Origin of the sequence: Demequina rhizosphaerae, assembly GCF_000971255.1 — a bacterium.
GTDB lineage: Bacteria > Actinomycetota > Actinomycetes > Actinomycetales > Demequinaceae > Demequina > Demequina rhizosphaerae.
Window position 1 is genome coordinate 113,223 of record NZ_BBMC01000003.1, and the last position, 112,632, is coordinate 225,854.

Annotated in this window: 105 protein-coding genes and 6 tRNA genes (2 of these 111 running past the window's edge); 64 read left to right on the forward strand and 47 right to left on the reverse strand. The window is 72.6% G+C overall.

What is annotated here, in order from left to right; translation table 11 throughout:
* Positions 1-245, reverse strand: the 5' portion of a protein-coding gene (lpdA, locus tag AOM07_RS04225) for a dihydrolipoyl dehydrogenase (protein WP_062311557.1). Its footprint begins 1,141 nt before the window's first position; the window shows 245 of its 1,386 coding nt (coding positions 1-245); it begins with the start codon at positions 243-245; its stop codon lies off the left edge, out of view.
* 113 nt (positions 246-358) lie between these two features.
* Here lpdA and AOM07_RS04230 point away from each other — a divergent pair, with 113 nt between their 5' ends.
* Positions 359-694, forward strand: coding sequence for a hypothetical protein (locus tag AOM07_RS04230; RefSeq protein ID WP_062311558.1), 336 nt, complete (start codon positions 359-361; stop codon positions 692-694).
* A 209-nt stretch (positions 695-903) separates the two neighbouring features.
* Here the strand turns inward: AOM07_RS04230 and AOM07_RS04235 are convergent, their stop codons facing one another.
* Positions 904-2,343 (reverse strand): leucyl aminopeptidase, encoded by a 1,440-nt coding sequence (locus AOM07_RS04235; protein WP_062311559.1) that lies wholly within the window; start codon positions 2,341-2,343, stop codon positions 904-906.
* A gap of 33 nt (positions 2,344-2,376) precedes the next feature.
* On the opposite strand from AOM07_RS04235, the gene AOM07_RS04240 reads away from it, so the two are divergent.
* Positions 2,377-3,393, forward strand: a complete 1,017-nt coding sequence (locus AOM07_RS04240; protein WP_062311560.1) for a quinone-dependent dihydroorotate dehydrogenase — start codon at positions 2,377-2,379, stop codon at positions 3,391-3,393.
* Between the two features lie 53 nt (positions 3,394-3,446).
* Here the strand turns inward: AOM07_RS04240 and AOM07_RS04245 are convergent, their stop codons facing one another.
* Complete coding sequence (locus AOM07_RS04245; RefSeq protein ID WP_062311561.1) at positions 3,447-4,529, reverse strand: SLAC1 family transporter; 1,083 nt, start codon at positions 4,527-4,529, stop codon at positions 3,447-3,449.
* A gap of 83 nt (positions 4,530-4,612) precedes the next feature.
* On the opposite strand from AOM07_RS04245, the gene AOM07_RS04250 reads away from it, so the two are divergent.
* Positions 4,613-5,515 (forward strand): LysR family transcriptional regulator, encoded by a 903-nt coding sequence (locus AOM07_RS04250; RefSeq protein WP_062311562.1) that lies wholly within the window; start codon positions 4,613-4,615, stop codon positions 5,513-5,515.
* 43 nt (positions 5,516-5,558) lie between these two features.
* On the opposite strand, the gene AOM07_RS04255 is transcribed toward AOM07_RS04250, so the two are convergent.
* The 4 genes from AOM07_RS04255 to nadA form a co-directional block, all read right to left on the reverse strand.
* On the reverse strand, positions 5,559-6,221 hold the full coding sequence (locus AOM07_RS04255; protein ID WP_062311563.1) for a phosphoribosyltransferase: 663 nt from the start codon (positions 6,219-6,221) through the stop codon (positions 5,559-5,561).
* Positions 6,222-6,366: 145 nt separating this feature from the next.
* On the reverse strand, positions 6,367-7,374 hold the full coding sequence (locus AOM07_RS04260) for an aldo/keto reductase family protein (protein WP_062311564.1): 1,008 nt from the start codon (positions 7,372-7,374) through the stop codon (positions 6,367-6,369).
* A 91-nt stretch (positions 7,375-7,465) separates the two neighbouring features.
* The gene (locus AOM07_RS04265; RefSeq protein WP_062311565.1) at positions 7,466-8,041 is read right to left on the reverse strand and encodes a DUF3043 domain-containing protein; all 576 of its coding nucleotides are present in this window, start codon (positions 8,039-8,041) and stop codon (positions 7,466-7,468) included.
* Positions 8,042-8,078: 37 nt separating this feature from the next.
* Positions 8,079-9,284, reverse strand: coding sequence for a quinolinate synthase NadA (gene nadA, locus AOM07_RS04270; RefSeq protein WP_062311566.1), 1,206 nt, complete (start codon positions 9,282-9,284; stop codon positions 8,079-8,081).
* Between the two features lie 40 nt (positions 9,285-9,324).
* On the opposite strand from nadA, the gene AOM07_RS04275 reads away from it, so the two are divergent.
* Both AOM07_RS04275 and erpA read left to right on the forward strand, forming a co-directional pair.
* Positions 9,325-10,305 (forward strand): glycerate kinase, encoded by a 981-nt coding sequence (locus tag AOM07_RS04275; RefSeq protein WP_062311567.1) that lies wholly within the window; start codon positions 9,325-9,327, stop codon positions 10,303-10,305.
* A 108-nt stretch (positions 10,306-10,413) separates the two neighbouring features.
* Positions 10,414-10,767: an iron-sulfur cluster insertion protein ErpA gene (gene erpA, locus AOM07_RS04280; RefSeq protein ID WP_062295360.1), complete on the forward strand. Its 354-nt coding sequence runs from the start codon at positions 10,414-10,416 to the stop codon at positions 10,765-10,767.
* Between the two features lie 11 nt (positions 10,768-10,778).
* On the opposite strand, the gene AOM07_RS04285 is transcribed toward erpA, so the two are convergent.
* Both AOM07_RS04285 and AOM07_RS04290 read right to left on the reverse strand, forming a co-directional pair.
* Complete coding sequence (locus tag AOM07_RS04285) at positions 10,779-11,036, reverse strand: sulfurtransferase TusA family protein (RefSeq protein ID WP_062311568.1); 258 nt, start codon at positions 11,034-11,036, stop codon at positions 10,779-10,781.
* 1 nt (position 11,037) lies between these two features.
* On the reverse strand, positions 11,038-12,171 hold the full coding sequence (locus AOM07_RS04290; protein ID WP_084830096.1) for a cysteine desulfurase family protein: 1,134 nt from the start codon (positions 12,169-12,171) through the stop codon (positions 11,038-11,040).
* Positions 12,172-12,203: 32 nt separating this feature from the next.
* Between AOM07_RS04290 and ctaC the strand changes: the two genes are divergently transcribed.
* The 3 genes from ctaC to AOM07_RS04305 are packed head-to-tail and all read left to right on the forward strand — an operon-like array spanning position 12,204 to position 15,208.
* Entirely contained in the window at positions 12,204-13,079 is an 876-nt protein-coding gene (gene ctaC, locus AOM07_RS04295; protein WP_062311569.1) for an aa3-type cytochrome oxidase subunit II, read from the forward strand.
* A complete protein-coding gene (ctaD, locus tag AOM07_RS04300; protein ID WP_062311570.1) occupies positions 13,079-14,794 on the forward strand; it encodes an aa3-type cytochrome oxidase subunit I in 1,716 nt (571 codons plus the stop codon). Before ctaC ends, ctaD begins: the two co-directional genes overlap by 1 nt.
* Positions 14,795-14,806: 12 nt before the next feature.
* Positions 14,807-15,208 carry a cytochrome c oxidase subunit 4 gene (locus AOM07_RS04305; protein WP_062311571.1) on the forward strand — a complete coding sequence of 134 codons (402 nt, stop codon included), beginning with the start codon at positions 14,807-14,809 and terminating at the stop codon, positions 15,206-15,208.
* A 280-nt stretch (positions 15,209-15,488) separates the two neighbouring features.
* Here the strand turns inward: AOM07_RS04305 and AOM07_RS15150 are convergent, their stop codons facing one another.
* Entirely contained in the window at positions 15,489-15,611 is a 123-nt protein-coding gene (locus AOM07_RS15150) for a hypothetical protein (protein WP_267127777.1), read from the reverse strand.
* On the opposite strand from AOM07_RS15150, the gene AOM07_RS14650 reads away from it, so the two are divergent.
* Together AOM07_RS14650 and AOM07_RS04315 are read left to right on the forward strand one after the other, a co-directional pair.
* Complete coding sequence (locus AOM07_RS14650; protein WP_062311572.1) at positions 15,610-16,458, forward strand: endonuclease domain-containing protein; 849 nt, start codon at positions 15,610-15,612, stop codon at positions 16,456-16,458. The two genes, AOM07_RS15150 and AOM07_RS14650, sit on opposite strands and share 2 nt — an antisense overlap.
* A 304-nt stretch (positions 16,459-16,762) precedes the next feature.
* On the forward strand, positions 16,763-19,165 hold the full coding sequence (locus AOM07_RS04315; protein ID WP_084830099.1) for an ATP-binding cassette domain-containing protein: 2,403 nt from the start codon (positions 16,763-16,765) through the stop codon (positions 19,163-19,165).
* 36 nt (positions 19,166-19,201) lie between these two features.
* Here the strand turns inward: AOM07_RS04315 and AOM07_RS04320 are convergent, their stop codons facing one another.
* The 6 genes from AOM07_RS04320 to ctaE all read right to left on the reverse strand — a co-directional run bounded on the left by AOM07_RS04320 (position 19,202) and on the right by ctaE (position 24,999).
* Positions 19,202-19,909 carry a potassium channel family protein gene (locus AOM07_RS04320; RefSeq protein WP_084830100.1) on the reverse strand — a complete coding sequence of 236 codons (708 nt, stop codon included), beginning with the start codon at positions 19,907-19,909 and terminating at the stop codon, positions 19,202-19,204.
* Positions 19,910-20,014: 105 nt separating this feature from the next.
* Positions 20,015-20,635, reverse strand: coding sequence for a superoxide dismutase (locus AOM07_RS04325; RefSeq protein ID WP_062311574.1), 621 nt, complete (start codon positions 20,633-20,635; stop codon positions 20,015-20,017).
* Positions 20,636-20,859: 224 nt separating this feature from the next.
* On the reverse strand, positions 20,860-22,488 hold the full coding sequence (qcrB, locus tag AOM07_RS04330; RefSeq protein WP_062311575.1) for a cytochrome bc1 complex cytochrome b subunit: 1,629 nt from the start codon (positions 22,486-22,488) through the stop codon (positions 20,860-20,862).
* Positions 22,488-23,573: a cytochrome bc1 complex Rieske iron-sulfur subunit gene (gene qcrA / locus AOM07_RS04335; RefSeq protein WP_062311576.1), complete on the reverse strand. Its 1,086-nt coding sequence runs from the start codon at positions 23,571-23,573 to the stop codon at positions 22,488-22,490. The genes qcrB and qcrA overlap by 1 nt, the downstream gene beginning before the upstream one ends.
* On the reverse strand, positions 23,570-24,355 hold the full coding sequence (qcrC, locus tag AOM07_RS04340; protein WP_062311577.1) for a cytochrome bc1 complex diheme cytochrome c subunit: 786 nt from the start codon (positions 24,353-24,355) through the stop codon (positions 23,570-23,572). Before qcrC ends, qcrA begins: the two co-directional genes overlap by 4 nt.
* A 14-nt stretch (positions 24,356-24,369) precedes the next feature.
* Positions 24,370-24,999, reverse strand: coding sequence for an aa3-type cytochrome oxidase subunit III (ctaE, locus tag AOM07_RS04345; protein ID WP_062311578.1), 630 nt, complete (start codon positions 24,997-24,999; stop codon positions 24,370-24,372).
* A 144-nt stretch (positions 25,000-25,143) separates the two neighbouring features.
* On the opposite strand from ctaE, the gene AOM07_RS04350 reads away from it, so the two are divergent.
* Together AOM07_RS04350 and trpD are read left to right on the forward strand one after the other, a co-directional pair.
* Positions 25,144-25,566, forward strand: a complete 423-nt coding sequence (locus AOM07_RS04350) for a response regulator (RefSeq protein ID WP_062311922.1) — start codon at positions 25,144-25,146, stop codon at positions 25,564-25,566.
* A gap of 11 nt (positions 25,567-25,577) precedes the next feature.
* Positions 25,578-26,618 carry an anthranilate phosphoribosyltransferase gene (gene trpD, locus AOM07_RS04355; RefSeq protein ID WP_062311579.1) on the forward strand — a complete coding sequence of 347 codons (1,041 nt, stop codon included), beginning with the start codon at positions 25,578-25,580 and terminating at the stop codon, positions 26,616-26,618.
* Positions 26,619-26,631: 13 nt separating this feature from the next.
* On the opposite strand, the gene AOM07_RS04360 is transcribed toward trpD, so the two are convergent.
* On the reverse strand, positions 26,632-28,359 hold the full coding sequence (locus tag AOM07_RS04360) for a DEDD exonuclease domain-containing protein (RefSeq protein ID WP_084830101.1): 1,728 nt from the start codon (positions 28,357-28,359) through the stop codon (positions 26,632-26,634).
* Positions 28,360-28,513: 154 nt separating this feature from the next.
* Here AOM07_RS04360 and AOM07_RS04365 point away from each other — a divergent pair, with 154 nt between their 5' ends.
* The gene (locus AOM07_RS04365; protein ID WP_062311580.1) at positions 28,514-28,714 is read left to right on the forward strand and encodes a hypothetical protein; all 201 of its coding nucleotides are present in this window, start codon (positions 28,514-28,516) and stop codon (positions 28,712-28,714) included.
* A 66-nt stretch (positions 28,715-28,780) separates the two neighbouring features.
* On the opposite strand, the gene AOM07_RS15155 is transcribed toward AOM07_RS04365, so the two are convergent.
* From AOM07_RS15155 to AOM07_RS04380, 3 genes are all read right to left on the reverse strand, one after another.
* Positions 28,781-30,226 carry an FAD-binding oxidoreductase gene (locus AOM07_RS15155; RefSeq protein WP_062311581.1) on the reverse strand — a complete coding sequence of 482 codons (1,446 nt, stop codon included), beginning with the start codon at positions 30,224-30,226 and terminating at the stop codon, positions 28,781-28,783.
* A gap of 229 nt (positions 30,227-30,455) precedes the next feature.
* Complete coding sequence (locus AOM07_RS04375) at positions 30,456-30,752, reverse strand: hypothetical protein (protein ID WP_062311582.1); 297 nt, start codon at positions 30,750-30,752, stop codon at positions 30,456-30,458.
* A 123-nt stretch (positions 30,753-30,875) separates the two neighbouring features.
* Positions 30,876-32,669, reverse strand: coding sequence for an AMP-dependent synthetase/ligase (locus AOM07_RS04380; RefSeq protein ID WP_228374379.1), 1,794 nt, complete (start codon positions 32,667-32,669; stop codon positions 30,876-30,878).
* 85 nt (positions 32,670-32,754) lie between these two features.
* Between AOM07_RS04380 and AOM07_RS04385 the strand changes: the two genes are divergently transcribed.
* From AOM07_RS04385 to AOM07_RS04400, 4 genes are all read left to right on the forward strand, one after another.
* On the forward strand, positions 32,755-33,717 hold the full coding sequence (locus AOM07_RS04385) for an ROK family glucokinase (RefSeq protein WP_062311584.1): 963 nt from the start codon (positions 32,755-32,757) through the stop codon (positions 33,715-33,717).
* Positions 33,718-33,723: 6 nt separating this feature from the next.
* Positions 33,724-34,437: a lysophospholipid acyltransferase family protein gene (locus tag AOM07_RS04390; protein WP_062311585.1), complete on the forward strand. Its 714-nt coding sequence runs from the start codon at positions 33,724-33,726 to the stop codon at positions 34,435-34,437.
* A gap of 82 nt (positions 34,438-34,519) precedes the next feature.
* Positions 34,520-35,719, forward strand: coding sequence for a pyrophosphate--fructose-6-phosphate 1-phosphotransferase (locus AOM07_RS04395; protein WP_062311586.1), 1,200 nt, complete (start codon positions 34,520-34,522; stop codon positions 35,717-35,719).
* Positions 35,720-35,723: 4 nt separating this feature from the next.
* Entirely contained in the window at positions 35,724-37,106 is a 1,383-nt protein-coding gene (locus tag AOM07_RS04400; RefSeq protein ID WP_062311587.1) for a class II 3-deoxy-7-phosphoheptulonate synthase, read from the forward strand.
* Positions 37,107-37,220: 114 nt separating this feature from the next.
* Here AOM07_RS04400 and pknB read toward each other — a convergent pair whose 3' ends face one another.
* Both pknB and AOM07_RS04410 read right to left on the reverse strand, forming a co-directional pair.
* The gene (pknB, locus tag AOM07_RS04405) at positions 37,221-39,179 is read right to left on the reverse strand and encodes a Stk1 family PASTA domain-containing Ser/Thr kinase (protein WP_062311588.1); all 1,959 of its coding nucleotides are present in this window, start codon (positions 39,177-39,179) and stop codon (positions 37,221-37,223) included.
* A gap of 99 nt (positions 39,180-39,278) precedes the next feature.
* A complete protein-coding gene (locus tag AOM07_RS04410; protein WP_084830104.1) occupies positions 39,279-41,000 on the reverse strand; it encodes a LysM peptidoglycan-binding domain-containing protein in 1,722 nt (573 codons plus the stop codon).
* 113 nt (positions 41,001-41,113) lie between these two features.
* Here AOM07_RS04410 and AOM07_RS04415 point away from each other — a divergent pair, with 113 nt between their 5' ends.
* A complete protein-coding gene (locus AOM07_RS04415; RefSeq protein ID WP_062311589.1) occupies positions 41,114-41,461 on the forward strand; it encodes an Rv2175c family DNA-binding protein in 348 nt (115 codons plus the stop codon).
* A 21-nt stretch (positions 41,462-41,482) separates the two neighbouring features.
* Here the strand turns inward: AOM07_RS04415 and AOM07_RS04420 are convergent, their stop codons facing one another.
* Positions 41,483-42,535: a polyprenyl synthetase family protein gene (locus AOM07_RS04420; protein ID WP_062311590.1), complete on the reverse strand. Its 1,053-nt coding sequence runs from the start codon at positions 42,533-42,535 to the stop codon at positions 41,483-41,485.
* 118 nt (positions 42,536-42,653) lie between these two features.
* Between AOM07_RS04420 and AOM07_RS04425 the strand changes: the two genes are divergently transcribed.
* Both AOM07_RS04425 and AOM07_RS04430 read left to right on the forward strand, forming a co-directional pair.
* Positions 42,654-43,643, forward strand: coding sequence for a DUF4192 domain-containing protein (locus tag AOM07_RS04425; RefSeq protein ID WP_062311591.1), 990 nt, complete (start codon positions 42,654-42,656; stop codon positions 43,641-43,643).
* A gap of 143 nt (positions 43,644-43,786) precedes the next feature.
* Positions 43,787-45,223: an RNA polymerase sigma factor gene (locus tag AOM07_RS04430; RefSeq protein ID WP_062311592.1), complete on the forward strand. Its 1,437-nt coding sequence runs from the start codon at positions 43,787-43,789 to the stop codon at positions 45,221-45,223.
* Positions 45,224-45,382: 159 nt separating this feature from the next.
* Here AOM07_RS04430 and AOM07_RS04435 read toward each other — a convergent pair whose 3' ends face one another.
* The 4 genes from AOM07_RS04435 to AOM07_RS04450 all read right to left on the reverse strand — a co-directional run bounded on the left by AOM07_RS04435 (position 45,383) and on the right by AOM07_RS04450 (position 50,946).
* Positions 45,383-45,826, reverse strand: coding sequence for a hypothetical protein (locus AOM07_RS04435; RefSeq protein WP_156171790.1), 444 nt, complete (start codon positions 45,824-45,826; stop codon positions 45,383-45,385).
* 369 nt (positions 45,827-46,195) lie between these two features.
* On the reverse strand, positions 46,196-46,396 hold the full coding sequence (locus AOM07_RS04440; RefSeq protein WP_156171791.1) for a hypothetical protein: 201 nt from the start codon (positions 46,394-46,396) through the stop codon (positions 46,196-46,198).
* A 121-nt stretch (positions 46,397-46,517) separates the two neighbouring features.
* The gene (locus AOM07_RS04445; RefSeq protein WP_062311595.1) at positions 46,518-47,984 is read right to left on the reverse strand and encodes an alanine/glycine:cation symporter family protein; all 1,467 of its coding nucleotides are present in this window, start codon (positions 47,982-47,984) and stop codon (positions 46,518-46,520) included.
* A 70-nt stretch (positions 47,985-48,054) separates the two neighbouring features.
* Positions 48,055-50,946, reverse strand: a complete 2,892-nt coding sequence (locus tag AOM07_RS04450) for a helix-turn-helix transcriptional regulator (RefSeq protein WP_062311596.1) — start codon at positions 50,944-50,946, stop codon at positions 48,055-48,057.
* A gap of 233 nt (positions 50,947-51,179) precedes the next feature.
* Between AOM07_RS04450 and AOM07_RS04455 the strand changes: the two genes are divergently transcribed.
* Positions 51,180-51,536, forward strand: coding sequence for a hypothetical protein (locus AOM07_RS04455; RefSeq protein ID WP_062311597.1), 357 nt, complete (start codon positions 51,180-51,182; stop codon positions 51,534-51,536).
* A gap of 1 nt (position 51,537) precedes the next feature.
* Complete coding sequence (locus AOM07_RS04460) at positions 51,538-52,020, forward strand: GNAT family N-acetyltransferase (protein WP_062311598.1); 483 nt, start codon at positions 51,538-51,540, stop codon at positions 52,018-52,020.
* Here AOM07_RS04460 and AOM07_RS04465 read toward each other — a convergent pair.
* Positions 52,017-52,859: a TspO-related membrane protein gene (locus tag AOM07_RS04465; RefSeq protein WP_500778338.1), complete on the reverse strand. Its 843-nt coding sequence runs from the start codon at positions 52,857-52,859 to the stop codon at positions 52,017-52,019. The genes AOM07_RS04460 and AOM07_RS04465 overlap by 4 nt on opposite strands.
* A gap of 104 nt (positions 52,860-52,963) precedes the next feature.
* On the opposite strand from AOM07_RS04465, the gene AOM07_RS04470 reads away from it, so the two are divergent.
* From AOM07_RS04470 to AOM07_RS04490, 5 genes are all read left to right on the forward strand, one after another.
* Entirely contained in the window at positions 52,964-55,069 is a 2,106-nt protein-coding gene (locus AOM07_RS04470; protein ID WP_062311600.1) for a DNA gyrase/topoisomerase IV subunit B, read from the forward strand.
* Complete coding sequence (locus tag AOM07_RS04475; RefSeq protein ID WP_062311601.1) at positions 55,066-55,515, forward strand: hypothetical protein; 450 nt, start codon at positions 55,066-55,068, stop codon at positions 55,513-55,515. The genes AOM07_RS04470 and AOM07_RS04475 overlap by 4 nt, the downstream gene beginning before the upstream one ends.
* A gap of 111 nt (positions 55,516-55,626) precedes the next feature.
* Positions 55,627-56,913, forward strand: a complete 1,287-nt coding sequence (locus AOM07_RS04480; RefSeq protein ID WP_062311602.1) for a threonine/serine exporter family protein — start codon at positions 55,627-55,629, stop codon at positions 56,911-56,913.
* 32 nt (positions 56,914-56,945) lie between these two features.
* A complete protein-coding gene (locus AOM07_RS04485) occupies positions 56,946-57,305 on the forward strand; it encodes a hypothetical protein (protein WP_156171793.1) in 360 nt (119 codons plus the stop codon).
* Entirely contained in the window at positions 57,302-58,171 is an 870-nt protein-coding gene (locus AOM07_RS04490; RefSeq protein ID WP_062311604.1) for a hypothetical protein, read from the forward strand. Before AOM07_RS04485 ends, AOM07_RS04490 begins: the two co-directional genes overlap by 4 nt.
* 200 nt (positions 58,172-58,371) lie before the next feature.
* On the opposite strand, the gene AOM07_RS04495 is transcribed toward AOM07_RS04490, so the two are convergent.
* Positions 58,372-58,791, reverse strand: a complete 420-nt coding sequence (locus tag AOM07_RS04495; protein WP_062311605.1) for a GNAT family N-acetyltransferase — start codon at positions 58,789-58,791, stop codon at positions 58,372-58,374.
* Positions 58,791-61,235, reverse strand: a complete 2,445-nt coding sequence (locus AOM07_RS04500) for a DNA gyrase/topoisomerase IV subunit A (RefSeq protein WP_062311606.1) — start codon at positions 61,233-61,235, stop codon at positions 58,791-58,793. Before AOM07_RS04500 ends, AOM07_RS04495 begins: the two co-directional genes overlap by 1 nt.
* Positions 61,236-61,390: 155 nt before the next feature.
* On the opposite strand from AOM07_RS04500, the gene AOM07_RS04505 reads away from it, so the two are divergent.
* Positions 61,391-61,957 (forward strand): DUF5998 family protein, encoded by a 567-nt coding sequence (locus AOM07_RS04505; RefSeq protein WP_156165548.1) that lies wholly within the window; start codon positions 61,391-61,393, stop codon positions 61,955-61,957.
* Positions 61,954-63,123: an alkaline phosphatase family protein gene (locus tag AOM07_RS04510; RefSeq protein ID WP_062311608.1), complete on the forward strand. Its 1,170-nt coding sequence runs from the start codon at positions 61,954-61,956 to the stop codon at positions 63,121-63,123. The genes AOM07_RS04505 and AOM07_RS04510 overlap by 4 nt, the downstream gene beginning before the upstream one ends.
* A 191-nt stretch (positions 63,124-63,314) precedes the next feature.
* Here the strand turns inward: AOM07_RS04510 and sepH are convergent, their stop codons facing one another.
* Positions 63,315-64,370: a septation protein SepH gene (gene sepH / locus AOM07_RS04515; protein WP_062311609.1), complete on the reverse strand. Its 1,056-nt coding sequence runs from the start codon at positions 64,368-64,370 to the stop codon at positions 63,315-63,317.
* Positions 64,371-64,453: 83 nt separating this feature from the next.
* Between sepH and AOM07_RS04520 the strand changes: the two genes are divergently transcribed.
* The 5 genes from AOM07_RS04520 to AOM07_RS04540 all read left to right on the forward strand — a co-directional run bounded on the left by AOM07_RS04520 (position 64,454) and on the right by AOM07_RS04540 (position 67,115).
* Entirely contained in the window at positions 64,454-65,260 is an 807-nt protein-coding gene (locus AOM07_RS04520; protein WP_062311610.1) for an inositol monophosphatase family protein, read from the forward strand.
* Between the two features lie 138 nt (positions 65,261-65,398).
* A complete protein-coding gene (locus AOM07_RS04525; RefSeq protein WP_062311611.1) occupies positions 65,399-65,698 on the forward strand; it encodes a DUF4193 domain-containing protein in 300 nt (99 codons plus the stop codon).
* Between the two features lie 3 nt (positions 65,699-65,701).
* A complete protein-coding gene (gene dut, locus AOM07_RS04530) occupies positions 65,702-66,163 on the forward strand; it encodes a dUTP diphosphatase (protein ID WP_062311612.1) in 462 nt (153 codons plus the stop codon).
* Positions 66,160-66,444, forward strand: coding sequence for an OB-fold nucleic acid binding domain-containing protein (locus AOM07_RS04535; protein WP_062311613.1), 285 nt, complete (start codon positions 66,160-66,162; stop codon positions 66,442-66,444). The genes dut and AOM07_RS04535 overlap by 4 nt, the downstream gene beginning before the upstream one ends.
* A complete protein-coding gene (locus AOM07_RS04540; RefSeq protein WP_062311614.1) occupies positions 66,441-67,115 on the forward strand; it encodes a DUF3159 domain-containing protein in 675 nt (224 codons plus the stop codon). Before AOM07_RS04535 ends, AOM07_RS04540 begins: the two co-directional genes overlap by 4 nt.
* Here the strand turns inward: AOM07_RS04540 and AOM07_RS04545 are convergent.
* Together AOM07_RS04545 and AOM07_RS04550 are read right to left on the reverse strand one after the other, a co-directional pair.
* The gene (locus AOM07_RS04545; RefSeq protein ID WP_062311615.1) at positions 67,033-67,719 is read right to left on the reverse strand and encodes a potassium channel family protein; all 687 of its coding nucleotides are present in this window, start codon (positions 67,717-67,719) and stop codon (positions 67,033-67,035) included. The genes AOM07_RS04540 and AOM07_RS04545 overlap by 83 nt on opposite strands.
* Positions 67,716-68,381, reverse strand: coding sequence for a potassium channel family protein (locus tag AOM07_RS04550; RefSeq protein ID WP_062311616.1), 666 nt, complete (start codon positions 68,379-68,381; stop codon positions 67,716-67,718). The genes AOM07_RS04545 and AOM07_RS04550 overlap by 4 nt, the downstream gene beginning before the upstream one ends.
* 41 nt (positions 68,382-68,422) lie before the next feature.
* Here AOM07_RS04550 and AOM07_RS04555 point away from each other — a divergent pair, with 41 nt between their 5' ends.
* From AOM07_RS04555 to dxs, 4 genes are all read left to right on the forward strand, one after another.
* Positions 68,423-70,351, forward strand: coding sequence for an APC family permease (locus tag AOM07_RS04555; protein ID WP_169748128.1), 1,929 nt, complete (start codon positions 68,423-68,425; stop codon positions 70,349-70,351).
* Positions 70,344-71,537 (forward strand): class I SAM-dependent RNA methyltransferase, encoded by a 1,194-nt coding sequence (locus AOM07_RS04560; RefSeq protein WP_062311618.1) that lies wholly within the window; start codon positions 70,344-70,346, stop codon positions 71,535-71,537. The genes AOM07_RS04555 and AOM07_RS04560 overlap by 8 nt, the downstream gene beginning before the upstream one ends.
* Before the next feature lie 139 nt (positions 71,538-71,676).
* Positions 71,677-74,490: an aconitate hydratase AcnA gene (gene acnA, locus AOM07_RS04565; protein ID WP_062311619.1), complete on the forward strand. Its 2,814-nt coding sequence runs from the start codon at positions 71,677-71,679 to the stop codon at positions 74,488-74,490.
* 94 nt (positions 74,491-74,584) lie between these two features.
* Complete coding sequence (dxs, locus tag AOM07_RS04570; protein WP_084830108.1) at positions 74,585-76,537, forward strand: 1-deoxy-D-xylulose-5-phosphate synthase; 1,953 nt, start codon at positions 74,585-74,587, stop codon at positions 76,535-76,537.
* A gap of 235 nt (positions 76,538-76,772) precedes the next feature.
* On the opposite strand, the gene AOM07_RS04575 is transcribed toward dxs, so the two are convergent.
* The gene (locus AOM07_RS04575; RefSeq protein WP_062311621.1) at positions 76,773-78,029 is read right to left on the reverse strand and encodes an HRDC domain-containing protein; all 1,257 of its coding nucleotides are present in this window, start codon (positions 78,027-78,029) and stop codon (positions 76,773-76,775) included.
* A complete protein-coding gene (locus AOM07_RS04580; protein ID WP_062311622.1) occupies positions 78,026-78,580 on the reverse strand; it encodes a DUF3000 domain-containing protein in 555 nt (184 codons plus the stop codon). The genes AOM07_RS04575 and AOM07_RS04580 overlap by 4 nt, the downstream gene beginning before the upstream one ends.
* Positions 78,581-78,685: 105 nt before the next feature.
* Here AOM07_RS04580 and gnd point away from each other — a divergent pair, with 105 nt between their 5' ends.
* Both gnd and zapE read left to right on the forward strand, forming a co-directional pair.
* Positions 78,686-80,122: an NADP-dependent phosphogluconate dehydrogenase gene (gnd, locus tag AOM07_RS04585; RefSeq protein ID WP_228374380.1), complete on the forward strand. Its 1,437-nt coding sequence runs from the start codon at positions 78,686-78,688 to the stop codon at positions 80,120-80,122.
* 118 nt (positions 80,123-80,240) lie between these two features.
* Positions 80,241-81,239, forward strand: coding sequence for a cell division protein ZapE (gene zapE, locus AOM07_RS04590; protein WP_062311624.1), 999 nt, complete (start codon positions 80,241-80,243; stop codon positions 81,237-81,239).
* A 9-nt stretch (positions 81,240-81,248) separates the two neighbouring features.
* Here zapE and AOM07_RS04595 read toward each other — a convergent pair whose 3' ends face one another.
* On the reverse strand, positions 81,249-82,271 hold the full coding sequence (locus tag AOM07_RS04595; RefSeq protein WP_084830109.1) for a polyphosphate kinase 2 family protein: 1,023 nt from the start codon (positions 82,269-82,271) through the stop codon (positions 81,249-81,251).
* Positions 82,272-82,394: 123 nt separating this feature from the next.
* On the opposite strand from AOM07_RS04595, the gene AOM07_RS04600 reads away from it, so the two are divergent.
* Complete coding sequence (locus AOM07_RS04600) at positions 82,395-82,577, forward strand: hypothetical protein (protein ID WP_062311625.1); 183 nt, start codon at positions 82,395-82,397, stop codon at positions 82,575-82,577.
* A gap of 176 nt (positions 82,578-82,753) precedes the next feature.
* Positions 82,754-84,145: an HNH endonuclease signature motif containing protein gene (locus AOM07_RS04605; RefSeq protein WP_062311626.1), complete on the forward strand. Its 1,392-nt coding sequence runs from the start codon at positions 82,754-82,756 to the stop codon at positions 84,143-84,145.
* 117 nt (positions 84,146-84,262) lie between these two features.
* On the opposite strand, the gene treZ is transcribed toward AOM07_RS04605, so the two are convergent.
* The 3 genes from treZ to AOM07_RS04620 form a co-directional block, all read right to left on the reverse strand.
* Positions 84,263-86,017 carry a malto-oligosyltrehalose trehalohydrolase gene (gene treZ, locus AOM07_RS04610; protein WP_062311627.1) on the reverse strand — a complete coding sequence of 585 codons (1,755 nt, stop codon included), beginning with the start codon at positions 86,015-86,017 and terminating at the stop codon, positions 84,263-84,265.
* On the reverse strand, positions 86,014-88,539 hold the full coding sequence (gene treY / locus AOM07_RS04615) for a malto-oligosyltrehalose synthase (protein WP_062311628.1): 2,526 nt from the start codon (positions 88,537-88,539) through the stop codon (positions 86,014-86,016). Before treY ends, treZ begins: the two co-directional genes overlap by 4 nt.
* 79 nt (positions 88,540-88,618) lie before the next feature.
* Positions 88,619-89,128 carry an organic hydroperoxide resistance protein gene (locus tag AOM07_RS04620; protein WP_084830110.1) on the reverse strand — a complete coding sequence of 170 codons (510 nt, stop codon included), beginning with the start codon at positions 89,126-89,128 and terminating at the stop codon, positions 88,619-88,621.
* Positions 89,129-89,299: 171 nt separating this feature from the next.
* Between AOM07_RS04620 and AOM07_RS04625 the strand changes: the two genes are divergently transcribed.
* Both AOM07_RS04625 and AOM07_RS04630 read left to right on the forward strand, forming a co-directional pair.
* Entirely contained in the window at positions 89,300-89,878 is a 579-nt protein-coding gene (locus tag AOM07_RS04625) for a TetR/AcrR family transcriptional regulator (protein ID WP_062311629.1), read from the forward strand.
* Positions 89,875-90,474 carry a DUF1684 domain-containing protein gene (locus tag AOM07_RS04630; protein WP_062311630.1) on the forward strand — a complete coding sequence of 200 codons (600 nt, stop codon included), beginning with the start codon at positions 89,875-89,877 and terminating at the stop codon, positions 90,472-90,474. Before AOM07_RS04625 ends, AOM07_RS04630 begins: the two co-directional genes overlap by 4 nt.
* On the opposite strand, the gene AOM07_RS04635 is transcribed toward AOM07_RS04630, so the two are convergent.
* Positions 90,471-91,004, reverse strand: coding sequence for a hypothetical protein (locus AOM07_RS04635; RefSeq protein WP_062311631.1), 534 nt, complete (start codon positions 91,002-91,004; stop codon positions 90,471-90,473). The two genes, AOM07_RS04630 and AOM07_RS04635, sit on opposite strands and share 4 nt — an antisense overlap.
* A 200-nt stretch (positions 91,005-91,204) precedes the next feature.
* On the opposite strand from AOM07_RS04635, the gene fucO reads away from it, so the two are divergent.
* Complete coding sequence (fucO, locus tag AOM07_RS04640) at positions 91,205-92,371, forward strand: lactaldehyde reductase (RefSeq protein ID WP_062311632.1); 1,167 nt, start codon at positions 91,205-91,207, stop codon at positions 92,369-92,371.
* A 61-nt stretch (positions 92,372-92,432) separates the two neighbouring features.
* On the opposite strand, the gene AOM07_RS04645 is transcribed toward fucO, so the two are convergent.
* From AOM07_RS04645 to AOM07_RS04675, 7 genes are all read right to left on the reverse strand, one after another.
* A complete protein-coding gene (locus AOM07_RS04645; RefSeq protein ID WP_062311633.1) occupies positions 92,433-92,765 on the reverse strand; it encodes a potassium channel family protein in 333 nt (110 codons plus the stop codon).
* 96 nt (positions 92,766-92,861) lie between these two features.
* A complete protein-coding gene (locus AOM07_RS04650) occupies positions 92,862-94,259 on the reverse strand; it encodes a DUF2252 domain-containing protein (protein ID WP_062311634.1) in 1,398 nt (465 codons plus the stop codon).
* A gap of 86 nt (positions 94,260-94,345) precedes the next feature.
* Positions 94,346-94,420, reverse strand: a tRNA-Val gene (locus AOM07_RS04655).
* Between the two features lie 54 nt (positions 94,421-94,474).
* Positions 94,475-94,550: transfer RNA gene (locus AOM07_RS04660), tRNA-Gly, on the reverse strand.
* A 49-nt stretch (positions 94,551-94,599) separates the two neighbouring features.
* Positions 94,600-94,674: transfer RNA gene (locus tag AOM07_RS04665), tRNA-Val, on the reverse strand.
* 1 nt (position 94,675) lies between these two features.
* A tRNA-Cys gene (locus tag AOM07_RS04670) sits at positions 94,676-94,746 on the reverse strand.
* Between the two features lie 32 nt (positions 94,747-94,778).
* Positions 94,779-94,851: transfer RNA gene (locus AOM07_RS04675), tRNA-Gly, on the reverse strand.
* A 139-nt stretch (positions 94,852-94,990) separates the two neighbouring features.
* Between AOM07_RS04675 and AOM07_RS04680 the strand changes: the two genes are divergently transcribed.
* The 19 genes from AOM07_RS04680 to secF form a co-directional block, all read left to right on the forward strand.
* Positions 94,991-96,088 carry a chorismate-binding protein gene (locus AOM07_RS04680; protein ID WP_062311635.1) on the forward strand — a complete coding sequence of 366 codons (1,098 nt, stop codon included), beginning with the start codon at positions 94,991-94,993 and terminating at the stop codon, positions 96,086-96,088.
* Positions 96,085-96,954, forward strand: coding sequence for an aminotransferase class IV (locus AOM07_RS04685; protein ID WP_062311636.1), 870 nt, complete (start codon positions 96,085-96,087; stop codon positions 96,952-96,954). The genes AOM07_RS04680 and AOM07_RS04685 overlap by 4 nt, the downstream gene beginning before the upstream one ends.
* A 27-nt stretch (positions 96,955-96,981) precedes the next feature.
* Positions 96,982-97,056: transfer RNA gene (locus tag AOM07_RS04690), tRNA-Val, on the forward strand.
* 122 nt (positions 97,057-97,178) lie between these two features.
* Positions 97,179-97,712: a 2'-5' RNA ligase family protein gene (locus AOM07_RS04695; protein WP_228374391.1), complete on the forward strand. Its 534-nt coding sequence runs from the start codon at positions 97,179-97,181 to the stop codon at positions 97,710-97,712.
* Positions 97,713-97,770: 58 nt separating this feature from the next.
* The gene (locus AOM07_RS04700; RefSeq protein WP_062311638.1) at positions 97,771-99,345 is read left to right on the forward strand and encodes a deoxyguanosinetriphosphate triphosphohydrolase family protein; all 1,575 of its coding nucleotides are present in this window, start codon (positions 97,771-97,773) and stop codon (positions 99,343-99,345) included.
* A gap of 98 nt (positions 99,346-99,443) precedes the next feature.
* The gene (thrS, locus tag AOM07_RS04705) at positions 99,444-101,417 is read left to right on the forward strand and encodes a threonine--tRNA ligase (protein WP_062311639.1); all 1,974 of its coding nucleotides are present in this window, start codon (positions 99,444-99,446) and stop codon (positions 101,415-101,417) included.
* Positions 101,418-101,421: 4 nt separating this feature from the next.
* On the forward strand, positions 101,422-101,964 hold the full coding sequence (locus AOM07_RS04710; RefSeq protein WP_062311640.1) for an HIT family protein: 543 nt from the start codon (positions 101,422-101,424) through the stop codon (positions 101,962-101,964).
* Positions 101,965-102,624: a phosphatidylinositol phosphate synthase gene (pgsA, locus tag AOM07_RS04715; RefSeq protein ID WP_062311641.1), complete on the forward strand. Its 660-nt coding sequence runs from the start codon at positions 101,965-101,967 to the stop codon at positions 102,622-102,624.
* Positions 102,621-103,517, forward strand: a complete 897-nt coding sequence (locus AOM07_RS04720; protein ID WP_062311642.1) for a phosphatidylinositol mannoside acyltransferase — start codon at positions 102,621-102,623, stop codon at positions 103,515-103,517. The genes pgsA and AOM07_RS04720 overlap by 4 nt, the downstream gene beginning before the upstream one ends.
* Positions 103,514-104,668, forward strand: coding sequence for a glycosyltransferase family 4 protein (locus tag AOM07_RS04725; protein ID WP_062311643.1), 1,155 nt, complete (start codon positions 103,514-103,516; stop codon positions 104,666-104,668). The genes AOM07_RS04720 and AOM07_RS04725 overlap by 4 nt, the downstream gene beginning before the upstream one ends.
* A complete protein-coding gene (gene pdxS, locus AOM07_RS04730) occupies positions 104,665-105,573 on the forward strand; it encodes a pyridoxal 5'-phosphate synthase lyase subunit PdxS (RefSeq protein WP_062295511.1) in 909 nt (302 codons plus the stop codon). The genes AOM07_RS04725 and pdxS overlap by 4 nt, the downstream gene beginning before the upstream one ends.
* A 22-nt stretch (positions 105,574-105,595) precedes the next feature.
* Positions 105,596-106,117 carry an NUDIX hydrolase gene (locus AOM07_RS04735; protein WP_062311644.1) on the forward strand — a complete coding sequence of 174 codons (522 nt, stop codon included), beginning with the start codon at positions 105,596-105,598 and terminating at the stop codon, positions 106,115-106,117.
* Positions 106,114-106,713: a pyridoxal 5'-phosphate synthase glutaminase subunit PdxT gene (gene pdxT / locus AOM07_RS04740; RefSeq protein WP_156171794.1), complete on the forward strand. Its 600-nt coding sequence runs from the start codon at positions 106,114-106,116 to the stop codon at positions 106,711-106,713. The genes AOM07_RS04735 and pdxT overlap by 4 nt, the downstream gene beginning before the upstream one ends.
* Before the next feature lie 105 nt (positions 106,714-106,818).
* Positions 106,819-107,574, forward strand: coding sequence for a YebC/PmpR family DNA-binding transcriptional regulator (locus AOM07_RS04745; protein ID WP_062311645.1), 756 nt, complete (start codon positions 106,819-106,821; stop codon positions 107,572-107,574).
* Positions 107,575-107,598: 24 nt separating this feature from the next.
* Positions 107,599-108,153, forward strand: coding sequence for a crossover junction endodeoxyribonuclease RuvC (gene ruvC / locus AOM07_RS04750; RefSeq protein ID WP_062311646.1), 555 nt, complete (start codon positions 107,599-107,601; stop codon positions 108,151-108,153).
* A 121-nt stretch (positions 108,154-108,274) separates the two neighbouring features.
* Complete coding sequence (ruvA, locus tag AOM07_RS04755; protein WP_062311647.1) at positions 108,275-108,865, forward strand: Holliday junction branch migration protein RuvA; 591 nt, start codon at positions 108,275-108,277, stop codon at positions 108,863-108,865.
* Entirely contained in the window at positions 108,858-109,901 is a 1,044-nt protein-coding gene (ruvB, locus tag AOM07_RS04760; RefSeq protein ID WP_062311648.1) for a Holliday junction branch migration DNA helicase RuvB, read from the forward strand. The genes ruvA and ruvB overlap by 8 nt, the downstream gene beginning before the upstream one ends.
* Before the next feature lie 82 nt (positions 109,902-109,983).
* Positions 109,984-111,714 carry a protein translocase subunit SecD gene (gene secD, locus AOM07_RS04765; RefSeq protein ID WP_228374381.1) on the forward strand — a complete coding sequence of 577 codons (1,731 nt, stop codon included), beginning with the start codon at positions 109,984-109,986 and terminating at the stop codon, positions 111,712-111,714.
* Positions 111,714-112,632 carry the 5' portion of a protein translocase subunit SecF gene (gene secF / locus AOM07_RS04770; RefSeq protein WP_062311649.1) on the forward strand. 170 nt of this gene lie beyond the right edge of the window, so only the first 919 of its 1,089 coding nucleotides appear in the window; it begins with the start codon at positions 111,714-111,716; its stop codon lies beyond the right edge, outside the window. The genes secD and secF overlap by 1 nt, the downstream gene beginning before the upstream one ends.

Sequence of the window (112,632 nt, forward strand, 5' to 3'; positions counted from 1 at the left end):
ATGCCCTGCAGCGAGCTGTTGACGCCGTACTTCTCACCCTCGCGGGCGTTGTCGGCGAGCTCGGCCGCGTGCAGCAGCGCCTTGGTCGGGATGCAGCCGTTGTGGAGGCACGTACCGCCCACCTTCGACTCCTCGACCAGGCCGACCGTGAGGCCGAGCTGGGAGGCGCGCAGGGCAGCGGCATAGCCGCCCGACCCGCCGCCGAGGATGAGGACATCAAAAGAGCGTGGGGTGGACTCGGACACTATGGGATCTCCTTGTAAGGGATGTCTGTACGGCCCATCTTGCCACGCAGCGGGAGCCGCGCGAGCCGCGCGCGTCGCATGCTACGCCCGCACCCCGTGACTACGCTGGGACCATGGGACTGTTCTCCTGGAAGCCTCGGTCCAAGCGCGCGACGGCGCCGCAGAGCGGCGGGCGCGACGCGAAGGCCGAGACCATCGCGCACCTGCGGTCGTTCGTGAGCGCGCACACCGGATGCGAGGCGTTCATCGAGCCTCCGACGCGCGTCACGCAGACCACGATGGTGATCGTGGCGGACACGGGGGAGTGGACGCGCCGCCGCGTGCCCGACGAGGACACGGCGCGCCGCCTCGCGCAGCAGTTCTCGATCCCGGCCTTCGACGTCAACCTCTCCGGCTACCCCTCGCGCATGCGGGAGTGGAACGAGCAGCAGCGCAAGAACCTCGGCTGAGCCGCCGCATCGTCCCTCCGCGCGCCGGCCCCGGCGCGTTGATTCCCCATGACAGATGTGGGGCATGGGTGGCGTGAGCATCGGTGCGACGTCCCCATCCTTCACGCGGCTGCATCGCCTTCACATGCGTCATGGGGAGTCGACCGACCGGAGCACGGGAAAGGCCCGGCCCCCTCGGGGACCGGGCCTTCGCCGTCTCTACGGAGCCGTCACGCCTGGGCGCGCGCCTCCAGGAAGCGGAACAGCGTGCGCAGCGAGTGGCCGGTCGAGCCGGCGACGTTCTCGGCCCACGGCTTGCCCTCGTTGTACGACGGGCGCGCGATGTCGAGGTGCGCCCACGGCGTCTCGCCCACGAACTCGCGCAGGAAGATGCCCGCGGACAGCATGCCGCCGCCCTGCGGGTCGCCGATGTTCTGCAGGTCCGCGATCTTCGAGTCGATCGACTCGCGCAGGTGCTCGGGCAGCGGCATCGCCCACATGGCCTCGTCGACCTCGTTCGCGCACGCCACGACCTCGTCGCGCACGTCCGCGGTGCCCATGACGCCCGAGGTGCGGGTGCCGAGCGCGACGCCCTGGGCGCCCGTGAGGGTCGCGACGTCGAGCAGCACGTCGGGGTTCTCCTCGCGCGCCTTCACCAGGCCATCGGCCATGACGAGGCGGCCCTCGGCGTCGGTGTTGAGGACCTCGACGGTCTGGCCGCCGTAGATGCGGATGACGTCCGAGGGACGCTGAGCGGTGCCCGACGGCATGTTCTCCGCGAGGCACAGCCACGCGGTCACGGCGATGGGGAGCTCGGCGCGAGCGGCCGCGATCACGGCGTGCAGCACGGTGGCGGCGCCGGTCATGTCGGACTTCATCGTCTCCATCGACTTCGACGGCTTGAGCGAGATGCCGCCGGTGTCGAAGGTGATGCCCTTGCCCACGAGCGCGACGGTCTGCGAGGCGCCCTCGGGCTTGTAGGAGACGCGGACCAGGCGGGGGAGGCGGGCCGAGCCCATGCCGACCGCGAGGATGCCGCCGAAGCCCTCGTTCGCGAGGCGCTGCGCGTCCCACGTCTCGACCTCGACGCCGGTCTCGGCGCCCATCTGCTCGGCGATCTCCGCGAACGAGCCGGGGAAGAGGTCGAGCGGCGGGGTGTTGACGAGGTCGCGGATGCCCGCGGCCGCCGCGACGAGGATGCTCGCGCGCTCGACGGCCTCGTCGGTCGCGCCGGCGATCACCCACTCGGTGTCGGTGGCGGCGTTCTCGTCCGACTTGTAGTCGGTGAAGGCGTAGGCGCCGAGCACGGCGCCCTGCGCGACGGCGATCGCGGCGTCGCCCTCGGCGGGCAGCGCGACGACGACCTTGGAGGGCTTCTTGCCGACCTGGCGCGAGGCCTCGCCGGCCGCGGTGCGGAGGTCCGCCTCCGAGCCGGAGCCGATGCCGACGACGACGACGCGGGGGGCCTCGGTGCCGGCGCCCGGCACGACGGTGACCTTGCCGGCCTTCGACGACGCGTCGAGGAGCGAGGCGCCCGCGGCGATGGTCTCGCGGGCCTCGTCGGAGAGGAGGGGGTGGGCTGCGACGGTGTCGTCCGCGGTCCAGCCGACGATGATGGCGTCGGCCTCGACGGACGCGACCTGGTCCTGGGTGGTGGTGAGTGAGGTCATGGCGTCGAGCCTAGCCCCGGTAGTTTGGGTCCCGTGTACGCCGCCTTCTACCGCCAGGTCCTCTCCCGTACCGACGCCGAGTGGGCCCACCGCTTCGGCGTGACGGCGATCGGGCGTGGCGCCTGGGCGTTCCGCACGATGCGTGCGCTGGGGCTCGTCGCGACGCCGGATCCCGCAGGTTCGGTGCGGGCGCTCGGGCTGACGTTCCCGGCCCCCGTGGGTCTCGCGGCCGGCATGGACAAGGACGCCGAGGCGGTCGCCGGGCTCTCCGCGGCGGGCTTCGGGTTCGTCGAGGTCGGCACCGTCACCCCCAAGGGCCAGCCCGGCAACGAGAAGCCCCGCTCGTGGCGCGAGAAGGACCTGCACGGCCTGCGCAACCGCATGGGCTTCAACAACGCGGGCGCCGACGCGATGGCCGAGCGCCTCGCGGCGCTCCGCTCCACCGCGGCCGGCCGCCGCATCGTCCTGGGCGTCAACCTCGGCAAGAACAAGGCGACGCCCGCCGAGGACGCGCCGGACGACTACGCGTACTCGGCCCGCCTTCTCGCCCCATATGCGGACTACCTCGTGGTCAACGTGTCCTCGCCCAACACGCCCGGCCTGCGCGACCTCCAGTCCGTGGACACGCTGCGGCCCATCCTCGCCGCGACCCGCGTGGCCGCGGACGAGGCCGTCGCCGACCGCCGCGTCCCGCTGCTCGTGAAGATCGCCCCCGACCTCGCGGACGCGGACGTCGACGCGGTCGCGGACCTCGCGCTCGAGCTGGGGCTCGACGGCATCGTCGCGTCCAACACCACCATCGCGCACGACCGCGGCCCCGGAGGGCTGTCCGGCCCGGTGCTGCTCCCGCGCCTGCGCGAGGTGATCGCCCGCCTGCGCGGACGCGTGGGCCCCGACATGTGCCTCATCGGCGTGGGCGGCATCTCCTCCGAGGAGGACGCCCGCGCGGTGCTCGACGCCGGCGCGACGCTGCTGCAGGTCTACACGGCCTTCGTGTACCAGGGCCCGTGGTGGGTCGCGCGCCTCAACCGTGCCCTCACGGCCCGCTGACCCGGGACCCCCGGACGTCCGCCCGACCCCCGCCGGGACACCCAGTACTCCTCTCAGACGGCTGCCGCCTCCCGCGGGACGTCCGGTACTCCCGGGCGGCGCGCACGCAGGTCCCGCGCGGTCCCCGTCGCGGCGACGCCCCATCCCGCGAGCAGCAGCGCGAACAGCGCGACCGCGAGCCAGTCGAGCGCGACGGCGCCCGTGTGGGCCGCGAGCGACGAGGCACCGGTCACCATCGTGCCGACCGGGAACGTGAACGCCCAGAACGCGAGCGAGAAGGGCAGCCCCTCGCGCGCCGTCATCGCGGTGATGGCGGCGGCGATCGCGAGCCACAGCAGCGCGAAGCCCATCGCGGGCACGCCGTACAGCAACGCGAACATCCGCAGCGCGTGGTCGCTCACGCCGAGCGCGGGACCGGCCGTGTCGGCGAGCAGCCCGACCGCGGTCACGGACTGGCCCAGCGGGCCCAGCACGATCCACAGGGTCGGCACCGCGGCGGCGGCACCGCGCTGGTGGTGCGCGAGGCGGGACCACAGTTGGGTGATGAGGACGATCGCGGCCATGCCGGACGCGCCGAACATCGCGTAGCAGGCCAGCGCCATCGTCTGCGCGGCGGCGCCGTCGAGGTGCGGCAGGAGCAGCGCGCCGGTCGCGGCCGACACCATGGGCGGCACCACGGGCATGAGCCATGCGCCCGAGGCCGCGTCGACGTCCACACGGTGACGCGTGAAGGCGAGCACCGGCACCCCGACCGCGGTCGCGAGCCCGAGCGCGGTGCCCGCGAGCCACAGGATCGCGTCGAGCGCTACGGCCGCGTGTCCGAGCAGCGGCTGCGCGACGACCAGCGTGGCTGCGCCGTATGCGAGCAGGCCCATCGCCGGCGCGCCGTAGAACGGTGCGACCGCCGGATCGGCGAGGTAGGCGCGCAGCGCGCCGCGGTCCGCGCGCAGATGCACGGCCGTGGCGACGACCGCCGCGACGAGCGCGAGCCCCGCGAGCGCCCAGAAGGTCCATGCGAGCGCGTCGAGCCCGGGCAGGCGCACGGGGAGCGCGTGCGCGCCGGTCGCGACGATCGACGTGCCCATGACGACGGCGAACCAGTTCGGCGGGACGGGGACGATGCGTAAGGGGGCCATGAGGCCATGCTCCCAAGCGGGAATGGGGTCGGGTAGTGCGAGAATGAGGGTGAACCACAAGCACAGGTTGTGAAAGAGGGCGCATGGCGGGCACGTCGGTCGAGGAGCTGAGGATGCTCGTCGCAGTCGAGCAGCACGGCAGCCTCACCGCCGCGGCGCAGTCCCTCGGCGTGACGCAGCAGGCGGTGTCCCAGCGGATGCGCGCGCTCGAGCGCCGCTGGGGGCTGGCGCTGTTCTCGCGCAGCGCGCGCGGCACGGCGCTCACGGATCAGGGCGTCATGGTCGCCGGCTGGGCGGCGGCGGTGCTCGGCCAGGTCGACGGCTTCGAACGCGCGGTCGCGGCGCTGCGGACCGACAGCGCCGCGCACGTGCGCATCGGCGCGAGCCTCACGGTCGCCGAGCACCTGCTCCCGGGCTGGCTCGTCGCCTACGCGTCCGAGTCGGACGCCGCGCAGGTCGAGCTCACGGCGGTCAACAGCGCGACCGTCGTCGAGCGCGTGCGCGCCGGCGTCGACGACCTGGGCTTCGTCGAGACCCCCGACCCGCCCGCGCGTCTCGCGACGCTCGTCGTAGCCCACGACGAGGTCGTCATCGTGGTCGCACCCGGCCATCCGTGGTCGCGCCGCACGTCGCTGTCGCCCGCCGAGGTAGCGCGCACGCCGCTGCTGAGCCGAGAGCCCGGCTCGGGCACGCGGCTCACGCTCGAACGCGCGCTCGAGGCGACGCTCGGCCCCGGCACGGTCGCGGCACCGGCGGCCGAGCTGTCGACCACCGCGTCGATCCGCGCGACGGTGCTCGCGGGCGGAGGAGTGGCGGCGCTGAGCGAGCGCGCGGTCCACGACGACGTCGCCGCCGGACGCCTCATCCGGGTGCCCGTCGAGGGCCCGTCGCTCACGCGTCCCCTGGCCGCGGTGTGGGACCCGCGCCGGCGGCTGTCGCCCGCGGCCGCCCGCATCCTCGACATCGCCGCCGGCCCCGCCCGCTGACCGGGGCGCAAGCCCGCCCGCTGACCGTGGCGCGGCCCCGCGCTCACTCCTCGGCGGCCGCCTCCCCGAGGATCCGCAGCACCTCGCGCTCGGGGGTCTGCGAGAAGTTCATGTACCACTGGCCCACGGCGAGCAGCTGGTTGGGGATGAGGGCCGCGAGCGCCAGATCGGCCGACCCGTCCTCCATGAGCGCGTGCAGCGACTCGGGAGCCGCGACGCCCGCCGCCACGATCACCCGACCCGCGCCCGCGGCCCGCGCGACAAGCGCGGCCGCCCGGGCCGTGCCCCCCGTCGCGATGCCGTCGTCCACCACGATCGCGGTCCGTCCGGCCAGCGGCACCTTCGGGCGGACCTCCCGGTAGGACGCGAGGCGCCGCTCGAGCTCCTCGCGTTCGCGCGCCTCGATGCGCGCGACCACCTCGTCGGTGATCCCCAGGATCGTCATCGCCTGCGCGTCCAGCACACGGATGCCGCCCTCGCCGATCGCGCCGAAGCCGTACTCCGGGTTGCCGGGCGCCCCGAGCTTGCGCACCACCACCACGTCGAGCGGCAGCCCGAGCCCGCGGGCGATCGCCGCGCCGATCGGCACGCCGCCGCGCGGCAGCCCCAGCACGACCGCGCTGGTCGCGTCGCCCTGCACGACGAGCGGCGACAGCAGCCACGTGAGCCGCGCGCCCGCATCGGCGCGATCCCGGAGGAGCTCCATGCCTCCAGTGTGCGCCCGGGAACATGTGCGACGCCAAGCGCGTTCACCCCATGTACGCACCTGCCAGGCGTACGAGCATTGTTTTCTCCTTTGATGCAGCGAAGGCCCCGGGTCTCCCCGGGGCCTTCGTGTGTCTAAGGGCGGCTCAGCGCGAGCGCGGACCCGCCTCGACGGTGCGGGCCGGGTCGCGCTCGACGACGTCGCCGAGGACCTCGTCGATGCGGGTCATGAGCTCCGCCGGGATCTCCACGCCGGAGGCCTTCGCGTTGTCCACGATCTGCTCGGGGCGCGAGGCGCCGATGATCGCGGCCGACACGTTGTCGTTCTGCAGCACCCACGCGATGGCGAGCTGCGCCATGGTGAGGCCGAGCTCGTCGGCGATGGGCTGGAGGCCCTGGACTCGCGTGAGGAGGTCGTCGTTCATGAAGCGCTCGATGAAGCGCGCGCCGGACTTCTCGTCGGTCGCGCGCGAGCCCGCGGGCGCCGGCTGGCCGGGCTTGTACTTGCCGGTGAGGATGCCCTGCGCGACCGGCGACCACACGATCTGGCCGACGCCGACCTCCTTCGACGCCGGCACGACCTCCTCCTCGATGACGCGCCACAGCATCGAGTACTGCGGCTGCGAGGACACGAACGGGATGCGCAGCTCCTTGGCCAGCGCGGCGCCGGCGCGGATCTGGTCCGCGGTCCACTCGCTCACGCCGATGTAGTGCGCCTTGCCCGCGTGCACGATGTCCGCGAACGCGCTCATCGTCTCCTCGAGCGGTGTGTCGTAGTCGTAGCGGTGCGCCTGGTAGAGGTCGACGTAGTCGGTCTGGAGGCGCGTCAGCGAGCCGTTGATCGACTCCATGATGTGCTTGCGCGACAGGCCCATGTCGTTGGCGCCGCCGGGGCCCGTGGTCCAGAAGACCTTGGTGAAGATCTCGAGGCTCTCGCGCCGCTCGCCCTTGAGCGCCTCGCCGAGGACCACCTCGGCGCCGGTGTTCGCGTACACGTCGGCGGTGTCGAAGGAGCTGATGCCCACGTCGAGCGCGGCGCGCACGCATGCCTTCGCCTGGTCGTTCTCGACCTGCGACGCGTGGGTGATCCAGTTGCCGTAGGTGAGCTCGGTGATCTTGAGTCCGGAGTTTCCGAGATAGCGATAGTTGACCATGCGCTCCACCCTAGGGGTGCGCGCGGGCCCCGGATGCACGAGAGCCCGGGCCATGGCGGCCCGGGCTCCCGGTGGACGATGCGGCGGCGCGTCAGACGGGGAACTCGCCTCGCTTGACGACCGGCTTGGGCGCGCGGAAGCGGCGCACGTTGAGGTGGCGGGCGATGATGTAGAAGGTCCAGCCGCGCGGGATGCGCTTCGCGCCGAACTTCGCGATGAACAGCTTCTTCAGGCGGCGGATCATGAGCCACGTGTCGATCGCGACGCCGATGACGATGACGTAGAAGAGCACGATGAGCGCGAGACCGGCCCACGAGTTCGCCGGCACCGCGAGCGACGCGATGACGAACACGATCGACATGGGCAGGAGGAACTCGCCGGGCGAGGTGCGTGCGTCGACGTAGTCGCGCAGGAACCGGCGCTCGGGGCCGCGGTGCTCGTACGGCATGTTGCGCTCGTCGCCCTCGCGCATCGCCTGGAACTCCTTCTCGCGCTGCAGGCGCTGGCGCTCGCGCTGGGCCTTCTTGTCGGCCTTGGTGTCCGCGACGACGGGGCGACGGCGGGCGGCCTCCTGGTCCTTGCGCTTCGGGGTCGGGCGGCCCTTCTTCGCCTGGCCGTCGACCTCGGTGTCGGGGGTGTCGGTGTCGGGGGTGTTCTTGTCGCTCATGAGTGATGCGGGCCGGAGCCCGTGTCCGTCCTTCTGGTCAGTCCTTGGAGGGGTTGAGCGCGGGGAGCGCGAGCATGCGGTCGAGCGCGACCTTGGCGAGGCGCTGCGTCTCGTCGTCGACGACGATCCGGTTGGGCACCTCGCCCGCCACGAGCGACTCCAGCGCCCACACGAGGTGGGGCAGGTCGATGCGGTTCATGGTGGAGCAGAAGCACACCGTGTCCTCGAGGAAGTGCACCTCCTTGTCGGGGTGCGCGGCCGCGACGCGGCGCACGAGGTTGAGCTCCGTGCCGATGACCCACGCGGAGCCGGGCTCGGCGGCCTCGAGGGTCTTGATGATGTACTCGGTCGAGCCGACGTAGTCGGCGGCCGTGACGACCTCGTGCGCGCACTCGGGGTGCACCAGCACGTTGATGCCGGGCACCTTCGCGCGGAAGTCGTCGACGTGGCTGCGGCGGAAGCGGCCGTGCACCGAGCAGTGGCCCTTCCACAGGATCATGCGGGCCTTCTCGAGCTCCTCGGGGGTGTTGCCGCCCAGGGGCTTGCGCGGGTCCCACACGACGCAGTCGTCGAGCTCCATGCCGAGCTGGATGACGGCGGTGTTGCGGCCGAGGTGCTGGTCCGGCAGGAACAGCACCTTGCCGTCGCCCTCGACGCCGCCCACCTGGTCGAAGGCCCAGCGCAGCGCGACCTCCGCGTTCGAGGACGTGCACACGACGCCGCCGTGGTCGCCGCAGAACGCCTTGATGGCGGCGGTCGAGTTCATGTAGGTGACGGGCACCGTGCGGGATGCGACGCCGGCCTCCTCGAGCTGGGCCCACGCATCGTCCACCTGGTTGATGTTGGCCATGTCGGCCATCGAGCAGCCGGCGGCCATGTCGGGCAGCACCACGGCCTGGTCGTCGGACGTGAGGATGTCCGCGCTCTCCGCCATGAAGTGCACGCCGCAGAAGACGATGAACTCCGCCTCGGGGCGCCCGGCCGCGTCGCGCGCGAGCTTGAACGAGTCGCCGGTGACGTCGGCGAACTGGATGACCTCGTCGCGCTGGTAGTGGTGGCCCAGGATGAAGACGCGGTCTCCCAGCGCCTCCTTCGCGGCGCGCGCCCGCTCGACCAGGTCGGGGTCGGAGGCGGCGGGAAGGGCGCCCGGGCAGTCGACGCCCCGCTCGGACAGCGGGTCGCGACGCTCACCCAGGAGCATGAGCGCAGGCGACGGCGAGGGCTCGTGGAAGGTCTGGGTCATCTGCCCATTGTCGCACGCGCGACAGGGCACACTTGAGGCCATGCGTGCCGCCATCGCCGCCCAGAGCTGGCCCCTCCCGGACTCCGGGCGCCTCACCTCCGCACAGACTGTCCGGATCGTCCGGGATGCCTGGTCCGGTGCCTCCCCGCACGTCGATCTCGACGTCGTCGCGGTGCCGTCCGGCGGTCCCCGGACCGCCGACGCGCTCGACGGCGACACCTCGTCCGTCGGCGGCGCCACGGCCACCCGCATCGGCGGCGTCGTGGTGCTCGCCCCCGCCGTCGGCGGTCGCTGGGAGCCGTCCGCGCTGGCGTCGGCGCTGCTCGGGCTCGCGGCGGCGGGGGAGACCGCGCGCGTCGTGGTGCCCCTCGGGGACGAGCCGCCCGCCGGCGACGCCGTCGACCTGTGGGGCGGAGGGCTCGAGGCCGCGCGCGCCGGCGTGGCGGCCCTCGACGTCGTCGCGCTCGTGGGCTCCGACCGGCCGCTGCTCGGCTTCACGGGCATGAGCGCCGCGGTCCGCGACGGGCGGGAGCACGATGCGGCGCTCGCCCAGGCGGCGCAGGCGCAGGAGGAGCGGTGGTCCGCGATCGCCCGCGAGGCCGACCCTGTCGCGTCGCGTCGCGCGCTCCTCGGCCCGACCCGCCTGTCGGACGAGCCCGGCACCGGCGCCGCCGGAGGCCTCGCGTACGCGCTCGCCGCGATGGGGGCCCGGCTCGTGCCCGCCGCCGCCGCGACGGCGGAGCTGGCCGGCCTCGACCGCGGCGCCGCCCAGGCGGACGTCGTCGTCGCGGTCGTCGACCACCTCGGCGCGCACGACCTCGACCACGGAATCGTGTCCGCGGCCTCCGCGCTGGCCGCCCGCCGGGGCGTGCCGTGCGTGGCGGTCACGGCGCACCTCGCGGTGGGCAGGCGGGACCTCATGGCCGCCGGCGTCGCCGCGGCGCACGAGGCGGCGGCGGGGGAGGACGCGCTCGCGGATCAGATCCGCCGGGTCGCCCACACCTGGACGCCGCGCCGCTAGTTCGCCGCGCGATCTTGGGTGACGTATCCACGAATCGCGGCGGGAGGGTTCGGAATACCCGGCGGTCGGCGTACGCTGATAGGGACACCCGAGAGAGAGGAGGCGTCAATGACTGATCTTGCTACCGAGACCAAGTCGCACGGCGTCGTCATCACCGATGCCGCGGCGGCCAAGGTCAGGAGCCTGCTCGAGCAGGAGGGCCGCGACGACCTGCGGCTGCGCCTCGCGGTGCAGCCCGGCGGCTGCTCCGGCCTCATCTACCAGCTCTACTTCGACGAGCGCACGCTGGACGGGGACGCGGTTCGCGACTTCGACGGCGTGGAGGTCGTGGTCGACAAGATGTCGGTCCCGTACCTGGATGGCGCGACCATCGACTTCTCGGACACCATCGAGAAGCAGGGGTTCACCATCGACAACCCCAACGCGTCGAGCTCCTGCGCCTGCGGAGACTCCTTCAGCTGACCCGCAAGGGACTAGCGGAGACGGACGGTGAGGGCCATGCCCGCGCCGTCCGTCTTCTTTTCCCCCACGAACTCGTTCCCCGTCATGCGCGCCCACGCGGGCACGTCGACGCGCGCCGCGACGTCCGTCGCGATGACCGTGACCTCGGTGCCGGCGGCGAGGCCGCGCGCCGCCTTCGCGAGCTCGATGATCGGCAGCGGGCACAGCATGCCCGTCGCGTCGACGGTGACGTGACCGCCGCTGCCTGCCGCCGCATCGTCCCCGGTCATGTCAGGCGATCTCCGGGGCGCCCGCCTCGTCCCGCAGGTCCGCGATGACGCGGGGGAGGAGGTCGAGGAGGCGGTCGATGTCGGCGTCGGTGACGCCCGGGTGGAGGCCGAGCCGCACGTTGCCGTGGCTGAGCGCGCCGACCGCCGCGAGCACGCGGCTGGGCTCGAGGGTGCTGGTGGTGCAGGCCGAGCCGGAGCCGACCGCGACGCCCTCGCGGTCGAGCCGCGACAGCAGCGCCTCGCCGTCGACGTAGAGGCACGAGAAGGTGAGCACGTGGGGGAGGCGCTCGTCGGGATCGCCCACGACGTCGACCCCGGGCCACCCGGCGGCGGCATCACGCACGCGGGCGATCATCCGGTGGAGGCGCAGCGAGGTCTCGTCGAGCACCTCGCGGCGCTCCTGGAGCGCGACGGCCGCGGCGAGCACCGCGGGGACGAGGACGCCGCCGGGCGCCCAGTCGTCGCCCTCGGGCCACGCGGGCAGCCAGCGGGTGTGCGGCCGCAGCGCGACGATGCCGAGGCCGGCCGGGCCGCCCCAGTCCGCGGGGTTCGCGACGAGCGCGTCCCAGTGCTGCGGCGCGGGGCCGTGGCCGATGCTCGCGGTGGCGTCGACCAGGAGGGGCACGCGCGCGGCCGTGGTCGCCTCCGCGACGCGGTCGAGGCGCTGGACGGTGCCGATCTCGTGGTTCGCGTGCTGCACCGCGGCGAGCGCGACGTCGGGCACCGCGAGCTCCGCGGCGAACGCGTCGAGGTCGACGTGGCCGCGCGCGTCGACCGGCACCATGGTGAGGTCGCCGGCGGCGACGTGGTGGGCGGCGTGCATCGTCGCGTCGCGCTCGACGGCGGAGGCGACGATGCGGTCGCGGCCCCGGCGCGCCGCGAAGATGCCCGCGGTGGCGCGCTCGAGCCCCGCGTGCGGGGAGTGGGCGAGGTGCGTGTGCTCGGGACGGGCGCCGAGCGCCTCCGCGATGGCCTCGCGCGACGCGTCGAGGAGCTGCCTGGCACGACGCGACTCGGTGTGGAGGCGGGCGGGATCCGCCCACCCGTCGGCGAGGCCGGCGTGGAACGCCTCGAGCGTCCTGTTCGTCATAGGGGCGGAACCACTGGCGTCCAGGAACATGCGCGCGACCTGCATGGCATCACGGTACAGCGCGCTAGACTGCCCGTGTGTCCCACCTTTCACGTCCCCGCGTGCCCGGAAAAGCCCTGGCAGGCATCGCTGTCCTGGGACTGACGTCCCTCCTGGCAGGATGCGCCAACGGCATCGAGAACGGCGCACTTCCCAGCTCGCCCGAGATCACCAACCAGACCGGTCGGATCATCACCCTCTGGAACGGCTCCTGGATCGCCGCGCTCGCCGTCGGCGTCCTCACCTGGGGCCTCATCCTCTGGTCCGTCGCGGTCTATCGCAAGCGCAAGGGGGACAACAAGCTCCCCGTCCAGACGCGTGCGAACATCCCGCTCGAGCTGATGTACACCATCGTCCCGCTCCTCATGGTCGGCGTGCTGTTCAAGTACACGGCCGAGGACGTCGCCGCGATCAAGGACACGTCCGAGACGCCGGACATCCACATCAACGTCGTGGGCAAGCAGTGGAGCTGGGACTTCAACTACGTCGACGACGACGTCTACGACCCGGGCGTGCAGGCCGTCCTCACCGGTGAGGAGGGCGTCGAGGAGACGCTGCCCACGCTGTACCTGCCCGTGGGCGAGCGCGTCGAGTTCACGCTCGACTCCCGCGACGTCATCCACTCCTTCTGGGTCCCGGCGTTCCTCTACAAGGAGGACGTGGTCCCCGGCAAGACCAACACCTTCCAGGTGATCCCCACCCAGGAGGGCCTGTACCAGGGCAAGTGCGCCGAGCTCTGCGGCGAGTACCACGCGTCCATGCTCTTCAACGTCGCCGTCGTGTCCCGCGAGGACTACGACGCGCACATGGAGGAGCTCCGCAACGAGGGCTACAGCGGCCAGATCGGCGTCGACGAGTACAGCCGCGACCAGGTCGTCCAGCTGACCGAGCAGCACGAGGAGTCTGAGTCCTGATGGCCACCGTCCCCTTCGAGGCCACCGGCGAGGACCGCCGGACCGCCGTCATCCCCGCGGCCCCCACCCGCCGCGGCTCCATCGTGGTGAAGTGGCTGACGTCCACCGACCACAAGACGATCGGGTACATGTACCTGATCACGTCGTTCTTCTTCTTCATCGTGGGCGGCCTGCTCGCGCTGCTGATCCGCGCCGAGCTGTTCGAGCCCGGCATGCAGGTCGTGCAGTCGGCGGAGCAGTACAACCAGCTGTTCACGATGCACGGCACGATCATGCTGCTGCTGTTCGCGACCCCGCTGTTCGCGGGTTTCGCGAACTTCATCATGCCGCTCCAGATCGGCGCTCCCGACGTGGCGTTCCCGCGCCTCAACATGCTCGCGTACTGGCTGTACGCCTTCGGCGGCGTCATCGCCATGGCGGGCTTCTTCACCCCGCAGGGCGCGGCCTCGTTCGGCTGGTTCGCGTACGCGCCGCTGTCGAACTCGATCTACTCGCCCGGCGTCGGCGGCGACCTGTGGGTCTTCGGCCTCGCGCTCGGCGGCTTCGGCACCATCCTCGGCTCGGTGAACTTCATCACCACCATCGTCACGATGCGCGCGCCGGGCATGACTATGTTCCGCATGCCGATCTTCACCTGGAACATCCTGGTGACGTCGATGCTCGTGCTGCTGGCCTTCCCGCCGCTGGCCTCGGCGCTGTTCGCGCTCGGCTCGGACCGCGTGCTCCACTCGCAGGTCTTCAACCCGGACAACGGTGGCGCCATCCTGTGGCAGCACCTGTTCTGGTTCTTCGGCCATCCCGAGGTGTACATCATCGCGCTGCCGTTCTTCGGCATCGTCTCCGAGATCTTCCCGGTGTTCTCGCGCAAACCGCTGTTCGGCTATCACGGCCTCGTCTACGCGACCATCGCGATCGCGGCGCTGTCCGTGACCGTGTGGGCGCACCACATGTACGTGACCGGCGCGGTGCTGCTGCCGTTCTTCGCGTTCATGACGATGCTCATCGCGGTGCCGACCGGTGTGAAGTTCTTCAACTGGATCGGCACGATGTGGCGCGGCAAGCTCACGTTCGAGACGCCGATGCTGTGGTCGATCGGCTTCCTCGTGACCTTCCTCTTCGGCGGTCTCACGGGCGTCATCCTCAGCTCGCCGGTGCTCGACTTCCCGCTGTCCGACTCCTACTTCGTGGTGGCGCACTTCCACTACGTCGTGTTCGGCACGGTCGTGTTCGCGATGTTCGCCGGCTTCTACTTCTGGTGGCCCAAGTTCACCGGCAAGATGCTCGACGAGCGCCTCGGCAAGATCCACTTCTGGCTGCTCTTCATCGGCTTCCACACCACGTTCCTCGTCCAGCACTGGCTGGGCGCGCACGGCATGGCCCGTCGCTACGTCGACTACATGCCCGAGGACGGCTTCACCTGGATGAACCAGCTGTCGACCATCGGCGCCGTGGTGCTCGCGCTCTCGACCCTGCCGTTCTTCTGGAACGTGTACATCACGTCGCGTCGCGCGCCGTTGGTGACGGTCAACGACCCGTGGGGCTTCGGCAACTCGCTCGAGTGGGCGACGTCCTGCCCGCCGCCGCGCCACAACTTCACGTCCATCCCGCGCATCCGCTCGGAGCGGCCCGCGTTCGACCTGCACCACCCCGGTGCGGCCGCCCGCGACCACTACCAGGCCGAGCGCGACGCCAGCGACCACGCGCCCGTCGCGTAAGGAGAGAGATCGATGCGTACCGAGCGGAACGTCTTCTTCATCCCCGCGGCCTTCTTCTTCGTCGCGGGCACGGCCTACGCCTTCTTCACCGGCTGGTCGGAGCCCGTCGGCGTCACGGCCGTCTACCTCACCGGCGGCATGTTCATCATGGTGGCCGTCTACTTCCACATGCTGGCCAACCGTCACGGCAACCGCGCCGAGGACCGTCTCGACGCGGAGATCTCCGAGGACTCGGGCGAGCAGGGCGTCTTCGCGCCGTGGAGCTGGTGGCCGCTGGTGTGCGGCCTCGGCGCCGCGCTGGCGTTCGTCGCCCTCGCGGTGGACTGGTGGATCATGGCACCCGCGGCCGTCATCGGCATCATCGGCCTCGTGGGCTGGGTGATGGAGTACTCCACCGGCCAGCACGCGCACTGACCAGCTGAGCAGCAGAAGCGGCCCGTCCCTCCGGGGGCGGGCCGCTTCTGCTTTCGCCGTCCGGCCCCCCAGCCCGCCGCCGGCCCTCACCAGCCCCCCGCCGGCCCCACCAGCACGGCCCCACCCCGGCCCCACCAGCACGGGAGACGGATCGATCGCCGATCGCGCCGCCTGAGGTGCCGGAACCAGCACGGATGAAGGAGCGTTGCTCCAGCGATCCGACATCGCAACCGCGTCGATCGTGACCGCGAGACGGCCTCGCTGCTGCCACGGTCCGGGCTCAGCGGCCCGGCGCCGAGACCTGGCCCAGGCCGATGTCCCCGACCCATCCGAGGCCGGTCTCGTCCTCCGCGACGGGACGATGCCCGAACCCGTGGGCTCCCGGCCCCCACCATCGACGCATGGAACCGGTGACGCTGGTGGAGAAAGGCGGCGGGACGATGCGGCGTGCGGCCGTGCTCGCGGCAGGAACGACCCGCTGGGCTCTCGATGGCGCCCTCAGTGACGGCCTTCTCATCGCGCCGGTGCCCGGGGTGATCGCGCTGCCGACCCTGTCGGAGGCACGGCTGGAGGCCGCCCGGCTCCGGTCGCGTCTCACCTGCGTCTCGGCCATCGCCGAGGCGGGGCTGCCGGTGATGCCGCGCACACGGGTCGTCCACGTCGCGGTTCAGCCCCGCGGGCGCACGCCGAGGCGGGTAGCAACCCACCGGTTCCACTTCGCGAAGGGATGCGGCAGCTCGCTCGCGCCCATGCCCGTGCCGACCGCGCTCGATCACGCCGGCAGGTGCGTCGGCCCTCGTGCGCACCTGGTGATGCTCGACGCAGCGTTGCGTCGAGGGCTGGTGAGAGGCGCCGACCTCGACGGGTGGATCGCGACGCCGAGAGCGCGCCGGAGCTGGCTCCTTGCTCGGGCCGATGCGCGCGCGGAGTCCGCTCAGGAGACGCTGGCCCGCATCGACCTCGTCGAGGCGGGACTCCGCGTGGTCCCGCAGGTGTACGTCGACGGCGTGGGCAGGGTCGATCTGGTCGTCGAGGGAAGGCTGGCCCTCGAGATCGACGGGCGCAGCTCGCACGACGATGATGACGCGTTCACACGCGACCGGAGACGCGACCGGGGGGTCCTGAAGCGCGGCGTCCTCGCGGCGCGGTTCACGGCGGCCGAGGTCGAGGCCGCGAGACCCGGCGAGATCGCAGCGGCGGTGCGGCGCATCCTCGCCGCGCACCGGCGAGCGGGGCGACCGATCGGTTGACGCGGAGCCGCCGCGTGCGCGCCTCGGGCGGCTGCTCGCTAGGGCGGGGAGACCCAGTGGTCTGGCGGCGCCGGCGGTGGTGGCGCACCGGGAAGGGGGGCAACGGGGCTGACTGGACAGCCCGAGCGTCGGATCGATCGACCGCTGGTCCGACGCTCAGGCCGGAACCGGCGTGTGTGCAGGAGCGTCACGCGAACGATCCGACGTGCGTGTCGGCCGTCCGCTCAGCCGGGCGCTTGGCCGCGCGAGTTGACCGTCCGGTCGGCCACGCGTGTCGGCCGCACTGTCAGCGCCGCGCGGCACAATGGGGACCGTCGCATCGTCCCCAGCGTCGGGAGTCCCCATGACCGTGCCCCATGCCGCCGACGCCCACGACCTCATCCGGGTCGAGGGCGCGCGGGAGAACAACCTCAAGGATGTGAGCCTCGAGCTGCCCAAGCGCCGCCTCACGGTCTTCACCGGGGTGTCCGGCTCGGGCAAGAGCTCGCTCGTGTTCGAGACCATCGCCGCGGAGTCGCGGCGCATGATCAACGAGACCTACAGCTCGTTCATCCAGGGCTTCATGCCGTCGCAGTCGCGTCCGGACGTCGACGTGCTCGAGGGCCTCACCACCGCGATCATCGTCGACCAGGAGCCCATGGGCGCCAACGTGCGCTCGACGGTCGGCACGGCGACCGACGTCCACGCGATGCTGCGGATCCTCTTCTCGCGCCTGGGCGACCCGCATGTGGGCGCGCCGCAGGCCTTCAGCTTCAATGTCGCGACGTCGTCGGGATCGGGCTCGGCGACCGTGACCCGCAAGGACGGCAGCACCGTGCGGGAGCACCGCGAGTACTCGGTCACCGGCGGCATGTGCGTGCGCTGCGAGGGCACGGGACGCATCAGCGAGCTCGACCTGTCCCAGATCTACGACGAGTCCAAGTCGCTCGCGGACGGCGCCATCACCATCCCCGGCTACACCGCCGACGGCTGGGCGGTGCGCATGTACACGGAGTCCGGCTTCCTCGACCCCGGCAAGGCGATCCGCGACTACTCCAAGCGCGAGCGGGACGACCTGCTCTACAAGGAGCCCACCAAGGTCCGGGTCGCCAACATCAACATGACCTACGAGGGGCTCATCCCCAAGATCCAGAAGTCGATGCTGTCCAAGGACCCGGACGCGATGCAGCCGCACATCCGCGCCTTCGTCGACCGGGCCGTGACCTTCGCGACGTGCCCCGACTGCGACGGCACCCGTCTCAGCGCGACCGCCCGCTCGTCCCTCATCAGGGGCGCCTCGATCGCGGACCTCGCGTCGATGCAGATCTCCGACCTCGCCGCATGGATGCGCGACCTCGCCGAGCCCTCGGTCGCGCCCCTGGTCGCGGCGCTGCGCGACACCCTCGACTCGTTCGTGGAGATCGGGCTCGGGTACCTGTCGCTCGACCGGTCGGCCGGCACGCTGTCCGGGGGAGAGGCGCAGCGCACCAAGATGATCCGCCACCTCGGGTCCGCGCTCACCGACATCACCTACGTGTTCGACGAGCCCACGGTCGGCCTGCACCCGCACGACATCGCGCGCATGAACCGCCTGCTCGAGCGCCTGCGCGACAAGGGCAATACCGTCCTCGTGGTCGAGCACAAGCCGGAGACCATCGCGATCGCCGACCACGTCGTCGACCTCGGCCCGGGCGCGGGCACCGCGGGCGGCGAGGTCTGCTTCGAGGGCACGGTCGACGGGCTGCGCGGCTCGGACACGCTCACCGGCCGCCATCTCGGCTACCGGGCGGTCCTCAAGGACGGCGTGCGCGAGCCGAGCGGCGCGATCGCGATCCGCGGGGCCGCGACGAACAACCTCCGCGACGTCGACGTCGACGTGCCGCTCGGCGTCCTCACGGTGGTGACCGGCGTGGCGGGCTCGGGCAAGAGCTCGCTCATCCACGGCGCTATCCCCGCCGAGGCCGGGGTCGTCACGGTCGACCAGCGGCCCATCAAGGGCTCCCGTCGCTCCAACCCCGCGACCTACACGGGCGCCCTCGAGCCGATCCGCAAGGCCTTCGCCAAGGCGAACGGCGTCAAGCCGGCGCTGTTCAGCGCCAACTCCGAGGGCGCGTGCCCCGTGTGCAAGGGCGCCGGCATGATCTACACCGAGCTCGGCGTCATGGAGACCGTCGCCAGCGTGTGCGAGGCGTGCGAGGGACGCCGCTTCAACGACGAGGTGCTCGAGCTCCTGCTCGCGGGCCGGTCGATCGCGGACGTGCTCGAGATGCCCGTGGAGCAGGCGCACGCCTTCTTCTCGGAGGGCGAGGCGCGCAACCCCGCGGCGGCGAGGATGCTCGGCCACCTCGTCGACGTGGGGCTCGGCTACCTGGCGCTGGGGCAGCCCCTCACGACCCTCTCCGGCGGCGAGCGGCAGCGCCTCAAGCTCGCCACGCACATGGGCGACAAGGGCGGCGTCTACGTCCTGGACGAGCCCACGACCGGGCTGCACCTCGCGGACGTGGCGCAGCTGCTCGCGCTGCTCGACCGGCTCGTCGACGCGGGCAAGACCGTCGTCGTGATCGAGCACCACCAGGCCGTCATGGCGCATGCGGACTGGATCATCGACCTGGGTCCCGGCGCCGGCCACGACGGCGGCCGCATCGTCTTCGAGGGCACGCCCGCCGCACTGGTGGCCGACCGCTCCACGCTGACGGGGGAGCACCTCGCGGACTACGTGGGGGCGTAGCGCGCCCGCGCGCCCGCCGGGCGCTCCGGGGCCGCCCTAGTCCTTCGTGTCGCGGTCCGCGAAGCCGGCCACGCCGACGAGGCGCGCGATCACCACGGCGACGAACAGCGTGCCCACCACGGCCTCGAAGGACCACAGCGAGCGCGCCCACGCGGACACCGGCACGATGTCGCCGAACCCGAGCGTCGCGAGCGTCACGTAGCTGCCGTAGAGCAGCCCCTGCCACGTGAGGGTCCCGGACGTCACGTTGGGATCCAAGAAGCTGCCGGGCTGCGCGAGCTCCATGAGCCCCGAGGCGACGCCGAAGACGCCGCCGAGGAGCAGGTACGCGCACACGGCGAGCAGCAGCATGTCCACGGTCCGGGTGCCCTGGGACGGCCGCACGAGCGACTCCGCGAGCGTCACCACCAGCGTGAGCTGCAGCAGCCCGACGCCGATGAGCATTGCGGCCGTGGCGTTCGCGTCGTCCTGACGGAAGGCGAACCACGTGGCGCCGCCGATGAGCGCGACGGAGGCGACGAGAAGGGGCCACCCGCGGCGGCGGTCCGAGTTGGCCCGCCGCACGCTGTAGACCACCACGCCGGCGTAGACGAGCAGGTACGCGACGGTCCAGGCCGGGCCCGAGTAGGTGACCGGGTAGCCGAACTGGAGCACCACGAGCGTGCCGAGCAGCATCCACAGCATCGGCCGGTGGCGCGCGGCCGGGGCCGGCTGCGGGGCGGGGGAGGTGCCCTCGGTGGACATGCGCCCACCGTATCGTCACCCCTGGTCCCGGCGCAGGAGGGCGGGGACGCGACAGGGGCGGCCTCCCCGGAGGGAGACCGCCCCTGAGGACGATGCGCGAGGGCCCTACGCGACGATGAGGCCCTGGGTCGCGGTCGCGGTGATGAAGCGACGCTGCACGTTGCCCCAGTCGACGACGTTCCACCAGGCGTTGACGTAGTCCGCCTTGACGTTCTTGTACTGGAGGTAGAACGCGTGCTCCCACATGTCGAGCATGAGCAGCGGGATGAGGCCGACGGGCACGTTGCCCTGCTGGTCGTAGAGCTGGACGATGATGAGCTTCTTGCCGACGGTGTCCCACGCGAGGATCGACCAGCCGGAGCCCATGATCGTCATGGCGTTGTTGGTGAAGTGCGCGCGGAAGCCGTCGAACGAGCCGAAGTGCTCGTCGATCGCGGCCGCGAGCTCGCCGTCGGGCTTGTCGCCGCCGTCGGGCGACATGTTGGTCCAGAACACCGAGTGGTTGGTGTGACCGCCGAGGTTGAAGGCCAGGGCCTTCTCGAGGCCGGCGATGGCGCCGAAGTCGCCGCTCTCGCGGGCGCCGGCCATCTTCTCGAGGGCGGTGTTCGCGCCGGCCACGTACGCGGCGTGGTGCTTGCTGTGGTGCAGCTCCATGATCTCGCCCGCGATGTGCGGGTCGAGGGCGCCGTAGTCGTACGAGAGGTCCGGCAGCGTGTAGTCGGCCATTCTTCCTCCAAGGTCGGGCCGCGGCACCGATGCGTCGCGGCCGGGTTTCCGGGAACGCTCCGAGCCTAGCGATCGCCGCCGGTCGGAGCGAGGTGGGACACCCCTGACAACCGGGAGGGCTGCCAGGTAATTCCGGCACCGTGCGACCGGCACCCGGCGCATCGTCCCCGGGAACGCCGAAGGGGCGCCGGGCCGATGCCCGACGCCCCTCCTGGACGATGCTGCTAGTGGTGGCCGTGCTCGTGCTGGGCCTCCGCGAGCTCCTCCGCCGTGACGGGGGAGATGCGCTTCTCGAAGTAGATCCGCGACAGCCACTGCTTGAAGCGGTCCCACCGGTAGCCCTTGCGGCGGACGCCGCGGTCGTTGAACTCCGGCTCGATCTCGAGCGGCGCGATGTCGTCGTGCTGGATGAGCACCCAGCGCTCCTCGTCGGTGAGCGGCTCGTGGACCTCGACGTACTCGCCGTGCTCGTGACGGACGATGCGGCCGGTCTCCTTGCCGTGCAGCACCAGCTCGCGGTCCTTGCGCTGGAGGCCGAAGCAGATGCGACGGGTGATCCAGAACGCGAGAGCCGGCAGGACGAAGATGCCGATCCGGAAGAAGTAGGTGAGGTCGTTGAGCGACAGGTGGAAGAGGTTCGCGATGATGTCGTTCGAGCCCTCCATCACCAGCACCACGTAGAACGTGATGAGGGCGACGCCGATGCCGGTGCGGACCGGGGCGTTGCGCGGACGGTCGAGCACGTGCTTCTCGCCGCGGTCGCCCGTGGCCCACGCCTCGATCCACGGGTACAGCGCGAGGAAGCCGAAGAACAGGCCGGGCAGGATCAGCGCCGGGACCAGGAGGTTCCACGAGAGCGTGTAGCCCCAGATCTCCCACTCCATGGGGATGACGTCGAACAGCCAGCCCGGCATGAGGCGCAGCGCGCCGTCGACGAACAGGATGTACCAGTCGGGCTGGGTGCCCGCGGACACCGGCGACGGGTCGTACGGGCCGTAGTTCCACACCGGGTTGATGGTGAAGATGGCCGCGACGAGGGCGACGATGCCGAAGACGACGAAGAAGAAGCCGCCGGCCTTCGCGGTGTACACGGGGAAGAGGGGCAGGCCCACGACGTTCTTGTGGGTGCGGCCGCCGCCCGGGTACTGGGTGTGCTTGTGCAGGAACACCAGGAACAGGTGCAGCGCGATCAGCACGAGGATCAGGCCGGGCACCAGCAGGATGTGCATGGTGAAGAGGCGGGGGATGAGGATCTCACCGGGGAACTCGCCGCCGAAGATCCAGTACGAGATGTACTCGCCGACGATCGGGATCGAGCGGGTCACGCCCTCGATGATGCGCAGGCCGTTGCCGGAGAGCACGTCGTCGGGGAGCGAGTAGCCCGAGAAGCCCGCCGCGAGCGACAGGATCATCAGGGTGAAGCCGACGAGCCAGTTGAGCTCGCGCGGCTTGCGGAACGCGCCGGTGAAGAACACGCGTGCCATGTGGGTGACGATCGCCGCCGTGAACAGCAGCGCGGCCCAGTGGTGGATCTGGCGCATGAGGAGGCCGCCGGGGACCTCGAAGGACATGTGCAGCGTCGAGGCGAAGGCCTCCGACATCTCCACGCCCTGCATCGTCGCGAGCGGGCCGTCGTACTCGACGATGGTCATCGACGGCACGAAGAAGGCCGTGAGGAACACGCCCGAGAGCAGCAGCACGACGAACGAGTACAGCGCGATCTCGCCGAGCATGAACGACCAGTGGTCCGGGAACAGCTTGCGCGCGAAGAACTTGACGAACCCGCCGATCGAGGTGCGCTCGTCGATGTAGTTCGCGGTGCCGGCGGCGGCGGAGTCGAGACGTGCGCCCATCAGTGGCTGCTCCCCTCGGTGTCGTCGTCGGCGTGCAGGCCGTCGGACGTGTCATGGAGGCGCGTCCAGTAGGACGGGCCGATGGGCTCGTGGAAGTCGGACTGGGCCACGATGTAGCCCTCGTCGTCGACCGCGATCGGCAGCTGCGGCAGCGGACGCTTCGCGGGGCCGAAGACCACCTTCGCGCCGTTGGCGACGTCGAACGTCGACTGGTGGCACGGGCACAGCAGGTGGTGGGTCTGCTGCTCGTACAGCGCCACCGGGCAGCCGACGTGGGTGCAGATCTTCGAGAAGGCGATGATGCCGTCGAACGACCAGTCCTCGCGGCCCGGCTGGAGGTTGAGGTCACGCGGGTCGAGACGCAGCAGGAGGACGACGGCCTTGGCCTTCTCCTCGATCTTGTGGTGCTCGAGCTCGTTGAGGCCCTCGGGGATGACGTGGAACGCCGAGCCGATGGTGACGTCGGACGCCTTGATCGGGGTGCCGTCGGGGTCGCGCGTCAGACGCATGCCCTTGCGCCACATCGTGTGGCCGAAGTTCGAGATGTTCCAGTCCGCGCCCATGTTGCCGATCTGCGGCCACAGCAGGGCCAGGGGAGCGGCGAGCAGCGCGGTCAGCATCGAGCCGACGAGCACCGGGCGGCGCTTGACGCCGCCCAGGCCGGAGTCCTCGACGCCGTCCTTGAGGTTCTGGATCGCGCCCTCGCGGCCCTCGTCCGACGAGCGGAGCGCGTGACGCTCCTCGACCATCTCGTGGTCGCGCATGAGGGTCTTCGCCCAGTGGATCGCGCCGAGGCCGATGCCGATCATGGCGAGGAAGATGCCGAGGCCGATCGCCATGTTGACGAAGCGGATCGAGTCGATCTCGTCGGTCATGTCGAGCGCCATGTAGGAGCCGATCGCGACGATCGTGCCGATGATCGACACGCCGAAGAGGGCGGCGACCTGACGCTCGGCCTTCTTGTCGGCCTTGGGGTCGACGTCCGCGCGGCGCGGGCGGTGATAGGGCAGGCCGGGGTTCTCGAAGCCGTTCTGCTTCTCCGAACCCTCCGGGCCGTGCTCGGTGGGGTTCTCAGTGGTGCTCATGAAGAACGGGCTCCGATCCACACGGTGCTGGCGATGATGAGTCCGAGGGCGACGAGCCACCCCCACATGCCCTCGGCGACGGGGCCGATGGCGCCGAGGCGGAGACCGCCCGGCGAGCCCTCGTCCTGCGCCTTGAGGAAGGCGATGATGTCGCGCTTGCCCTCGGGGTCGATGTTCGCGTCGTTGAACACCGGCATCGACTGCGGACCCACGAGCATGGCCTCGTAGATGTGCGTGGGGGTGGTCTCCCACAGGTTGGGGGCGTACTTGCCCTGCGTGAGGGCGCCGCCGCCGCCGACCGAGCCGTGGCACATGGCGCAGTTGGTGCGGAACAGCTCCATGCCGTTCGCCGCGTCCCCCAGCTCGGGGTCGACCTGCTCGGCGGTCGGGACGGCGGGACCGGCACCCAGCGACGCGACGTACGCGGCGAGCTGGGAGATCTCCTCGGCGGAGAACTGGGGACGCTTGGCGATCGCCTGCGGGCCCGAGGCCTGCATCGGCATGCGGCCGGTGCCGACCTGGAAGTCGACGGCCGCGGCGCCGACGCCGACGAGCGACGGCGCCACGCCGTCGGTGCCCTGGGCGTCGAGGCCGTGGCAGGAGGCGCAGTTGGCGGCGAAGAGCTTCTGTCCCTCGGTCACGTCGTCGGCGGTGGCCGTGGTGGCCTCGGCGGACGATGCGGTGGAGACGGCGGCGGCGATGCCGGCGATGAGACCGAGCAGCAGCAGGACGAGGACGACCGGTGCCGCGCGGTGGTAGCGGTGACGTGCGAGTGCGTTCATGATCGGCCGGTCCCTTACTGGATCAGGTAGATCACGGCGAACAGCGCGATCCACACCACGTCGACGAAGTGCCAGTAGTACGAGACGACGATCGTGGTCGTGGCCTCGTGCGTGCCGAACTTCTTGGCCGCGAACGAGCGCGCGAGCACGAACAGCATGGCGATGAGGCCGCCGAGCACGTGCAGGCCGTGGAAGCCGGTCGTGAGGTAGAAGACCGAGCCGTACGGGCTGGACGAGATGGTCAGGCCCTCGGAGATGAGCAGCGCGTACTCGTACACCTGGCCGGCGATGAACACCGAGCCCATGATGTAGGTGAGCACGAACCACTCGTGCATGCCCCAGCCCTTGAACTGGTACAGCTTCCCGGTGCGGCGGCGCTGATAGCGCTCGGCTGCCCACACGCCCGCCTGGGCGGTGAAGGAGGACAGCACCAGGACGGTGGTGTTGGCGAGGGCGAAGGGGATGTTCAGCAGCTCGGTCTTGTCGGCCCAGACCTCGGGAACCTGAGCACGCAGCGTGAAGTACATCGCGAACAGACCCGCGAAGAACATCAGCTCGGAGCTCAGCCACACGATGGTGCCGACGGCTACCTGATTGGGCCGGGTCGCGTGGATGGGCGACGGCGCAGTCGTGGCGTGGGACATAGGTCCCATTAAAGCGTACGGAGCACGCGGGACTCACCATCCAACGGCCGGGCGCGGTCGCGTGTTCCCGATGCGCGTCCGAGATGTCCGATCGGGCGTCCGGGTGTGGCGGACCTTCCCAGGTGTCGTGCCAGAATGGGCGCCATGAGCGACGTGGTCAAGCACGAGTCCGGGGACGTCGACGTCCGCAAGGCTCGCATCCTCCTGTACAGCGACGATCGCAACGTGCGCGAGAAGGTGCGCTTCGCGGTCGGCCCGACCACCCACGGCCGGCCGATCGAGTGGACCGAGACCGCCACGCACGCCGCGGTGACGGAGCAGCTCGACCGGAACTCCTTCGACCTCGTCATCCTCGACGGGGAGACCGCGAAGGTCGGCGGCATGGCCGTCGCCCGCCAGATGAAGCACGAGCTGTTCGTGTGCCCGCCGATCCTGCTCCTCGTGGGCCGGCCCGGCGATGCATGGCTCGCCACGTGGTCGGAGGCCGACGCCGCGGTGTCGCACCCGCTCGACCCGTTCGTCGTGCGCGACGCGGTCGACTCGTTCTTCGCGCCCGCGACCGCCTGAGGCCCGCGACGATGGCGACGCTTCAGGACCTGCTCGCGCGCCTCGTCGAGCATGAGGACCTCACCTCGGAGGAGACGGCGGCCGTCATGGACTCGGTCCTGACCGACTCCGCGTCGCCCGTCGCGATGGGCGCGTTCCTCGCCGCCCTGCGCGTCAAGCGCGAGACGCCCGCCGAGGTCGCGGGCCTCGCGGCCGCGATGCTCGCCCACGCCATCCGCTTCGAGGTGCCCGGCCGCACCGTCGACATCGTCGGCACCGGCGGCGACGGCGCCCACACCGTCAACATCTCCACGATGGCGTCCATCGTCATCGCGGGTGCGGGCCCGACCGTGGTGAAGCACGGCAACCGTGCCGCGACGTCGAAGTCCGGCTCCGCGGACGTGCTGGGCGCGCTCGGCGTGCGCCTCGACCTGCCCGTGGAGCGCGTGAAGGAGCTGGCGACCGAGGTGGGCATCACGTTCTGCTTCGCGCAGGTGTTCCACCCGTCGATGCGGTTCGCGATGCCCATCCGCAAGGAGCTGGGCATCCCCACGACGTTCAACATCCTCGGGCCGCTCACCAACCCGGCGCAGCCTCAGGCGACGGCCATCGGCTCGTCGTCGCTGCGCGTGTCGCCTGTGCTCGCGGGCGTGGTCGCGTCGCAGGGGCGTGAGGCGCTCGTCTTCCATGGCGACGACGGCCTCGACGAGCTCGCACCCACCGGTGCCGCCACCGTGTGGGAGGTGCGCGGCGGGGGAGTGACCGAGCTGCGGCTCGACCCCGTGGGCGACCTCGGCCTGGACCGCATCGTCATCGACGACCTGCGCGGCGGTGACGCGGACGAGAACGCGGCCGTCGTCCGCGACGTCCTCGCCGGGGCCACCGGGCCGGTGCGCGACACCGTGGTGCTCAACGCCGCATCGGGGCTCGTCGCGGACGCGACCCTGCCGGGCACCGCGAGCGGCACGCTCGTCGAGCGGTTCGAGGCGGGCATGGAGCACGCGGCCCGCGCGATCGACACGGGCGCGGCCTCCGACCTGCTCGACCGCTGGGTCGCGGCCACGCAGTCCTGACCCGGGCCCGAGCTCAGCCCTGCGCGCCCCGGATGACGGGGCGCGCGTCCCTGTCCGCGCGACGCGCCTCGACCCAGCGCGCGTGCCGCCCGGCGCCCGCGACCGGGCTCGACCACTCCCCGTCGACGTACAGCAGGCGGGTGCCCGGCGCCTCGATCCAGCGTGACACGAGCTCGCGCTCCTCGACCAGGACGTCCTCGTCGATCCCGAGGTCGCCCGTCAGCGCGCGCAGCCGGTCCGCGGCCTCCCACACGCGGTCCGTGACGCGCGCGGTGCCGACCATCGCGCCGGCGCGGAAGGCCGCGAGGTCCCAGCCGTCCCCGATGCGGCGCACCGCGACGATCGAGCAGCGGGCGAGGGAGGCGAGCCGCTGCGCGCGCATCGCGCCGTCGATCACCGCGCTCACGCCGTCGCGCAGCTCGGCCGCGCGCTCGTAGTCGAGGTCTTCCGCGCGCTCGGCGATCTGGCGCTCGAGCGCGGACACGACCGGGGTCGGGTCGGCGAGCAGCGCGTCGCGCGCCGCCGCGGCCGTCGCGTCGTAGCCGGAGGACTCGCCGCGCACGCAGGGCGCGGCGCACGCGCCCAGGTCCTTGAGCAGGCACGCCCGCGCGTTGGCGCGGGGAGTGATGGGCAGCCGCGTGGTGCACGTGCGCACGCCGAGCGCGCCCTGGAGCACCTCGATCGCGAGCCGCGCGTCCGAGCCCGAGCGCATGGGCCCGAGCGCCCCCTCCGGTCCCGCGACCGCGCGGGAGACGACCAGCCGCGGGTAGCGCTCGTCCGTGAGCCTCACCCATGGCGTGCGCTCGGGGCGCGCGGACCTGCGGTTGTACCGCGGGCGGTGCTCGGCGATGAGGCGGACCTCGCGGACGTTCGCCTCGAGCTCCGTGGCGCACACGATGGTGTCGACGCCGACCGCGAGCTCGAGCATCTCGCGGATCGAGCGGCGCTGCTCGCCGGTGGTGAAGTAGGACTTCACGCGCGACCGCAGGTTCTTGGAGGTGCCCACGTAGAGGCGCTCGCCGCGCGGCCCGCGGAACGTGTAGACGCCGGGCTTGGCGGGTACGCCCTCGGCCATCGCGGCCTTCTTGCGGATCGCCTCCGGCATGGGGTTGCGCAGCGCGTCGAGGTCCTCGCGGTGGGTGATGCCGAACGCGGCGATGCGCTCGAGCATCTTGTGGAGGATCTCGGACGTGGCGCGTGCGTCCTCGAGCGCGCGGTGGTTCGGCTCGACCACGGTGCCGAACACCCGCGCGAGCGTCGACAGCTTCTTGTTGGGCGCCTCCTCCTTGGTGGTGGCGCGGCGCGCGAGCGTGACCGTGTCGACCACCTGGTTGCCCGGCCACCGGTAGCCGTGCTCCCTGCATGCCGCGCGGAGGAAGCCCGTGTCGAACGGCGCGTTGTGGGCCACCAGCACCGCGTCGCCGAGGAACTCCAGGAATGACGGCAGCACGGTCTCGATGCGCGGGGCGGCCACCAGCATCGCGTCGGTGATGCCGGTGAGTGCGACGATCATCGGCGGGATCGGCATGCCCGGGTCGACGAGCGTCTGGAACTCGCCGACCACCTCGCCGCCGCGCGTCTTGACGGCCCCGATCTCCGTGATGCGTGCGGTCCCGGGCGACGTGCCGGTGGTTTCGAGGTCGACCACGACGAACGTGGTGCGGTGCAGCGGCTCGCCCACGTCCTCGAACGAGCGCTGCTGATGCAGGAGCTGCTCGACGGTGGAGGAGGGGCCGGTCATGCCGACGACGGTACGTCAGCCCTCCGACAGCCACGCCGATCGGCGGATCGAAGGCCCTCCGACCAGGCATCACGACGCAATGTCAGACCCCCTCCCTAGCGTGGGAGACGTCGTGAGAGGCACGGCGGACGGCAGGTGACGGGAGGGCAGCGGAATGCTGATCGACTGCGATTCATGCGAGATGCGGGGCAGGGGATGCGGCGACTGCGTCGTCTCGTTCCTCACGATCGAGGTGCGGCCGTCGGACCGCTCGCGCGTCGAGCTCGACGACGACCAGGCGAACGCGCTCGACGCGCTCTCCGCCGGTGGGCTGGTGCCGCCCCTGCGGCTCGTCCACCCGCCACAGGCCAGCTGACGCGCGGGAGCGCGCCGGGGGAGGGTCTCTCCCGCCGGCGCGCCCCGGTGCTGACGGTTCGGGCCGTCAGCGTCCGGCGCCGTGGCGCCGGAGGACCGTGCCGTCCGGGTCGTACGTCATCCGGACGGTGTCGAGACGGTCGACGGCCACGCCCACGAGGGTGCGCTCGGCGACGGGTCGCTCGACGAAGTTGGCGTACTGGTGGTCGCCCACCCACGGGCCCAGCGCGGCGAGCGCCAGGTCCACCATCGCGGCGGCCTGCTCGAGCGACGCGATCGGCGTGGCGGGCGCGATCGCGACGGCCGCCACCTCGCCGTCGATGCCCCTGAGCGCCGCGTCGTCCCCCTCGCCGAGCGCGAGCGCGCCGCCGAGGTGGCGCAGGTCCGCGGCCACCACGCCCGCGCACTGCGGGCCGTCGAGGGCGCCGAGCCACGCGTCCACGGCGGCGTCGTCGAGCGACGAGAGGACGACGCCCTCGGCCGCGCCCGCGGAGGGGTCCGGCGGGTCCATCGCGAGAGCGCCCAGCACCTCGAGGCCCGCCGGGGCGACGTCGTCCATGACCGGGTCCAGCGCGCGCAGCGGCGCGAGGAGGCGGTCGGCGAGCTCGTCCGACCCGACCACGGCGGCCTGGACCAGCACGAACGATCCGCCGCGGATGGCCGGGGGCAGCTCCTCGAGGTCGGGGAAGCGCAGCACGCGCGCCGTCGACGTGATCTCGCGGGGGAGCGAGGGCAGCAGGCGCGCCCACGTCTTGAGCACCTCGCCGGCGCGCTCGCGCGGCCACCACAGGCTGCCGGCGGTGAGGCGCGGCACGTCGTACAGGCGCACGGTGAGCTCCGTCACCACGCCGGTGCCGCCGCCGCCCCGCAGCGCCCACCACAGGTCGGCGTGCTCGGAGGGCGAGGCCACGACCACCGCGCCGCCGGGCAGCGCGACCCGCGCGGCGACGATCGAGCCGGCGCCGAGACCGTGGAGGCGGCCGAGCCAGCCGAGGCCGCCGCCGAGGCAGTAGCCGACGACGCCGACGGTGCGCGACGAGCCCGACAGCCCGGCGAGGCCGTGCGGCGCGGACGCGTCGAGCACGTCGCCCCACGTGGCGCCGGCGCCGACGGTGGCGGTCCGCTGCTCGGGGTCGATGACGACGTAGGAGAGCGCGGCGGTCCGTAGGAGGATCGCGTCGGCGAGGTCGCCGAGCGCGAACGCGCCGTGGCCGGTGCCCTGGGGTGCGACCCGCAGGTCCATGCGGGCGGCCAGGCGCATCGTCCGCGCGATGTCCGACTCGGAGCGGGCGAGCACGACGGCGGCGGGACGCTGGTCGACGCCCAGCTGCCACGCGGCGCGGGCGGCGTCCCAGTCGGGGTCGGTCGGACGGACCACCTCGCCGTCGAGGAGGGCGGCGAGGTCGTCGAGCCCGGCGTCGAGCGTCGCGCCGGTCAGGGTGGCGCGGTGCGCGCGGGCGGCGGTGGTGAGGGCGGCCGGCGAGGCGCCGGGCGCGGCGGTGGACACGGACATGGTGGGAACCTCCGGGGATGGATTCGCCCTCACTCTCGGCGCGTCCGATCCGTCCCGCCAGCCCCGAGTTGTGGTGCCACCCGGACGGGTGCCCCCCGGGCGAGGGGCATCCGGCATCCCGTGCCCCACGACGCCCCTGGCAGCGGCGCGAGGCCCGCGACGCGACGATGCCCGCGGCTCCTGGGCGGAGCGGCGGGCATCGGTGGCGCACCGGCGGGTGCGCGGGGTGTCAGCGGGGGAAGCGGGCGCCGACGGGACGCCGCCGGACCGCGATCTCCGGCACGAGGGCGACCGTGAGCGCGGCGCGCTGCTCCGGCGTGCGGTGCGGGAAGCGGGCGCCCACCGGGTGGAGCGGCCGCAGCGCGCGGCGGTACCGGCGGGCGACGCGGGTCTCGCGGGCGATGCCGCGCGGGAAGCGGGCGCCGACGGGCGCGGGGCGGACGGTCTCGCGGGTCACGGGCGGCTCGGCGGTGACGATGGCGAGGGTCCTGTCGGATGCGGGCTGGGTGGTGATCAGGTAAGGCATGTCTTCCTCCGGGGTCGGTTGCGCCTTCAGGCTCCGACCGTCCGGAGGGGGCCGCCAGCCCCGAGTTGTGGTGCCACCCGCGATGGTGTCCCCAGCCCGCGGGGCATCCGGCACGCGGTGACGTCAGCGCGGTGCGGGCGCGTACAGCGCCTCGACGTCCTCCGCGAAGTCGCGCAGCACCTGGGCGCGCTTGAGCTTGAGCGACGGCGTGAGGTAGCCGTTGTCCACCGTGAAGTCGTCCGCGAGGATCTCCCACTTGCGGATCGACTCGGCGCGCGACACGGCGCCGTTCGCCCTGCTCACCGCCTTCTCGAGGTGCTCGTGCACCACCGGGTCGACCGCCGCCTCGGCGGGGGTCATCTCGGGCAGGCCGTGGGCCTTGAGCCAGCCGGGCAGCGCCTCCGCGTCGAGGGTGAGGAGCGCGCCGATGAAGGGCTTGCCGTCGCCGACGACGACGCACTGGCTCACGAGCGCGTAGCCGCGCAAGCGGTCCTCGAGGACGGCGGGGGCGACGTTCTTGCCGCCCGCGGTCACGATGATCTCCTTCTTGCGGCCGGTGATGTAGAGGTAGCCCTCGTCGTCGAGCCGGCCGATGTCGCCGGTGTGGAACCAGCCGCCCTCCATGGCCTGCGCGGTCGCCTCGGCGTTGCGGTGGTAGCCGGCGAAGAGCATGTCGCCGCGCATGAGGATCTCGCCGTCGTCGGCGATCTCCACCTCGAAGCCGGGAAGCGCGGGACCCACGGAGCCGATCTTCGACAGGCGCGTGCGGTTGACGTGCGACGCGGCGGTCACCTCGGTGAGCCCGTAGCCCTCGAGCACCTGCAGTCCGAGGCCGTTGTAGAAGTGGCCCAGGCGGTCGCCCAGCGGCGCGGAGCCCGAGATCGCGTGGCGCGCGCGGCCGCCCAGGACCTCGCGGATCTTCGACAGCACGAGGCGGTCCGCGACGCCGTGGCGGAGCTTGAGCGCGAGCGACGGGCCGCCCGGCGTGGCGAGCGCCTTCGAGTAGTCGATCGACTGCTTCGCGGCCCACCGGAAGATCTTCACCTTGCCGCCCGCGGCGGCCTTCTGCTCGGCCGAGTTGTAGACCTTCTCGAACACGCGCGGCACCGCGAGGATGAGCGTGGGCTGGAAGCTCGCGAAGTACGGCACCAGCTTCCGGGAGTCCGGGCAGTAGCCGATGACGGTGCCCGAGGCGAGCAGCACCACCTCGACGAGGCGGGCGAGCGAGTGCGCGAGCGTGAGGAACAGCACGGTGCTGGCGCCGTCGAAGAGGAGGACGTCGTCGAGCTCCTCCTGGATGCCGTAGGTGTGCCGCACGAAGTTGAGGTGGGTGAGGACCGCGCCCTTGGGACGGCCCGTGGTGCCCGAGGTGTAGACGATCGTGGCGGGGGAGTCGAGCGTCGCGAGGCCCGCGCGCTCCGCCACGACCGAGTCGGGGATCCCGGCGCCCGCGTCCCGCAGCGCGTCCATGCAGCCGTCGTCGATCACGAGGATGTCGCGCAGCGGGCTCTCGGGGTCCTGCGCGACCTGGCGCGCGAGCGCGGCGTGCGCCTCGGTCTCGACCACGAGCACCGCGATGTCGGCGTCCGAGGTGATCCAGTCGATCTGCGAGGCCGAGGACGTGTCGTAGATGGGGACCGGGAGCGCGCCCGCGGTCCAGATCGCGACGTCGAGGATCGACCACTCGATGCGCGTGCGGGCCATGATTCCCACGCTCTGCCCGGGCTGGACGCCGCGAGCGATGAGGCCCTTGGCGGTGGCGTCGACCATCGCCTGCGCCTCGGCGCCGGTGACGTCGATCCAGCGGTCCTGGTCGTCCGCGTAGCGCATCACCACGCGGTCGGCGCGCTCCCGCCAGCCGGCGGCGATGAGGGCCACGATGTTCGGGGCGTAGTCGGCACGATCGGGCTGGCTCATCCTTGGGACTCCCATGGCGGTAGCGGGTACGTCACAGACGATAGCCTTGACGCAGACCCCAGGACACTTCGGAGGGCAACGAAGCATGCATGCAATCGGCGTAGACATCGGCGGCACCAAGATCGCCGTCGGTGTGGTCGACGAGGACGGCGCCATCATCGCCAAGACGAAGCGCAAGACGAAGCCGCAGGATCCCGCGAGCATCGACGGCGCGATCGCGGACGCCGTGGCCGAGCTCGCGGTGGAGCACGAGTTCCACGCGGTGGGCCTCGCGGCCGCCGGCTTCGTGTCGTCGGACCAGGAGCACGTGCTCTTCGCGCCCAACATCGCGTGGCGCGACTACGCGCTCGCGGAGAACGTCAGCCGCCTCCTCGGACGCGACGACATCGCGGTCGTGGTGGAGAACGATGCGAACGCGGCCGGGTGGGCCGAGTTCGCCTTCGGCGCGGCGCGCGACGTCTCGCACATGGCGCTGCTCACCATCGGCACCGGGCTCGGCGCCGCGCTCGTGGTCGACGGCAAGCTCGTGCGCGGCGCGTACGGCTTCGCGGCCGAGCTCGGCCACCTCCGCGTCGTGCCCGGCGGGCACCCGTGCGGCTGCGGCCTGCGCGGCTGCTGGGAGCAGTACGCCTCCGGCTCGGCGCTCACCCGCGAGGCGCGCCGCGCCGCGCTCGAGCGGCCGGTGCGTGCCGCGCGCCTGCTCGAGCTCGCCGGCGGCAACGCGATCGACATCCACGGTCCGCAGGTCACCGAGGCGGCCATGGAGGGCGACGAGCTCGGCATCGAGCTGCTCGCGGACCTGGGCCGCTGGATCGGCGAGGGCTCCGCGTCGCTGGCGGCTGCCCTCGACCCCGAGCTGTTCGTCATCGGCGGCGGCGTCGTCGCGGCCGGCGACCTCCTGCTGCACCCCGCCCGCGAGGCGTTCGAGGACAACCTCCCCGCGCGCGGCCACCGCCCCATCGTCCCCATCGTGCCTGCGCAGATGGGCAACGATGCCGGCATCGTCGGCGCCGCCGACCTCGCCCGAATCGCCGCCGCGAACCGCTAGGACACCATGAGCGACACGTACTACCGCCTCTTCAAGCACGTCCTGCTCGGCCCGGCCCTCAAGGGCGTGTACAAGCCGTCGGTCGAAGGGGAGGAGCACATCCCGGAGACCGGCGGCGCGATCCTCGCGTCCAACCACCTGTCCTTCTCGGACTCGGTGTTCCTGCCGGTCGTCATCGCCCGCAAGGTGGTGTTCCTCGGCAAGGAGGAGTACTTCACGGGCAAGGGCCCCAAGGGCTACGCGACCAAGGCGTTCATGGAGGGCGTGGGCACCATCCCCGTCCACCGTGGCGGCGGACGCGCCTCCGAGGCGGCCCTCCGGACGGGACTCCAGGTGGTGCAGGGCGGCGAGCTGCTCGGCATCTACCCCGAGGGCACGCGCAGCCCCGACGGCCGCCTCTACCGCGGCAAGACGGGCGTCGCGCGCCTCGCGATCGAGTCGGGCGCGCCGGTGATCCCGGTCGCGATGATCGACACCCACATCGCCCAGCCCATCGGCCAGAAGGTGCCCAAGCGGCACCCGATCGGCGTGAAGATCGGCGCGCCCATCGACCTCGCCGAGTTCGCCGGGCGCCAGGACGACCGCGCCGCGCTGCGCGAGGCGACCGACCGGATCATGGCCGCGATCGCCGAGCTCTCGGGCCAGGAGTACGTCGACCGCGACGCCGGCCTGGTCAAGCGCGAGCTCGCCAAGGAGCAGGACCCGGAGGCGGGGGCGTAGGCCTCCCGTCCCGGTGCCGCGCGCATCGGCGCGCGCCTAGAATGACCACGAAATCCGCAAGTCAAACGACGAAAGGTCCGTCATGTCGGTTCGCCGCGTTGCCCTCCTGACCGCAGGTGGGTTCGCTCCCTGCCTCTCCTCCGCCGTGGGTGGCCTGATCGAGCGCTACACCGAGATCGCCCCCGAGGTTGAGATCATCGCCTACGAGCACGGCTACTGGGGCCTGCTGCTCGGCAAGAAGACCGTCATCGACGAGGACGTCCGCAAGAACGCGGGCCTGCTCCACGAGTTCGGCGGCTCGCCCATCGGCAACTCGCGCGTCAAGCTCACCAACGTCGCCGACTGCGTCAAGCGCGGCCTCGTCGAGGAGGGCCAGGACCCGCTGAAGGTCGCGGCCGAGCAGCTCAAGGCCGACGGCGTCGACGTCCTCCACACCATCGGCGGCGACGACACCAACACCACGGCCGCCGACCTCGCCGCATACCTCGCGGAGAACGGCTACGGCCTCACCGTCGTGGGTCTGCCCAAGACCATCGACAACGACGTGGTGCCGATCCGCCAGTCGCTCGGCGCGTGGACCGCCGCCGAGGAGGCCGCGAAGTTCGGCCGCAACATCATCGGCGAGCACCGCTCGGGCCCGCGCATGCTCATCGTGCACGAGGTCATGGGCCGCGCGTGCGGCTGGCTCACCGCCGCCGCCGCGATGAAGTACCGCAAGGACCTCGAGACCCGCGAGTTCCTGCCCGGCATCGGCCTCACCAAGGAGCGCTGGGACATCCACGCGGTCTACGTGCCCGAGCAGAAGATCGACCTCGACGCCGAGGCGGCGCGCCTGCGCGGCGTCATGGACGAGATCGGCAACGTCAACATCTTCCTGTCCGAGGGTGCTGGCGTGCCCGAGATCATCGCGGAGATGGAGGCCTCGGGCCAGGAGGTCAAGCGCGACCCCTTCGGCCACGTGCGCCTCGACGAGATCAACCCCGGCCAGTGGTTCGCGAAGCAGTTCGCGGAGAAGCTCGGCGCGGAGAAGGTCATGGTCCAGAAGTCGGGCTACTTCTCGCGTGCCGCGGCCGCGAACCCCGAGGACCTGCGCCTCATCAAGTCGATGACCGACTACGCGGTCGAGTGCGCCCTGCGCGGCGAGCCCGGCGTCATCGGCCACGACGAGGAGGACGGCGACCGCCTCAAGGCGATCCCGTTCCCGCGCATCGCGGGTCACAAGCCCTTCGACACCTCCACCCCGTGGTACGTCGAGACCCTCGAGGCGATCGGGCAGGCGTAATCACATGACCGAGGCTGCCCTGGCGGCGGCGGGCGTCGACTCGTACCTCTCCAAGGAGGCGAGGCAGCAGCCGCAGTGGCCCGACGCCGCTGCGCTGCGACGCGCGACCGACCGTCTCACGCAGGTCCCCCCTCTGGTGTTCGCGGGCGAGGCGGACCGGCTGCGCGCGCAGCTGGCCGCCGCGTCCCGCGGTGACGCCTTCGTCCTCCAGGGCGGCGACTGCGCCGAGATCTTCGCGGAGGCCACGGCCGACCGCATCCGCAACAAGATCAAGACCATCCTGCAGATGGCCGTCATCCTCACGTACGGCGCCTCGACGCCGGTGGTGAAGATCGGCCGCATGGCGGGCCAGTACGCGAAGCCGCGCTCGTCGGACACGGAGACCCGTGACGGCGTGACGCTGCCCGTGTACCGCGGCGACATCGTCAACTCCTCCGGATTCACGGAGGAGGAGCGGATCCCGAACCCGGAGCGCCTGCTCGACGCGTACCACGTGTCCGCGTCGACGCTGAACCTCATCCGCGCGTTCACCCAGGGCGGCTTCGCGGACCTGCGCCGCGTCCACCAGTGGAACAAGGGCTTCTCCGCGAACCCCGCGTACGCCAAGTACGAGCAGTTCGCCTCGGAGATCGACCGCGCGGTCCGCTTCATGGCGGCCGCGGGGGGCGACTTCGACGCGCTCAAGACGGTGGAGCTGTTCTCGAGCCACGAGGCGCTGCTGCTCGACTACGAGCGGGCGCTCACGCGCATCGACTCGCGGTCGGGCCTCGCATACGACTGCTCGGCCCACTTCCTGTGGATCGGGGAGCGCACCCGCCAGCTCGACGGCGCGCACGTCGAGTTCCTGTCGAAGGTGCACAACCCGCTCGCGGTGAAGCTCGGCCCGACCGCCACGACCGCGGACGCGGTCGCGCTCGCCGAGCGCCTCAACCCGGACAACGTCGCCGGACGCCTCACGTTCGTCGCCCGCATGGGCGCGGACAAGGTCCGCGACGCGCTGCCCGGCATCGTCGAGGGCGTGCGGGACTCGGGCGTCACCGTCACGTGGCTCACCGACCCCATGCACGGCAACACCTTCACGTCGGACTCGGGCTACAAGACCCGCAAGTTCGACACGATCCTCGACGAGGTCACCGGCTTCTTCGAGGTGCACGAGGCGCTGGGCACCGTCCCGGGCGGCCTGCACGTCGAGCTCACGGGCGACGACGTCACCGAGGTCCTCGGCGGCACCGAGAAGATCGACGACGAGGGCCTGGCCCGGCGCTACGAGACCAAGGTCGACCCGCGCCTCAACCACCAGCAGTCGCTGGAGATGGCGTTCCTCGTGGCCGACCTGCTCGCGCGTCACAACGCGCGCAGGCCGCAGGAGGCCGACGAGCTCGGGTAGCCGACGCATCGTCCACGACGCCCCGTCCCGGTCCGCCGGGGCGGGGCGTTCCGCTTGCCCGTGCGGTCCCGGCGCACGAGCCCGGTCGGACGAGGGGAGGGACGATGCGGGGGATCAGTTGTAGACGAGGACGAGCGAGGTGTCCTGCTCGACCTGCGCGCCCGGGACGAGCGACTGGTCCACGATCGACCCCTTCGAGCTCCACGGCCACTTGGGGTAGAGGCTGACCTTGAGGTTGTCGTCCTTGGCGGCCTTCTCGGCGTCCTTGACGTCCATGCCGACGTAGTCGCCCACGGTCACGAGCGGCGGGCCGTCGGAGACCGTGATGGTGATGGAGTCGAGGCGGTTGCCGGCGGTGCCCGCCTCGGGGCTCTGCTGGAAGACCTCGCCCTCGGGGGCCTCGGAGGTGCGGGCGTGCTCGACGCCCACGTTGAGCCCGTACTCGTCCTCGAGGAGCGCGGTCGCCTCCTCCTCGCTCATCCCGCTGACGTCGGGGAACTCGATGGGCTCGGGCCCCGCGGACACGACCAGCGACACGGGCGTGTCGTGCCGGACGGTCTCGCCGGCCTTGGGGGAGATCGACATCACCTGGCCCTCGGGCACGGTGTCCGAGTACTTCGTGGTGACCTCGCCCAGCGGCAGCTCGAGCTCCGCGAGGCGTTCCTCGGCGGCGTCCTGCGAGCGGCCGACGAGCTTGGGCACGTCCGTCATGCGGGGGCCCTTGGACACGGTGATGCCGACGGTCCCGCCCTCGAGGATGCGCGCCTGCGCGTTCGGGTCCGTGGTGATGACGATGCCCTCGGCCACCTCGTCGTCGAAGACGCGGGTGACGTCCGGCACCAGGCCGGCGCCCTCGAGGATGGTCGTCGCGTTGGCCTCGGTCTCGTCGACCACCGACGGCACGGTCGTGTACGCGCCCGGGCCGATCGAGTTGTACCACCAGAAGCCGCCGCCGCCGAGGACGAGCACGGCGATGAGGATCGCCGCGATCCACCAGCCGGCGCGGCGGTCGGTGCGGGCGGGCTCCTTGGCCTCGGGGTCGTCGTCGGGGAGGGCCTCGAGCTCGGCGCCGACGGAGGGGAAGGGGTGGCCCAGGCCGATGGGGAGCGCCACGGTGGCGCCCGCGGGCGTGGCCGCGAGGACCGCGGTCGCGTCGGAGTCGCGCAGTGCCGCGGTCGACCCGGACGGCGGGTCGGCGCGGCGGTCGAGCGTGGGGTCGTCGAGCATCGTGAGCGTGCGGCGGACGTGCTGCAGCGCCTCGCCCGCGTCCTGCGGGCGCGCGGCGGGCTCGCGCGCGGTGAGCGCGCCGACCAGCTCGTCGATCTCGGCGGGGAGCCACGCGACGGCGCTCGACGGCGGCGGCACGTCCTCGTGGACGTGCTTGGTCGCGACCTGGATCGCGGTGGCGCCGGTGTGCGGCTGGCGGCCCGTCACCATCTCGTACAGCAGGACGCCGGCCGCGTAGACGTCGGTGCGGGCATCGGACACGCCGCTCGTGATGAGCTCGGGGCCAAGGTACGCGACGGTGCCGAGGATGGTGCCGGACGTGCTCGAGGTCACCTCGGTGACGGCGCGCGCGAGCCCGAAGTCGGCGACGCGGGGGCGGCCCTCGCCGTCGATGAGGACGTTCTCCGGCTTGACGTCCTGGTGGACGAGGCCCTGGCGGTGCGCGGAGGCGAGCGCGTCGAGCACCTGCTCGAGCGTGGTGAGCGCCTCGCGCAGCGACATCGGGCCGTCGAGCTCGAGGCGTTCGCGCAGGTTCACCCCGTCCACGAACTCCATCGTGAGGTACGAGACGTCCTCGTCGATTCCCTGGTCGTAGACCCGCACCACCCCGGGGTGCGTGAGGCGCGCGGCGGCCTTGGCCTCGCGCCGGAAGCGCGCCACGAACTCGCGCGAGTTCGGGTCGACCTCGAGGTGCGGGTGCATCACCTTGAGCGCGACATCCCTCTCGAGGCGGCGGTCGAAGGCGAGGTACACCGTCGCCATGCCACCCGCCGCGATGCGCTCGCGCACCTCGTAGCGGCCGTCGATGACGCGGCCGAGGAGCGGGTCGGTGAGGGTGTCGGACACGGGGTTCATTCTAGGCGGCGCGGCTGGGAGCTCCGACGGTCCGCGGACGGCGCGCCGCACCGGCGGCGGACGATGCGGCGCGCCCATGGTCGGGTCGGGTCACCGGAAGCGGGACATCAGGGCCTTCACGCTCGCCACGTAGCCGACCGTGTCCGAGTGGTAGCCGTGGTCGCGCACCGCGGCGGCGCCCTGGTAGTACCCGGCGATCGCGTCGTCCACCTTGGAGAAGCTGCGCGTGAGGTAGCGGAGGATGAGGATGCCGGCGGTGACGTTGTCCTCGGGGTCGAGGAGGTCGAGCTTGCGCCCCGCCATGTCCGAGGCCCACTCGCCCGACGTGGGGATGACCTGCATGACGCCGACGGCGTTGGCGGGGGAGACCGCGCGCATGTCGAAGCCCGACTCCTGGTACGAGATGGCCTGGGCGAGCGCCGGGTCGACGCCGTGCTTGCGGGCGGTGCGCACCACGAGCGCCTGCATCTGGTCGCGCGACGGCACCGAGCGCGACAGCAGGGTCGCCTTGTTGCGGTTCGCGGCGGCGACGATGCTGCTGGCGTACGTGCGGCCGGCGAACGTGTCGCCCACGAGGCCCGACGTCGTCTTCGTGGCGCCCGGGACGGTGAGGCGCTGCCCCACGAAGATCGTGGAGGCGTTCGCGAGGCTGTTGGTGCGGGCGAGAGCGGCGACGGTGGTGCCGTGGCGCTGTGCGATCGCGGACAGGGTGTCGCCGGACTTCACGGTGTAGACGCCGGACGAGGCCTTCTTGGTGGTCGTCGTCTTCTTCTTGGTGGTGGTCGTGGCGGTGCCGGGGATGGTGAGGCGCTGGCCGACGGTGATGAAGGCGGCGTTGGCGAGCTTGTTGGTGCGGGCGAGCGCGGCGACGGTGGTGCCGTGGCGCTGGGCGATCTCCGACAGCGTGTCCCCGGCCTTCACCGTGTAGCGGCCGCCGGTCGCCTTCGTCGTGGAGGTCTTCTTGGTGGTCGTGGTCTTCTTCGCCGTGGTGGTGGCGGTGCCGGGGATGGTGAGGCGCTGGCCGACGGTGATGAAGGCGGCGTTGGCGAGCTTGTTGGTGCGGGCGAGCGCGGCGACGGTGGTGCCGTGGCGGTGGGCGATCTCCGACAGCGTGTCGCCCGCCTTCACCGTGTAGGCGCTGCGCGTGGTGGACGTGCTGCGGGACGACGATGCCTTCTCCGTGGTGCCGGAACCGCCGATGGTGAGGCGCTGGCCCGGGTAGATGAGGGCAGCGTTGGCGAGCTTGTTGGTGCGGGCGAGCGCGGCGACGGTGGTGCCGTGGCGGTGGGCGATCTCCGACAGCGTGTCGCCCGCCTTCACCGTGTAGGCGCTGCGCGTGGTGGACGTGCTGCGGGACGACGATGCCTTCTCCGTGGTGCCGGAACCGCCGATGGTGAGGCGCTGGCCCGGGTAGATGAGGGCAGCGTTGGCGAGCTTGTTGGTGCGGGCGAGCGCGGCGACGGTGGTGCCGTGGCGGTGGGCGATCTCCGACAGCGTGTCGCCCGCCTTGACCGTGTACGTCGCCGAGAGCGTCGTGGTCGTGCGGGGCTTCGTGGACTTGCCGCCCTTGGTGGGGATCGTCACCGTGGTGCCGACGTAGATGGTCGCGCGCGCGTCGAGGTCGTTCGCGGCCACGATCGCGGGGATCGTGCTGCCGTACCGGTGCGCGAGGTCGGAGACCGTCTCGCCCTCGCGGACGCGGTGCTGCTCGTCCGCGGCGGCGGGTCCGGCGGTGGCCAGGCCGATCATCGTGACGAGGGCCGCCGTGGTGGCGGCCCGTCCGACGGGGACGGGGGTCGTCGACGCTGCCATGCGAGCCTCCGGTGTGAGTGATGGGGGTGGTGTGACAGATGTGACAAATGTGACGGTAACCCGGGGGGCCGCGCGGTCGCAAGGGGGCGGCGTCGCATCAGTACCCTGGAGCCATGACCGACGCCGCCTGGCTCACCGTGCCCGACTTCGCCGACCGCCTGGGGATCACCGCCAGCGCGGTCCGGGAGATGCTCCGCGAGGGGCACCTCTTCGCCGTCCGCCGCGGCGAGCGCCAGACCCTGCAGATCCCCGAGGACGTCATCGTCGACGGCGAGGACGGGCCCGAGGTGATCGCGACGCTCCGCGGCACGCTCACGCTGCTGCGCGACGCCGGCATGGACGACGCGGAGTGCGCGGACTGGCTGATGGCCGACGAGCCCGAGCTCGGCATGACGCCGCTCGCGGCGCTGCGCGAGGGGCGCCGCGCCCACGTGCGCCGCGTCGCGCAGGCCCTGCTCTAGCGAGCCGCCCGCCCGGGCGCCTCAGGCGCTGCGGTCGACCGCGGCGTCGACGAGCCCCAGCACGGGCGCCGGGTCGGGGAGGGCGGCGCTCACCGCCGCGCGCGCCTCGGCGGCGTGCCGGCCGATCTGCTCCTCGACCGCGTCGATCGCGCCCGCCTCGCGGATCGCGTCGATCGCGCGCCGGATCTCCTCGTCGCCCGCGTCCGCGCGGCCGAGCACCGCGAGCACCGCGGCCCGCTGCGCGTCGTCGCCGTGCGTGACGGCGTGCCACACGAGCAGCGTGCGCTTGCCCTCGCGCAGGTCGTCTCCCACGGGCTTGCCCGTGCGCTCCGGCGCGCCCGTGAGCCCGAGCACGTCGTCGCGGAGCTGGAAGGCGGCGCCGAGCGGAAGGCCGGCGTCGCGCAGCGCAGCGACGGTCGTGGCGGACGCCCCCGCCGCGGCGGCGCCGAGCGCGAGCGGGAACTCGGCCGTGTACGAGGCGGTCTTGGCGCGCATGATCGTGCGGATGTCGTCGTCGAGGCCGGCGAGCGCGTCGACGGGCGAGACCGCCACGCGCATGTCGAGGTGCTGCCCCGCGGTCACGAGCGCCGCCATCTCGTCGAAGAGGTCCGCGACCCGGTCGCCCACCCGGCGCGCGGCGACCGAGGCGCCGCGCTGGGCGGCCACGAGGGCGACGTCGCCGGCGAGGATCGCGCCGGAGCGCCCGTACGCCGCCGGGTCGCCGTGCCAGCCCGCCTCGCGGTGCTGCGCCTCGAAGACCTTGTGCGCCGCGGGCCGGCCGCGGCGCGTGTCCGAGCCGTCCAGGACGTCGTCGTGGAGCAGCGCGGCGGTCTGGAAGAGCTCGAGCGCGGCGGCGAGCCCCAGCGCGGCCTCGCGGTCGCTGCCCGAGCAGCCGTCGAAGGCCGCGAGCAGGAGACGGCCGCGGAAGGCCTTGCCGCCCTCGGACGATGCGGCGAGCCGGGCGGCGATGTCGTCCGCCGCCACCCCGGCCGGCGCCATCGCCGCGGCGGCCCACGCGAGCAGGCGGGCGGTGCGGTCGGCGATCTCGGGGCGGGGGTCCTCGGCGGTGCGCATGCGACCAGCGTAGGGGCGGGGGAGCGGCCGATGTCCCCGCCCCCGGCCCGCCGCCGCACCGTCCACCGATGCGCACGTTCCGGTGCGACGGGCGGGGCGGCGCGCCGAGCCTGGGCGCATGACGACGATCACCGGACCCGGCGAGCTGGTCTCGCTCCTGCCCTCCCTGCTCGGCTTCGAGCCGCGCGAGAGCGTCGTGGCGGTGCTGCTGCGCGAGCGTGGCGCCCTCGGAGCGATCCTGCGGCTCGACGTGTGGGACCTGGTCAACGACGCGGCGTCCGAGGCCGCGCGCGACCTCGCGCGGATCGCGATGCAGGAGGGTGCGCGCCGGGCCGTGGTGGTGGGCTACGCGGACGACGAGGACGACGGCTGTCTCGCGGTCGCCACCGCCGCGGTCGCGCTCGAGGAGACGGTCGCCGCGGTCGAGACCTGGATGGTGGCCGGCAGCCGCTACTACTGCCCGTCGTGCGAGGACCCGCGCTGCTGCCCGCCGGGCGGGCGCACGGTGCCCGCAGCGCGACCCGGAGGGACGTCCGCGTGGTCCGTAGCGGCGGATCCGGGCGCGTCGCGCGCCCCCGCGCGCGAGCGGCGTCTCGCCTCGCGCGCGGCCGGACGCTGGGAGGACCGCGCGGCGAAGGACCTGGAGGCCTGGCGCGAGGCGTCGGCGCGTTGCTGGCGGGTCGCGCTCGAGGAGGGGGCGGACGGCCCGGCGCCGCTCGGCCGCCTGGCCGCGGCGCTCGGCGACGTGCGGGTGCGGGACGCGCTGCTGCTCATGCTCGTGCCCGGCGCGAGCCGCGCGGTCCGCGACGCGCTCGCGGGGCGCGACTCCGCCGCGATCTCGAAGGCGCTCGGCGTGGGGATGCGCCCGACGCGGCCGCCGGATGCGGGCCGGGTCGCGCTCGTCACGGACCTGCTCGTCGCCGTGCTCGAGCACGCGCCGCAGCGGTTGTGCGCGCCCGCGGCGGCGACGCTCGGCGTGATCGCGTGGTGGGAGGATGATCCCGACGTCGCCCGCGCGTGGTGCGCGATCGCGCTCGACCACGATCCGGGGTATCGTCTCGCGCTGCTCACGCTCGCCCTCATCGATGCGGTCGGGTCTCCGCCGTGACCCTCGCGGGTTCCCGGGATCCGGAGATCCTCGGCCGTGTCGCGGAACGATCTCGTTGACATGGGCGTTACAATCTAATGGATTTGCGCGAGGCGATCAGCGGGGCCTCACCATCCACTCCGTGACAGGTCGAGAGGGTAGCCGTGTCGCCGAAGCAGCCGGGTCGCGCCGACGGTTCCACCGTCGGTGCGGAGACGCGTCGTACGCGACGTCCCGATCGCGCAACCCCCGCATCGTCCGACGCTTCGCTGCCGCATGCCGACAGCTTGATTGAGAAGGAGAAGGCCACGACTACCGCAGCCGCATCCAAGTCCACCGGGGCCTCCACGAAGGCCGCCCCCAAGCGCGCCGCCAAGGCCGACGCCGAGGCGGTCGAGGAGACCACCGAGGCGACCGCCGCGCCCAAGCGCAAGGCCGCCCCGAAGCGTGCGACCAAGACCACGGCCAAGACCACGGCCAAGGCCTCCGCCAAGAAGGCGAAGGACGTCGAGGAGCAGGAGGACGCCGAGGTCGACCAGGACGACCTCGAGGTCGACGACGCCGAGGTGAAGGCGGCCGCGGACGAGGAGTCGGGCACCAAGCGCGCCGGCGAGGAGGAGTCCGACAACCGCGGCTTCGTCCTCGGCACCGGCGACGACGACGCCCCCGTCCAGCAGGTCATGACCGCGGGCGCCACGGCGGACCCGGTCAAGGACTACCTCAAGCAGATCGGCAAGGTCGCCCTCCTCAACGCCGAGCAGGAGGTGGACCTCGCCAAGCGCATCGAGGCCGGCCTGTTCGCCGAGGAGAAGCTGTCCTCGGGCGAGAAGCTCGCCCCCAAGCTCCGCCGCGAGCTCGAGTGGATCGCGAACGACGGCCGCCACGCCAAGAACCACCTGCTCGAGGCGAACCTGCGCCTCGTCGTCTCGCTCGCCAAGCGCTACACCGGCCGCGGCATGCTGTTCCTGGACCTCATCCAGGAGGGCAACCTCGGTCTCATCCGCGCGGTCGAGAAGTTCGACTACACCAAGGGCTACAAGTTCTCGACCTACGCCACCTGGTGGATCCGCCAGGCCATCACCCGTGCGATGGCGGACCAGGCCCGCACCATCCGCATCCCGGTGCACATGGTCGAGGTCATCAACAAGCTCGCGCGCGTCCAGCGCCAGATGCTCCAGGACCTGGGCCGCGAGCCCACGCCGGAGGAGCTGGCCAAGGAGCTCGACATGACGCCCGAGAAGGTCGTCGAGGTCCAGAAGTACGGCCGCGAGCCCATCTCGCTGCACACCCCGCTCGGTGAGGACGGCGACAGCGAGTTCGGCGACCTCATCGAGGACTCCGAGGCCGTGGTCCCCGCGGACGCCGTGGGCTTCACCCTCCTCCAGGAGGAGCTGAGCAAGGTCATGGACACGCTCAGCGAGCGCGAGGCCGGCGTCGTCGGCATGCGCTTCGGCCTCACGGACGGCCAGCCCAAGACGCTCGACGAGATCGGCCGCGTCTTCGGCGTCACGCGCGAGCGCATCCGCCAGATCGAGTCGAAGACCATGTCGAAGCTGCGTCACCCGTCGCGCTCGCAGGTCCTCCGCGACTACCTGGACTGATCACCGCTCCGAGAGCGACAGCAGAGGCGCCCTTCCCCGCATCGGGGGAGGGCGCCTTCGCGTTGCGGGGTCCATGGCGGGCGGGCGGCGGGCGGCGACACCGACGCGCGCTTCCGCACGGTGTGCGGGGCCCCGCGCTGCCGTCGGCGCCCCGCCGGCTCAGCCCGCCGGGCGGAGCGTCACCTTGGCCGCCTCGATCCATTCGATCGCGTGGTCCTCGCGCAGGCACAGGTACTCCGGCGGCTCGGTGCTGCACGCGGCGAGGACGGTGAGGTGGGCGGTGGCGTCGCCGCGCAGCACGGCCCTGATCGGCGTGTCGAACCGCACCCAGCTGTCCCTGCCGGTCGCGGTCTGCGCCGCCGCCGTGGCGATGCCGCGCGCGATGACGTCGGCGGCCACGATGATCGCCAGGAAGAGGAAGAACCCGCCGACGAGGGCGACGATCTGCCACTCGTCGAAGCTGAGGTTCTCGACGTTGGCGACGATGAGCGACGCGATCGCCGCCACGACCGGCGCTCCCAGCCCCGTGATCTTCGTGATGCTGAACGCGGGTGCCTTCACCACCGTCGCGCTCTCGCTGCCCTCGTTGGTCAGCCAGTTCATCTTCGCCATGATCGCCCCCCGGAGCGTCGGCGGGCGTGAGCAGCCCGTACCTCCATCCTCCCTGTTCGCGAGGCGGGGTGCGACTCGTCGCGTGCCGGGCGCCGGGGGCGCGCGAGCGCTGCGAGCGCTGCGAGCGCGACCCGGCCGGACCCGTTCCGCGAGCCACGAATCCTGGCTCCGCGCGCGACGCCGGAGGCGCCCTTCCTCCCCCTCGAGGAAGGGCGCCCGTCGCCGAGCTTCCCGCAGGAGCCGCGATCCGCCGGAACCGTCGACAGGCTCGCCGTAGCGGCGGGCCGGCGGATCGCGGTGCGTGGTGCGACCGGGCGGCCGGGTGGCCGGGATGCGGCCGGGGTCGGGACGCTGCGGCCGTCAGGCGTACGCGCGGCGGATCGCCACGCTGCGTCGCACCGCCCGCAGCGGGTGCGTGACCCACGCGCGCCAGGTGGCGCGGCGGTCCGTGGGCCGGGCCGCGCGGAGCGCCTCGAGGCGCTCGCGGCGCTGCTCGGCGAGGCGGTCGAGGTCGGCCGCGCGGGTCTCGAGATACAGGGCGTTCATTCCGAGGTCGTTCATGATGCTCCCCCTGCCGGCGCCGGCCGTTCCGGCGTCCCGACACCACCGAGACTGCGCTCTGAGGCGCCCCTCGGGCATCGGGCAGGTGCCCTATCTTTCGTGCCGCGCGCCGCCTGGGTGGTCAGGTCCGGGTGGCCTCGTCCTGGGGCGGAAGGCCGGTCACGGAACGCTCGTCCTCCCAGACCTCGACCCCCGGGATGCCGGGCACGCGGTCGCGCGTGTAGACCGGGTCGCGGCCCGCGCGCTCCTGCGCCGTGAAGTCCCTGAGCAGGGCGAAGACGTGACGGGAGAGCGGCGCGAGCGCGATGAGGTTGAGCAGCGCCAGCACGCCGAGCAGCAGATCCGCGAGGGACCACACCAGCGACGCCGACACGAGCCCGCCGATCGCCACGAGCGCGATGACCGCGATGCGGTAGCCCGCCAAGGCCGCGGGGCGGCCGGTGATGTACTCGATGTTCGACTCGCCGTAGAAGTACAGGCCCAGGATCGTGCTGAAGGCGAGCAGGAACACGATCACCGACAGCAGCGCCCCCGCCCAGCTGCCCAGCGAGCCCACCACCGCATCGTGCGTGAGGGCGATGCCCGGCTCGGCCGTCTCGAGGTCGGGACGCGTGACGAGGATGATGAAGGCGGTGATCGAGCACACGAGGAACGTGTCGAAGTAGACGCCGAGCGACTGCACCAGCCCCTGCTTGACCGGGTGGGTGGTCGCGGCGCTCGCGGCCGCGTTCGGGGCGGTGCCGAAGCCGGCCTCGTTCGAGAACATCCCGCGCTGGACGCCCGTGAGGATGACGGTGCCGAGCGCGCCGCCCGCGACCGCCTCGCCGGACACCGCGTCCTCGAAGATCGCCGACAGCATGGGACCGATCGCGTCCACGTGCAGGACGACGATCACCAGCCCCAGGCCGAGGTACAGCAGCGCCATGAGCGGCACGAGCGTCTCCGTCACCAGCGCGATGCGGTGCGCGCCGCCGAAGATCACCCCGGCGGTGAGGGCCGCGACCGTGAGGGCCACCGCGGGAGCCACCCAGCCGGGCGCGCCGCCCGTGAAGCTGCCGGTGACGGCCTCCGCGATCGTGAAGGACTGGAGCATCGTGACCGCGAACGGTGCCGCGGCGATGAGCACCACCGCCAGGACGATGCCGAGCCAGCGGGCGCGCAGGCCGCGCTCGACGTAGTACGCGGGACCGCCGCGGAAGCCGGAGGGGTCGCGGTGCTTGTACAGCTGCGCGAGCGTCGCCTCGATGAAGCTCGTCGCCGCGCCCACGAGCGCCATGAGCCACATCCACGCGATCGCGCCGGGCCCGCCGACCGCGATCGCGGTGCCGACCCCGGCGATGTTGCCGATGCCGACGCGCGACGCCGCCGACACCGTGAAGGCCTGGAACGCCGACAGCGACTGGGGGCGGCCCGCGGCGTCCGTGGGGGTGCGGTCCGTGAGCCCCTTCACCATGCGCGGGAAGAGCCGCACCTGGACGACGCCGGAGCGGAACGTGAAGTACAGCCCGAGCACCGCGACGACCGGCAGCACCGCCCACGTCCAGAGGGTGTCGGTGGCCTCCGCGATCAGGCTCTCGAGCGCGTCCATGGTCCTCCTACGCTAGGCGCTGCGGGGACGATGCGCCTGGTCGGGGGCAGGTCCCGACGGCGGAGACGGGTCACGCGGCATCGCGACGATGCGCGGCGAACCACGCCGCGGCCTCGGCCCGGTTGGCGGCACCGATCTTCGCGAGGATCGCGGACACGTGGACGCTGGCCGTCTTGGACGCGATGTGGAGGCGCGTGCCGATCTGCGGGTTGGTCATGCCGGAGGCGACGAGCGCGAGCACCTCGCGCTCGCGGGCGGTGAGGGTGCCGAGCCCCGACGGCTCCGCGTCGCGGCGGGACATCGCCTCGCGGGCCCAGCGGCCGATGAGGGCGGCGCCCTCCTCGGGCGCCTCGCGCGCGACCCGGGCGAGCAGGTCGTCGGCCGTGCGCCGGTCGCCGTCGCGGCGCGCGGACAGTGCGAGCCGGAGCCGGGACTCGTGGAGGAGCCGGCGGGGCGGGCCGCCGGCCTCGCACGCGTCGACCGCGGCCCGCCAGGCGGCGGTGACGTCGTCCTCGGCGAGCAGCGCCGACGCGATCGCGGCCGTGTGCGCGGTGGCCGGGTGCGGCGGCTGCGCGTCGCGGATCTCGCGCACCCGGGCGTCGAGCTCCGCGTCGGCGTCGATGCGTGCGGCGCGTGCGGAGGCGATCGCGCGGCACGCCGCGAGCAGGAGCAGCGGCGTCGCCGACACCTCCCGCAGCGCCTCCGGGTGGAGCAGCCGCCGCGCGTCGGCCAGGGCGGCCTCGCGCAGACGCAGGGACTCGACGGGAGAGGCCTGCGCCGCGCGGGCGAGCGCGGCGTCGACGGTGAGCCCGGCCCAGTTGAAGGCGGCCTCGGCGTCGTCCTCGGGGCGCGCGACCAGCGGTTCCGCGCGGGCGAGCACCTCCTCGGCGGCGTCGAGGCGTCCGTCCCACAGCGCGGCCAGCGCCTCGAGCTCGAGCAGGAACTCCTCCCACCGCGGGGACTCGCCCCGCAGCAGCGCGGCCGAGCGGCGCAGGTGGGGGAGCGCCTCGTCCCCGCGGCCGGCGTTGACGAGCGCCTCCGCGACGTTCGCGGCGATGGGCGCGCCGATCGAGCGCTCGAGGCCCTCGTCGATCGCCTCCGTCAGGGCGGTGAGGCCGGCCTCGACCGCGTCGTCGTAGCGGCCGAGCCGGTTGAGGGTGTCGACCACGTTGGCCGTGGCGCAGCGTCCCCACAGCATCGCACCCCCGTCGACCTCGAGCGCCTCCCGGAGGTCGACCAGCGCGTCCTCGTAGCCGCCCTCGCGGCAGCGCACGACCGCGCGCTTGCACAGCGCCATCGACACCACCGCCGGGTCGGCGGACCGGGAGGCGAGGGCGACGCACGCGTCCGCGAGCGCGGCGGACTCCGGCGCGCCGGCGACGTGCGCGCGGGTCGCGAGCGCCTGCACGCGGTACGGCAGGGCGGCCGGGTCGTCGCGGTCGCCCAGCAGCGCCTCGAGCGGGGCGAGGTGCGCCGCGGCCGCGCCGTCGCCCACGTGCTCCGCGGCGAGCGACATGGCGGCGGCGTGGAGGCGCGCCCGCTCGAGCTCGGCGCCGTCGTCGGGCGCGGCGGCGAGCGCGTGCTCGATCACGCGCATCGCGGCGCGGCCCTGGCCGGCGTCGCGGAGGTCCTCGGCCACCTGGCAGCGGACCGCGAGCTCGGACAGCCCCACGACGCCCTCGGGGTCGGTGGTCCGGTCCCACAGCTCGAGCAGCTGCTCGCCGAGTCGCGCGGCGGTCGCGACGGCGTACTCGCCCCGCGCGGCGTCGACGGCGACGACCGTCGCGGCGAACGCGCGGTCGAGGTCGTGGGCGGCGGCCCAGTGGTGCGCGGCGCCCGCCGCGAGCGCGGTGTCGCCGGCGTCGACGAGGCGCTGGAAGATCGCCGCGAACGTGCGGTGCGCGGCGACGCGCTCCCGCGGCAGCAGCTCGCCGTAGACGGCCTCGCGCAGCAGGGCGTGGTGGAAGGCCAGGGACTGCCCGTCGGCGCGCAGGGCGCCCGCGGCAAGCGCGTCGCGCAGCCCCCGCGAGAGGCTCTCCTCGTCGCCCGTCCACGCCTCGGCGAGCAGCGCATCGTCCACGCGCTCGCCGGCGACGCTGAGCAGCCGCGCCACCTCCTGCGCCTCGGTGCCGAGGCGCTCGTAGCGTGCCAGCACGATGTCCTCGAGCGTGCCGCCGAGCGGACCGTCCGGTCCCAGCACGAGCTCCTCGACGTAGAGCGGGACACCCTCGGCGCGGGCGTGCACCGCGGCGACGGTGGCGGCGGGCGGCTCGGATCCCGTGAGCAGGCGGATCTGCTCGGCGACCTCGTGGCGCTCGAGCCTGCCCACGTCGAGCGTGCGGATCGCCCGGTTGCGCTCGAGCTCCGCGATGACGGCGCGGAGGGGGTGGCCGCGTGAGACGTCGTCGGCCCGGTACGTGAGGAGGAGCGTGAGCCGGCTCCCGCGCAGCGTCGCGGCGAGCGTGCGCACCATGGCGCGGGTCGCATCGTCCGCCCAGTGGAGGTCCTCGAGGACGAGCACGAGGTGACGGTCCGCGGAGAGGTGCTCGATGACGCGCTCGACGGCCTCGGAGACGAAGTCGGCCCCCGTCGGCGGGGGAGCGTCGCCGCCCTCGTCCAGCTCGGGGACGAGGCGGGCGAGCGTCGCGCGCACCCGGGCGCTGCCGGCCGCCTCGCCGAGCCCGACCACGCCCACCTCGCACGCGAGCTCGTGCAGCAGGCGGCGGACCGCGCCGAACGGCGCCCCCACGGTCCCCGCGTCGACGCTGGCCCCGGTGGCGACCACCGTCGAGGGCATCGCGCGGGCGCGCGCCACGGCCTCCCTCACGAGCCGCGACTTGCCGATGCCGGCCTCGCCGCGGACGATCACCGCGGCGGGCTCGCCGCGGGATCCCGAGGCGAGGGCCTCGGCGAGGATGCCCATCTCGCTCTCGCGCCCCACGAGGCGCGGCGACTCTCGCATCTCGCTCACCTGGATCGCCGTCCCCGCGTGCGCGCGGCGACGCCCCCTGCGCCGCCGGGTCGGGCGAGGAGGTGCTGCGGCGGCCCGGACGGGAAGCGCCCCCCGCGTCCCGGCGCGTCGTGCGCCATGGGCTCATCGTCGCACCGCGACGCGCCTGGTGGAAGGGGCGATCGGGGCAGGAGGCGGCAGGCAGTAGCATCGTGCCGTCCGACCCGACCCCGAGGAGTGCCACCGTGACCGTCCTTCGCTACGCCCTGCTGGTGCTCCACTTCGTGGGCCTAGCCGCGATCCTCGGCCCCGCCCTCGAGCAGCTCAAGGCCGACACCAAGCGGATCACTATGGTGATGGTCTGGGGTGCGCGGGCGCAGCTGCTCACCGGCCTGGGCCTCGTCGCGCTCGCGGAGATCCGCGCCGGCCAGGTGGACGACTTCGAGGTCGACCACGTCAAGATCGCGGTCAAGCTGCTCGTCGCGCTCGCGATCGTCGGCATCGCGGAGGCCACGCGCAAGCGCGAGAACCCCGTCACGCCCTTCTGGATCGTCTCCGGCCTGACGCTCGTCAACATCGTCGTGGCCGTCGCATGGCGCTGACGTGATCGAGGTCCGCCCTGCCGTCACGGCGGACGCCGCCGAGATCGTCCACCTCGGCGCGCTCATGTACAAGGCGGTGGGCGCCAAGCCCACGCCCACATGGGCGGTGGAGTCGACGCGCATGGTGCGCGAGCGGCTCGACAAGGACCTCTTCGGCATGGTGATCGACGCCCCCGAGGGCGGCCTGGCGGCCTGCGGGCTCGTCAACGTCGCGCCCCGGCTCGCACGCCCCGGCGCGGATGCGCACCAGATGGGCTACATCCAGTGGGTGTCGACCGCGCCGCAGCACCAGCGCAAGGGCTACGCCCGGGCGATCATGGAGGCGCTGCTCGACGAGACCGACCGGCGCGGCATTGAAGTGGTCGAGCTCCACGCGAGCCCGGCCGGACTGCACCTCTACCAGGACCTCGGCTTCTTCATCAAGCACGACAACGTGGCGATGTCCTCGGTGCGCCGCCGCCCGCGCGGGCAGGGACCGGCCTAGCCGCGCTCCCGCTGGTGGCGCGCCCACCGCAGCACGCGCACGTGGGTGGCGACGGTCGTGACGGCCGTGGTGAGCACGATGGCGCCGGCGGCGCCGATCGCGGTCCACCCGACGATCGTGTCCTCGGGGGTGCCGTGGAGCCGGCCCTCTCCGATCCAGGCGAGGCCCCACGCGAGGGTGGCCGTGGTGGTCCACGCGAGCACGGGGGAGATCGACAGGTCGCGGACCATCGCGATGCCGAGGAAGCCCGTGGCGACCAGGACGCCGACCGCGACCGGCATGCCGTCGCCCGGGTCGCTGCCCAGCCACCACGCGGCGACGGCGGTGATGTTGGCGACGGTCGCGACCGTGGCCCAGCCGAGGTAGAGCCCGACGGGGGCGTCCGACACGGCGGCGACGAGGAACGACGCGGGGCGTGCGCGGCACAGCCGCGCGGCCGCGAAGCCGAGCGCGACGAGGATCGCCGCGAGCACGCCGACGGACGCCGCGAGCCATTCGCGCTGGACCACGTAGATCCACGCGGCGTTGAGCACCATCGCGGCGAGCACGGGCCACGCGATGCCCCGGAGGCGGGGGCTGGAGCCGAGCGTCGGCAGGGCCTGGACCACGGCGAACACGGCGAGCGCCGCGTAGATCACGGACCACACGCCGAAGGCGGGGGTGGCGGGCGCGAGCAGCGTCGCGTCCGAGGCGAGGACGCCGTCCGCCGCCTCCTCGATCGGGGTGCCGCCGAAGGCACCCGATCCCCACGCCGCGCCGACGATCGCCAGCACCGCCCCGATCGCCACCAGGGCGCGTTGCGCCACGCCCCAGGGCGAGATCTCCCGCTCCACCGTCATCGTCACTTGGGCCCCTTCCTGCCAGGGCTAACGCTCCCACGTCCGCATTTCATCCGCACGCTCAGCGGTGCGGCGGCGCGTCGCCGTCGGACGGCCCAACTAGGATGTCCGCCGTGGCGAACGACTACTCCGCTAGGCACCTGTCCGTCCTCGAGGGCCTCGAGGCGGTGCGCAAGCGACCCGGCATGTACATCGGCACCACGGACTCGCGGGGCCTCATGCACTGCCTGTGGGAGATCATCGACAACTCCGTGGACGAGGCCCTCGGCGGCTTCGGCGACCGGATCGAGATCGTGCTGCACCCCGACGACTCGGTGGAGGTGCGCGACTTCGGCCGCGGCATCCCCGTCGACGTCGAGCCCAAGACCGGGCTCACCGGCGTCGAGGTCGTCATGACCAAGCTCCACGCGGGCGGCAAGTTCGGCGGCGGCTCGTACGCCGCGTCGGGCGGCCTCCACGGCGTCGGCGCCTCGGTGGTGAACGCGCTGTCCGAGCGGCTCGACGTGTGGGTCGACCGCGGCGGCAAGACCCACCACATGGGCTTCCGCCGGGGCGAGCCCGGCTACTTCAAGGACCCGGCCAGCGGCCCGGTCCCGGACGCGGACTTCGTGCCCTTCGTCACGGGCTCCGAGCTCGCGATCGTCGGCAAGGTGGCCAAGGCCCGCACCGGCACCCGGATCCGGTACTGGGCGGACCGTCAGATCTTCAACAAGACCGCATCGTTCACGTACGACGATCTGCTCGTGCGCGCCCGCCAGACCGCGTTCCTCGTGCCCGGGCTCACGCTCGTCGTGCGCGACGAGCGCAACCCGGCCGAGCCGCACGAGGAGGAGTTCCGCTACGAGGGCGGCGCCCGCGACTTCGTCGACTTCATCGCCTCGGACGCGGCCGTCACCGACACGTGGGAGCTCACCGGTGAGGGCACGTACACGGAGACCGTCCCGGTCCTCAAGCCGAACGGCCACCTCGTGTCCGAGGAGGTCGAGCGCGAGTGCCGCGTCGACGTGGCGCTGCGCTGGGGCACCGGCTACGAGACCGAGACCCGGTCCTTCGTCAACATCATCTCGACGCCCAAGGGCGGCACCCACCTGGCCGGCTTCGAGGCCGGCCTGGTCAAGGTGCTGCGCGCGCAGATCGCCGCGAACGCGCGGCGCCTCAAGCTCACCGGCAAGGACGGCGCCGAGCGCATCGAGAAGGACGACATCATGGCGGGCCTCACCGCGGTGGTGACGGTCCGGATCCCCGAGCCGCAGTTCGAGGGCCAGACCAAGGAGGTGCTCGGCACCGGACCCGTGCGCGGCATCGTCGCCAAGGTGGTCGAGCAGGAGCTCACCGCGATCCTCACGTCGAGCAAGCGCGACACGAAGGCGCAGGCCAACACCGTCCTCGAGAAGGTCGTCGCCGAGATGCGAGCCCGCGTGGCCGCACGCAAGCAGAAGGAGATCTCGCGCCGCAAGAACGCGCTCGAGACCTCCTCGCTGCCCGCGAAGCTCGCGGACTGCCGCTCCAACGACGTCGAGCAGTCCGAGCTGTTCATCGTCGAGGGCGACTCGGCGCTCGGCACCGCGAAGCTCGCGCGACGCTCCGACTTCCAGGCGCTGCTGCCCATCCGCGGCAAGATCCTCAACGTGCAGAAGGCGTCCGTCACGGACATGCTGCACAACGCCGAGTGCGCGTCGATCATCCAGGTCGTCGGCGCGGGCTCGGGCCGCACGTTCGACCTCGAGGCCGCGCGCTACGGCAAGATCATCCTCATGACGGACGCGGACGTCGACGGCGCCCACATCCGCACCCTGCTGCTCACGCTGTTCTTCCGCTACATGCGCCCCCTCGTCGACGCGGGCCGCGTGTTCGCCGCCGTGCCGCCGCTGCACCGCGTCGAGGTCTCCGGCTCCGCGCGCCGCGAGAAGGAGTACATCTACACGTACTCCGAGAAGGAGCTCCAGGAGACGCTGCGCGACCTCAAGCGCGCGGGCCGCAAGTACAAGGAGGACATCCAGCGCTACAAGGGCCTGGGTGAGATGGACGCGGACCAGCTCGCGGAGACCACCATGGACCCCGGGCACCGCACGCTGCGCCGCGTCACCAGCGCGGATGCCGCGGCGGCGGAGCGCGTGTTCGAGCTGCTCATGGGCAACGACGTCGCGCCGCGACGGGACTTCATCATCGCGGGCGCCGCCTCGCTCGACCACTCGCGGATCGACGCATGAGCGGCCTGCCGGGCCGGGCGCCCGAGAGCCACGAGGGCGCGCCGCCGTGCCCCGTCCACCCCTACGGCTTCCACGCCCGGCCGCGTGTGCGGCCGGCGGGGAGCGCGAGCGTCTTCCGAGACGCGTCGCCGATCGGCCTCCCCGCGCGCTGCCCGCAGCTCGAGCACGAGCTCGACGAGGCGGACCGTGAGGTCGACTTCATCGACGAGCTGTGGATGCGCGAGCGCGCCGCCCGCGGCTTCGGGCTCACGCTCCTGGGGGTCGCGCTCGTCGCGGCAGTCGTGGCGGGGCTGGTCCTCGGCTCGGCCGGGACCGGTGCGGTTGTCGCATCGGTGCTGGTCGGGGGAGCGGTCGTGGTCGGCCTCGACCGGGCCGACCGTGCGATCCACCGCGAGCGCCTCCGTCGCGTGCGCGACTGGCACCGCCGCGTCGGCACGCCGCGCTAGCCGCCCGTCCGCCGGGTCCCGGCGGTCCTTTGCCACAATGATTGTCTGAAGTCCCCCCGACCAGAGATGGCGCCGGCACCGAGCCGCCGTGCCGACGACCAGAGGGATGAGATGGCCGACGAACGTGTGAACCCCCGGGACCCCGAGCACTCGCTCGAGCCCGTCGGACTCATCCAGCAGTCCGGGGCCATCCTCCGCGTCGGCCGCATGATGCTGGCGGCGGGCACCGCGAGCTACCGCGTCAAGGAGGCGATGGCGGCCGTCGCCCACGCGCTCGGTATCGACCGGCACACCGCGGCGGTGACCCTCACGGAGATCACGGCGACCACGCATCGCGGCTCGATCTTCCGCACCGAGGTGACGGAGGTGCGCCGCTTCGGCGTCAACGCCGAGCGCATCGCGCTGCTCGACGACTTCCGCACCGCGATCCCGGAGCGCACCACCGTCGACGAGGTGCACGCGGCGCTCGACCGGATCGAGACCAAGCCCGCGCTCTACCACCCGGCCGTCAACGCGCTCTCCGCCGGCGCCGCCTGCGCGGCCTTCGCGGTGCTCAACAACGCCCGGCCGCTCGAGGTGCTCGCGGTGCTGGGCGCCGCCACCGGCGGCCAGTTCCTGCGCCGGGCCCTCGCGCATCGTTCCTTCAACCCCTTCGGCACGACGATGGCCGCCGCGGCGCTCGCCTGCGGCCTGTACCTCGCGTCCGTCGCGCTCTACGGGATCTTCGGCGCCGCGGTCGACGTCCACGCGTCCGGCTACATCGCGTGCACGCTGTTCCTCCTGCCCGGGTTCCCGCTCATCACCGCGGCCCTCGACCTCGCGAAGCTGGACTTCTCCGCGGGGATATCGCGCCTGGTGTTCGCCACGATGATGATCGTGGGGGCGGCGCTGTCGGTGTGGGCCATGACGCTGATCGGCGCGCTCGACACCAGCACGCGGGAGCCGATCCCGCTCGACCCGGTGCCGCACTACGCGATGATGGCGGTCGCGAGCCTGGTCGGCGTGCTCGGCTTCGCGCTCATGTTCAACTCGCCGATGCGCATGGCGCTGTCCGCCGCGCTCATCGGGATGGTGTCGAACACCGCGCGCCTGCTGCTCATCGACAACGGCGTGATCATCCAGATGGCGACCGTGCTCGCGTGCGTGCTCGTCGGGGTCCTCGCCGCGGCGGCCGCGCCGCGCACCCCGTCGCCCATCATCACCCTCCAGGTGCCGGCCGTGCTCGTGATGATCCCCGGCGTGCTCGCGTTCCAGTCCGTCGTCAGCCTCAACCAGGGCGACTACAACGCCACCATCGGGTCGATCCTGCAGGTCGTCCTCATCGTGCTGTCGATCCTGGTAGGACTGGTGATCGGGAAGCTCATCACCGACCCCAAGTGGGCGTTCGACCAGTCCTGAGGCGGCGCGCGGCGCCGGGAGCGGAGGGCACAGTGGGACCGTCGGGCTATCGCCGCATCGATCCGGCACTGCCGTGGATGGGCCGCAGCGTGCTGGGCCCGCGGCGCCTCACGGCGGACGATGCGCGGGCCGTCATGGCCGGCGACGACCCGGTCGCGCTCGGCCTGATGCTCGCGTACGCGCGCTCGTACGCCGGGGCCCTCGGGGGCGTGGTCCAGGGGCTCGCGGGTGCGGCGGCGCTGACGCTCGCGGGACGCCGCCGCGAGGCCGCGTGGGTCGCCGCGATGGCCGGCGGCTCGGCCCTCGTGGTGGTGGAGACCCGGCGGCGGGCGCGGCAGTGGGAGGCGGTCGTCGAGACCCGGCTCGCGCAGCTCGCGGGGGGTGCGGCGTGAGCGGCGTCATCGAGCGGACGCGGCGGGTCGCGGTCCTCGACGCGCACCGGCTCAGCGACCGGGCGATCGCGCGCATCGCGAGCGCCGCGGCCTCGATCGTGGTGCTGAGCAGCGATGCGCTCTTCGACGACGCCGAGCGGTTCCGCGAGCTGGTGCCGGACGTCGAGCTGGTCGACGGCGGCCTCATCCGCGGCGATGTGCGCGAGGCGATCGTGCGGGCCGCGGACCTGGGCTGCCGCCTGGTGGCGGTCCCGGAGCCGCTCCGGCGGCGGCGCTTCCTCCACCTCGCCGTTAACGGCGCGATCGACGCCGCCGAGAACGGCCACCCGACCGTCGCGGTGCTGGTGATGCGGCCCCACGAGGTCGAGGGCGACGTCGCAGTCTTCTCGAACACCGGGGAGGCGTCGGGCTACGGCCTCGCCTTCGCGCTCGAGATCGCGCTGCGGCGCGGCGTGGCCGTCGCGCGCATCCTCCCGAAGAAGGGCCTCTACGTGCGCCGCACCGCCGAGGTGGGGCACCGGGCCGACGTCGAGGCGGGGGAGGCCGGGGTCAAGGTCCGCTACCGCAAGGTCGCGCGGCCGCTCGAGGCCGTGCTCCGGGGCCAGTACACGCTCGCGGTGCACTCGGTGCTCGACGTCATCGGCAGCCGCTCCGCGCGCGCGGGAGCCGGAGCGCCCGCGCGGATCCAGCACGACCCGAACGTCGATGCGGTGCTGTGGCTGCTGCGGTTCTTCCGCGGCGACGTGCTCCTGGTCGCCGACGGGGTGCGGCTCCGCCAGGCGCGCATCAGCGGCGCGGCGGAAGAGACGGTGGACGGGGGCTCGGCGATCGAGGGCTCGACCGTAGGCGGCGCGTCCGCCGTCTGACCCGGTCCCGCATCGTCCCGCCGCACGCCTCGCTCCACCCCTCACTGCTCGTCCGACCGCACGCCGCCCCCGCTGGAACCGGCGTACCCGCTCGCCCTTGGGCCGAGTGACCAGGGACGATGCGCGCAAGCCTGCTCTCGTACGCCGGTTGCGCGCAGCGCGGGCGGAAGGCGGGTGCGGGGGAGACCGGGCGGAGCCGGTCAGACCAGCGGGTCGCCCGGGAGGAGCTCCCACGAGCGGTCGTGGCGCGCGTAGCCGTGGCGCGCGTAGTAGCCCGCCGCGCCGGGCGCCTCGGACACGCGGATCTTGCACCGCGGCCCGAGCAGCGCGCGCATCTCCACCTGGAGGGCGAGCCCGATGCCCTCGCGCTGGCGGTCCGCGTCGACGCCCAGCTCCTGCAGGTAGCAGATGAGACGGAAGTCGGTGATGGCGCGCAGGAAGCCGACGAGGCGCTCGCCGTCCCACGCCGTGACGACGATGTCGGAACGGTCGAGCGCCTCCTGGATGAGCTCGGGCTCGTCGACCGGCAGCCGCTCGCCGAGCGTCGACCGCCGCGCCGCGTCGATGTACTGCGCCGCCGTGGGGCGGACGTCGCTGCGGTACTCGACGCGGCCCGTCATCACCCCAGCCCGGCGACCGGGGTCGGCAGGGTCACGCCGGAGCCGTCGCGCTTGCCGGGCTCGTCCGGCAGGTCGACCGGCTGGCCCGCGGACGTCGCGGCACGCGGGGGAGTGGGGCCGGCCCACGCGAGGAGCAGGGCGTCCTCGCCCTTGAGGAAGCGGTGCGCGCGCACGCCTCCCGTGGCGCGTCCCTTGGCGGGGAACTCGCTCATCGGCGTCCACTTGGCGGAGCCCGCGGCGACGCCGGGCAGGCCGTCCGACGGGCCCGCGATGGTCGCGACCGCTCCCTCGGTGCCCGCCCGGACGATGCCGAAGAAGACCACCTTGGCGCCCGGGGCCATCTTGATGCCGGCCATGCCGCCGCCCGCACGCCCCTGGGGCCGCACGTTCTTGGCATCGAAGTGGAGCATGCTCGCGTCGTCCGTGATGAAGACCAGGTCGTCGCCGTCCGCGCCGGCGCCCGCGCCCACGACGACGTCGCCGTCCTGGAGCGCGATGGCCTCCCACGCGTCCTTGTTCGGGATGTCGTCCGCCTTGACGCGCTTGACGACGCCAAGGCGGGTGCCGAGCGCGAGCGGGGTCGTGCCGTCGAGCGGCACGAGGCCCACGGCCTCCTCGCCCTTCTCGAGGACCACGAGCTCCGCGATCGGCGTGCCGCCGCCCAGCGACGGGGGCTCCTGGCTCGCCGGCAGCGCGGGCACGTCGAGCAGCGACAGGCGCACGATGCGGCCGAGGCTCGTCACGACGCCAACGTCCGCGCGGGCCGAGGCGTGCACGACGCTGCGCAGCGCATCGTGCGCCGAGCGGCGGCCCTCGCGCGAGGGCGCCTCGTCCTCGGCGGTACGCGCGGCGAGGCCAGTGGTGGACAGCATCGCGTAGCAGGGCGTGTCCTCGATCTCGAGGGACAGCGCCGGCGCCTTCGCGCCCGTCTTGGCGCCGGACGCGACGGAGGCGGCGGAGGAGACCGCGCCGCCGTCCGCGAGCAGGATGGTGCGGCGCGGGGTGCCGTACCTGGCGGCCGCGGCGTCCATCTCGGTGCCGACGACGTCGCGCAGCACCGCGTCGGAGCGGAGGATCTCCTCGAGCTCGGCGATCTCCGCGAGCAGCTGGGCCTTCTCGTTCTCGAGCTCGAGGCGCGAGAACTTGGTGAGGCGGCGTAGGCGCAGCTCGAGGATGTAGTCGGCCTGGATCTCGGACAGGTCGAACGCGGTGCGCAGGCGCTCGCGCGCCGTGGCCGTATCGTCCGACGCCCGGATGATCTGGATGACCTCGTCGATGTCGAGGATCGCGATGAGGAGGCCGTCGACCAGGTGCAGGCGGTCCTGGCGCGCCTTGAGGCGGAAGGCCGAGCGGCGGCGCACCACCTCGAGGCGGTGGTCGACCCACACACGCAGCATCTCCTTGAGCCCGAGCGTGCGGGGTTCGCCGTCGACGAGCGCGACGTTGTTGATGGAGAAGGACTCCTCGAGCGGCGTGACCTTGTAGAGCTTCTCGAGCACGGCCTCGGGGTTGAAGCCGTTCTTGATCTCGATGACGAGGCGCAGGCCGTGGTGGCGGTCCGTGAGGTCGGTGACCGCGGAGATGCCCTCGAGCTTCTTTGCCGAGACGCCGTCCTTGATCTTCTCGATGACCTTCTCCGGCCCGACCATGTACGGCAGCTCGGTGACGATGATGCCCTGGCGGCGCGGCGTGACCTTCTCGATGCGCGTGGTCGCGCGGGTGATGAACTTGCCACGGCCGGAGGCGTAGGCCTCCTTGACGCCGTCGAGGCCGACGATCTTGCCGCCGGTGGGCAGGTCGGGGCCCGGCACGAAGCGCATGAGCTCGTCGAGCGAGGCGCCCGGGTTCGCCAGCAGGTGGCGCGCAGCGGAGACGACCTCGACGAGGTTGTGCGGCGCCATGTTGGTCGCCATGCCCACGGCGATGCCCGCGGCGCCGTTGACCAGCAGGTTCGGCACGGCCGAGGGCAGCACCGCCGGCTGCGTGAGCTTGTTGTCGTAGTTGGGGACGAAGTCCACGACGTCCTCGTCGAGGTTCTCCGTCATCGCGAGCGAGGCCGGGTCGAGGCGGCACTCGGTGTAGCGGGAGGCCGCGGGGCCGTCGTCGAGCGAGCCGAAGTTGCCGTGGCCGTCGACCAGCGGCAGGCGCAGCGACCAGGACTGCGCCATGCGCACCAGCGCGTCGTAGATCGCGGAGTCGCCATGGGGGTGGAGCTTTCCCATGACCTCGCCGACGACGCGCGCGGACTTCACGTAGCCGCGCTCGGGGCGCAGGCCCATGTCCTGCATCATGTAGACGATGCGCCGCTGGACGGGCTTGAGGCCGTCGCGGGCATCGGGAAGCGCGCGGGAGTAGATCACCGAGTACGCGTACTCGAGGAACGACGCCTCCATCTCGGCGCTGACGTCGATGTCGACGATCTGCGCGTCGGGCGCGTCGGACATCTGCCACCTCGTCTCTTCGGGGTCCGGATCCAGCCCGTATTGTCTCGCGTCCGTCGGACACGTGCGCACAGGCTCGCGGGGCGCCCGGCCGGACCGCGCATCGTCCCTGGGGACGGCGGGGGTCGGGTGCCCACGAAGGTGAGAGAATATCGGCCATGGCCCAGACCCTCGACCAGGCGGTGAAGATCGCGGGGTACTACCCGGCGCTCGCCACCGCGGTGCTCCGCTCCGCGATCGGCGCGGAGACCGTGCGCGCCCACTTCGTCCACGCCGAGACCACGTTCGACGACCGCGAGGTCCGCCGACACATGACCGTGCTGGTCATCACCGACACGCGCCTCCTGCGCGTCCACATGGACGACGGTGCCGGCCACACGGGCGACGGCCGCCACGAGGCCTCCGCGACGGTCGAGACGACCGCGCTGGCGGCGATCCGCAACACCGCGATGACGCACGTGGTGCACGAGCCCGAGCGCTTCTCCGAGGGCGACCTCCCCAGCGAGCTCGTGCTCGCGGTGGGCGGCTCGGTGCACTCGCGCGTCGACCTCGAGCCCGCCTCCTGCGGCGACGAGAGCTGCGAGGCCGACCACGGCTACACGGGCAACCTCACGTCCGACGACATCCTCGTGCGCGTGAGCCTCATCGCCGACGGCGAGGACTCGATCCGTGCGCTCCAGGACTTCGCGTCCGTGCTCCAGAGCGCCATCGGGGCGCGGGGGTGACTCCTGCCGACCGCCTGGCCGCGGCCGGGCTGTCGCTCCCGGACTACGGCGGGCTCGAGCTCGGCGCGGTGCTGCCGGGCGCCCTGGCCGCGGTCGGGGCGGGCGACGCGGTCGCCGCGCGCGACGCCGAGGCGGACCGGGTCCGGCTCGGCATCCCGCACGCGGACCACGCCGTCGTGGTGCTGCTCGACGGCCTCGGCCACCACCAGCTCGACGCCCGCCGCGGCCACGCGCCGTTCCTGCGCTCGACCGAGTCCGGCATCGTCACGGCGGGATTCCCCACCACGACCGCGACGTCGCTCGCGCTGTTCGGCACGGGACGCGCCTCGGGCGCGACCGGCATGACCGGGTACACCGCGCACAACCCCGCGACGGGCGAGGCCGCGAACCTCGTGTCGTGGGAGGGCGCGGGCGACCCCGACGACTGGCAGCGCGAGCCCTCGCTCATGCGCGTCGCGCACGAGGGAGGCCTCGCCGTCGCGTCGCTCGGCAAGCGCCGCTTCGCCGGCTCGGGCCTCACGCGCGCCGCGCTCGCCGGCGGCGACTTCGTGGGCGCCGAGCGCCTCTCCGACCGCGTCGACGAGGCGATCCAGCGCGCCCGCCGGCCCGGGCTCACGTACCTGTACTGGGGCGACATCGACGCCGCGGGCCACAAGCACGGCTGGCAGTCCGACGCGTGGGTCGCCGCGCTCGAGGACGTCGACCAGGAGCTGCGCCGCCTGCGCGCGCGCCTGCCGCGCCACGCCGCGATGGTGGTGACCGCCGACCACGGCATGGTCGACGTCACCGGCGCGCCGCGCTGGGACGTCGGCGCCGTGCCCGAGCTCGCGCGCGGCGTCCGCCTCGTGGCGGGGGAGCCGCGCGCGCTGCACCTGCACATGGACGATGCGACGGAGGCGCCCGCGGTCGCGGAGCGTTGGCGCGACGTGCTCGGTGACGACGCCGCCGTGCTCCTGCGCGACGAGGCCGTCGGGCTGGGCCTGTTCGGGCCCGTGTCGGGGCACGTCGAGGACCGGATCGGCGAGGTCGTGGTCGCGATGGCGGGGCGCGCGACGGTGGTCGACTCCCGCACGCAGTCGGATCAGGCCCTAGGGCTCATCGGCGTGCACGGCTCGCTCACGCCCGAGGAGCTCCAGGTGCCGCTGCTCGTCGCCAGCGAGGCGTAGGCGCTCCGCGACGCCCCGGGACGCCCCGTCCCCGACTACCAGCTGCGTCTCCGCGTCTCCGCGCCGGGTCGAGCCGATGCGTGAATCTGGAGATCCGCGGGAGGAAAGCCGCGGTTCTCCACCCGCCGATCCCCAAGTAATCGTTGTCGATCGTGGGGCGGCAGGGCTATCGCGCGGCAGGGCGCCGGGCCTCAGCCCTGGTCGTTCTTGGCGCCGAAGACGATCTCGTCCCAGCTGGGCACCGACGCGCGTCCGCGCTTGGTCGAGCGCCGCTCGGCGGGCTCCTCGGCCTTGGGCGTGGGCGTCTTCTCGGCCGCGGGAGCGTCCTGGCTCCGGCCGCGGCCCGAGGGGTGCGTGAAGCCGGTCTCCGCCTCGCGCGCGCGGCGCGCGGGACCGAAGCCCTCGAACTCGTCCTCGTCGTCCTCCTCGTCCTCGGCCACCGACTCGCGGGTGCCGCGGCGCAGCTCGAGGTCGTCGAGGAGTAGCTCGGTCGGGCTGGGCTCGGCCGGCTGCGGGGGCAGCGGGATCTCCTCGGACGCCGCATCGTCCGTCGCGACCACCGGGACGGCGTCCGTGGCCGGGGCCGGCGGGCGCGTCGCCTGGAGCGGGCGCGCCGGGTCGTCCTCGTTCTCGCGGACGGCGCTGAGGTGGCGGCGGGGGATCGGCACGTCGAGCAGCTCGGTCTCGGAGAGCCAGCGGGCCTCCTCGTCCTCGGCGGTCACCGTGCGGGCGGTGTGGTCGAACGTCCACAGGGCGCGCACGCCGCGGCCGGAGACGCGGTAGTCGGCCGCGACCTTCCACGGCTCGTCGACCTCGCGCCACGCGTCCCACTCGACCGACTCGGGGTCGACGCCGCGGGCCGCGAGGCGGTCCGTCACGAGCTCGCCGAGCTGGGGGGCGCTGGGGTCGCGGCCGATGCGCGTGTCCCGGGCGAGGTCCGCGATGTATTGGCGCTCGGCGGCGACCGGGCCCTCGTACTTCTCGATCGCGGCGAGGCTCATGCCGGTGAGCTCCGCGAGCTCGGCGGCGGTGAGGCCGGCGCGGATGCGCTGCTGGATCTCGCGGGGCGTCATCGTGGGCGCCTCGGACTCCTCGGGCGCCTGCGCGGCGGGCCGGGAGGGTCTGGTGTAGCGGACCGCGTGACGGAGCTCGTCGGTGAGGGGGAGCTCGAAGCGGTCGCCCGACTCGGCCTCCACGACGAGGTGAAGGCCGTCCTCGGAGGGACCCACGAGGGTGAGGCGCGTCATGGCATCAGGGTGCCACGCGCGACCCCGACGTGATGCGCGACACCCCGGTTCACGCGGATTGCCCCCGCCCCTACGATGAGGCCATGACCACGCCGTCCGAGCTGCTCGACGTCGCCTCCGCGCTCGCCTCCGAGGCGGGCCGGCTCATCAACGAGGGTCGCGCCGAGGCGCGGGTCGCCCTCACCAAGTCGTCGGACGTCGACGTCGTCACGCAGATGGACATCGCCGCCGAGCGCCTGCTGCGGGAGCGCCTCGCGGAGCTGCGGCCCGACGACGGTGTCCTCGGCGAGGAGGGCGACGACGTCGTCGGCACCTCGGGCATCACCTGGGTGGTCGACCCGATCGACGGCACCGTCAACTACCTCTACGGCATCCCGCACTACTCGGTGTCGGTCGCGGCCGTGAGCGGCCCGCCGCACCCGCACGCGTGGACCATCGAGGCGGGCGCCGTCATGGACGGCTCCGGGGTGCTCTGGACCGCCGCACGCGGGCAGGGGGCGTGGCGCGACGGACAGGCGCTGCGGAGGGACGATGCGCCGCCGCTCGACCGCACGCTGGTCGCCACCGGCTTCCAGTACATCGCGGAGCGCCGTGCGCTCCAGGGGCAGGTCGTGGCCCGCCTGCTGCCGCAGGTGCGGGACATCCGGCGGCTCGGATCGGCGTCGGTGGACCTCGTCCACGTCGCCGCGGGCCTGGTCGACGCCTACTACGAGCAGGGTCTGCACCCGTGGGACTTCGCGGCCGGCGCGCTCATCGCCGCGGAGGCGGGCGTGCGCGTGAGCGGGATGGACGGCGGCCCGGCGGACGGCGACATGCTCATCGCGGCCATGCCGGAGGCGTGGGACGCCCTCCGGGACGCCCTCGCGGGCGCGGGGGCCCGCCCGTTCTGAGACGGGTCGCGCCGCCGCGCCGGAGCCACAAGATGCGCTCCGCGCGCGAATGGGGCACAATGCGTCAGCCGCGCGGGAACAAAACGCCCCTGTGAGGCATTGAACCCCCGCAAGCATCGAGGAAGGGACGCAAGCCGCATGGCAACGGATTACGACGCGCCGCGCAAGACCGACGACGAGATCTCGGCCGACTCGATCGAGGAGCTCAAGGCTCGTCGGGCCGACAAGACCTCGGGCGTGGTCGACGAGGACGAGACCGAGGCGGCGGAGGGCTTCGAGCTCCCGGGCGCGGACCTGTCCGGCGAGGAGCTCTCGGTCCGCGTGCTGCCCGCGCAGCAGGACGAGTTCACGTGCATGTCCTGCTTCCTGGTGCACCACCGCAGCCAGCTCGCCCGCTTCAAGAACGACCAGCCGATCTGCTCGGAGTGCGCGGCCTGACGCATGGCCGACCTCGAGATCCTCGTCAGCACGACCGAGCCGGACGTGCCGCTCCCGCACTACTCCCACCCGGGTGACGCGGGCGCGGACATCACCACCCGCATCGACGTGACGCTCGAGCCGGGGGAGCGGGCGACCGTCCCCACCGGCCTCAAGATCGCGCTGCCGGACGGGTACGCCGCGTTCGTCCACCCGCGCTCCGGCCTCGCGGCCAAGCGTGGCGTGACGATCGTCAACGCGCCCGGCACGGTCGACGCCGGCTACCGCGGCGAGATCGCCGTGACCCTGCTCAACACCGACCCGCGCGAGACCGTCACGCTGTCCCGTGGCGACCGCATCGCCCAGCTGGTCATCCAGCGCGTCGAGCACGCCGCGTTCGTCGCGGTCGAGGCCCTGCCGGGCTCGCACCGCGGCGACGGCGGCTTCGGCTCGACCGGCGTGACCATCGCGGCGGCCGCGAAGTGACCGACACGCCGACCATCGCGATCGCGGAGGTCACGCCCCGCGGGATCGCCCGCGTGTCGGGCCGCGTCGTCGCGATCCAGGTCGAGCCGTCCGACGCGCCGCCGGCGTTCACCGTGCGGCTCGAGGACGGCACCGGCCGCATCGACGCGATCTTCATGGGCCGCCGCGAGGTGCCTGGCATCGCGCCCGGCACGCACCTCAGCCTCGAGGGCCGCGTGTGCGAGACCGACGCGCTCCCGCGCCTGTACAACCCCCGCTACGAGCTCGTCCCGAGCGCATGAGCGGCGAGCAGCCCGTCGCGGACAGCCGCGCGGCGCGCCTGCTGGGCGGGGAGACCTTCGACCTCCACGAGGCGATCGGCGGCTGGCGCGGGTTCGTCGAGTCCTCGCTGCCCGGCATCGTCTTCGTGGCCGCCTACCTGCTGTGGGGCGGCTTCCGCATCCCCGTGATCGCCGCGGGCGCCGTCATGGCGGTGCTCGTCCTCATCCGGCTCGTCCAGCGCACGCCCGTCGTGCAGGCCGTGTCCGGCGCGGTCGGCGTCGTCATCGGCGCGATCTGGGCCTGGCGCGCGGGGGACGCCTCCGGGTACTTCGTGCCGGGCCTGTGGCTCAACGCCGCGTACCTCGCCGGCATCCTCGTCTCGATGGCGGTCCGCTGGCCGGTGGTCGGCATCGTGGTGGGCCTCATCCGCGGCGAGGGCACCCACTGGCGCGCGGACCGCGCGGAGCTTCGCCGCTACCAGCTGGCGTCCGCCGTCCTCGCGGGCATGTTCGCGCTGCGCCTGCTCGTGCAGGTGCCGCTCTACCTCGCCGGCGCGGTCGCCGCGCTCGGCACCGCGAAGCTCGCGATGGGGCTGCCGCTGTTCGCCCTCACGCTGTGGGGCGTATGGCTGCTGGCCCGCGACGCAGGAGCTGCTCGAGAGACTCAGGATCCGCCTCCGACGACACGATGAACAGCAGCTCGTCGTGAGCCTCGAGCGTGTCGTCCGGGGTAGGAGCGATGGTGCGGTCGCCGCGGATGATGCAGGCGAGCACGATGTCGACGGGCCACTGGATCTCGCTCAGCGGCACGCCCACGACGGGGGACGATGCGGGCAGCGTCACCTCGACCATGGCGGCGCCGGACTGGCGGAACGTGAAGACGCGGACGAGGTCGCCGATGGCGACCGCCTCCTCGACCATCGCGGTCATGATGCGCGGCGTCGACACGGCCACGTCGACGCCCCACTGCGCGTCGTACATCCACTCGTTGCGCGGGTTGTTGACGCGCGCGACGGTGCGCGGCACGCCGAACTCGGTCTTCACGAGGAACGACACGACGAGGTTGGCCTTGTCGTCGCCCGTCGCGGCCACCACGACGTCCATCGTCTCCACCTGCGCGTCGCGCAGCGCGGACATCTCGCACACGTCCGCGAGCATCCACTCCGCCTCGGCGACCTGGGCGACGCGCATCGCCGCCGGGTTCGAGTCGACGAGCAGCACCTCGTGGCCGTGCTCGAGCAGGTCGCGCGCGATCGAGCGCCCCACCGAGCCTGCGCCCGCGATCATGACCTTCACTGGGACACCTCCGGGGAACGGCCCGTCACGCGGGCCGGGTCGGCGCCCGTGGCGGGCACCATCGTGAAGTAGGCCTCATCGCCCTCCTGGACGAGGCAGTCCGCGTCGGGCAGCAGCGGCTCGCCGAAGCGCACGAGGTACGCGACGCGGGCGCCCGCGCGGCGCTCGAGCTCCGTGTAGCGGTGGCCCACCCAGCCCGAGTCGAGCGGGAGGCGGCTGAGGCTCACGCCCGCGCTCGGGTCGTCGTACAGCGCGTCCGAGCCGCCCGGCAGCAGGCGCGAGACGATCTGCGCGGCGGTCCACGGCACCGGCGCGACGGTGGGGATGCCGAGCCGGCGGTACACCTCGGCGCGTCCGAAGTCGGCGATGCGGGCGACCACGTTGTCGATCCCGTACGTCTCGCGCACGACACGCGCGGCCAGGATGTTCGAGTTGTCGCCGTCGGAGACCGCGGCGAACGCGTACGCGTCCTCGACGCCCGCGGAGACGAGCGTGTCGCGGTCGAAACCGATGCCGGTGATGCGTTGTCCCTCGAAGGTGGGGGGAAGCCGACGGAAGGCGTCTCCAGACTGGTCGATCACCGCGACGGTGTGGCCGCGGGCCTCGAATTCGGTCGCCAGCGTCGCCCCCGTGCGGCCGCAGCCCATGATCACGATGTGCACGGCAACCCACGGTATACCCCTTGAGCCTAGGATGGTGCGACGTGCGAGGGTTTCTCGAGGGACTGAAACTGCTGGTGTTCGGGCGACCGATCGCGACCGAGCGCGCCCAGCGCGTCGGGCTCAAGACGCGGTTGGCGCTGCCGGTGTTCGGCGCGAGCCTGCTGTCGACCGTGGCGTACGCGCCGGACGCGGTGGTCGACGCGCTCCGCAAGGGCGGCGTCCAGTCGACCCTGCCGGTGATGGCGCTGGCGGTCGTCGCGATCATGGTGCTGCTGGGCTTCGCCTACCGCTCCAACGTGCGCAAGCGTCCCGACGAGCGCGGCGACTACGGCCTCGTGTCGGACAAGCTCGGCCCCACCGCAGCCCTCATCACCGGCGCGTCCCTGCTGGTCGACTACATCTTCACCGTCGCGGTGTCCGTCGCGGCGATCGCGCAGTTCGTCGCGTACGTGGTGCCGGCCGTGGGGGACCGGCACACCACCGTGGCGGTCGCGGCGATCGCCGTCATGACGCTCGCCAACCTGCGCGGCATCCGGGAGCGGGCGCGGGTGATGCTCGTGGTGTGGTTCGGCTTCCTGCTGGTCATCGGCCTCGTCATCGCCTTCGGCGCGAGCCGCGGCGACGTGGTGCCGCCGACGAACCCGCCCGAGCCCACCTGGTCGTCCGCGATCGCGTTCGCGGGCGCGATCGCCTCCGGCGCGGTCATGCTCACCGGCATCGAGCACCTCGCGTCGTCCGCGCCCGAGCATGCCGAGCCGCGGGCGAAGCGCGCGGGCCGCACGCTCATCCTCGCGGTGCTGACCGGCGCGGCCGCGTTCCTCGCCGTCACCCTCATGGTGTGGCGCTACCGCGTGTCGGGCTGGCAGTCGGGTCCCGTCCTGCTGCAGGCGACCGACCGCATCTTCGAGGCCGGCTGGACGGTCTGGGTGGTGGCGATCCCCTCGGTCGCGCTGCTCTACGCCGCCGCGTCGACGGTGTTCCGCCGCTTCTCGCGCCTCACGTCGTTCCTCGCGGGCGACTCGTACCTGCCGCGCCAGCTGTCGCAGCAGAGCGAGCGGCTCGTGTTCCGGGGCGGCGTGCTGTGGGTCGCGGGCGCGTCCGCGGTGATCGTGGTCGCCACTGGCGCCCGCCTCGAGCAGCTCGTGCACATGTACCTCATCGGCGCGTTCGCGGCGATCGTGCTGAGCCAGTTCGCGATGGTGCGGCTCCAGAGCGCGCGCATCGCGATCGAGCCCACCGGCCGGCCGCGCATGCGGATGAAGGGCACCCGCGTCCTGCACGTCGCGGCCGCGATCGTGGCCGCCGCGGTCTGGAGCGTCATCGCCGTCTTCAATTTCGCGGCGGGCGCATGGTTCGCGCTCGTGCTCGTCGCGGGCCTCGTGCTGCTCATGCGCGGCATCCACTCGCACTACGGCGACGTGAAGCGCCAGCTCACCATCCAGCCGAACGACCGCGCCTCGTCGCGGCCCAGCGCGACCCATGGCATCGTCCTCGTCGCCCAGCTGCATCGGCCCGCGCTGCGCGCGATCGCGTACGCGAAGGCCGCGCGCCACTCGTCGCTCGAGGCCGTCGCGGTCCAGGTCGACCCGAGGGCGACCAAGGAGCTCCAGCGACAGTGGGGCGAGCTGCGCCTCGGCGTGCCCCTGGTGATCCTCGACTCGCCGTACCGCGACATGGTGGGACCCGTGCTCGAGCACGTGCGCTCGATCCACCGCGTGTCGCCCCGCGACATGGTCGTCGTGTACGTGCCGGAGTACATCGTGGGACGCTGGTGGGAGAGGTTCCTCCACAACAGGGCGACCCTGCGGCTGCGCTCGCGGCTCATGTCGATCCCGCGCGTGGTGGTCGCGGCGGTGCCGTGGCACCTGCAGTCCTCGCTCGACACCGTCGAGGGGGCCGCGTTCACGCGCGAGCTCCCGCGGGTGTCGCCCGTGGAGGACGAGGTGGAGGAGGCGACCAGCCGTGGCTGACCTGGTGCTGGAGATCGGCGCCGTCGCGCACGGCGGGCACTGCGTGGCCCGTCACGAGGGCCGCGTCGTGTTCGTGCGGCACGCGCTGCCCGGCGAGGTGGTGCGGGCGCGCCTCACCGAGGCGGGGGACGATGCGCGGCTGTGGCGCGCGGACGCCGTCGAGGTGCTCGAGGCGTCGCCCGACCGCGTCGAGTCGGTGTGGCCCGAGGCCGGACCCGGCGGCGTCGGCGGCGGCGAGCTCGCGCACGTCGCGCTCCCGGCCCAGCGCCGCTGGAAGCACGACGTGCTGAGCGAGGCGTTCCTGAGGTTCGCCGACCGTGACTTCCCGGGCGAGGTGCACGCCGCGCCGGGCGACGACGAGCGCGGCGGCCTCGGCTACCGGACGCGGGTCACCGCCGTGGCCGGCCCCGACGGGCGCGCCTCGATGCACGTCCACCGCTCGCGCGAGCTGCGCGCGCTGTCCGCGCTGCCGATCGCGGCGCCGCCGCTCGAGGAGATGCTGCTGGGCACGCGCTATCCGGCCGGGGCGCACGTCATGGGTGTGGCCCCCGGCGGCGAGGCGGCCCGGCTCGTCGTCGACGGCACCCCGTGGCGCGGCGGCCGACCCGACCACCGCGACAACGCGCCGCGGCGCGTGCGCGAGGCCGTCGCGACGGACCGCGGCGAGTGGACCTACCAGGTCGACGTCGAGGGGTTCTGGCAGGTGCACCGCGAGGCGCCCGCCGTGCTCGTGGAGGCGGTGCTCGACCGGCTCGGCGACGCCCGCACGGTCCTCGACCTCTACGCCGGCGCGGGCCTGTTCACGGTGGCGCTCGCGTCCGCGGGCCGGCAGGTCACCTCGGTCGAGGCCGACGCGCGCGCCTCGCGCGACGCCCGCCGCAACGTGCACGGCCTGCCGGACGCGCGCATCGTCCACGGCGACACCCGGGCGTACCTCGACGCGGGTCCGGAGGCGCCGGAGGCGATCGTGCTCGACCCGCCGCGCTCGGGCGCGGGCGGCAAGACCGTCGACGCGCTGGCCGCCGTGGGGGCGCCGCGGCTCGTGTACGTCGCGTGCGACCCGGTGGCGCTCGCGCGCGACACGGCGCTGCTCGCTCATCACGGGTACGCGCTCGAGGAGGCGCAGGCCTTCGACTTGTTCCCCATGACCCACCACGTCGAGACGGTCGCGACGTTCGTGCGCTGAGGCGGGCGGCCGGGCGCTCCCGGACGGCGGCATCGGGCCAGGGATCGGGCCGCATCGTCCGTGCATCGGCAGCGGTGCACGCGTGGCTAGGATGGCCCCAGACCCATCGCCGGGAGACCCCGAACCACGGAGGAGACGCATGAGCGCGAACACCCTTGGATCCCAGTCGACGCTGAACGTTGGCGAGAAGCAGTACGAGATCTTCCGACTCGACGCGGTTCCAGGGCTCGAGCGCCTGCCGTACTCGCTCAAGATCCTCGCCGAGGCGCTCCTGCGCACCGAGGACGGCGCGAACATCACCGCCGACCACGTCCGCGCGCTCGCGGGCTGGGAGCCCACCGCGGACCCCGACACCGAGATCCAGTTCACGCCGGCGCGCGTGGTGATGCAGGACTTCACCGGCGTCCCCTGCGTGGTCGACCTCGCGACGATGCGCGAGGCCGTGAGCGAGCTGGGCGGCGACCCGACCGTCATCAACCCGCTGGCGCCCGCCGAGATGGTCATCGACCACTCGGTCGTCATCGACATCTTCGGCCGCGGCGACGCCCTCGAGCGCAACACCGACCTCGAGTACGAGCGCAACCGCGAGCGCTACCAGTTCCTGCGCTGGGGGCAGACGGCCTTCGACAACTTCAAGGTGGTCCCGCCGGGCACCGGCATCGTGCACCAGGTCAACCTCGAGTACCTCGCGCGCGGCGTCATGACCCGCGAGGCCGACGGCACGACCCAGGCGTACCCCGACTCGTGCGTGGGCACCGACTCGCACACCACGATGATCAACGGCCTCGGCGTGCTCGGCTGGGGTGTGGGCGGCATCGAGGCCGAGGCGGCCATGCTCGGCCAGCCCGTGTCGATGCTCATCCCCAAGGTCGTGGGCTTCAAGCTCACCGGCGAGATCCCGGCCGGCGCGACCGCGACCGACGTGGTGCTCACCATCACGGAGATGCTCCGCAAGCACGGCGTGGTCGGCAAGTTCGTCGAGTTCTACGGCGAGGGCGTGGGCGCGGTGCCGCTCGCCAACCGCGCGACCATCGGCAACATGAGCCCCGAGTTCGGCTCGACCGCCGCGATCTTCCCGATCGACGACGTCACGGTCGACTACCTGCGCCTCACGGGCCGCTCCGAGGACCAGGTCGCGCTCGTCGAGGCCTACTGCAAGGAGCAGGGCCTCTGGCACGACCCGTCGCGCGAGGCCGCGTACTCCGAGTACATCGAGCTCGACCTGTCGACGGTGGTGCCGTCGATCGCGGGCCCGAAGCGCCCGCAGGACCGCATCGAGCTCACCGCGGCCAAGGCGTCGTTCGGCCGCTCGATCCTCGACTACGCGCAGCACGAGGAGATGCACGGGCTCGACGAGTCGGTCGAGGAGACCTTCCCGGCCTCCGACCCGATCGCCGCCGAGGCCCACGCGGGCGAGGCGGACGAGCCGGCCCCCGCCGCGTCGTCCGTCGCGACGAAGACGCGCCCGCACAAGCACGTGCCGCTCACGCTCGAGGACGGCACCGAGACCGCGCTCGACCACGGCGCCGTCGTGATCGCGTCGATCACGTCGTGCACCAACACGTCGAACCCGTCGGTGATGCTCGCCGCCGCGCTGCTCGCGCGCAACGCCAACGCCAAGGGCCTCACCTCCAAGCCGTGGGTGAAGACGTCGATGGCGCCCGGCTCGCAGGTGGTGACCGACTACTACGAGAAGGCCGGGCTGTGGCCCGACCTCGAGGCGCTCGGCTTCCACCTCGTGGGCTACGGCTGCACCACGTGCATCGGCAACTCGGGCCCGCTGCCGCAGGAGGTCTCGGACGTCGTCAACGACAACGACCTCGCGGTCGTCTCGGTGCTCTCCGGCAACCGCAACTTCGAGGGCCGCATCAACCCCGACGTGAAGATGAACTACCTCGCGTCGCCGCCGCTGGTCATCGCGTACGCGCTCGCCGGCACGATGGACCACGACTTCGAGGCCGACCCGCTCGGCCAGGACGCGGACGGCAACGACGTGTTCCTGCGCGACATCTGGCCCGACGCCGCCGAGGTCGAGGCGATCGTCGGCTCGTCGATCACGCAGGAGATGTTCGAGAAGGACTACGCGGACGTGTTCGCGGGTGACGCGCGCTGGCAGAACCTGCCCACGCCCGCCGGCAAGACGTTCGAGTGGGCAGACGACTCCACCTACGTGCGCAAGCCCCCGTACTTCGAGGGCATGGGGCTCACGCCCGAGCCGGTCAAGGACATCGCGGGCGCCCGCGTGCTCGCGCTGCTGGGCGACTCGGTCACCACCGACCACATCTCGCCGGCCGGCTCGATCAAGGCCGACAGCCCCGCGGGCGTGTACCTCGCCGAGCACGGCGTCGAGCGTCGCGACTTCAACAGCTACGGCTCGCGCCGCGGCAACCACGAGGTGATGATCCGCGGCACGTTCGCGAACATCCGCCTCAAGAACCTGCTCCTCCAGAAGGAGGACGGCTCGGTGGTCGAGGGCGGCTTCACGCTCAACCACCTCACCGGCGAGCAGACCAGCATCTACGACGCCTCGGTCGCCTACCAGGAGGCCGGCGTGCCGCTCGTGGTGCTCGCGGGCAAGGAGTACGGCTCCGGCTCGTCGCGCGACTGGGCCGCCAAGGGCACCCGCCTCCTGGGCGTCCGCGCGGTCATCACCGAGAGCTTCGAGCGCATCCACCGGTCGAACCTCATCGGCATGGGCGTCCTTCCGCTCCAGTTCCCGGCGGGGGAGAGCGCCGCGTCGCTCGGCCTCGACGGCACGGAGACGTTCGACATCGCGGGCGTCGCGGCCTTCTCCGCGGGCGAGCACCCGCGCACCCTGCCGGTGAAGGCGACCAAGGCGGACGGCTCGGTCGTCGAGTTCGACGCCGTGGTGCGCATCGACACCCCCGGCGAGGCGGATTACTTCCGCAACGGCGGCATCCTGCAGTACGTGCTGCGCTCGCTGGTGTCGTAGCAGGTCCCAGGCCCGAACGGCCCCGTCCGGCGCGCGTCGCCGGGCGGGGCCGCGGGCGTTGGGGCGGGCCGGCCCCGCGCATCGTCTCGGCACGATGCGCGGCACGCCCGCGCGGGACGGCGTCGCCGAGCGTCGGGACCGGAAGGCCGTACAGTGGAACGTCAACGGCAGTGAGGAGCAACGGGTGCTGGAGCGCATCGGGTCGCCGCGGGATCTCCGCGGGCTGACCTACGAGGAGCTGGCGGAGCTCTCCGCTGAGATCCGCGACTTCCTGGTCGACAACGTGTCGCGCACGGGCGGCCACCTGGGTCCGAACCTGGGCGTCGTCGAGCTCACCATCGGCATCCACCGGGTGTTCCACTCGCCGCACGACTCGATCGTCTTCGACACCGGCCACCAGTCCTACGTGCACAAGCTGCTCACGGGGCGCCAGGACTTCACGTCGCTGCGCCGCCGCGGCGGCCTCGCCGGCTACCCGGCCCGCCAGGAGAGCGTCCACGACATCGTGGAGAACTCGCACGCGTCGACCGCGCTGTCGTGGGCCGCGGGCATCGCGCGCGGCCACACGCTCAAGGGCGAGGGCGAGCGCAGCACGATCGCCGTGATCGGCGACGGCGCGCTCACCGGCGGCATGGCGTGGGAGGCCCTCAACTCGCTCGGCGCGTCGCAGGACCGGGTCGTCGTCGTCATCAACGACAACGGCCGCTCGTACGCGCCCACGATCGGCGGCCTCGCGCGCCGCCTCGACGGCATCCGCACCGACCGTCGCTACGAGGAGTTCCTCGGCTGGGGCAAGCGCACGTTCCAGGACCGCGGCCCCGTGCGCGGCTGGACGTATCAGACCGTCATGCACACCAAGCGGGCGCTCAAGGGGCTGCTCACCGACGACGGGGTATTCGCCGACCTCGGCCTCAAGTACATCGGCCCCATCGACGGCCACGACCTCCCGCAGGTCGAGCGCGCGCTGCACCAGGCGCACGACTTCGCCGGCCCCGTCATCGTCCACGTCCTCACCGAGAAGGGGCGCGGCTACACGCCCGCCGAGCAGGATGCCGCGGACCGCTTCCACGCGGTGGGCAAGATCCACCCCGAGACCGGCCTCCCGATCGAGCCGTCGCGCTTCGGCTGGACCGGCGTGTTCGCCGACGAGATCGTCGCGGTCGCCGAGGAGCGCCCCGACGTGGTCGCCCTTACCGCCGCGATGCTCGCGCCGGTGGGACTCCAGCCGTTCGCGGACGCGTACCCCGAGCGGGTTATCGACGTCGGCATCGCCGAGCAGCACGCCGTCACCAGCGCCGCCGGCCTCGCCTATGCGGGCCTCCACCCGGTCGTCGCGGTGTACGCGACGTTCCTCAACCGCGCCTTCGACCAGGTGCTCATGGACGTCGCGCTGCACCAGGCGGGCGTGACGTTCATGCTCGACCGCGCCGGGCTCACCGGCGACGACGGGCCCAGCCACAACGGCATGTGGGACATGGCGCTGCTGCGCCACGTGCCGGGCCTGCAGCTCGCGGCGCCGCGCGACGCGGACACGCTGCGCCAGGCCTTCCGCGACGCGCTCGACGTCGACGACGCGCCCACGGTGGTGCGGTACCCCAAGGGCGCCGTCGGCGACCCCATCCCGGCGATCCGTGCGGTGGGCGGCCTCGAGGTGCTCGCCGAGCACGGCGACGCCCCGCGCGTCGTGGTCGTGGGCCTCGGCTCGATGGCCGGCACCGCGATCGAGGCGGCCGACAAGATCGCCGCCGACGGCATCGACACGCTCGCCGCCACGGCGACCTGGGTCCACCCGGTGCCCGAGGGGCTGTCCGAGCTGATCGGCGGCGCCGAGCTCGTGGTGACCGTCGAGGACGGCCTCACGGACGCGGGCATCGGCCAGGAGTGGGCGAACTACGCGCGGCTCCAGGGCCTCAACGCCGAGTGGGCGCACCACGGCATCCCGCGCGAGTTCCTCCAGCACGCCTCGCGCGCGCAGCTCATCGACGATCTGGGCCTCGACCCGTCGGCGATCGCCGCGGACACGCTCGCGCAGCTCCAGCAGGACTGACCCGGGGCGCCCGGCCCGGCCAAGCGCCCCGCCCCGCGAAGCGCCCCACCCCGCGAAGCGCCCCACCCCCGAATGGGTAGGTGGTCGTCGGTCTGCCGAGATCCTGGCGCCTCATGGGTACGTGGTTGTCGTTCGCTCCGGCGGGGCGACCACCATCTACCCGCGACGCTCAGGGAAGCCGCGAAAGCGACCACCATCTACCCATTCGGGGTTGGCGGCAGAATGATCCGGCGGATCAGCCCTCCGACGGCACGTGCGCCTCGGCGAAGGCGGCCACGAGCTCGGGAGTGACCAGGTCGATCTGCCACGCGCGGGCGCCGCGGCCCGCGAGGAACGAGCGGATCCACTCCTCGCCGCCGTCGGCGTACTCCCAGCAGGTGCGGCGCAGCGCGTCGGGCTGGAGGAGGTTCTCGGCGGGGATCTCGTGGCGCTCGACCAGGGTCGCGATGCGGTCGCGGGCGGCGGTGAGCCGCGCGAAGGCCTCGGGCCGCTTCTCCTTCCACACCCGCTGCTGCGGCGGTCCGTCGCCCTGGGGCGCGCGCCGCGACGGCAGCGCCTTGTCGGGCAGGGTCATGGCCTCCTCGACGGCCTTGTACCACTGCGGCGCGCGGCGCTTGGTGCCCTTCGACTGGTACTCGCGGACGCCCATGAGCGCGTCGAGCGACGTCGGCTTCGCGATCGCTGCGGCGACGATGGCCTGGTCGCGCAGGACGCGGCCGGGGGAGACGTCGCGGCGGCGCGCCTCCTTGTCGCGGGCCTCCCACATCGACCGGACGATCGCGAGGCCGCGCTGGTCGCGCACCTGGTGCGATCCGGAGGTGCGGCGCCACGGCTCCTCGCGGGGCTCGGGCGGGGGAGCGAGGCGCACGGCCTCGAACTCCTGCTCGGCCCACTCGAGCTTGCCGGCGGCCTCGAGGTGCGCGGCCAGGCGGTCGCGCAGGTCGAGCAGCACCTCGACGTCGAGGGCCGCATAGACGAGCCAGTCGTGGGGGAGCGGACGCGTCGACCAGTCCTGCGCCGAGTGCTCCTTGGCGAGCGCGAAGCCGAGCTCGCGCTCGACCACCGCGGCGAGGCCCACGCGCGGCCAGCCGAGCAGGCGCGCGCCGAGCTCCGTGTCGAAGACCTTGGCCGGCGTCATGCCGAGCTCGCGCATGCCGGGCAGGTCCTGGCTCGCGGCGTGGAACACCCACTCCGCGTCGCCGAGGGCCTCGCCGAAGCTCGACAGGTCGGGCAGCGCCGCGGTGTCGATGAGGGCGATGCCCGCGCCCGCGCGCTTGAACTGCGCGAGGTACGTGCCCTGGCCGTAGCGGAAGCCGGAGGCGCGCTCGGCGTCGGCGGCCACGGGGCCCGTGCCGGCGGCGAAGGCCTCGCACGCCTCGGCGAGCGCCTCGGGGGTGTCGATGATCGGCGGGACGCCGTCCTCGGGCTCGGTCAGCGGGATGGCGGCGGGCGCATCGTCCTCCGGGGACGACGCGGCGGTCGGCTCGGTCACAGGGTCCTTCCCGGCAGCGTGCGCACTCCCTCCGGCGTCGGTGGGACGCCGGCGCACGCGGCCATGAGATCCGTCCACGCCGCGATGTGCGGGGCCAGATCGGTCGTGGTGGGCGTCCACGACGCCCGTAGCTCGATGCTGACCTCGTCCGGTCGGTCGGCCATCTCACCGAACGACGTCGAGGTCACCTTGGTCACGGTACCGCCGCGCGCGCGGTGGGGCGCGCCCCCGAGGGAGTCCGACAGCCAGGACCACGCGACGTCGCCCCACAGCTCGTCCCTGCCGACCTCCGGGTCGGCCGACGCCTTCACGAGGGCGACGATGCGCATCGTCCCCTCCCAGGCGGCCTGACCCTCGGGGTCGTGGAGGATGACGAACCGGCCCGACGCGTCCTGGCCCTCGACCTCGCCGCTGATCGCCGCCGCGTAGGGCGCGATGCGGTGGGGGGCGGGCACCTCGGTGAGGTGGACGGACGGGTGCGTGGGGGCGTCGCGCAGCGACAGGAGCGCCTCGCGGAAGTCCGCGGGCGCCTCGCTGAGGTCGCTGGCCATAAACGGAGCCTATGCCCCGTGCCTGGCAGCGGGCGCGTACGCCACGCTCGGCGCGAGCGTCTAGGCTGGGCGCGTATCCCCGAACCCTCTCGAAGGATGGAGACGATGGCGCTCGCTCAGATCGGTGTGACCGGCCTCGCGGTCATGGGTCGCAACCTGGCTCGCAACTTCGCCCGCAACGGCTTCACGGTGGCGGTGCACAACCGTTCTCCGCAGAAGATGCACTCGCTGCTGGAGGACCACGGCGACGAGGGCGAGTTCATCGGCTCCGAGTCGCTCGAGGACTTCGTCGCGTCGCTCCAGGTGCCCCGCACCGTCGTCATCATGGTGCAGGCGGGCGGCCCGACCGACGCCGTCATCGGCCAGCTGACCGAGCTGCTCGAGCCGGGCGACATCATCGTCGACGCGGGCAACGCGCTGTACACGGACACGATGCGTCGCGAGAAGGACCTCGCCGCCCAGGGCCTGCACTTCGTCGGCTCGGGCGTCTCCGGCGGCGAGGAGGGCGCGCTGCTCGGCCCGTCGATCATGCCCGGCGGCCCCGCCGAGTCGTACGTGACGCTCGGCCCGATCCTCGAGAAGATCTCCGCCAAGGCCGAGGACGGCACCCCGTGCTGCGTGCACGTGGGCCCCGACGGCGCCGGCCACTTCGTCAAGATGGTGCACAACGGCATCGAGTACGCCGACATGCAGCTCATCGGCGAGGCGTACGACCTGCTGCGCACCGGCCTCGACCTCGAGCCCGCCGAGATCGCGGACATCTTCGCCGAGTGGAACCAGGGCGACCTCGAGTCCTTCCTCATCGAGATCACCGCCGAGGTGCTGCGCCAGACCGACGCGCGCACCGGCAAGGCGCTCGTCGACGTCATCAAGGACGAGGCGGGACAGAAGGGCACCGGCCGCTGGACCGTGAAGTCCGCGCTCGACCTGGGCGTGCCCGTCACCGGCATCGCCGAGGCGACCTTCGCGCGCGCCATCTCGTCGCAGGTCAAGCAGCGCGCGGCCGCGCGCGACGTGCTCACCGCGTCGACCGGCGACTTCCACATCAACAACCGTGAGGGCTTCATCGAGGACGTGCGCCTCGCGCTGTACGCCTCGAAGGTGGTCGCGTACGCGCAGGGCTTCGACCAGATCCGCGCCGCCTCGGAGGAGTTCGGCTGGGACATCACGCTCGGCGACATGGCGAAGATCTGGCGCGCCGGCTGCATCATCCGCGCCCGCTTCCTCGACCGCATCACGGACGCGTTCACGCGCGACGCGGACCTGCCGACGCTGCTCGTCGACCCGTACTTCTCGGACGCGATCGCGAACGGCGTGGGCGCGTGGCGCCGCGTGGTCGCGCAGGCCGCGCTCACGGGCGTGCCGGCGCCGGCGTTCTCGTCGTCGCTGTCGTACTACGACTCGCTCCGTGCCGAGCGTCTGCCCGCCGCCCTCATCCAGGGCCAGCGCGACTTCTTCGGCGCGCACACCTACAAGCGCGTGGACGCCGAAGGCACGTTCCACACGCTGTGGTCGGGCGACCGGTCCGAGGTGGAGGCGTAGGCCTTCCTCTGCTTGCTCCCGGGGGGGGGCGTCGGCTGCGGCCGGCGCCCCGTTCGGCGTCTCCGGGAACGATGCACGGGTTTCGTCGCGTGCGGCGCGGGCCTCTAGGGTGGGGCGGGTGAGCATCGAGCTGGTCGGGCGCAGGCCCGAGGTCGCCCCCGAGCAGCTCATCGCCGCGCTCGTCCCGCCGCCGCACTTCGCGTCCGCGTCGTTCGACACGTACGTGCCGGATCCGGCGCACCCGTCGCAGGGCGCCGCGCTCGCCGAGGTGCGCGGCTTCGCGGCCCCGCACCTGCGGCGCTTCCGGACGCGGCGGGGGAACGGCACCGGGCTCTACCTGGACGGCGGCTTCGGCGTGGGCAAGACCCACCTGCTCGCGTCGCTCGCGCACGCGCTCGGGCCCTCCCGCGCGGCCTTCGGCACGTTCGTCGAGTACACCAACCTGGTGGGCGCGCTGGGCTTCGCGAAGGCGCGCGAGGCGCTGTCGGCGTTCGCGGTCGTGTGCATCGACGAGTTCGAGCTCGACGATCCGGGCGACACGCTCATCATGGCGCGCCTCATGCGCGAGCTCACCGACGCGGGGACCTGCGTCGCGGCGACGTCCAACACGCTGCCCGACGCGCTGGGCGAGGGCCGCTTCGCCGCCGACGACTTCCAGCGCGAGATCCAGGCCGTCGCCCGGGTGTTCCAGACCGTGCGTATCGACGGCCCCGACTACCGGCACCGCGGATCGCTCGACTTCCCCGCGCCGGCGTCGCCCGAGCTGCTCGAGGAGCTGGCGGCCGGGCCGGGCGGGGCTGCGGTGGCGTGGGACGCGCTCGTGGCCGACCTGGTGAACGTGCACCCGTCCAGGTACGGGGCGTACGTGTCCGGGGTCGAGCGGCTCGCGATCCGCGAGGTCGCGCCGCTCGCCGACCAGAACCAGGCGCTGCGCGTGGTGGCGCTGGTGGACCGGCTGTACGACCGCGACGCGGTGGTGGCGGCCTCGGGCGTGCCGCTCACCGAGGTCTTCACGCCGGAGATGATGCGCGGCGGCTATCGCAAGAAGTACCTGCGCGCGTTGTCGAGGCTCGAGTCGATGGCGCACGCGGCGCTCGATCACACGCGTCCGGTGTGAGGCGCGGGTTCAGCCCTTCCTGCCCTTCTTCTTGCTCTTGCTCTTGGCTTTTGCCTGGGCCTTGCCCTCGTCCTTGCCGGGCCTCGACTTCTTGCCGCCCTTCGCCTTCTTGGCGGCCTTCTTGTCCTTCTTCGCGGGGGCGGGCTCCGCGTCGTCCCCGGCCGCCGCATCGTCCACCGGCAGGAGGGCCTCGAGGCGGGCGCGCTCGGCCTGGACGTCGAAGCTGGCCGGCGGCCAGGCGAGGTTCATGTCCTCGAGGGTGTCGATGAGAAGCTGCGTGACGGCGAGGCGTGCGTACCACTTGCGGTCGGCAGGGACGACGTGCCAGGGCATCGACGGCGTGGAGGTTGCGTCGAAGACGTCCTGGTAGGCATCCATGTAGGCGTCCCAGCTCTCCCGTGCGTCGAGGTCGCTCGGGTCGTACTTCCAGAACTTCTCGGGGCGCTCCAGCCTGTTCGCGAGCCGGGCGAGCTGCTCGTCCGGCGAGATCATGAGCGCGCACTTCACCACGGTGATGCCCGCGTCCTCGGTCTGCTGCTCGAAGCGGTTGATCTCGGCGTAGCGCTTCTGCCACGGGTCGCCCTCGACGAGCCCCGCCACGCGCGCCACCAGGACGTCCTCGTAGTGCGAGCGGTCGAACACGCCGATCCGCCCGGGACGGGGGAGCGCGCGCCGGACGCGCCACAGGTAGTGGTGGCGGAGCTCCTCCGCCGTGGGCGCGCCGAACGAGCGGACCGCGACGCCCTGAGGGTCGACCTTGCCGAGCACGTGCCGTGAGATGCCTCCCTTCCCCGACGTGTCCATGCCCTGGAGGACCAGCAGGACGGCGCGTTCGCTGCCCGAGCGGCCCTCCGCGTACAGCATCTCCTGGAGGTCCGACAGCCTCTCGCCGAGCCGCGCCATAGCGGCCGTGCCCTCGGCCTTGCCGCCGGAGAATCCCGGCGTCGCGCGCGTGTCGAAGGAGCCGAGGTCGAAGCCCTCGCCCACGCGCAGGATGTCCGACGGCCGAACCCGCCACCCCGGTGTCGCCACGTGTGCCTCCCTGAACGGCTCGTTAACTGCCACGATAACCGCGTCCCAGCGCTGGCGGCCGGGTGGCGCTCCTGCTAAACCGGGAGAAGGGACGCTTCCGTCGTTCCCGGGGGGTGAGTCGTCATGAGCAGCAACACGGGTGCGAACGCGGGGTGGGGCGGCACGTACTTCCTCGCGATCGTGGGGTCGGCGGTGTGGTTCTGGCAGCAGGCGGACGGCTTCTGGGAGCACGTCGGGGCGCTGCTGCAGGCGTTGGTGTGGCCGGCGTTCCTCATCTACGACGTGTTCGAGGCGCTGAACTCGTAGCCGCGCGAGTTGGCAGCGCACCCCGGGTGGTGCGCGGGCTGTGGCGTGCCCAGCGTGAGGGGGCCGGGACTGTCGGGGTGGGGTGATGTCCCCGGTCTTGTGGGGGCACTCATTTGTCCACATAGCAGGGATGATGCTTCGAGGGCGTTGTCTGACCCTGGTGGTGGACTTGTCCCATGGAGTTCTCGGTGCTGGATGTCGCGAAGGGCTTGGTGCCGCTCAAGCCCTTCGAGCAGCGCGACCTGCGCACCCTGTCGGAGGACGAGCTCGCGACCGCGCTGGAGGTCGCGGGCAGGCTGGCCCGGCTGGCGGATGTGCCGGGCGTGATGCTCGCCGCGGAGATCCAGCGCCGCTCGAAGGACAAGCCCGGCGGTGGGATGGCACGCCGGCGGGGGCATCGGAACGCGACCGGGATGGTCGCCAAGCAGCGCGGCGGGTCGGCCGGTCAGGCGCACGATGCGATCGCCACCGGCGGGCTCTTCGGGTCCGGCGACGACGGCGACCGCGGTGGGGACGATGCGGGTTCCGGCGGGCAGGGTGGCGCGGGCTCGGGCTCGGGCTCGGGCGGCGCGGGCGGTCAGGCGCCCCGGTTCCCGCATGTGGCGGCGGCGGTCAAGGCGGGCGACCTGTCCGCCGCGCAGGCGGCGCTGCTGATCGACACCCTCGAGGCCATGGACGGTGCCGGTGAGGAGGTCGAGCGGGCGCTGGTGGCCAAGGCGTTGAAGCTGTCGCTGGCGGATCTGCGCAAGGCGTGCCTGGCGCTGCGGGCCCGGTGGGACCAGGACCGGTGGCAGGAGCGCGAGAAGCGCCAGCGCGGCGAACGCTACCTGGCGCTGACGGAGAACGCCGACGGGATGGTGCGGATCTCGGGGCTGTTGGATCCGGCGTCGGCGGCACCGATCAAGACGTGGGTCGACGCGCAGGTCAAGGCCGCCTTCCGTCAGCGACGCGAGGAGGGCCTGGGAGCGGCCCCGGCAGGTGAGGCCGGACGGATCCGCGTCGACGCGCTCGTGGACCTCGCCCGCCACGGGATGCGCTGCGACCAGCCCGGCTCCGGCGTGTCCACGGAGGTCGTGATCCGTATCGACCACGACGCGTTGCGCACGGGTGTGGGCATCGGGTCGTGCGACGCCATCGGCACGCCGCTGTCCGCCGGTCAGACGCGACGCCTCGCGGTCGACATGAAGGTGCTGCCCATCGTCCTCGGTGGCGGCTCCCAGGTGCTCGACGTGGGCTACGCCCGCCGCTTCTTCACCCCCGCCCAACGTCACGCGTTGGCCGAACGCGACGGTGGCTGCGCGTTCTGCCACGCCCCCGTGGCGTGGTGCGACGCGCACCATATCGCCTGGTGGAAGCTGGACTCCGGCCCCACGGACCTGTCCAACGGGGTGCTCCTTTGCACCAGATGCCACCACAGGATCCACGACGACGGCTGGCAGGTCCGCGCCACCGCCACCGAGGTGTGGTTCATCCCGCCCGCATCGGTCGACCCTCAGCGGCGACCCCGCCAAGGCGGCAAGGCCGCCCTCCACATCGACCTCACCGGCACCGCCGGACCACCCAGATGACCCCGCCCCCACGGCGCCCACCCGGACCCCCGGAGGCGCCGCACCGGCATCCCCGGACGCGCCGCAACGGCACGCCCCGGTACGCGCACGAGGGAGGCGCCGGACGCCAGCGTTGGCCTACGCCGCGCCCTCCGCCGCCACCAACGCCACCGCATCGGGCGCGAGCACGAGCCCATCCTCGGAGGCCTCGACAGAACCGAAGACCGCCAGCGCCGGCGACGCCGCAGGCACGACCATGGGCGCGTCCGACAGGTTCGCGTGCACCATGACCGGGCCGTGCATCGTCAGCTGGCGGGGCGCCTGCTCGGAGGCGCCGGCGGGGTGGGCGGCCCAGGCATCGTCGTCGAGCGTCGCCGCTCGGGCCGCCATCGCCTCGGCGACCCAGCGCTCGATGCGCTGGTGCCCGGGCGACGCGGCCGAGACACCGGATCCCAGCTTGGACCGGAGGAACGTCTGCCGGTCCTGCGGGTCCGGCACCTGGATCGAGCCCCCGTAGAGGTCCTCCCAGCCGTGTCCCGCGAACTCGCTCATCCTGCCCTCCGACACCGCCGAGCCGAGCGGCTCGTCGTGGTCCGTGAAGAACATGAACGGACGGGTCTCCCCGTACTCCTCGCCCATGAACAGCATCGGCGTGAAGGGGGATAGCAGCACGAGCGCGAGGGACGCCGCCTGAGCACCGGGGGACAGGCGCGAGGCCGGCCGGTCGCCGAGCGCGCGGTTGCCCACCTGGTCGTGGTTGGAGGCGAACACGACGAAGCGGCGGCGGTCGGTGGACGCGGGCACCGGGGCGCCCCAGTCCTCGCCCCGGAAGGTCGAGAAGCCGCCGTCGTGGAGGAAGACGTCCCGGTAGACCTTGTCGAGCGCCTCGATCGAGCCGAAGTCGCAGTAGTAGCCGTGCCGCTCGCCCGTGAGGTAGGCATGGAGCGCGTGGTGGACGTCGTCGGCCCACTGGGCGGTCATGCCGAGGCCGCCCTTGGAGGTCGGCGTCACCATGGCGACGTCGTTGAGGTCGGACTCCGCGGTGAGCGACAGCGGACGTCCGAGCCGAGAGGCCAGAGAGGCCGTCTCGTCGGCGAGCTCCGCGAGGATGTGGCGGGGCGAGTCGTCGACGAGCGCGTGGACCGCGTCCAGCCGCAGCGCGTCGAGGTGGAAGTCCTCGAACCACCGCAGCGCGTTGTCGACGATGAAGCGCCGCATGCCCTCGGCCGACGGCTGGTCGAGGTTGACCGCCCAGCCCCACGGCGTCTCGTGCGCGTCCGTGAAGTACGGCCCGAACTGCGCGAGGTAGTTCCCGTCCGGCCCCAGGTGGTTGTAGACGATGTCGAGGCACACGCCCAGGCCGTGCTGGTGCGCGCGGTCGACGAACCGCTGCAGCGCCTCCGGCCCGCCGTAGGCCTCGTGCACCGAGTAGAGCGCGACGCCGTCGTAGCCCCAGCCGCGGTCGCCCGGGAAGGCGGCGACCGGCATGAGCTCGATCATCTCGATCCCGCGCGCGGCCAGGTCGCGCAGCTGGTGCGCATCGATCGCGTCGAGCGTCCCGCCCGGCGTGAAGGTGCCGATGTGGAGCTCGTAGTGGACCGCGCCGCGCGCGTCCACGCCCGCCCACGAGCCGTCGCCCCACGCGTGGGCGTCCGCGTCGAACGTACGCGAGGGCCCGTGCACGCCGTGCGGCTGCCACGCGCTGCGCGGGTCCGGGAACGGCCCGTTGCCGTCCACCACGAACGCGTAGTCGGTGCGCGCGGGCAGTCGCGGGCCCTCCCACCAGCCGTCGTCGGCGGGGCGCATGGCCGCGGTCACGGGGGCGTCGGCCGGGCCGATGCGGCACTCGACCTTCGTGGCGTCGGGCGCCCACACCCGCACCGGGGCGCTCACACCCGCTCCAGCAGCGCGACGGGGTGGTTGCGCAGCAACTGCGCGAGCGGGGCGGGGCCACCCTCGACCACCTGGCGGCCGATCACGTCGCGCCAGTGCCCCTCGGGCAGCTGCACGGTGTGCTCGGACCAGCCGCCCAGGCGTTCGAGCTCGAGGCCCGCGCGCGTCGCGACCGTGATGACCGTCGGCTCCTCGGCGACCGTGCGCGCGAAGACCACCGCATGGCCCGAGGACGATGCGAGGGGCACGTAGCCCGAGTCCGCACCGATGAAGGCCTCGGCGTGGTCGCGGCGCAGCCGCAGGGCCGCGGACGTCACCAGCATCTTCTCCTCGGCCAGGCCGCGGGGCTTCGCCCGACCGGTGAGCCGCCGCAGCGTCTCCTGCCGCAGGTCGAAGTCGACCGGCCGCCGGTTGTCGGGGTCCACGAGGCTCGGGGCGAGCAGCTCCGTGCCCTGGTAGACGTCGGGGACGCCCGGCACGGTCAGCTGGAGCAGCTTCTGGCCGAGGATCGCCGCCCGCACGCCCGTCGCGGTCAGCCGGTTCCAGCCCTCGACGGCCTCGCGCACCGCGGGGTCGGCATGCGTGGTCTGCGCGAACCACAGCACCTGCGACTCGTAGGTCTCGTTGACCGACGTCCAGGTGGTGTGCGACTTCGCCTCGCGCATCGCCTTGAGGAGATAGCCCTCGAGACGGTCCCAGGCCATGAGCCCGTCCTCGTCGGACGTGCCCACGAGGGTCTGCCACCAGAGGTTCTCGGTGCGCCCGTCCAGCTCGGCGGGGCGCAGCTCCTCGGTGATGGTGCGGAGGTGCTGGACGAGCTCGTCCCACTGGTCCGCGGCCTCCGACAGCACCCCGAGCCGGGCCCGCACGTCCTCCGAGCGCTTGGTGTCGTGCGTCGACAGGCAGGTCATCGCGTGCGGGAAGAGCTGCTGCTGCTCGTGCGCCCACGCGTGGAAGGCCGCCGGCGGCATCGCGAACCGGCCGGCGGGGGAGCCGACCTCGCACAGCGGCAGGAGGTGGGTCCACCGGTAGTACGCGGTGTCCTCGACGCCCTTGGCCATCACCGCGCCGCAGGCCTGCTGGAAGCGCGTGATGAGCTCGCTGCGCTTCGCGTCGACGGTGCGGCCGGCCGAGCCGACCTCCGCGCCCTTGAGCAGGTCCACCACGACGTCGAGCGTCTCGTGGCGCTCGGGGTCCAGGACGCGCCGGGCGCGCTCGGCGGCGTGGTCGATGACCTCGGCCGAGGCGGGACGCGCCTTCTCGCCCGGCACCACGTACGCGCGGTAGCGGTCGAAGGTGACGAGCAGGGTGCGGAGGCAGTCGTAGAGCGCGCGCCACGTGTGGTCGCGCAGGCGCACGTCGGTGGTGCACACGTGGTGCGCGATCGTGGCGAGGCGGTGGACCTCGCTGGAGAGGGACTCGCGGACGATCTCCCACTTCGCGGCGTCGATCATGTCGGGCAGCTCGCCCATGGCGTCGCCCGCGACCCGATGCAGGGTGCCGGCGAGCGGCGCCGCTCCGGCGGGGTCGCGCAGCAGCGCGCCCACGCGCCACGACGCGTCGTAGCCGGTGGTGCCCGCGCACCGCCACGTGGTGGGGAGGCGCTCCTCGTCCTCGAGGATCTTCTCGACGACGATCCACGCGCCGTTCGTCGCCTCGGACAGCCGCGCGAGGTAGCCCTCGGGGTCCGCGAGCCCGTCGGGGTGGTCGATGCGGAGCCCGTCGAGCGTGCCGTCGTTGATGAGGGCGACGATGCGCTCGTGGGTCGCGTCGAACACGTCCTCGTCCTCGACGCGCACGGCGACGAGCGAGCCGACGTCGAAGAACCGCCGGTAGTTGAGCTCCTCGTTGGCCACGCGCCAGTAGGCGAGGCGGTAGTGCTGCTCCTCCACGAGCGAGGCCAGGGGAAGGTGCTCGGTGCCCGCACGGACGGGGAACACGTGGTCCCAGTACCGCAGGACCGGCACCCCGCCGCGGTCCTCGTGGCCGGGCACCACCATGTGGTCGACCGACAGCTCGCCGGCGGACAGCACCGTGCCGATGCGCTGGCCGAGCACCGGCATGAGGACCGGCTCGCCGGACTCCCAGTCGACGTCGAACCAGTGGGCGAACGGGGACTCGAGGCCGTGCTCGAGCACGGACCACAGCGCCTTGTTGTGGAAGGCGGGAGTCGGCACCGCCATGTGGTTGGGCACGACGTCCGCGACGAGACCGATGCCGCGCTCGCCCGCCTGCCACGACAGGTTGCGCAGGCCCTGCTCGCCGCCGAGCACCTCGGCGATGCGCGAGTGGTCGACCACGTCGTAGAAGTGGGTCGAGCCGGGGGCGGCCGTGAGGATGGGGGAGAGGTACAGGTGAGACACGCCCAGCGAGGCGAAGTAGTCGAGGCGGTCCGCGGCGTCGGCGAAGGTGAAGTCCTCGCTCAGCTGCAGCCTGTAGGTCGAGACGGGAACCTGCGCGCCCGCGCGGTGCCCCTGCCTCTTCGTGCTCCTCGATCGTTCCGGCGTGACGTCTGTCGTCATAGAGAGAACCAGCCTCCTCAGGGTGTGACCATCATGACAGACGCACCCCGGGGAGGCTGGTATTCCCTTGGGAGGGCTTTTACTTGACCCTGACCTCGATCTCGACCGGGATGTTGCCGCGCGTGGCGTTCGAGTAGGGGCACATCTGCTCGGCCTTCTCGGCGACGCGCTCGGCGGTCTCCTGGTCGATCCCGGTCGCCGTGACGGCGAGCCGCACTCCGAGCCCGAAGCGGTTGAGCGCGACCGGCCCGATGCCGACCCGCGCCGTCACCTCCGACTCGATGAGCTTCACCTTGAGCAGCTTCGCCGCGCCCTGGAAGGCCGAGTTGAAGCACGCCGCGAAGCCCGACGCGAAGAGCTGCTCGGGGTTCGTCTTCTTGGGCTTGGTGATCGGGTTGGGGATGACGAGGTCGAGGTCGAGCAGGCCGTCGCTCGTGGCGACGCGACCGTTGCGACCGTCGCCGGTGGCCGTGGCCTGCGCGGTGTAGAAGGCCTTGGGGTGCTTGGGTGCGCGGTCGTGCTCGGCGCCCTCGCCCGGGGTGATGTCGACGTCGGTCTCTGCGGCCACGGTGTCGGTGTGCTCGGTCATGCGCTCCTCCTGGGTTCCGGATCGGGTTGTAGAGTTACTAGTACGTCTACATGAAGCCGAACGCAAGTCGGGGCAGGATGGATTCCCGAGGGCGCGGAGCTTCCGGAGGAACGTGGGAGAAGCCGGAGAGGCCGGAGCGCCCGAGCGATCCGCAGGAGAGGAGCCGTGCACATGACCGTGACCGCCGATCGTCGTCCCGCCCGCGGGCCGGGCGTCCGCGAGGCGATCCTCGACGTCGCCGCGGCCCAGTTCGCCGAGCACGGCATCCGTGCCGTCAGCGCCGACCGCATCCTCGCCGAGGCAGGTTTCTCCAAGGTCACCTTCTACCGGCACTTCCCGACGAAGGACGATGCGGTGGTCGCCTACCTCGAGCGCGAGCTGGCCCGCGTCCGGGCCGTGATCGAGGAGTCCGGGTCGGACGATCTCGACCGCGACGCGCTCGCCGCCGCGCTCACCGAGGAGATGTGCCGCCCGCACTTCCGGGGGTGCCCCTTCATCAACGCCGCGGCCGAGTACCCCGAGCCCGACCACCCCGTACGGAGGGTCGTCGCGGAGTTCCGCGCGCTCATGGTCGCCGCGATCGACGCGTGGCTCGCGCGCCGAGGCGTCGCGGACCGGACCGGGCTCGCCGAGCAGATCATGATGCTGCGCGACGGAGCGCTCGTCGCCGGGTACCTCGACCACGACCCCGACGGCGTGGCCCGGGCGCTCGCGGACGCCATCGGGGCGCTCGTGCGGGAGTCGTCGTGACGGACGCGTGGGACGTGCGCGACTGGCGCATCCACGTCGCGGACCTCTACGCCGAGGTGCGCGCGGAGCCCGACCCCGAGGTCGCGCACCGCATGTGGGCCCACGGCCGCGCCGCGCTGCTGCGCGACCACCCGGCGACCCCCGTGCCCGCCGGCGCCCGCGCATCGTTCACGCCCGACGTGGCGCCCTACGACCCGGCGCTGCGCTTCGTCGTGCGCGTCGAGCCGGCAGCGCCGGAGCGGCGCGAGGTGCCGACGCCCACCGACGGCGTCGTGCCCTTCGAGCGGGTCGGCCGCGTCGACCTGCCCGGTCTCGGCGGGCTCGACGTGTGGTGGCTCGACAGCTACGGCGGCGGGATCTTCGTGCCGCTCAAGGACGCCTCGCCGCGCACGTACGGGGGCGGCCGCTACGTGCTCGACACGGTCAAGGGCGCGGACCTGGGCGGCACGCGCGAGGCGCTCGTCGTCGACCTCAACTTCGCGTACCAGCCCTCGTGCGCGTACTCGTCGGACTGGGTGTGCCCGCTGCCCGGGCCCGGCAACACGCTCGCGCTGCCCGTCGACGCGGGCGAGCTGCACGTGCCGATCGCCGGCTAGCTCTGAGGCTGGTCCGCCGCCGGATCGTCGAGCGAGTCGTGGTGGCGCGCCGACATCCGCAGCAGCTCGATCACGGTCTTGGGGTGGTACGCCGAGAGGCGGTCGGCGACGAGGCTCATCACCGCGCCCGAGGTCGTGTCGGTCAGCCGCACCACGATGTCGGTGAGCCGGCCCGTGACCTCGACCTCGAGCTCGTGGCGGGGGAACGAGCCCATGAGGTACGCGCGCTCCGGGTGCGCCGCGAAGAAGCCGTGGGGGAGGCCGAGCACGTGGACCTGCGTGGGCGTGACCGCGAGGCAGACGTGGGGCGGCAGCTCGGCGTGGTGGGACGCGAGGTCCTCGCCCAGGTGCGCGCCGGCCGCGACGGTCTCGGGCGCGCCCGTGTCGTCGTGCGCGACGTGGCTGTCGGCGCGCGTGTTCCAGATCGGGTCGTCGAGCGCGGTCTCCGGCATGAACTCGGCGACGTCGAGGACCGAGTCGTCGCCCGTGGCCGCGCGGGCCGCCTCCTTGAGCCTGTCCTCGCGTGACATGCTGCGCCTCCTCCCGGCGCCGAGGCGACGACGCCCTTCCTGCCACCGTACGCGCACGCGCAGGGGTTCTGCGAGGGATGCCGCCCGCCCCGGGACCTCCGGCCCTCCCCGGGGTGCGCCAGTGGTGAAACGATTCACGGCATCGGGTCCGCGTCTCCTGCGGTGACGGCCGCGCGCGGGCTCAGGAATGGAGGTGCGACGTGGCACATCGGATGATCTGGAACCAGACGGCCTACTTCGGCGCGGGCGCGATCGAGGTGATCCCGGGCGAGCTCGAGTCGCGCGGCTTCACCAAGGCCTTCGTGGTCTCGGACAAGGTGCTCATCGACTCCGGCGTGACCGCCAAGGTGACGGCACTGCTCGACGCGGCGGGCATCCCGTACGAGGTGTACTCCGACGTGCTGCCCAACCCGCCCATCGAGAACGTGCAGGCGGGCGTCGAGGCCTTCAAGTCGGCCGGCGCGGACGTGCTCATCGCGGTCGGCGGCGGCTCGCCGCAGGACACGTGCAAGGCGATCGGCATCATCATCGCCAACCCCGAGTTCGCGGACGTGCGCTCGCTCGAGGGCGTCGCGCCCACGAAGAACCCGTCGGTTCCGATCATCGCGGTCCCCACGACCGCGGGCACCGCCTCGGAGACCACCATCAACTACGTCATCACGGACGTCGAGCGGAACCGCAAGTTCGTCTGCGTGGACCCCCACGACATCCCGATCCTCGCCGTCGTCGACGCGGACATGATGGCCACGGCGCCGCGCGCGCTCAAGGTCGCGACCGGCCTCGACGCGCTCACGCACGCCATCGAGGGCTACACCACCAAGGGCGCGTGGGAGCTGTCGGACCTGTTCCACCTCAAGGCGATCCAGGTGATCGCGGCGTCCCTCCGCGCCGCGGCCGACGGCGACGCCGAGGCGATGGAGCGAATGGCGCTCGCGCAGTACATCGCGGGCATGGGCTACTCCAACGTGGGCCTCGGCATCGTGCACGCGATGGCGCACCCGCTGGGCGCCTTCTACGCGGCGCCGCACGGCGTCGCCAACGGCATCCTGCTCGCCCCGGTGATGGCGTTCAACGCGCCGGAGACGGGGGAGAAGTACCGCGACATCGCCGCGGCCTTCGGCGTCGAGAACGCGTACGGTATGCCCCTCGAGGACGCCCGTGAGGCCGCCGTCGACGCGGTCGCGCAGCTCACGCGCGACCTGGGCAACCCGCTCACGATCGACGAGATCGGCGCGAAGTCGGACGACGTCCCGGCGCTCGCGCAGGCCGCGTTCGACGACGTGTGCGCGGGCGGCAACCCGCGCGCCACGACCGTCGCGCAGTTCGAGACGCTGTACCGCTCGCTGCTCGGCGCCACCGTCGGCTGACACGGGACGATGCGGGGAGGGCCGTCGGCGCGAGCCGGCGGCCCTCGTCGCGTGCGGGTCGTCAGCCGTCGCGGTTGCCTCCGTCGTCGTGCGGGTGGAAGGGTCGACGCCGCACCATCCGGGCGTTGAGGAACGCGAGCAGGATGCTCACGCCCACGAAGAGGTAGACGACGGTGAAGAGCTTGGCCCCGTCGGACGTGGGCGTGAGGTCGCCGAAGCCCACGGTGGTGAGGGCGACGGTGCTGAAGTAGAGCGAGTCCACCCAGCTCCAGCCCTCGAGCTGGTGGTAGACGACGGTGCCGACGGCTAGGAGGCTCACCGCGGCGATCCCCAGGCGGCGGTAGGTGGCGGAGTCCTTGTACCGGATCTCGGGCTGATCGAGCGGGTCTGACACGGTTCCTCCTCGTGCGCGCGGGCGGAGCGGGCGCGGCGATGCGTCCTGCCGCCATCGTAGGAAGGGAGCGCCCCGCGCAGGGCTCTACACGCCCTGCTACACGCCCTCCTCGGCGTCGAGACGGCCCGACCTGACCGCGGCGACGAGCGCCGCGTGGTCCCGCTCGGCGACATCCGCGTAGCGGCGGGACCAGGCGGCGATCGCCTCGTCGAACGTCGTGCCGTCGGCGAGGTAGCCCCGGATGGTCCCGGCGCCGGGGCTCTGCGCATGCGCGCGCGCCAGCAGGGCGCCGCAGACGGCCGCGTAGTCCGTGAGGCTCGCGGCGGTGAGCGACTCGAGGTCGATCGCGCCCTTCATGTCCCGGAACTGCCGGATGTAGTAGTCGCGGCCCTCGTGCGCGAACCAGCCGAGGAAGCGGTCGGAGACCGCCTGCATGATCCGCTGCCCGGTCACGACCCGCCAGCCCTCGCGCCCCAGGCCGGCCGGGGGCTGGGGCTCACGTTCCGGACGCCCGAGGGGCATGCCGCCCTGGCTCACGAGCACCGACGGGCGTGCCTCCTTCGCCTGCAGGAAGAGGGGCTCGCCGGACGGTCCGACGAGCAGGGCGATGTGCGCGCGCAGCCCCACCGATCCCACGCCGACCGCGCGGAACGCGCCGTCCACCACCGTGAACTGCTCGAGCAGCGTGACCACGTCGGGCGCGGCCGTGTCGCGGTACACCTTCATGAGCCGCAGCGTCGACTCGGGGGTGATGAGCCCGAGGTGCCGCAGGATGGGCGGATCGTCGACGATGCGCAGGTCGCCACCCGAGCCCTCCGTCGTGATCGACCGCAGCACCCGGGTCGAGGTGCGCTTGCGCGCCTTCTTCTCCGCCGTCCGCATGAGGCGGCGCGCGGCGGAGCCCCGGGTCGACTCCTCGACCCGGTCCGCCTCCACCCGGTAGTAGAAGCGCTCGAGGGCGGTCATCGCGAACAGCTTCTCGAGCCCGCCGCGGTACGCGCACACCGCCTCGGACACCGCCGCGGCGCAGGCCTTCTCGGAGGCGCCGATGTCGCGGCCCGCCAGCACGATGCTCGCGCCGAGCCGCTTGACGTCCCACTCCCACGGGGCGACGTCCACCTCGTCGAAGTCGTTGAGGTCGAACATCAGCCGGCGCTCGGGCGACGCGTACAGCCCGAAGTTCGCGAGGTGCGCGTCGCCGCACGCCACGACGCGGACGTCCGTGCGCGGTGCGTCGCGCAGGTCGTGGGCCATCTGGGCGGCGGTGCCCCGATAGAACGCGAACGGCGACTGCATCATGCGCCCGACGCGGATCGGCACCATCTCCGGCATGCGGGTGGCGTTCTGCTCCTCGAGCAGGCCGATCACGTCCCGGTCCGGCAGTTCGAGCGCGGCGTGGTCGCGCCGCTTCAGCGTGCGGCGCAACGCGCGGCCGCGCGCGAGCTGCTCCTCGAGCCGTGGGCGGGGCGCGCGCGGATCCAGCGCATCGGTCATGCCTCCATCATCGAGCGGCGTGCCGCGGGGCGCGCGGGCTGGAGACGACAGAAGGCCCCCGGGGCGAACCCGGGGGCCTTCGTGCGTGGTGGGCGATACTGGGATCGAACCAGTGACCTCTTCCGTGTCAGGGAAGCGCGCTACCGCTGCGCCAATCGCCCGTCTTCTCCAGACGGAGCGACCGCCGGCTTCCCCTGGGGGAGACCGGCGGTCCTTGGAGCGGACGACGGGACTCGAACCCGCGACCCTCACCTTGGCAAGGTGATGCTCTACCAACTGAGCCACGTCCGCGTTGCCGGGGCAGAAGCCACGGACTTCAGAGGAACCCGAAGGAACCTCGTGGTGGGCGATACTGGGATCGAACCAGTGACCTCTTCCGTGTCAGGGAAGCGCGCTACCGCTGCGCCAATCGCCCGAGGTGGAGATGGGATTCGAACCCACGTATACGGCTTTGCAGGCCGCTGCCTCGCCTCTCGGCCACTCCACCGTAGTGCCGTAGCCTAGGGCTACGACGCTCCGAGCGGACGACGGGACTCGAACCCGCGACCCTCACCTTGGCAAGGTGATGCTCTACCAACTGAGCCACGTCCGCATGTCTGGGCTGTTGCCCTGACGAGAGATAGACCTTAGCGGATATCGGCGCGCGAAACCAAATCGGCGCCCTGCTGAGCGTGTCGTCCCGTTCGGCCCTCGTTCGGCCCCCGTTTACAGCCGCCGCTAGCGTGGGCGGCATGCAGTGGGAGGACGATCCGCGACGCGCGGGCAGCGCCGCGTTCCGGGGCGTTCGCGCATCCCGGCCGGTCGAGCATGTGGACCTGGCCCGGGACGGCGCGCGCGTCGCCGAGGGCGGCTTCTGGGTGGTTGTCGCGACCTTCGAGGGCCGCCTCGACGCGTGGCGGATGGCCTCCGTCGAGCGGGACGATGCGGTGCCCGAGCCCGCGCCCGGGCGGGGGTGGGAGGGGCCCGCCCCGGAGGCGTGGAGCACCTCCCTCGACCGCGAGGCCTACGTCGCGGGCGTGGAGGCGATCCGCGACGACATCCGCGAGGGCGAGGTCTACCAGGTCAACCTCTGCCGCATGCTCGAGGCGCCCCTGCCCGCCACGGGGCCCGGCCCCGACGCGGTGGCCCTCGCGCATCGTCTCGCCACGGGCAACCCCGCCCGCTTCGCCTCCCGCATCGTCATCCCGGAGACCGCGGCCTGGCCTGGCGCGTGGGTGGTGTCCGCCTCGCCCGAGCTCTACCTGCGCGTCGACGGCAAGCGCGTCTCGTCGAGCCCCATCAAGGGCACGTGCGCACCGGGGGAGTCGATGCTCCCCAAGGACGAAGCCGAGAACGTCATGATCACCGACCTCATCCGCAACGACGTCTCGCACGTCGCGGTGCCCGGCTCGGTGACCGTGCCGGAGTTCCTCGGGCTCCACGAGCACCCCGGCCTCGTGCACCTCCAGTCGACGGTCGAGGCCGCGCTCGCGACCGCCTACGACTGGACGCCCGACCTGTGGCCCGCGCTGCTCGACGGGACCTTCCCGCCCGGCTCGGTGTCCGGGGCGCCCAAGTCCTCGGCGCTGCGCATCATCGCGCGCGAGGAGCCCACCGCCCGCGGTGCCTACTGCGGCGGCATCGGATGGATCGACGCGGACGCCCGGACCGCCGAGCTCGCGGTCGGGATCCGCACCTTCGCATGGTCCCCTGACCAGGGCGGACGGCTGCGCTTCGGCACCGGCGCGGGCATTACGTGGGGATCTGACCCCTATGGGGAGTGGGAGGAGACGGAGCTCAAGGCGCGTCGGTTGATAGGGCTCGCTTCGACCACCACAATGACGCCATGACAACGCTGGTGTGGGCTGGGGGGCTCCTGCGCGCCGAGGACGAGCCGATCGTCCGGGCGGGGGACCACGGGTGGACCGTCGGTGACGGCGTCTTCGAGACGATGGAGGTGGTGAGCGGTCGCGCCTTCGCGCTGCGCCGCCACCTCAAGAGGCTGGCCTACTCGGCCGCGCGCATGGGCATGCCGCCCGTGGACGAGGACGCCGTGCGCGAGGCGATCGGCGAGGTGCTGGCCGCCGGGGACGGCCTCACGCGGCTGCGGGTGACCGTGTCGTCGGGCCCGGGGCCCATGTCGTCGGCGCGCGGCGAGGGGCCGCACACGATCGTCGTGACCGCGAACGACGGCCCGGCGCTGACCGAGTGCCGCGCGGTGCGCGTGCCGTGGCGGCGCAACGAGCGCTCGCCGATCGCGGGGGTGAAGAGCACCTCGTACGCCGAGAACGTCGTGATGATGGAGTTCGCGCGCTCGCGTGGCGCCGACGAGGCGCTCATGGCCAACACCCACGGTCACCTGTGCGAGGGCACCGCGAGCAACATCCTCATCGAGCGCGGCGACGAGATCGTCACGCCGCCGCTCGCGTCCGGCTGCCTGCCCGGCATCGTGCGCGGCCTCGCCCTCGAGTGGGGCTCCGACGCCGGCATCCCGATCCGCGCGGCCGCGCCCGGCGAGCTCGACATGAGCGCGCTCGACGAGGTGGTGCGGGGCGAGGCCTTCGCCGCCGTCACGTCCTCGACGCGCCGGGTCCAGCCGCTCACCGCGCTCGACGGCACCCTCGTCGAGCGGGGTCCGCTGCTCGAGCGCCTGGCCGTCGTCTTCGACGAGCGCGCCGCGCGCGACGCGGACCCTGCACCGAGGCGCTCCAAATAGCCGCTATAGTTGTCTCCGCACCGCAAGGGGCGATTGGCGCAGGGGTAGCGCGCTTCCTTCACACGGAAGAGGTCACTGGTTCGATCCCAGTATCGCCCACCACGACGAGAGGCCGTCCGGATCATCCGGACGGCCTCTCGGCTTTTCCAGGCACGATGCGCGCTCGTCACGCCGGAGTCGACGCCTTGGTCCTACGCTGAGGTGTGCGGCTCTTCGTGGGGATCATGACGCCCGACGCCGTGGACGACGCTCTCGACGCCGTCCTCGACGCCGCGGTGGTCTTCCGCGCCCGGGAGGCGGGAGTCGACCGCTGGACGCCGCGCGCCGAGCGCCACGTCACGTTGCGCTTCGTCGGCGAGACCGATGCGCGGGCCGACATCGAGGCCGCCGCGGCGCTCGCGGCCGCCGCCTCGGGACCGCCGCGGCTGCTCATCGGGCCGCTCGCGGTGGCGCTCACAGCGCGCGTGGTCGCGCTGCCCGTCGAGGGCGCCGACGGTGCCGCCGCCAGCCTCGACGAGGCGCTCGAGGAGGCCGGCGTCCCGGGCCGCGACCGTCCGTTCACGGGCCACCTCACCGTCGGGCGGTCCCGCCACCGGATCCGCGGCGCCGCCGCCCACGACGCCCTCCGCCACGCGCCGCTCGCCGTCCCGTGGCAGCCGGCCGCGCTCCACGTCGTCGCGAGCGAGCCCGGACCGGGCGCCCGCTACCGCGTGCTCTCGACCCATCCGTTCGCCGGACCGGGGGCGGCCGCCGCGTGACCCTTGCCCGCATCGTCCCGTCTCGCTAGCGTCCCCGTAGGGACGGACGGAGGCACGCATGACAGGCACCCCGGCGCGCGACCACACCGCCGACGCGCCCGCGGCCACCGACCCCCGCGTCGCGCGCTCCGTGCCCGAGGGCCTCGACGAGTTCCAGCTGGTCGAGTACCGGCCCGAGTACCGCGTCGACCTCGAGCGGATCCGCTTCTCGCCGTACTTCTCGCGGCTGTCCGCCGTCACCCAGGTGATCTCGCAGTCGGGAGCGGGCCTCGCGGTCCACAACCGCCTCACGCACTCCGTCAAGGTGACCGCGGTCGCGCGCGCCATCGCCGTGTCCCTCGCGGGCGACTGGGGCGAGCGGGGCGCGCTCGTGCGCGACCTCGGCGGCTGCGACGCGGTCGTCGTGCAGGCGGCCGCGAGCGCGCACGACCTGGGCCACCCGCCGTTCGGGCACCTGGGGGAGCAGACCCTCGACCGCCTCGCGCGCGAGCGCTTCGGGCTCGAGGAGGGATTCGAGGGCAACGCGCAGACCTTCCGCATCCTCACCCGGCTCGACGAGTACGACCGCGCCGGCGCGGGCCTCAACCTCACGTCCGCGGTCCGCGCGGCCGTGCTCAAGTACCCGTGGCTGCGCGAGGAGGGCGACGGCTGGTCGCCGGGCCCATACACGCCGCGCGGCCTCGCGCCCCGGCGGCCGGGGGAGGGGGCGCGCAAGTTCTCCGCGTACACCCTCGACCTCGACGACATGGACGCCTCGCGGGCCGCGTTCCCCGTGATCGAGCCTCTCCAGCAGACCGTCGAGTGCTCCGTCATGGACATCGCCGACGACATCGCGTACTCGCTGCACGACCTCGACGACTTCTACCGCGCGGACCTGCTCAACCAGGCCGCCGTCTCCGCGGAGTTCCGCACGTGGATCCGCGACCGCGCCGCGCTCGCGCGGATCCCGCGCGAGGATCTGGTGCGCGCGCGCCGCACGCCCGGTCACGGGCTCGAGCTGCTGAGGCGCCGCCTGGTGAGCCACGACCCGTGGATCGCGGGGGACGATGCGTTCGGCGAGTCGGTCGCGCGCGTCGCCGACGAGGTGGTCGACGGGCTGCTGTCCGTGCCGTACGACGGCTCGCTCGCCGCCGACCGCACGCTCGCGGTCTTCATGGCCGGGTGGATCGCGCGCCTCCAGCACTCGATCCAGGTGACGCGCGACCCCGACGTGCGGTCGGGCCACGTGAGCCTCGACGCGGCCGCCTTCCACGACGTCGCGGTGCTGAAGTTCCTCCAGGAGCGCTTCGTGCTGCACCGCCCCGACCTCGCGGTGTACCAGCGCGGCCAGGCGAGCGTGATCGAGCGGCTCGTCACCAGCTTCGCGGCGTGGCTCGACGACGACGACGAGGTGCGCCGCGCGCCGCGCCGCCTGCTCGACCTGGTCGAGCTCGCCGCGGAGGACTACCTCAAGGTGCGCGACACCCGCCCCGAGCTCCTGCCCACCACGGACGCGCACGCGCTGCGCCGCTACGCGACCGGCCGCGGCATCATCGACTACGTCGCGTCCCTCACGGATGCGCAGGCCATGTCGGTCGCCAACCTCGTCTCGGGGGCGTCCGAGCGGCTGTGGGACGGGGGACAGGGGCTGTAGACGACGCCCGGCCGCGGTGACCCGAGGCCCGCCGGATCGGTAGCATCGTCCCGTACAACCGAACGTCCAAGGAGTGACCTGTGCCCAGCGTGAATGCGATGATCGACGGCGTCGAGCGAGAGCTCGAGGCGGGCACGACGGGCACCGACCTGTTCGGCGACCGCAAGGACGTCGTGGTGATGCGCGTGGACGGCGCCCTGTGGGACCTCGCCCGCGAGGTCCCCGCCGGCGCCTCCGTCGAGGCGGTCCCCACCTCCGACCCCGACGGCCTCATGGTGCTGCGCCACTCGACCGCGCACGTGCTCGCGCAGGCCGTGCAGCAGGTCAACCCCGACGCGAAGCTCGGCGTCGGCCCGCCGATCGAGAACGGCTTCTACTACGACTTCGACGTCGAGACGCCCTTCACCCCCGAGGACCTCAAGGCCCTCGAGAAGGCGATGCAGCGCATCGTCAAGGAGGGCCAGGCCTTCGTCCGCCGCGAGGTGACGCGCGAGGAGGCGCTCGCCGAGCTCGCGCACGAGCCCTTCAAGTGCGAGCTGCTCACGCACGACACCGAGGGCGCCGAGGGTGCCTCGGTGGAGATCGGCGAGGGCGAGATCACCATCTACGACAACGTCCGCCGCAACGGCGACCGCGCGTGGGGCGACCTGTGCCGCGGCCCGCACGTGCCGACGACCCGCGTGCTGCAGAACGGCTGGTCGCTCATGCGCTCCGCCGCCGCGTACTGGAAGGGCTCGGAGAAGAACCCGCAGCTCCAGCGCGTCTACGGCACCGCGTGGCCCTCGAAGGAGGAGCTCGTCGCGTACAAGGAGCGCCTCGCCGAGGCCGAGCGCCGCGACCACCGCAAGCTCGGCGCGGAGATGGACCTGTTCTCGTTCCCCGACGAGATCGGCTCGGGCCTCGCGGTCTTCCACCCCAAGGGCGGCGTGATCCGCATGGAGATGGAGGAGTACTCGCGCCGGCGCCACGTCGAGGAGGGGTACGAGTTCGTCTACACGCCCCACGCGACCAAGGGTCAGCTCTTCGAGGTCTCGGGCCACCTCGACTGGTACCGCGACGGCATGTACCCCCCGATGCACCTCGACGAGGAGCGCGACGCCGAGGGCAACGTCACCAAGCAGGGCCAGGACTACTACCTCAAGCCCATGAACTGCCCGATGCACAACCTCGTGTTCGACTCGCGCGGCCGCTCGTACCGCGAGCTCCCGCTGCGCCTGTTCGAGTTCGGCACCGTGTACCGCTACGAGAAGTCCGGCGTGGTCCACGGCATGACCCGTGCGCGCGGCTTCACGCAGGACGACGCCCACATCTACTGCACCCGCGAGCAGATGAAGGACGAGCTCACCAAGACCCTCGAGTTCGTGCTCGGCCTGCTCAAGGACTACGGCCTTGAGGACTTCTACCTCGAGCTGTCGACCAAGAACCCGGAGAAGTTCGTCGGCTCCGACGAGGTGTGGGACGAGGCCACCGAGACGCTGCGCGAGGTCGCCGTCGCCTCCGGCCTCGAGCTGGTCCCGGACCCGGGCGGCGCCGCGTTCTACGGCCCCAAGATCTCCGTGCAGACGCGCGACGCGATCGGCCGCACCTGGCAGATGTCGACCATCCAGCTCGACTTCAACCTGCCCGAGCGCTTCGAGCTCGAGTACACGGCGCCCGACGGCTCGCGTCAGCGCCCCGTCATGATCCACCGCGCGCTGTTCGGCTCGATCGAGCGCTTCTTCGCGATCCTCACCGAGCACTACGCGGGCGCCTTCCCGGTGTGGCTGGCCCCGGTCCAGGTGCGCGCGATCCCCGTCGCCGAGCCCTTCAACGACTACCTCGGCGAGGTGGTCGCGAAACTGCGCGCCGAGGGCATCCGCGCGGAGCTCGACGCCTCCGACGAGCGCTTCCCCAAGAAGATCCGCACCGCGTCGAAGGAGAAGATCCCCTTCACGCTCATCGCCGGCGGCGACGACGCGGACGCGAACGCCGTGTCGTTCCGCTACCGCGACGGCAGCCAGGACAACCAGGTCCCAGTCGACGAGGCCGTCCGCCGCATCGTCGAGGCCGTGCGCACGAAGGCGCAGGTCTGACGACGTGACGGAGGCCTTCGACGCGGAGACGATGGGAGGGGTCCCGGACGGCTTCGAGCGTCTGTGGACGCCGCATCGTCTCGCGTACGTCGAGGGCGAGAAGCCCGCGGACCGTCCCGCGGGCTGCCCGCTGTGCAAGAAGGCCGAGTCGGACGACCGCGAGCACCTCGTGGTGCACCGGGGCGAGCACTGCTACGTCGTGCTCAACCTCTACCCGTACAACCCGGGCCACCTCATGATCTGCCCGTACCGCCACTTCTCCTGGTACACCGAGTGCACCGACGCGGAGCGCGACGAGATGAGCGCCCTCACGCAGCGGGCCATGCGGGTGCTGAGCAAGGTCAGCGGACCGCAGGGCTACAACATCGGCATCAACCAGGGGGGTGCGGGCGGCGCCGGCATCTCGGGCCACCTGCACCAGCACGTGGTGCCGCGCTGGGAGGGGGACACCAACTTCCTCCCCATCGTGGCGCAGACCAAGGCCATCCCCCAGCTGCTCGACGACACGTGGCGCCGCATCGGCGACGGCTGGAGAGAGGACGACTGAATGCTCGGCAGGCTCCGGCCCTACATGGCCGCCCTGTGGCAGGCGCCCGCGCGCTTCCTGCTCGCCCGGGGGATCCACCCCAACGTCATGACGGTCATCGGCACGGTCGGTGTCGTGCTGGGCGCCGTGCTGTTCTTCCCGCACGGCGGCATCTGGCTGTTCTGGGGCACGCTGTTCATCACGTTCTTCGTGGTGACGGACATGCTCGACGGCACGATGGCGCGGCTGGGCGGCAAGAGCTCGCGGCTCGGCGCGTTCCTCGACTCGACCCTCGACCGCGTGGCGGACGCCGCGATCTTCGGCACGCTCACCTGGGTGTTCATCGACATCGACCGTCCCACCGCGCTGGGCGCGCTGCTGTGCCTCGCGATCGGCTCGCTCGTGCCGTACGCGCGCGCCAAGGCCGAGGGCATGGGCGTCGCCGCGAACTTCGGGCTCGCTGAGCGCTCCGACCGCCTGGTGATCTCGCTCGTCGCGACCGGCTTCTACGGGCTCGGGCTGTTCCCGCTGTGGGTCCTCACCGCGGCGCTGTGGATCCTCACGGTCCTCGCGGCGATCACGGTCGGCCAGCGCATCTGGGCCGTGGTGCGCCAGGCGCGCCGGCACCCCGAGTGGAACGCGCGCCTCGACGGCCAGCCCCAGCCGTACCCGCACGAATGAACGGATTCCTGCTCGCGTTCCGCGCCTCGCGCTACGCGCCCCGCTCGCTCACCCGCGCCCTCATCTGGACCGGCACCATGGTCCAGTGGGCGCGCCACGCCAAGCCCGCGCGCCGGCTCGAGGACAACCTCCACCGGGTGACCGGGCTGCAGGGGGCCGAGCTGCGCGCGCTGTCGCGCCGGGGCATGGCCTCGACCGCGCGCTACTACGCCGAGACGTTCGAGCTCGGGCGCATGTCGCCGCGGTCCGTCGACGCGCGCGTCCGCGTCGAGGACCCGCACGGCGCGCTGGCGAGGATCGCCGAGGACGGCCGCGCCGTCCTCGCGCTGTCGCACTCCGGCAACTGGGACCTCGTGGGCGCGTACGCGTGCCGCCACATCCTGCCCGTGGTGTCGGTCGCGGAGGTCCTCAAGCCCCGCGAGGTCTTCGACGAGTTCGTCGCGCTCCGCGAGAAGGTCGGCATGCGCATCCTCGGCCACGAGGGCGGATCGACGTTCCGCGAGCTCATCCGGATCGGCCGCAACGACCGCGCGATCGTCTGCCTGCTGGCCGACCGCGACCTGTCCGGCTCGGGCATCGAGGTCGAGATGTGGGGCCACGGCGTCAAGGTCGCGCCCGGACCGGCCGCGCTGTCCGCGGCCGTCGGCTCGCCGCTCATCCCGGTGCACGTCCACTACGAGCGGCTGCACGGCCGGCAGCGCCTGCGGGCCCGCTCGCGCTGGGGGACCGTGCTCCGCTTCGGACCCGTCACCGACCCCGCCGACGCGCCCGCCGACGACCGCGTCGGCCACCTCACGCGCGCGTGGGTACAGTTCATGAGCGAGTCCATCCGGGAGCATCCCGAGGACTGGCACATGCTGCAGCGGTTCGGATGGACGGAGACCCACGGGTGAGGATCGGCATCGTCTGCCCGTACTCGCTCGACCGGCCCGGCGGCGTCCAGCTCCACGTGCTCGACCTCGCCAAGGCGCTGATGGACCGGGGGCACGAGGTCTCCGTGCTCGCGCCTGCGGCCAAGGACACGCCCGTGCCCGCCTACGTGTCGAGCGCCGGCCGGTCCGTGCCCATCCGCTACAACGGCTCGACCGCGCGCCTCACGTTCGGCCTCATGGCCGCGAGCCGCGTGCGCGAGTGGCTCAAGCTGGGCCACTTCGACGTGGTGCACCTGCACGAGCCCGGCGCCCCCTCGCTCAGCGTCATCGCGATGTGGGCGCGCGTGGGCCCGACCGTCGCGACCTTCCACTCGTCCCAGTCCGAGTCCGTCGCGATGCGGCTCGGCAAGCCGTGGATCAAGCCCGGCTACGAGGAGCTCGACGCGCGCATCGCGGTGTCGCCCTCCGCGGCCGCCACCATCCGCGATCACCTGCGCGTCCAGGCGACCCACATCATCCCCAACGGCGTCGACACGTCCCGCTACGTGCGGGCGCGCTCCGACAAGCGCTGGGAGGGCACGCGCGAGGCGCCGACGATCGGCATCCTCGGACGCCTCGACGAGCCCCGCAAGGGCCTCGAGGACCTGCTCGCCGCGATCCCCGCCGTGCGCGCGCGCCACCCGCACGCCCGGTTCCTCGTGGCCGGCCGCTTCTCTGACCGCATCGCCGCGAAGGCCGCCCGCGCCGGCGCCGAGGTGGTGGGGGAGCTCGACGAGGACCAGAAGGCGCGCTTCATGGCCTCGGTCGACATCTACTGCGCCCCCAACACGGGAGGCGAGAGCTTCGGCATCGTCCTGGTCGAGGCGATGGCGGCGGGCGCCGCCGTCGTCGCCTCCGACCTCACGGCCTTCATGGACGTGTCGACGATCGCCGACGGCGGCCACGCGGCCGCGCACCACGCGGTGGGCGACCCGGCGTCGCTCGCCGCGCGCATCAACGAGCTGCTCGACGACCCCGCGGGTCGCGAGGAGCTGGCCGAGCGCGGACGCGAATGCGCGGCCGCCTTCGACTGGTCCAATGTCGCACCACGCGTCGAGGAGACGTACCGCGACGCCATTAGGATGGACGCCGAGTTCCATCCCCATCCGACGAAGGACGTCAGCACCCCATGACCACCACCGATGAGACCACGAAGCCCCAGGTAGGCACCGACCTTGTGAAGCGCGGCATGGCCGAGATGCTCAAGGGCGGCGTCATCATGGACGTGGTCACCCCCGAGCAGGCGAAGATCGCGGAGGACGCCGGCGCCGTCGCCGTCATGGCGCTCGAGCGCGTCCCCGCCGACATCCGCGCGCAGGGCGGCGTCTCCCGCATGAGCGACCCGGACATGATCCAGGGCATCATCGACGCCGTCTCGATCCCCGTCATGGCGAAGGCGCGCATCGGCCACTTCGTCGAGGCGCAGGTCCTCGAGAGCCTCGGCGTCGACTACATCGACGAGTCCGAGGTGCTCACCCCGGCCGACTACACGCACCACATCGACAAGTGGAACTACACCGTGCCGTTCGTGTGCGGCGCCACCAACCTGGGCGAGGCGCTGCGCCGCATCTCCGAGGGCGCGGCCATGATCCGCTCGAAGGGCGAGGCCGGCACCGGCGACGTGTCGAACGCCACCACCCACATGCGCAAGATCCGCGCCGAGATCAAGGCCCTCACGGCCCTGCCCGAGGACGAGCTGTACGTCGCGGCCAAGGAGCTCCAGGCGCCGCTGCCGCTCGTGCAGGAGATCGCCAAGACCGGCAAGCTGCCCGTCGTGCTCTTCACCGCGGGCGGCATCGCCACCCCGGCGGACGCCGCGATGATGATGCAGCTCGGCGCCGAGGGCGTCTTCGTGGGTTCCGGCATCTTCAAGTCGGGCGACCCCGCGACCCGCGCGAAGGCGATCGTCAAGGCGACCACCTTCTTCGACGACCCGGCGGTCATCGCGGACGTGTCGCGCGGCCTGGGCGAGGCGATGGTCGGCATCAACGTGGACGAGATCCCGGAGCCGCACCGCCTCGCCGAGCGCGGCTGGTAAGCACGGGCTGAGCCACGCACGTATGGGCGCCGCGTCGGGGGATCGCATCCACCGCCGCGGCGCCCGCGTGCTGCTCGTCTCCCACGCCGCCGGGGAGCCCCGGCTCCTGATGGTGCGCGGCCACGACCCGCACGATCCCGACCGCTTCTTCTGGTTCACCCCGGGCGGCGGGCTCGAGGAGGGGGAGACGATGCGCGCCGCCGCGGTCCGCGAGCTCGCCGAGGAGACGGGGCACGTCCTCGAGACCCACGAGCTGGTGGGGCCGGTGTGGCGCCGCACCGCGGTCTTCGACTTCGCGTCGCGGCCGTACACGCAGTTCGAGGAGATCTACGTCGGGCTGCACGTGCACGCCGAGCGGCGCGACCGCACGGCCGAGGAGTGGACCGAGATCGAGCTGGAGACCATCGACGAGGTGGCCTGGCTGACCGAGAGCGAGCTGCGGGAGTCGCCCATCGAGGTGTTCCCCGCGCAGCTCCGCGAGACCTGGGCGTGGTTCCTCGAATGGGACGGCGTCACGAGAGACCTGGGAGAGGTGGACGAATGAGCACCGTGGGCGTGCTGGCCCTGCAGGGCGACGTGCGGGAGCACCTGGCCGCGGCGACGCGCGTGGGGGCGACCGCGATCGGCGTGCGCCGCCTCGCGGAGCTCGAGTCCGTGGACGCGCTCATCATCCCCGGCGGCGAGTCGACGACGATCGACAAGCTGCTGCGGGCCTTCGACCTCTTCGCGCCGCTGAAGGAGCGCATCCACGCCGGGATGCCGGTGATGGGCTCGTGCGCCGGCATGATCATGCTCGCCACGGAGCTCGTCGGCGGGATCGAGGGCCAGCAGTCGCTCGCCGCGATCCCCATGACCGTGCGCCGCAACGCGTTCGGCCGCCAGGTCGACTCGGCCGAGACCGAGCTCGTGTGGGAGCCCGACGGCTCGCGCATGCATGCGACCTTCATCCGCGCGCCGTGGGTCGAGGCGTGCTCGCCGGAGGTGGAGGTGCTCGCGACCGCCGCCGGCCCCGACGGCACCCGCCATCCGGTGGCCGTACGCCACGGCTCCGCGATCGCGACGAGCTTCCACCCCGAGATCGCCGCGCCGGGCGCCGTGCCCGACGACCGCGTGCATAGGCTGCTGCTCGACCTGATCTAGGAACGGCGCGAGCCGCGCCTCAGCGCGGCCCGGCCGCCGCATCGTCCCTCTCCGCGGGCACTACACTGGATGGGATTCCAGACCGACTTTCGACGAGGAGCACACGTGTCCGGGCATTCCAAGTGGGCGACGACCAAGCACAAGAAGGCCGCGATCGACGCCAAGCGCGGCAAGCTGTTCGCCAAGCTCATCAAGAACATCGAGGTCGCGGCGCGCGTGGGCGGCGGCGACCCGGCCGGCAACCCGACGCTGTTCGACGCGATCCAGAAGGCCAAGAAGTCGTCCGTCCCGAACGACAACATCGACCGCGCCGTCAAGCGCGGCTCCGGTGAGGACGCGGACGGCGTCGACTACGAGACCATCATGTACGAGGGCTACGGCCCCGGAGGCGTCGCGGTCCTCATCGAGTGCCTCACCGACAACCGCAACCGTGCGGCCACCGAGGTCCGCGTGGGCCTCACCCGCAACAACGGCACGCTCGCGGACCCGGGCTCGGTGTCCTACCTGTTCTCGCGCAAGGGCCAGGTGATCGTCTCCAAGGAGGGCGACGTCTCCGAGGACGACCTCATGGAGGCGACCCTCGAGGCCGGCGCGGAGGAGATCAACGACCTCGGCGACGTCTTCGAGATCATCTCCGAGGCCACCGACTTCGTCGCGGTGCGCTCCGCCCTCCAGGAGGCGGGCATCGACTACGAGAGCGCGGAGGCCACCTTCATGCCCTCGATGAAGATCGAGCTCGACGTGGAGGGCGCCAAGAAGATGCTGCGCCTCATCGACGCCCTCGAGGACTCGGACGACGTCCAGAACGTGTGGGCGAACTTCGACGCGTCCGACGAGGTGCTCGAGGCCGCCCAGGCGTAACCCGGCGAACACGGCGGGGGGACGATGCGCATCCTGGGGATCGACCCGGGCCTGACCCGGTGCGGCCTCGGCATGGTCGAGTCCGGCGCGGCGCGCCGCGTCACGATGCTCGACGTCCGCGTCGCGACCTCCCCGTCCACGCTCGAGACGCCCGCGCGTCTCGCCCAGATCGCGACGGTCCTCGAGGCGATGCTCGACGAGCATGAGCCCGAGGCCGTCGCGATGGAGCGCATCTTCGCGCGCTCCGACGTGTCCACGATCATGGGCACCGCGCAGGTCTCCGGCGTGATCATGCTCGCCGCCGAGCGGCGCGGCCTGCCGCTCACCCTCTACACGCCGTCCGAGGTCAAGGCCGCCGTCACCGGCAACGGCCGCGCCGACAAGGCGCAGGTCACCACCATGGTGACGCGCCTGCTCGGGCTGGACGAGGCCCCGCGGCCGGCCGATGCGGCGGACGCCCTCGCGATCGCGATCGCCCACGCGTGGCGCGGCGCGGCGGCCCCCGTGGGCTCCGCGGCCACCACCCCCGCGCAGCGGCGGTGGGCCGAGGCGGAGAAGGCGGCGCGCCGCAGGGGATAGCGCGGCGCCGTGCCCGGTGGCCGGCCGCACGCGTCCCGCACGAGACACGCCCGCCCGGGCGCAGGGAGATGTCCCACCCATCCGCTAGCCTGTTCGCACAGGTGTTCGAAAGGGGAGCCGGGTGATCGCGCAGCTGTCGGGAACCGTCGCGCACGCGGGGGCCGCCTCGCTCGTGCTGGACGTCCAGGGCGTGGGGTACCGCGTCCTGTCGACGCCGGCCACGCTGGCGGAGCTCCGCACCGGTCTCGACGCCACGCTCCACACGCAGCTCGTGGTGCGCGAGGACTCGATGACGTTGTTCGGCTTCCTCACGTCGGGGGAGCGCGACATGTTCGAGCAGCTCCAGGGCGTCTCCGGCGTCGGCGCGAAGCTCGCCCTCGCGATGCTCGCCGTGCACTCGCCCGAGGCCCTCGCCGGCGCCGTCGCCGCCGGCGACCAGAAGGCGCTCACCAAGGTCCCCGGCATCGGCCCCAAGGTGGCCGCGCGGCTCCTGCTCGAGCTCGGCGGCAAGCTGGTGCTGCCGGACGATGCGCCGGGCGCCCCGGCGGCGGACGCGCGCGGCGAGGTCGTCGAGGCGCTCGTGGGCCTGGGCTACCCGGCCAAGCAGGCCCAGGCCGCGGTCGACGCCGTGGCCGAGGAGCCGCTCGCGCCGGGGGAGACCGCCGGTGCCCTGAGGGCCGCGCTCAAGCACCTGGGAGGCACGCGTGGATGACGAGCCCCGGGTGGTGAGCCCCGACGCGGACGCGATCGAGCGCTCCAACGAGGCCGCGCTGCGGCCCGTCAACCTCGACGAGTTCGTGGGCCAGCGCGTCGTGCGCGAGCAGCTCGGCCTCGTGCTGAGCGCCGCCACCGGCCGCGGGGCCCCGCCGGACCACGTGCTGCTGTCCGGCCCTCCGGGGCTCGGCAAGACCACGCTCGCGATGATCATCGCCGCGGAGCTCGGCTCGACGCTGCGCGTCACCTCGGGCCCCGCGATCCAGCACGCGGGCGACCTCGCGGCGATCCTGTCGTCGCTCGACGAGGGCGACGTGCTCTTCCTCGACGAGATCCACCGCCTCGCCCGCCCGGCCGAGGAGATGCTCTACCTCGCGATGGAGGACTTCCGCGTCGACGTCGTCGTCGGCAAGGGCGCGGGCGCGACGTCGATCCCGCTGAGCCTGCCGCCGTTCACCGTGGTGGGCGCCACCACGCGCGCAGGCCTCCTGCCGGCGCCCCTGCGCGATCGCTTCGGCTTCACGGGCCACCTCGACTTCTACGAGGACGACGAGCTCAAGGCGATCGTCGTCCGGTCCGCGGGCCGCCTGGGCCTGTCGATCACGCACGATGCGGCCCACGAGATCGCGTCCCGCTCGCGCGGCACCCCGCGCATCGCCAACCGCCTGCTCCGCCGCGTCCGCGACTGGGCCGAGGTGCACGGCGACGGCCGGGGCAACCTCGATGCGGCGCGCGAGGCGCTCACGGTCTACGAGGTCGACGAGCGCGGCCTCGACCGGCTCGACCGCGCGGTGCTCAAGGCGCTGTGCACGCGCTTCTCGGGCGGGCCCGTGGGCCTGTCGACGCTCGCCGTCACGGTGGGCGAGGAGATGGAGACCGTCGAGACCGTCGCGGAGCCGTTCCTCGTGCGCGAGGGCCTCATGAGCCGGACCCCGCGCGGCCGCATCGCGACCGCCGACGCCTGGCATCACCTGGGACTCACGCCCCCCGCGGACGCAGTCGGGGGCGAATCCGGCGGCCGTCTCTTCGACTGATTCGGCACGGGCGGACCTCGGGTGCCGCAAGCCTCGCTAGAATCGCTCGGGGCTCAAGCGAGCCGAGACCGTGAGGATTCCTGTGGCACGAGTGAAGAACGAGGCGCGACGAGCGCTCACCTGGCTGGGCGCGATCGTCGTCGGCCTCTACGCAGCATTGGCGATCGGAGTGGTGACCGGGGGCGCGTCGTGGACGCCGGCCCTCGCGCTCGACCTCGCCGGCGGACGCGAGATCGTGCTCGCGCCCACGCTCGCCGAGGGCAGCGACCAGCAGATCGACCAGGCCGACCTCGAGCAGGCCGTCGACATCATCCGTCGCCGCATCGACGCGTCCGGCGTCGCCGAGGCCGAGATCAGCACGCAGGGGCAGAACATCGTCGTCGCCCTGCCGGGCAACCCGTCCGAGGAGACGGTCGACCTCGTGCGCCAGAGCGCGCAGCTGCAGTTCCGGCCCGTGCTCGTGTCCGGCGCGCCCGGCGCCACCACGACCGACGAGTCCAGCGCGGACGCGTCCGCATCGGCCGAGCCCAGCGCCTCCGCCTCCGCCGAGGCCGATGCCACCGCCTCCGCGGACGCCTCGACCGAGCCCGCCGAGGGCACCGACGCCTCGTCCCTCGACTGGGTGACCGACGAGGTCCAGGCGAAGTACGACGCGCTCGACTGCACCGACCCCGAGAACCTCTCGGGCGTCACGCCGGGCGACCCGACCAAGGCCGACGTCGCGTGCGACCAGGACGGCTTCGCCAAGTACATCCTCGGCCCGGTCGAGATGGACGGCACCGACGTCGACACCGCGACCTCCGGCCCCGAGTACAACTCGACCGGCACGCTCACCGGCCGCTACGAGGTGCGCCTCGAGCTCACCAACGACGGCGGCAAGAAGTTCGCCGACATCACCGGCCGCATCAAGGACCTCGAGTCGCCGCGCGACCAGTTCGCGATGGTGCTCGACGGCGTCGTGATCTCCGCGCCCAGCGTCTCGACCTCCATCACCGGCGGCCAGGCGTCGATCACCGGCTCGTTCACCCAGGAGAGCGCGCAGCAGCTGGCCAACCAGCTGAAGTTCGGCGCCCTGCCCCTCACGCTCGAGGTGCAGTCCGAGCAGCAGATCTCCGCGACGCTCGGCGCCGACCAGCTCCAGAAGGGCCTCATCGCCGGCGCGATCGGCCTCCTCCTGGTGGTCGTCTACTCGCTGATCCAGTACCGCGCGCTCGGCCTCGTCACGGTCGGCTCGCTCGCGATCGCCGGCGCGATCACGTACGTGCTCATCGCGCTGCTGTCGTGGACGATCGGCTACCGCCTGTCGCTCGCCGGTGTCGCGGGTCTGATCGTCGCGATCGGTGTGACGGCGGACTCGTTCATCGTCTACTTCGAGCGCGTGAGGGACGAGCTGCGCGAGGGCCGCTCGCTCCAGGCCGCGATCGACCACGGCTGGCGCCGCGCGCGCCGAACGATCCTGGCCTCGGACGCGATCAACATCCTCGCCGCGGTCGTGCTCTACATGCTCGCGGTGGGCGGCGTGCGCGGCTTCGCGTTCACGCTGGGTCTGACCACGCTGGTCGACATCCTCGTGGTGTTCCTCTTCACCCACCCGATCCTCATGCTCCTGAGCAAGCGCCCGTTCTTCGCGCGCGGCCACAAGTGGTCGGGCCTCGACCCGCGCCAGCTCGGACGCGACACGATGTACAAGGGCCGCGGCCGCATCGTCACCGGCCAGCCCACCCTCGCCGAGCGCAAGGCGGCCGCCGCCGGCATCGGCGCCGCCTCGGCTCCGGCCGCGGACGAGACCCGCCCCGAGGGGGAGGAGAACTGATGAAGCTCAACCTGGCCCAGTGGGGCAACAAGCTGCACTCGGGGGAGAAGACCTACCCGATCGTCCAGCAGCGCAAGCGCTGGTTCATCGTCTCGGGCGTGCTCGTCGCGCTGTCGCTGCTGCTGCTCTTCACCAAGGGGCTCAACCCGGGCATCGACTTCGTCGGCGGCACCGAGTTCCGCGTCACCGACACGGCCGTCACGGAGCCCGCCGAGGCGCAGGACGTGGTCGCGGAGCTGGCGCCCGAGGCCACGGCCCGCGTCACGATCCTCGGCGACAGCGATGTCCGCATCCAGATCGGCGTGGTCGACACGCAGACCGCGCGCGACATCACCACGGCCCTCGCGGACGCGTACGACGTCCCCGAGGAGCAGGTGAGCTTCACGCAGATCGGCCCCACGTGGGGCGCGTCCGTGGGCAAGGCCGCCGTCACCAGCCTCATCGTGTTCCTCGTCCTCGTGACGATCGTGATGTCGCTGTACTTCCGCGCCTGGCGCATGGCCGTCGCGGCGCTCGTCGCGCTGGCGCACGACCTCATCATCACGGCGGGCGTGTACGCGCTGGTCGGCTTCGAGGTGACTCCCGCGTCGGTGATCGGCTTCCTCACGATCCTCGGCTACTCGCTCTACGACACGGTCGTGGTCTTCGACAAGATCCGCGAGAACACCGCGAACCTCACCGCGCAGCACCGCTACACGTACGACGAGCTCGCGAACCTGGGCCTCAACCAGACCCTCGTGCGCTCGATCAACACGTCCGTGGTCGCCCTGCTGCCCGTGAGCGCGATCCTCTTCATCGGCTCGTTCCTCCTCGGCGCGGGCACGCTCAAGGACATCTCGCTCGCGCTGTTCGTCGGCATGGCGGTCGGCACGTACTCGTCGATCTTCGTGGCCACGCCGGTCGAGGTGCAGCTGCGCG

Coding starts and splice junctions, on each gene's coding strand:
- AOM07_RS04230 (WP_062311558.1), top strand. CDS start 359: ATGGGACTGTTCTCCTGGAAGCCTCGGTCCAAGCGCGCGACGGCGCCG.
- AOM07_RS04235 (WP_062311559.1), bottom strand. CDS start 2,343: ATGACCTCACTCACCACCACCCAGGACCAGGTCGCGTCCGTCGAGGCC.
- AOM07_RS04245 (WP_062311561.1), bottom strand. CDS start 4,529: ATGGCCCCCTTACGCATCGTCCCCGTCCCGCCGAACTGGTTCGCCGTC.
- AOM07_RS04250 (WP_062311562.1), top strand. CDS start 4,613: ATGGCGGGCACGTCGGTCGAGGAGCTGAGGATGCTCGTCGCAGTCGAG.
- AOM07_RS04255 (WP_062311563.1), bottom strand. CDS start 6,221: ATGGAGCTCCTCCGGGATCGCGCCGATGCGGGCGCGCGGCTCACGTGG.
- AOM07_RS04260 (WP_062311564.1), bottom strand. CDS start 7,374: ATGGTCAACTATCGCTATCTCGGAAACTCCGGACTCAAGATCACCGAG.
- AOM07_RS04265 (WP_062311565.1), bottom strand. CDS start 8,041: ATGAGCGACAAGAACACCCCCGACACCGACACCCCCGACACCGAGGTC.
- nadA (WP_062311566.1), bottom strand. CDS start 9,284: ATGACCCAGACCTTCCACGAGCCCTCGCCGTCGCCTGCGCTCATGCTC.
- AOM07_RS04275 (WP_062311567.1), top strand. CDS start 9,325: ATGCGTGCCGCCATCGCCGCCCAGAGCTGGCCCCTCCCGGACTCCGGG.
- erpA (WP_062295360.1), top strand. CDS start 10,414: ATGACTGATCTTGCTACCGAGACCAAGTCGCACGGCGTCGTCATCACC.
- AOM07_RS04285 (WP_062311568.1), bottom strand. CDS start 11,036: ATGACCGGGGACGATGCGGCGGCAGGCAGCGGCGGTCACGTCACCGTC.
- AOM07_RS04290 (WP_084830096.1), bottom strand. CDS start 12,171: ATGCAGGTCGCGCGCATGTTCCTGGACGCCAGTGGTTCCGCCCCTATG.
- ctaD (WP_062311570.1), top strand. CDS start 13,079: ATGGCCACCGTCCCCTTCGAGGCCACCGGCGAGGACCGCCGGACCGCC.
- AOM07_RS04305 (WP_062311571.1), top strand. CDS start 14,807: ATGCGTACCGAGCGGAACGTCTTCTTCATCCCCGCGGCCTTCTTCTTC.
- AOM07_RS14650 (WP_062311572.1), top strand. CDS start 15,610: ATGGAACCGGTGACGCTGGTGGAGAAAGGCGGCGGGACGATGCGGCGT.
- AOM07_RS15150 (WP_267127777.1), bottom strand. CDS start 15,611: ATGCGTCGATGGTGGGGGCCGGGAGCCCACGGGTTCGGGCATCGTCCC.
- AOM07_RS04315 (WP_084830099.1), top strand. CDS start 16,763: ATGGGGACCGTCGCATCGTCCCCAGCGTCGGGAGTCCCCATGACCGTG.
- AOM07_RS04320 (WP_084830100.1), bottom strand. CDS start 19,909: ATGTCCACCGAGGGCACCTCCCCCGCCCCGCAGCCGGCCCCGGCCGCG.
- AOM07_RS04325 (WP_062311574.1), bottom strand. CDS start 20,635: ATGGCCGACTACACGCTGCCGGACCTCTCGTACGACTACGGCGCCCTC.
- qcrB (WP_062311575.1), bottom strand. CDS start 22,488: ATGGGCGCACGTCTCGACTCCGCCGCCGCCGGCACCGCGAACTACATC.
- qcrA (WP_062311576.1), bottom strand. CDS start 23,573: ATGAGCACCACTGAGAACCCCACCGAGCACGGCCCGGAGGGTTCGGAG.
- qcrC (WP_062311577.1), bottom strand. CDS start 24,355: ATGAACGCACTCGCACGTCACCGCTACCACCGCGCGGCACCGGTCGTC.
- ctaE (WP_062311578.1), bottom strand. CDS start 24,999: ATGTCCCACGCCACGACTGCGCCGTCGCCCATCCACGCGACCCGGCCC.
- AOM07_RS04350 (WP_062311922.1), top strand. CDS start 25,144: ATGAGCGACGTGGTCAAGCACGAGTCCGGGGACGTCGACGTCCGCAAG.
- trpD (WP_062311579.1), top strand. CDS start 25,578: ATGGCGACGCTTCAGGACCTGCTCGCGCGCCTCGTCGAGCATGAGGAC.
- AOM07_RS04360 (WP_084830101.1), bottom strand. CDS start 28,359: ATGACCGGCCCCTCCTCCACCGTCGAGCAGCTCCTGCATCAGCAGCGC.
- AOM07_RS04365 (WP_062311580.1), top strand. CDS start 28,514: ATGCTGATCGACTGCGATTCATGCGAGATGCGGGGCAGGGGATGCGGC.
- AOM07_RS15155 (WP_062311581.1), bottom strand. CDS start 30,226: ATGTCCGTGTCCACCGCCGCGCCCGGCGCCTCGCCGGCCGCCCTCACC.
- AOM07_RS04375 (WP_062311582.1), bottom strand. CDS start 30,752: ATGCCTTACCTGATCACCACCCAGCCCGCATCCGACAGGACCCTCGCC.
- AOM07_RS04380 (WP_228374379.1), bottom strand. CDS start 32,669: ATGAGCCAGCCCGATCGTGCCGACTACGCCCCGAACATCGTGGCCCTC.
- AOM07_RS04385 (WP_062311584.1), top strand. CDS start 32,755: ATGCATGCAATCGGCGTAGACATCGGCGGCACCAAGATCGCCGTCGGT.
- AOM07_RS04390 (WP_062311585.1), top strand. CDS start 33,724: ATGAGCGACACGTACTACCGCCTCTTCAAGCACGTCCTGCTCGGCCCG.
- AOM07_RS04395 (WP_062311586.1), top strand. CDS start 34,520: ATGTCGGTTCGCCGCGTTGCCCTCCTGACCGCAGGTGGGTTCGCTCCC.
- AOM07_RS04400 (WP_062311587.1), top strand. CDS start 35,724: ATGACCGAGGCTGCCCTGGCGGCGGCGGGCGTCGACTCGTACCTCTCC.
- AOM07_RS04410 (WP_084830104.1), bottom strand. CDS start 41,000: ATGGCAGCGTCGACGACCCCCGTCCCCGTCGGACGGGCCGCCACCACG.
- AOM07_RS04415 (WP_062311589.1), top strand. CDS start 41,114: ATGACCGACGCCGCCTGGCTCACCGTGCCCGACTTCGCCGACCGCCTG.
- AOM07_RS04420 (WP_062311590.1), bottom strand. CDS start 42,535: ATGCGCACCGCCGAGGACCCCCGCCCCGAGATCGCCGACCGCACCGCC.
- AOM07_RS04425 (WP_062311591.1), top strand. CDS start 42,654: ATGACGACGATCACCGGACCCGGCGAGCTGGTCTCGCTCCTGCCCTCC.
- AOM07_RS04435 (WP_156171790.1), bottom strand. CDS start 45,826: ATGAACTGGCTGACCAACGAGGGCAGCGAGAGCGCGACGGTGGTGAAG.
- AOM07_RS04440 (WP_156171791.1), bottom strand. CDS start 46,396: ATGAACGACCTCGGAATGAACGCCCTGTATCTCGAGACCCGCGCGGCC.
- AOM07_RS04445 (WP_062311595.1), bottom strand. CDS start 47,984: ATGGACGCGCTCGAGAGCCTGATCGCGGAGGCCACCGACACCCTCTGG.
- AOM07_RS04450 (WP_062311596.1), bottom strand. CDS start 50,946: ATGCGAGAGTCGCCGCGCCTCGTGGGGCGCGAGAGCGAGATGGGCATC.
- AOM07_RS04465 (WP_500778338.1), bottom strand. CDS start 52,859: ATGACGGTGGAGCGGGAGATCTCGCCCTGGGGCGTGGCGCAACGCGCC.
- AOM07_RS04470 (WP_062311600.1), top strand. CDS start 52,964: ATGTCCGCCGTGGCGAACGACTACTCCGCTAGGCACCTGTCCGTCCTC.
- AOM07_RS04475 (WP_062311601.1), top strand. CDS start 55,066: ATGAGCGGCCTGCCGGGCCGGGCGCCCGAGAGCCACGAGGGCGCGCCG.
- AOM07_RS04480 (WP_062311602.1), top strand. CDS start 55,627: ATGGCCGACGAACGTGTGAACCCCCGGGACCCCGAGCACTCGCTCGAG.
- AOM07_RS04495 (WP_062311605.1), bottom strand. CDS start 58,791: ATGACGGGCCGCGTCGAGTACCGCAGCGACGTCCGCCCCACGGCGGCG.
- AOM07_RS04500 (WP_062311606.1), bottom strand. CDS start 61,235: ATGTCCGACGCGCCCGACGCGCAGATCGTCGACATCGACGTCAGCGCC.
- AOM07_RS04505 (WP_156165548.1), top strand. CDS start 61,391: ATGGCCCAGACCCTCGACCAGGCGGTGAAGATCGCGGGGTACTACCCG.
- sepH (WP_062311609.1), bottom strand. CDS start 64,370: ATGACGCGCCTCACCCTCGTGGGTCCCTCCGAGGACGGCCTTCACCTC.
- AOM07_RS04520 (WP_062311610.1), top strand. CDS start 64,454: ATGACCACGCCGTCCGAGCTGCTCGACGTCGCCTCCGCGCTCGCCTCC.
- AOM07_RS04525 (WP_062311611.1), top strand. CDS start 65,399: ATGGCAACGGATTACGACGCGCCGCGCAAGACCGACGACGAGATCTCG.
- dut (WP_062311612.1), top strand. CDS start 65,702: ATGGCCGACCTCGAGATCCTCGTCAGCACGACCGAGCCGGACGTGCCG.
- AOM07_RS04540 (WP_062311614.1), top strand. CDS start 66,441: ATGAGCGGCGAGCAGCCCGTCGCGGACAGCCGCGCGGCGCGCCTGCTG.
- acnA (WP_062311619.1), top strand. CDS start 71,677: ATGAGCGCGAACACCCTTGGATCCCAGTCGACGCTGAACGTTGGCGAG.
- dxs (WP_084830108.1), top strand. CDS start 74,585: ATGCGCGGCACGCCCGCGCGGGACGGCGTCGCCGAGCGTCGGGACCGG.
- AOM07_RS04580 (WP_062311622.1), bottom strand. CDS start 78,580: ATGGCCAGCGACCTCAGCGAGGCGCCCGCGGACTTCCGCGAGGCGCTC.
- gnd (WP_228374380.1), top strand. CDS start 78,686: ATGGCGCTCGCTCAGATCGGTGTGACCGGCCTCGCGGTCATGGGTCGC.
- AOM07_RS04600 (WP_062311625.1), top strand. CDS start 82,395: ATGAGCAGCAACACGGGTGCGAACGCGGGGTGGGGCGGCACGTACTTC.
- AOM07_RS04605 (WP_062311626.1), top strand. CDS start 82,754: ATGGAGTTCTCGGTGCTGGATGTCGCGAAGGGCTTGGTGCCGCTCAAG.
- treY (WP_062311628.1), bottom strand. CDS start 88,539: ATGACGACAGACGTCACGCCGGAACGATCGAGGAGCACGAAGAGGCAG.
- AOM07_RS04620 (WP_084830110.1), bottom strand. CDS start 89,128: ATGACCGAGCACACCGACACCGTGGCCGCAGAGACCGACGTCGACATC.
- AOM07_RS04625 (WP_062311629.1), top strand. CDS start 89,300: ATGACCGTGACCGCCGATCGTCGTCCCGCCCGCGGGCCGGGCGTCCGC.
- AOM07_RS04635 (WP_062311631.1), bottom strand. CDS start 91,004: ATGTCACGCGAGGACAGGCTCAAGGAGGCGGCCCGCGCGGCCACGGGC.
- AOM07_RS04650 (WP_062311634.1), bottom strand. CDS start 94,259: ATGACCGATGCGCTGGATCCGCGCGCGCCCCGCCCACGGCTCGAGGAG.
- AOM07_RS04680 (WP_062311635.1), top strand. CDS start 94,991: ATGCAGTGGGAGGACGATCCGCGACGCGCGGGCAGCGCCGCGTTCCGG.
- AOM07_RS04685 (WP_062311636.1), top strand. CDS start 96,085: ATGACAACGCTGGTGTGGGCTGGGGGGCTCCTGCGCGCCGAGGACGAG.
- AOM07_RS04695 (WP_228374391.1), top strand. CDS start 97,179: ATGACGCCCGACGCCGTGGACGACGCTCTCGACGCCGTCCTCGACGCC.
- AOM07_RS04700 (WP_062311638.1), top strand. CDS start 97,771: ATGACAGGCACCCCGGCGCGCGACCACACCGCCGACGCGCCCGCGGCC.
- thrS (WP_062311639.1), top strand. CDS start 99,444: ATGATCGACGGCGTCGAGCGAGAGCTCGAGGCGGGCACGACGGGCACC.
- pgsA (WP_062311641.1), top strand. CDS start 101,965: ATGCTCGGCAGGCTCCGGCCCTACATGGCCGCCCTGTGGCAGGCGCCC.
- AOM07_RS04720 (WP_062311642.1), top strand. CDS start 102,621: ATGAACGGATTCCTGCTCGCGTTCCGCGCCTCGCGCTACGCGCCCCGC.
- pdxS (WP_062295511.1), top strand. CDS start 104,665: ATGACCACCACCGATGAGACCACGAAGCCCCAGGTAGGCACCGACCTT.
- AOM07_RS04735 (WP_062311644.1), top strand. CDS start 105,596: ATGGGCGCCGCGTCGGGGGATCGCATCCACCGCCGCGGCGCCCGCGTG.
- pdxT (WP_156171794.1), top strand. CDS start 106,114: ATGAGCACCGTGGGCGTGCTGGCCCTGCAGGGCGACGTGCGGGAGCAC.
- ruvC (WP_062311646.1), top strand. CDS start 107,599: ATGCGCATCCTGGGGATCGACCCGGGCCTGACCCGGTGCGGCCTCGGC.